The organism is Nonomuraea sp. NPDC052116, from assembly GCF_040680035.1.
Taxonomy (GTDB): Bacteria; Actinomycetota; Actinomycetes; order Streptosporangiales; family Streptosporangiaceae; genus Nonomuraea; species Nonomuraea angiospora_A.
Map to the genome: position 1 here is coordinate 57,672 of NZ_JBFAWA010000036.1, position 90,913 is coordinate 148,584.

Genomic DNA, 90,913 nt, shown 5'->3' on the forward strand with positions numbered 1-90,913 from the left:
GTCTCCAGCCGGTTGCGGCCGGACACCAGTGAGCCGACGACCAGGTCGTCCTGTTCGAGGTAGTGGTGGAGGAGGATGGAGCACCCTGCCAGCAGGATGGAGACCAGGGGCGCGTTCTCGCGTTCGCTGAACGCGCCGAGCGCGGCGGTGAGCTCCGCCGGCAGGTTCACGATGTGGACGTCGCCGGCGAACGACGGCCGCGCCGGGTACGGCCGGTCGGCGGGCAGCTCGGGCGGCGTCTCGATGCCGTCGAGCGTCCGCCGCCAGTGCTCCAGCTCGGCGGCCACCCTCTGGTCGTCGAACTGCTCGCGTTGCCAGGCGGCGAAGTCGCCGAACTGGATGTCGGGGGCGGGCAGCGTGCCGCCGCCGTTCTTGCTCAAGCCGTACAGGGTGACGAGCTCGCGCACGATGATCGACAACGACCACGCGTCCGAGGCGGCGTGGTCGGTGGTGAACAGCACGACGTGCAGGTCCTCGGCCAGGCGCAGCAGCGTGACCCGCAACCGGTGCGGGTCGCGGGGGTCGAAGGGACGCATGATCTCGGCCTTGCAGTGCCGCCGCACCGCCGCGCGCTGGTCCTGGGGTGCGACGTGCGTCAGGTCCACCACGGGAGTGGGCACGGGACCGGTGGGATGGACGACCTGCACAGGCGTGCCGTCATCCTGGAGCTCCACCGTGGAGCGCAGCACCTCGTGACGCTCGACGACCTCCGTCAGCACGCCGCCGAGCAGGCCGAGGTCGAGCCTGCCCTCGATGCGGAAGGCGCTGTTGATGTTGTTGGCCGACCGGAGCCGCTCGATGGCCCATTCCCGCTGCTGCGCGATGCCCAGTGGGGTGGGGAGGGATCGATCGCGTGGCCGGATCCGCTCCTCGCGGGCGGGCTCGCGGGTCGCCAGCAGGTCCGCGACCCGTGACTCCAACTTCGCCCTCTGCTCCGGTGAGAGAGCTGCGATCCGGCTTTGCAGGTCGGTCATGAGGTCTCCCCATCCGCGCGTTCCCGCGCAAGAGCCATTGCCGGTGGATCGGGCTCGTCTTTCCCCGCCGCCTTCTTCGCGCCGCCGGTGGGCCGGTCGGGCAGGGCACGCAGGTCAGGCTGCCGGTAGGCGACCAGCGCCGTCACGATCACGGCCAGGCCGCAGAACAGGATGAGCAGGGCGGTCCCCCGGCCCGGTCCCACCCCGAAGAACGTCCCCACCGAGCCGGTGAGCGGCCCGCCGTTCCGCAGAAGCGGCTCGAAGACCTGGTCGGCCAGCGGGCCGGCGAGAGCGAAGGCCACACACTGGACGGTGTTGGCGACCATGTTGAACAAGGCGAACACCCGGCCCTGGATGTCCGGCTCGACCTCGACCTGGAGGATGCCCCTGGCCGTGCCGTCGACGATCGTGGAGAACAGCGAGTAGCCGAAGGCCGCGATCATGATCAGGACGACGCTGGGCCGTATCACTCCCAGGCACATGAACCCGCCGATCGGCAGCGTGAGGCCGGCCAGCGCGTGGATGCGGCGGCGCGGCCCGCCCCAGGCGGCCAGCACCAGGCTGCCCACCACGGCGCCGACTCCCGCGGCCGCCAGCACCACGCCGAGTGCTTCGGCGGAGGAGTAGGAGAGGACCACCGGCGTGATCAGCACGTCGGCGGGGGCGACCGCGACGCCGACCGTGCCGTACAGGACGACGAGCGCCAGCAGGCCGCGACGGGCCGACAGGTAACGCCAGCCCTGCCGGATCTCGGCGCCGAGGCCGTCCCCGCCCGGAGAGCCCCCTTCGGACCTGCGCCGGTGCGGGATGGAGACGAGCAGCACGGCCAGCATGTTGACGACGAAGGAGGCGCAGTCGATCAGGAGGACGCCGCCGAGCCCGACGCCCATCAGCAGCACGCCGCCCGCGGCGAAGCCCAGCGTGCCGCCGAGGGCCTGGGCCAGGAGCACCATCCCGTTCGCGCGGCCGACCTGCTCCTTCGGCACGAGCAGGATGACGATGGAGTTCATGGTCGGCGCCGTCAGCGCGCGCAGGAGCGACTGGATGCCGACGACGATGAAGATGTGCCACGGCTGGAGCGTCCCGCTCAGGAACAACGCCGCCAGCGCGAAGATCGTGACCGCGGACAGCGCGTTGCTCACCCCCAGGATGCCGCGCCGGCTCCAGCGGTCCACGAGCGCTCCGGCGACCGGCGTCGCGAGGATGCCCGGCAGGAAGCTCACGACGATGATCAGCCCGTACTGGGTGGCCGAGCCCGTCCGCTGGAACACCCACACACCGAGCGCGAGGCTGGTGAGCGAGGAGCCGAGCACCGAGACCAGATAACCCACCCAGAGTGTGGTGAACCTACGCATGAGCGATCGCTCCGTCCGCCGTCGATGGCCGTCGCACGCGCCCATGCTCGTGGATCCGGCAGCCGCCATCACCTCCCCACTTCAGGGGACACACCCGTCGCTTTCCGGCGCGCGTAACCGGTGGCCAACCGCCGCCGCCTACCCTCGCCGCCATGGCGACAGCGCTCATCGACCTCGACGATCTCGACCTGTTCGTGTCCGGCGATCCGTACGCCGCCTGGGCGTGGCTGCGCGAGCACGCGCCGGTCTACTGGAACGCCACCCCCGACGGCGGCTACTGGGCCCTGACCACGTACGCGGACGTGAGCGAGGTCTACCGGGACCCCGTGGCGTTCTCCTCCAAGGACGGCACCGTGCTCGGCGGCTCGTTCCGCAGCGCGACCGACACCGCGACCGGGCAGATGCTCATCTGCTCCGACCCGCCCGAGCACCGGCTGCTGCGCCACCACGTGCACAAGGCGTTCGACAAGCGGATGATGCACGCGGCCGCCGAGCACGTGCGCGCGTACCTCACCGACGCGCTCGACCGCCTCACCGCCGACGGCGGCGGCGACTTCGCCACCGACGTCGCCCCCACGCTGCCCGCCGGTCTCCTCGCCGCGATGTTCGGGATCGGCCGCGCCGACGCGCTCCACCTTCTCCACCTCACCCGCACGATGATCGGCTTCCGCGACGAGGAGTACGTCAGGGACAGCGGCGAGGCCCTGACCCTGGTCGGCGCCCAGGTGGAGATCTTCGACTTCCTCACCGAACTGCTCGACCGGCGCCGGGCCGAGCCCGGCGAGGACCTGGTCAGCATCCTGCTCGCCGCCGAGACGAACGGGCGCGGCCTGACCGAGAGCCAGATCCTCTACAACGCGCTCAACGTGGCCGTCGGCGGCAACGAGACCACCCCGTTCACCGCCTCGGCGATCGTCGAGACGCTGATCGGCCACCCGGAGGAGGAACGCCGCCTGCACGACGACCCGAGCCTGGTCCGCACGGCGGTGGACGAGTTCTTCCGGTGGACCTCGACCAACGCCTACGTGCGCAGGACCGCCACGAAGGACGTGACCCTGCGCGGGATCCGGATACCGGCCGGGCAGTCGCTGACGTTGTGGAACTCCTCCGCCAATCGCGACGAGAGCGCCTTCCCCCACGCCGACCGGCTCGACCTCGGCCGCACCCCCAACCACCACCTGGCCTTCGGCGTCGCCAACCACCGCTGCGTGGGCATGTCCGCGGCCTGGATGGAGATCACGCTGCTGGTGGAGGAACTGGTACGGCGCCGCCTGCGCTTCACGCCGAGCGGAAAGATCGAACGGCTGGCCTCGAACTTCATGCTCGGCATCAAACATCTGCCGGTCGAGGTGGCGGCCTAGGCGGTCGAGCGCAGCAGCGAGGTGTGGCCGTCCGGCTGCAGCTCGTGCTGCCACAGCTGGGGATCGATGGCCCGCCCGGTGAACGCGCCGTGCGCCGCGCGGGCGTAGAGCCGCCGGGTGGCCAGATCCGGAGCCGTCTGCAGGTGCCGGCGCAGCCGTACGTCGCACAGCCGGTACCAGCGCTGCACCTGCTCGAGCTGCCCGAGATGGCCGTGGACCAGCATCAGCGCCCGGAAGGCCTCCTCGTGGAACGGCTCCACCTCCAGCATCCGCTGGCACCACCTGATGACGCCGACGTGGTCGCCGCGCAGGATGTTCGTCTCCGCCAGGTAGGTCAGGCCGCACAGCAGCCTGCTGCGCAGCCACTCCCGCTGCGCCACCGCCCACTCATACGGTTCGTCCGGCAGGAAGTCGCCCGCGTACAACCCGTCGGCCCGCAGGTAGAGCGCCGCCGCCTCCGCCCGGCCGCCGCGCCGTTGCGCCGCGTGCGCCTCGTCGGCCAGGCGGATGAAGAGCTCGAAGTCCAGCGGCACGCCGGCCGCCTCCAGGAGGTAGCCGGACTCGCGGGTGAGCAGGCGCAGCCCCGGGCCGCCCTCCGGCTGCCCGTCCAGGACCTTCCTGAGCATGTGCGCGGCGACCTTGAGCGAGCTGGAGCCCTTGGGCCACGGGCCGTCCGGCCACAACGCGTCGTACAGCACGTCGCGCGAGACGATCCGCCCCTGCCGCAGAAGGAGGAACTGCAGCAGGTTGCGGGCCTTGCCCGCCTTCCACCGTCCCACCGGGCGGCCGTCGAACGCCAGCTCGAACGTGCCGAACGTGCGGACAGAGATGCGTTCTTCCACGTCTTCTCCCCGTCTCTCCGGGGACTCGAAGCTACCCGCGGGTGCGGCGGCCGGTGATGTCACATGAAGAAGGGATGCCTGGGAAACGGGGCCGCGGTTCATCCTGTGCGTATGCCATCCGTACCGCAATCGCCCGTCAGCCCGGCACAGACCGACGGTCAGGAGCGGGACGGTCATCCCAGCCGCGCAGCCCGGCCCCCTCGGCGGCGGCTCGGTGGCCGCATCGCCCTCGGCGTGCTCGCGATCGCCGTCACGATATTCGTGAGCCTGTCCATTCCGCGGTACCTCGCCTTCAACCCGAAGGTGGGCAGGATCTCGCCGGACGAACAGCCCTGGTTCTTCCCCGTGCTCATGACGCACATACTCGGCGCCACGGTGGCCATGGTCGGCTGTGTCTTCCAGGTGTGGCCGTGGCTGCGCCGCAGACACCCCCGCGTGCACCGCGTCGTCGGCCGGGCCTACGTCGTCGCCGGCGTGTGGCCTGCCGCGACGGCCGCGGTGGTGATCTCGGTGCTGTGGGGGTTCGGCCCGGTCAGCGCGCTGAGCGACATCGTGCTGGCGTCGTTGTGGTTCACCGTCACGACCTTCGGCTTCGTGAACGCCCGGCGGGGCCGCTACGCCGAACACCGCCGGTGGATGTTGCGCAGCTTCACCCTCACCATCTCGATCATCTTCAACCGGCTCCTCGGCTTCCCGATCGGGATGATCCTCGCCAACCAGCTCGACACGACGTTCGGCGGCGACAAGCACGCCCTGGAACAGGCGGTCTCGGCGAGCGTCACCTGGCTGCCATGGACGCTCGCCTTCATCTTCATCGAGTGGTGGCTGGACCGTGAACAGCGCCACACCGTACGGGAGACGGCATGAGCGAGCTCGACTGCGTGGTGATCGGCTACAACGAGGGCGACTTCGACGACTACCGGGTCATGTGCGAGCGGGCCGGTCCCGGCACGCCGGAATACCAGATCATGCGCGCCGAGCACCTGGTGGTCGACGATGCGGCGATGCCGTGGCTGGACGCGTTCAGCCGGCTCAGGAACCGCGGCACCGGCCGGGCCGACAGATACCACGTCGGCGAGGTGTTCAACCTGGCGGCGCTCTACCTGACCAGCTACCTGCGCAGGCGCGGCCTGCGCGCCGAGCCCGTCTCGCTGTTCACCGGCGAGCGCGACCGGCTGGCGGCGCTGCTGGCGGAACGGCCCGCCGTCGTCGCCATCACGACCACCTTCTACGTCAACATCCTGCCGGTCGGCCCGGTCGTCGAGTACATCCGCCAGATGTCGCCGACCAGCCACATCGTGGTCGGCGGCCCGCTCATCGACAACCTGTGCCAGTCCGGCGTGAACGGCGCCGTCCAGGACTTCTTCTTCGCCATGGGCGCCGACTCCTACATCCAGGAATCGCAGGGTGAGCACAGCCTGGGCCAGCTCTGCCAGGCCGTACGCGCCGGCGGCGACCTGTCCGGCGTGGACAACCTGATCCACTGCCCCGAGGACACCTGGGTGCGCACCAGGCGCCGCCCGGAGGCCAACGATCTGGACGAATGCTCGATCGACTGGGCCGGCTTCAGCCCGGACCTCATCGGCCCGACCGCGCAGCTCCGCACCGCGCGCAGTTGCGCGTTCAAGTGCAGCTTCTGCGACTACCCGACGCGCGCCGGGGCGCTCACCACGGCCTCGGTGGAGACGGTGCGCAAGGAGCTTCGCGCGCTGGCCGAGCTCGGCGTCCGCAACGTGGTCTTCGTGGACGACACGTTCAACGTGCCGCCGAAGCGGTTCAAGCAGCTCTGCCAGATGATGATCGACGAGGATCTCGGCCTGCGGTGGTACTCCTACTTCCGCTGCTCCAACGCCCGCGACGAGGAGTCGTTCGACCTGGCCGCCGCCAGCGGCTGCTCCGGCGTCTTCCTGGGCATCGAGTCCGGCGACAGCGATGTGCTGGCCAACATGCACAAGCTCGCGCAGGACAGCCAGTACCGCGCCGGCATCGCCAGGCTCAAGGAACGTGGCGTGACCACCTTCGCCTCGATCATCGTCGGATTCCCCGGCGAGACCGAGAAGACCGTCGGCAACACCATCGACTTCCTCAACGAGACCGCCCCCGACCTGTGGCGGGCACAGGCCTGGTGGGCCAACCCCCGCTCGCCGATCTACCAGCAGAAGGAACTGCTGGGCATCGAGGGAGAGGGCTACAAGTGGTCGCACTTCAGCATGACCTCCTCGCAGGCCGCCGACCTCACCGACGAGATGCTCGACCGCGTCACCGAGTCGGTGTGGCTGCCCTTGTACGACTTCGACTTCTGGTCGCTGCCCTACCTGGACGGCAAGGGCGTGAGCGTGCGGGAGCTCATGGGACTCCTGCGGACGAGCCAGGAACTCATGGGAGTGCGCGACCGGGGCGGCGACCCGGAGCTCCTGGCCGCCCTGGAGCGGCGATTCGCCGAAAGCGTGGCCGTGCTGGACGTGGCGCGGGCCAAGTTCAGCTACTGACGCCCGGGAGAACCGCATGACCTTGCCCGCGCCTGCCGACACGACCGACCCGGCGGCCCCGGGCCCGCGTACGGTGGTCAGCCGATTCGAGCAGACGGCCGCCGCCTGCCCGGACCGCCCGGCGATCGTCCACCGAGGCGGAGTGCTGACCTACGGAGAGCTCGCCGCGCGCAGCGCCGCGATCGCGGCCGGGCTGATCAGGCGCGGCATCGGCGCCGAGTCTCTGGTCGGGCTGCTGCTGCCGCGCGGGATCGACCTCGCGGCCGCCCTGCTCGGCACGTTGCGCGCCGGAGGCGCCTACCTGCCGCTGGATCCGGCGCTGCCCATCGACCGGCTGCGCTACATGTGCCGGCAGGCGGGCGCGGAGCTGGTCCTGTCCGATCCCGTCACCCGCCGCCGCGTCTCGCCCGCCCTCGGCAGGCAGGTCCTGACGGTGGACACCTGTGCTCGCGTCGCCGCCGGAGCAATCCCGGGCCGCGCCCCGATCCTGCCCGGAGACCGGGCCTACGTCATCTACACCTCGGGCTCGACCGGGCGGCCGAAAGGCGTCGAGGTCACGCATGGGTCGCTGGCCGCGCTCGTGGACAAGCTGGCGCACGCCGTCGGGCCGGGGCCGGCCAGGATCGGGTGGAACGCCAGCCCGTCGTTCGACGCCTCCGTACAGCAGTGGTCGCGGTTGTGCCGGGGCGACACCGTCGTCCTCGTGGACGACCAGGTGCGCGGCGACCCGCAGGCGCTGGCGGCGCTCATCGCCGAGGAGCGGCTGGACGAGCTCGACATCACGCCGTCCCACCTGGTGTCGCTGCTCGACCACCTGACCGGACGCGCCGAGGGGCCGCCCCTGCGGCTGCTCGTCGGCGGGGAGGCCGTCGCGCCCGCGTTGTGGAGCCGGTTGGCGGACCGGCGGGCCGCCGGGGTCCTGGCGCCGGTCAACCTGTACGGCCCGACCGAATGCACGGTCGACGCCACGTGGGCGCCGATCGACCACACGTCCGGGCCGCACCTGGGCGAGCCCCTGCCCGGGGTCCGCATCCACCTGCTCGACGAGAAGCTGAGGCCGGTCGGCCCCGGCGTCGACGGGGAGATCTACGTGGCCGGCGACGGCGTGTCCCGCGGCTACGCCGGCGCTCCGGCGCTGACCGCGCAGCGGTTCGTCCCCGACGTGATCGCAGGGGACGGCACGCGCATGTACCGGACCGGTGACCGGGCGCGGATCGGCCCCGACGGGCGGCTGGAGTTCGTCGGCCGCGTGGACGACCAGGTGAAGCTGCGCGGGTACCGGATCGAGCTGGGTGAGGTGGAGGCGGTGCTGAGCCGCTGCCCGGGCGTGGTCCAGGCGGTCGCGATGGTCCGCGACGACATGCCGGGCGGCGCGGGTCTCGTCGGCTACTGCAGGCTCGAGCGCGCGGGCTCGTTCGACGCCGATCTGGTACGGCGCGAGGCCGCCGTTTACCTGCCCGAGTACATGCTGCCTGCCGTACTCGTCGGGCTTGATCGTTTCCCGCTGACCGGCAGCGGCAAGGTGGACCGCGGCGCGCTGCCGCCCCCGGTGCGGCAGGAGAGCTCCGCCGAGGCGGCGCCGATGAGCCCGACCGAGCGGCTCGTGGCCGACGCGTGGCGCGATGTGCTGGAGATCGAGCGCGTCGGCGTGGACGACAACTTCTTCGAGCTCGGCGGCCAGTCGCTGCTGGCCATCCGGCTGGTCGCGCACCTGCGCCGCAAAGGCGTCCCGGCGATCCCGATGGTGACGGTCTTCCAACACCCCGTCCTGGGCGACCTCGCCGCCTACCTGGACTCCTACCTGAACCTCTAACTGGATGAGGTGAGCCTGACCGGCAGGTTGCAGGTGCCGCCGAGGAAGTTGGAATAGACGCGCCGGGGGGTGCCGGTCACCTCGATCTCGCCGACCAGGTCACGAAGGGCGGCCAGGGTCGCCGCGAGCTGGATGCGGCCCAGCCGCGCGCCCAGGCAGAAGTGCGGCCCGTAGGCGAAGGTCAGATGCCGGTTCGGCGTGCGGTCCAGGAGGAACCGCTCGGAACGGGCGAACTCCCGCTCGTCGAAGTTGGCCGAAGCCAGCCACACCGTGACGATGTCGCCCGCCTCGACCCGGCCGCCACCGAGGTCCGCCGGTTCCGCCGCCAGCCGGCCGAGATGCCGCGACGGCGTCGTCCAGCGCAGCACCTCCTCGACGGCGCTGTCCAGCCCAACCTCACCCGCGCGCAGCGCCCGCCACTGATCCTGGTTCTCGGCCAGCGCGAGGACCGCGCCGGTCATCGCCAGCCGGGTCGTCTCGTCGCCGCCCAGGATGAGGCTGTAGCAGTTGAAGACGATCTCGTCGGTGCCGAGCGGCCGCCCCTTGACGCGGGCGTTGGCCAGGATGCTGACCAGGTCATCGGCGTCGCCGCCGCGTCGCTCCTCCGCGAGCTCGATGAAGTAGGCGAGGATCTCGTTCTTGGAGTTCCAGCCGTCGGCCGAGGTGTGGGCGGGGCCGTGCGAGCTGACCGAGGTGGAGCCGAGCCGGTGGATGTAGGCGCGGTCGGAGTCGGGCACGGCGAGCGTGTCGCAGATCGTGGCCAGCGGCACCTGGGCGGCCACGTCGTCGCCGAAGTCGCAGTCCTCGCGCTCCAGCGCGTTCGCCACGAGCCGCCGCACCTGATCCTCGATCCGCCGCGCCAGCCGGTCGAACACGGCCGGGGTCAGCGCGCCGGTGATGATGCGGCGTACCTCTGTGTGGCGGGGGCCGTCGGTCACCGCGAGCATCTTGCCCGTGGCCGAGTCGCCGCCCACGAGCAGGGTCTCCAGCACGTTGCCCGACGTCGAGGTGAACCGCCGGCCGTCGCGGAAGACGCTGACGGCGTCCGCGTGCCGGGTGACGACCCAGAAGCCCGGGTTGCCGCCCATCGGCGGATGCCAGTAGAGCGGGTGCTCCGACCGCAGGCGCCGCCACACCGCCGACAGGTCACCCTCGGCATGGATCGTCGGTGAGGTCAGGTCCAGGGACTCCACCTGGTCCGGGTCGAGTACGGGCAGCACCTGGGACACCTCCGGTTCGCACGTGCTCCCGACTATGCCCCGGCGTGGTTAGCCGCCGGTTACGCCTCTCCCGCGTAACCGGCGGCTAACCCCTCCCGGCTAGCGTCAGTCGGCAGTCGAGACTTCTGGAGGGCATGTGCGCCGACCATCCACGCGCTGGCTGCTGCAGGAGCCGTCGGCCGGAGACGGGCCGCTGCTGTTCGCCTTCCCCTACGCCGGCTCCGGCGCGTCCTCGCTGCGGCGCTGGCCCGGGCGGATCGGGGAGGCCGAGGTCCATCCCGTGCAGCTTCCCGGCCGGGAGTACCGGATCAAGGAAGATCCGTACCGCGACTTCGAGACGTTCGCCAAGGACGCCGTCGAGGCGCTCCTGCCCTACCTGGCGCGGCCGTACGCGCTCGTCGGCCACTGCATGGGCGCGCTGCTCGCGCACGCGTTCGCCACCCGCGCCATGGAGATCGGCGTCCGGGCGCCCGAGCGGCTGTTCGTGTCGGCGTCCCTGACGCCGAGCCGGGGTTTCTACGGTTACTACCACCCGTGGATGTCCGACCACCGCATCGCCGCGGAGCTCCGGCGCGTCGCCGGAGACCTCGGCGACGGGGCCATCCCGGACGAGCTGGTGTCGTTGTCGGTACGGGTCCTGCGGCAGGACGTGCGGATGTGCCTGGACTACGCGCCGCCGGCCAAGGCGATCGGGGTGCCGATCAGCGCCATCGGCTGGGCGGACGACCTCGACGTGGGACCGGACGACCTGGCCGAGTGGCAGGAGTACGGCGAGACACGCGTCCACCTGCTTCCCGGGGATCCGCTGAACTTCCTGGCCGGTGCCACCGGGCTCAGGAAGGTCATCGAGGAAGATCTCGACTACTGATGCGAAGAGGATGAGCGCCGTGTCTGCACCCGCGACGATTCCCGAGCTTCTCGCCAGAACCGTCGGAACCCATCCGGACCTGCCCGCCGTCAGCGACGAAGAGACCAGCCTCAGCTACGCGGAACTGGCCGAGCGGGCGGACGCCGTCGCGCACGAACTGGTCAGGCTCGGCGTGCGGGAGGAGGACCGGATCGGCGTCCACCTGCCGCGCGGCGTCGGCGCCGTGGTGACGGTGCTCGGTGTGCTGCGCGCGGGAGCGGCGTACGTGCCGATCGACGTCAGCTATCCCAGGTTGCGGCGCGAGCAGATGGTGAAGGCCGGCCGCCTGCGCCTGCTGCTCACCGATCCCGGCACGACCAGGCGGCTGTCCAGCCTGCCCGTGGAGGTGGCCGAGCTGGACTGGCGCGTCCTGCCCCCCGCTTCGGGTCCGGCGGCACACGTCGCCCCGCAGAGCGCGGCCTGTGTCCTGTTCACCTCCGGATCCACCGGTCAGCCCAAAGGCGTCGTGCTGGAACACCGCCACATGGTCGCCTTCGCCACGGACACCGCCCTCCCCACGGTCGGCCCCGGCGACCGGATGGCGCAGGCGTCGAACCTGTCCTTCGACACCTTCACCTTCGAACTGCTGCGTAGCATGGCCGGCGCCGCGGACCTGGTCGTGATGCCCGCCTTCGCCGACCTCATCGGCGCCGACCTGCGGCGGCAACTCCGGCGGCACCGCGTCACCGCGATGCTGGCTCCCGCCATCGCGCTCAACCAGGTCGCCCGCCACGACCGCGAGGCGTTCGCCTCCCTGCGGGTCCTGTGCTCGGGCGGCGACGTGCTGCTCGCCGACACCTGTCGCGAGCTGCGGGCCGGAGGCTTCTCCGGGGACCTGCTCAACCTGTACGGCCCGACCGAGGCCACCGTGGCCTGCACCGCCCAGCGTGTCCAGGAGCTGCCCGACGACTGCGCCCGGGTCCCCATCGGCCGCTCGACCGCGTCAGCGCGTCTGTACGTCCTGGACGATCAGCTCGCCCCCGCCTCCACCGGTGAGCTGTACGTCGGCGGCGCCGCCGTAGGACGCGGCTACCTGGACCAGCCCGGGCACACGGCGCAACGCTTCGTCGCCGACCCGTTCGCCGCGAACGGCACCCGCATGTACGCCACCGGGGACCTGGTGCGTACCGGCGCCGACGGAGCCCTCGAATACCTCGGCCGCGTCGACAGCCAGGTCAAGATCTCCGGCCACCGGGTCGAGCCCGCCGAGATCGAACGCACCTTCTACCAGCACCCGCACGTGGGCGAGGTCGCGGTGACGGCAGTGGGAGAGCCCGGCGACCTGCGCCTGGTCGCCTTCGTCATCCCCGTGGCCGAGGAGTTCTCACCCGTCGGCGTGCGCGCCTTCCTCACCGAGCGTCTGCCCGCCGCGTACGTCCCCGCCGAATTCGTCGTCCTGGACTCCATGCCGCTAGACGCGCACGGCAAACGGGACTGGGCGCGGCTACGCGAGGCCGCCGAGGACCGTTCCCGGCGGCGGCGCACCTACGAACCTCCGCGCACCGCCACCGAGCGCTACCTCGTCCAGCTCTGGGAGGAACTGCTCCGCGTGGAGTCGATCAGCGTCCACGACGACTTCTTCGGCCTCGGCGGCCACTCCCTCCTCGCCGCCCGCGGCCGGATGCGCATCCGCCGCGACCTCAAGACCGACCTTCCGCCTGAGGTGGTCTTCGAGAACAGCGTGGTCGAGGACCTCGCCAAGGTCATCGACCAGACCAGACCCTCCGTCGCCTGACGGTGCTCGCCGGTCCGGACATGGCTGGGCGGCGTCAGGAACAGCCCGGCTCGCGCGCCCGCTCGGTTGCGAGCCGGCATGAACGGCGGAATGCCGAAGGTCCAACTCATTCACAGAATGATCGTCTGCGCGCTACTCTGCCTCCGGCCCAACGGAAACGGAGACCGTGGATGCACAGATTAGCCAGATCCCGTTTTGCCCTGCCCTTGGTCGGGGCCATAGTCGCCGCCACCCTGATCGCCACCGCACCCGCCGCGTCAGCCGCGCCCGCGCGCGGCAACGGACACCGGGTCACCGTCATGGTCCACGGGTTCGACCGTGAGGCCGACATCAGCTGCTCCGGCGCATGGAACAGCGCCAAGCAAGTGCTGAACGCCAATGGTTGGGGCGACGTCGTCACCTTCGGCTACTACAACAAGGCCACCAACTGCGACCTCAGGCTCCAGGGGACCACCGACACGCGCATCCAGGAGGTCGGCCGCCAGTTCGCGTGGACCGTCTACTACCTGTACTCCAGCAAGGACATGGCGATCGACGTCGTCACGCACTCCATGGGCGGTCTGGTCGCGAAGGCGGCCATCGAAGGCGTCAACAGGTACGGCGTGGGCAAGCCGCCGCCCGACCTGAGCGGGCTGACGGTCGATCCGAACAACCTCGGCGCGACCGTGTGGCCCAGAGCCTGGCCCCCATTCCTGTACATCGAGGACATGGTCACGTTCGCCACGCCGCATCAGGGCATCGGCAGCGCGGTGGTGACCGCGTGCGCCATCACCCACGAGCAGTGCAGCGACATGCGTCCGGGCAGCGGCTTCATCAGCTGGCTGGGAAAGCAGCCGCTCTCCCAGATGGGCACGGACTACACCTTCCTCGCCTCGAAGCACGACGACACGGTCAGCTCCGACTCGGCGACCAACAAGCGCACTGCCCATCATTGGGCACTCTACGGCTCGAACGCCGACGGCGGCACGCTGAGCCACACCTCCATCCGGAACACCTCGACCGGCGACTGGCAGGCGTCGTACGGAGGGGAGTTCAGCGACGAGGGTGAGGGCTCGTACCCCGCGCCGCTCCTGCGGATGATGGACGGCCTGTACGACCAGCAGGCCCAGTAACGCGCGGACGCGTCCTCCCCTTTCGGCGAAGGGGGAGGACGCGTCGGTGGGTTATGGGTATTCGGTGAGGTTTGCGACGTTCGTGGAGGAGTTGCTCGGGCCTCCCGTGGAATTGATGACGTGGGCGATGGTTCCGGTGCCGCCCAGGGAGACCGTCACCATGTGGTGGAAGCGGACCCCCGGTGTGTTCGGCGCTTCGAAGGCCCGGTCGGCCACCACCCCGGGGTTGGCGCTGAAGTAGCAGTAGCTGCCCAGCCCCCAGGCCTCATGCGAGGTGACCGAAGCGGCGACCTTGTAGGCGGCCCAGCCACGGGTGGAGCCGTTCATCCAGGACGCCTGGTTGGGCGGATCGTAGGGCATCTCGTTCTGGAAGAAGTAGGTCCGCCCGCCGTTGCCGTTCCAGATGACCTGGTACTGGTGGTAGTGCTCGACGAACAGCCCGTAGAACGTCACGTTGTCGCCGTTGACGACGAGCCCGTTGACGGTCGTGTTGGTGTTCCACCCGACGCCGCTGCCGTGGTCGGCCCGCCAGATCCAGGTGTGATCACCGATCACGTCGTCGCTGTTGATCACCAGGCTCTGTGACGCCTTGCCCACCCCGGCGCCGCCGACGCGGAAGAAGACGTCGTGCAGCGAGGTGGGGTTGGCCGCGTGTGAGGCCGCCGAGCCCGCCGGGCCGACCTGCATGAGCGTCGCCGAGTTCACGGTCCCGGCGTCGATCAGCAGCCCGGCGATCTTGACGCCGTCCACGTCGGCGACGGTCATCGCCGTGATGCCGTTGTCGGGTACGAACGTCGCCAGCCCGAGGCCGAGCACCACGGTGTCGGCCCTGGTGACCCTGATCGTGTCGTTCAGATGGTAGACGCCCGGCGTGACCAGCAGGTTCTTGCCCGCGGCCAGTGCCGCGTTGATGTCACCGGCGGTGTTGCCCGGCTTGACGACGAAGAACTGGCCGATCGGCAGCGACGTGCCCGCACCCGGCCACGACACCCCGGCGGAGTTCGACTTCAGCGCGGGCACGAACACCTGGTAGGCCCCCGCCGCGTCGATGTAGAGGAACGGCTTCTCCCGTACCACCGGCGCCTGCCCCACCGTCGTGTACGGCGGGCTGGGGAAGGTGTTGCCCGGCGCGCCGGACACCCCGACGAAGGTCATGTTCCAGTTCGACCCGCTCCAGGACCCGAAGGCCGAATTGCGGGAGATCCACTGCTGCTGCGACCCGGACCTGACCTGACCGTCGATCCGCGAGTCGGAGATCCACCCGCCGCTCGACCAGCCGCCGTCGTCCAACTGCAGGTTTCCGCGCACATGCATGCGCCGGTACGGCGCCGCCTGCGAGACCGCCCACCGGTCCGTGCCGCCCGCCGGGGTGACCGAGAGGTTCTCGGCGGAGCGCCAGAAGTTCTGGGTGGCGTTGCCGCCGAACCAGTCGGCCTCGGCATGCACGGCCCCGTTGATCGTCACCGCGTCCGGCGTCTGTCCCAGGCCGAGGACCTGGGTGTAGAAGCCGACGTTGACGTCCACGTTGTAGGTGCCCGGCTTGAACAGCAGCGCGTACCGGTTGGACCCGAACTGGTTGGACTGCTGCTGGCCGAACACCGAGTTGAGCTGCGACTGGATGGTGGAGGCGGGCATCGACGGGTCGAAGACGCGCACGTTCGGCCCCAGGTCGGGATCGGGGCCGCCACCGCCGCCGTCGCCCGACAGGGTGAACGACTGCGCCGCCGTGCTGTTGCAGGTGTACTGCTGCAGTTGCACGCTGTCGGCCGTGGAGGCGCCCGACACGTCGAGGCACTTGCCGCTGTTCCTGTTGACCAGGTGGTACGTGCCTCCGGACTCCTCCACCGGCAGCCACTGCTGGTTGTTGCCGCCGCCGTAGGCCCACAGCTGGACCGGCGCGCTGTCGGCGGTCGAGACCCCGGTCACGTCCCAGGCCTGCGCGGCGTTGAGCGAGCTGTTGACCCGGTAGTAGCCGCCACTGGTGGCCTGGAACTGCCAGAGTTGCGCGCCGCTGCCGTTGCACGCGTACTGCTGGACGGCGGTGCCGTTCGCGGTGGCGGCGGAGCGGGCGTCGACGCACTTGCCGCTGTGCTTGGCGACCACGGTGGTCAGGCCGGTGGGGACGGCTGCCTGCGCGACCGGCATGAGGACGAACCCGGCCGCGACCAGCACGAGGACGACGAGGGCACGCATCAGAACCCCGCCGTCAGCCGGGTGAAGTCCCAGGCGTTCTGGGAGACGCCGCTGCAGGTCTCGGACAGGCCTCCGGAGCAGGGGCGGTCGCGGTTGACCGACCAGAAGGCGAGCCTGGTCAGGCCATGGGAGTTGGCGTAGTCGCGGATCTGGGTCCAGGTGGCGACCGAGGTGACCTCCGACTGGTCGGACAGGCCGTTCATGCCGGAGATGCCCATGTGCGCGTACGCCGTGGCGTCCGACCAGCCGAACGCCGACTTCAGGGCGTTCTTCAGCCCTTCGGCCGCGTTGACCGTGCTCTGGTACATGTTGGACCCGCCGCCGAAGTCGAACGGCATGATCGTGTAGTTGTCGATCGGGACGCCGAGCTCCTTCGACCGGTTGATCAGCCGGGTGCCCGCGCCGGCCGGGCCGCTGGTGGAGGTGCCGAAGGTGACGACCACCTTGACGTTCGGGTTGTTCGCTTTGACGATCTTGAGGCCGTTGAGTATGCGGTCCTGGACGGTGTAGTTCTCGTACTCGTCGGTGTTCTCGATGTCGAAGTCGACGGCCGCGGGTCCCAGGGCGTTGATGACCTGCTGAACGGCGCCCGCGTACGCCTCAGGCGTGGCGCAGTTGGGGCCGAGCTTGTTGCCCGACCAGCCGCCGAAGGAGATCTGGACGCTGCCGCCCTTGGACTTGATCGTGTTGATCGCCTGCTGGTCGGCGCCGCCGGTCAGCGCACGCGAGCCGTCCCAGCGTGGCGTGCAGCCGCCGCCGGACAGGATGAAGGCCATCGTGAAGGACTTCACGCCGGTCGCGTCCATGACCGTGCCCGGGTTGGGCGGGCTCCCCCACCCCATGTAGAGGTACGGGGCTCCGGGCAGCTTGCCGGGAGTGGGGGTGCCGCCGCCGGAGGGCAGCGTCCACTTCTGGTTGGCGCCGGTGCCGCAGCTCCAGATCTGCAGGGGCGTGCCGTCGGCCGAGCTGACGTTGGTGGCGTCCAGGCACTTGCCGAGCGCTCGCAGGGTGCCGTCGGAGGCGGCCGTCCACTGCTGCGCGGCGGTGCCGTTGCAGTCGTAGATCTGCACCTTGGCGCCGTCGGCGCTGCTCGCGCCCGCCACGTCCAGGCACTTGCCGAGTGCGCGGATCGTGCCGTCGGACTGCGTGGTCCACGACTGGGCGGTGGTGCCGTTGCAGGTCCAGAGCTGGACCTGGGTGCCGTTGGCGCTGTTGGCGCCGGCGACGTCGACGCACTTGCCGCCATAGCCGGTGATCTGGCCGGTGGCGGCCGAGGCCGGGGAAGCGAGGCCCGCCACGGCTAACGCCGTCACGGACGCGAGGATGATTCCTCGTCTTTTCATGGGGGGTGTCACCTTCTGTGGGGGGTGTACGCCGGCGGCTGGGCCGCCGGCGTGGGTGAGCACCATGGCTAAGAGAAATCCACGGTCGTGACCTTATGGTGACCTTACGGTGACCTTACAAGAGCGTCAATACTTAATTTAAGGGTTGACGGTACTTCGTACGCAGCCCTCAGGCGCCCAGGAACTGATCCACCACCAGGATGGCGGCGCCGAGCTTGACGCCCTCCGACCCCAGGTGAGCGGCCCCGATCGCGACGCGGTCGTAGGAATGGCGCAGCGCGGAGCGCTCCGTGGCCGTCAGGATCGCGGGCAGGTGGTCGCGGGCGAGCAGCAGGCCCGCCCAGCCGCCCAGCACGATGCGCTCGGGATTGAGCAGGTTGATCAGACTCGCCAGCCCCGCGCCCAGGTGGCCGACGGCCTCGTCGAACAGGGGACGCGCGCCCGGGTCGGCCAGCAGCGCCGCGAACGCGCTCTCCTCCTCGATGCCCGCCAGGTCGATCCCCGCCCTGGCGAGGACCGACTCGGCGCCGACATAGGCCTCCAGACAACCGCGCGCACCGCAGCGGCAGGGGCGGCCGTCGGCGATCACCGTGGTGTGGCCCCACTCCCCCGCCCCACCGGACACGCCGCGGACGGTGATGCCGTCGGTGATGATGCAGGCGCCGACCCCGCTGCCGATCAACACCATGATCATGTAGTCGCTGCCCCGTCCCGCGCCGAACCAGTGCTCGGCCAGGCCCAGCGTCATGGCGCCGTTGTCGACGAACACGGGCAGGCCGGGGAGCATGTCGGCCAGCCGTACCCCGCTCCAGCCGAACGTCGGCGAGTCGACGACCGAGCCCCGCACCATGCCGGGGACGCCGACGCCGACGCCGAGGACCCGGTCGGGCTCCACCCCCGCCTGCGCGATCACCGCGGCGACGCCTTCGCGGATGTGGCCGGCCACCAGGTCGGGAGCGTGCCGTCCTGGGCGCAACGGGCTCTCGGCCTTGGCCCGTGGCGTCATGGACAGGTCGAACAGCTCCACCCCGACGCGGGTCTCCCCCACCTCGACGCCGACCGCGTAGGCGTGGTGGGCGTTGACGCGGAGCTGGACGCGCGGCCGCCCGCCGTCCGACTCGACCCTGCCCACCTCGACGACGATCCCGTCGGACAGCAGGCCGGTGACGACGTTGCTCACCGTGGCGGGGCTCAGGCCGGTCGCCTGGGCGAGCTCGAACCTGCTGCGCTCGCCGTCGAAGAAGAGCGTGCGCAGCAGCACGGCCCTGTTGGTACGCCGCACGTCACGCGACGTCCCCCGCTGCGGCCGGATCATAGGGTGAAGTCTAGGCTCCCCTTCCTCACCAGTCCGGCCAGGAGTTCCTTGACCTCGGTCGCGTCGTAGCGGTCGCGGTCGAAGGGGCCGATGAGCAGCGGGCCGTCGTCGGGGCTGTCGGGCAGGCGACCGTGGCTGCCCCGGACCGGTGCCGGGTCGAGTGGCACCACCGGCATGGTGTAGCGGAAGCCCAGTTTCTTCCTGGCCAGCGCGGCGGCGGCGCGGAGCTTGACGAACGGGTCGCTTGGGTTCATGAACAGTTCGGCGGGGTCGTAGCCGGGTTTGCGGTGGATGTCCACGAGCCTGGCGAAGTCGGGGGCGCGGTCGTCGGAGAGCCAGTAGTAGTAGGTGAACCAGGCGTCGGGTTCCGCGACGGCGACGAGTTCGCCGGCGCGTTCGTGGTCGAGCCCGTACTTCGCCTTCCCCGCGTGGTCGAGCACCTCGTCCACGCCGGTCAGCTCGGCGACGACCGCGCGGGTGCGGTCGAGGTCGGCGGGGTCGCGGACGTACACGTGGGCCACCTGGTGGTCGGCGACGGCGAAGGCCCGGGACGCCCACGGGTCGAGGTATTCCATCCCGGCCTGGGTGTAGACCTCCAGGAGCCCGGCGGCGCGCAACGCCCGGTTGACGTCGATCGGGCGGGACGCCGACGTGATGCCGTACTCCGACAGCACGACCACCTCGGCCTCCTCGGCGAGCAGCGGGGCGAGCGCGGCGTCGACGGCGCGGGCCGCGGCGATCGCCTCGGGCCCGTCGGGGCCGTGCCGTTGCAGGTCGTAGTCGAGGTGCGGGATGTAGACCAGCAGCAGGTCGGGACGTTCGCGGGCCAGGATGCGGCGGGCCGCGGCGATGATCCATGCGGAGGAGGTGATCCCCGCGTTGGGGCCCCAGTAGGTGAACAGGGGGAACGGTCCGAGCGCGGATTCGAGGTCGTCGTGGAGTGAGGGTGGGCGGGTGTAGCAGTCGGGGTCCTTGCGGCCGTCGGCGTGGTAGATGGGGCGTGGGGTGACGAGCAGGTCGGTGGCCGCGCCCATCGCGTACCACCAGCAGACGTTGGCGGTGCGCAGGCCGGGTACGGCGGTCCACAGTTGGTCGCCCTGGATGAGTGCGTTGTGCTGGCGCCACAGGAGGACCTCGCCGAGGTCCCGGAAGTACCATCCGTTGCCGACGATGCCGTGGTCGCGAGGCATCGCGCCCGTCAGCAGGGTGGCCTGCATCGAGCAGGTGACGGCCGGGAGCACGGGCCGCAGCGTGGCCGCCGTTCCCACCTTGGCCACGTTCGGCATGTGCGCGAGCAGGCGGGGGGTCAGGCCCACCACGTTGATCACGACCAGCGGTGCCATCACTGCTCCTTCATGCCGAGCGAGGTCAGCCGGCCTCGCATCCAGTCGAGCTCGGCGGCGATGCCGGCGGCGAGATCCGGGGACGCGCCGGGAAGCACGTTCCAGGTGTAGGTCTCCACCTCGACGTGCCGGGTCAGCGGGCTGGGGCCGCCGAGGAGCGTGTTCAGCAGGTCACGCAGGTAGGGGGCGCTGGTGGTGAGCGGAGGGGGCGGGTCCGCGTGCAGCGGGACGTGGAAGTGCACCCGCCAGCTCTCGTCCGCGGGCAGGCCGCCGGCGAGGGCCTCTCCCAGGTCGTCGGCGTATCCGGTGGCGGAGCGCGTCTGGTGGAGGAACCTGGCCTCGTCGAACGCCGCCAGCGCCGGCTGCGCTCCGGGCGGGGCCTCCAGGGCGCACGACGCCTGGAGCTTCACGATCGGGAGCCCGGTGCCGGCGCCCGCGCCGGGTTCCTCGAAGCCCACGGCCATGTGGCAGGCGTCCAGGCACAGGCCGAGGTAGTCGTGATCCACCCCGCTCAGCAGGGCGGTCGCCTGGGGTGTGATCTCGATGACGCAGCCGGGCTCCGGCTCGAAGCCCACCCGGATCACCTTGCCGGTCCGGTGGGTCAGGTCGCGCAGCCCCTGGGCGAGCGCGTCGAGGTTCGCCATGACCGCCGTCGCCTTGTCCCGGGTCCATGGGGTGCGCCAGGCGAGGGGGAGGGTCGAGATCGTCCCCTCGGTGACGTCGTCCGGCAGCAACGCGGCGAGGATCTCGGCGAGCCCGAGCGTGTAGCGCAGCCGCTCCGCGTCGGCCCAGTCGGGCTGGTACACGCGGTATTTCACGACCTCGTCGTGGAAGCCGCGGTAGGGGAACCCGTTCAGGGTCACGACCTCCAGCCCGAGCGCGGCCAGCCGCTCGCGCAGCGCGGCGAGGTCGTCGCCCCGGGCGAGCAGCTCACCGGCGGCCTGCCGGGGCAGCCACAGGCCGACGCCGAGCCGTTCGGCGCCGAGCAGGTGCCTGACCCGCGCGGCGATACCGGAGAGTTGGCGGTGGATGCCGGGGAGATCCTCGGCCGGGTGCACGTTGGTGCAGTAGGCGAGGTGGATCGTCGAGCCGTCCGGGTGGCGCAGCCTCATGAGTCAGCCTCGCTTGATCGTGTTGCCGGCGTAGTCGGGGGCCGCCTCGGTGCCCGCCTCCAGGCTGAGCCGGCCGCTCTGCCCGTAGAAGGTCACCGGATTGCGCCACAGCACCTGGTCCACGTCGTCCTCGCCGAAGCCGGCCGCGAACATGGCGTCGGCTACCTCGCGCGTCTTGAGCGGGTCGCTGCGTCCCCAGTCGGCGGCCGAGTTCACGAGCATCCTCGACGTGCCGTGCTCCTTGAGGACGGCCACCATCCGGGCCGGGTCCATCTTGGTGTCGGGGTAGATGGAGAACCCCATCCAGCAGCCCGAGTCCGCGACCATGCCGACGGTCAGCTCGTTGAGGTGGTCGACCAGCACCTGCCCGGGGGCGAGGCCCGCGGCCCGCACCACGTCGAGCGTGCGGCGGGTGCCGGCGACCTTGTCCCGGTGCGGCGTGTGCACGAGGACGGGGAGATCGTTCTCCCGCGCCAGGGCGAGCTGTGCCTCGAAGGCCCGTTCCTCCTCCGCCGTCATCGAGTCGTAGCCGACCTCGCCGACGGCGACGACGGAGTCCTTCAGCAGATATCGCGGCAACTCGGCCAGCACCCCCGCGCACCGCGGGTCGTTCGCCTCCTTCGGGTTGAGCGCGAGCGCGCAGTGGTGGCGGATGCCGTACTGCGCGGCGCGGTACGGCTCCCAGCCGAGCAGCGCGTCGAAGTAGTCGAGGAAGCTGCCGACGTTGGTACGGGGCTGGCCCAGCCAGAAGGCGGGTTCGACGACGGCCCGGACTCCTGCGGCGTGCATGCGCTGGTAGTCGTCGGTGGTCCGGGAGGTCATGTGGATGTGGGGGTCGAAGATACGCATTCAGATCCTCTCCATGACGTCGCGCGGGACGGGCCGGCCGGCCGCCCGCAGCTCCGCCGCGTAGTCCGACAGCATCCGGGCCAGCTCGGCGTCGAACCGGCGCTCCAGGCCGGTCACCGAGGCCAGCGGGATCGACATGAAGACGCACTTGAGCACTCCCTGGCGGAAGGCGTGGTCGTCCAGCCACGCCGACCCGTAGGGGCCGAGGGCCGCGGCGACCAGCCGCGCGTCGTTGGCGCGCAGCGCGTCCTCCACCAGGTCGACCACCGCCGGGCCGAGATCGAGCTCGGCCAGCGCGGACAGGATGGCCAGCCGCTCGCCGGTGTCGCCGCGCTCGTACAGTTCGCGGACCACCGCGTGGTCGCCGCCCAGCGCCTTGAGCAGCGCGCCCCGGGCGGTGGGGCCGCCCTGCCGTTCGGCCTGCGGGAAGAGCCGGTGGATCGCGCCCGGGTCAGACTCGACCCGCCGTACGGCCTCCGTCTGCCACTCGTCCCTCATGTGCCCTCCTCAGGAACTCGATCGATCGGCGGGCGACCTGCGGGGCCGCGTGGCCGTGCCGGGCCAGCTCCACGGCCACGAGACCGGAGTAACCGCGCAGCTCGGCGAGCACCGGGACGAAGTCGATCTCGCCTTCCCCGAACTCCAGGTGCTCGTGGACCTCGCGGCGCATGTCCTCGATCTGGACGTGCACGGTGTACGGCAGCGCCCGCCGGACACAAGTGGGCAGATCGTCCCGCTCCACGCAGTGGCAGTGCCCGATGTCGAGGGTGAGGCCGAACCGGGGATGGTCGCCGAGCATCCGGCGCAGCCGTTCGTAACCGTCCAGGTCCCGGACGAGCATCCCGGGTTCCGGCTCGAACCCCAGGGTGACGCCGGTCCTGTCCGCCTCGTCGAGGAGCCGCTCGCACTGGTCGGCCAGCCGTGCGTATGCCTCCTCCTCCGTCATGCCGTCAGGTGTGACCCCGCTCCACAGATGGACCACCGGGGCGCCCAGATCGGCGGCGATCCGCATGGCCGTCGTCAGGAACTCCGCTCTCCGGCCCGCGTCGTCGCTGATGAGGGTCGGATGATGCTTGCGCCACGGGTCCAGGGTGTACCGTCCGCCCGTCTCGACCACGGCCGCGAGGCCGAGGCGATCGAGGAGCCCGGCGATCCGCGACACCTCCGCGGCCAGGCCGGGGGCATAGGGGTCGAGATGGCCGCGGTCGAGCGTGATCGCCGCGCCGGCGTAGCCCAGGTCGTGCAGGATCGCGAGCGCCTCGGCGAGCCGGTGGTCGCCGAAGCCGTTGGTGCAGTAGGCCCAGTTCATGACGTCGCCATCCGGGACGAGAGCCACCTGCCCAGGGGCAGCGAGCACAGCAGCGCGCCCGCCGCCCCGAACCGCCCGTTCCCGGCGAGCGCCGCCGCCTGGAGCGGTATCAGGCCGAGGATGCTCAGCCGGACGGCGTGCCGCACGTTCTCGGGATCGGGGTGGGCCCGTAACCCGGCCTGGACCGGGAGGGTCGAGGCGAGATAGCCGGCGATGAGGACACCGGCGCCCATCCGGGCGGCGGCTCCCCTGCGCAGGCTGGCCGCGGCCGCCAGACCGGCCGCGGCGGTGGTGGCGGCGAGGGCACGCTCGGCCGTCCCGGGCGCCGCCCCCGCCACCTCGGCCCGGCCGAGGATGCTGATCCCGTACGTGTGCGCGCCGACCGCCAGCGCCATCGGCATGGCGGCTCTCCCGTCCGAGCCGGCGCCCAGGAGCACGTCCAGCGCGCGGCAGGCGGCCATCGAGGCGGGGCCCGCCGCCGTCCGTTTGAGGCCGAGGTCGTAGGCCCACACCGCACCGGCCAGCAGGCCGGCGACGGTGAGGCCGCGGCGTCCACCGGCGATGGCGGCGGCGGCCAGGCCGGCGCCGGTGAGGGCGGCGGCGACCCCGAGCGCGGCGCCCGGGCGGACCCTGCCGGACGGGATCGGGCGCTCGGGCCGCTCGATGGCGTCGGCCTCGCGGTCGGCCCAATCGTTGAGCGCCATGCCCGACCAGTACATGAGCACCGAGGCCACGGCCAGCCCCGGGTTCGGGCGGCGTCCCGCGGCGACCGCACCCGCCATGGTGTCGCCGGGCACCGACAGCGCGGCCGGCGCGCGTACCAGCTCCAGCATCGCCCTCACGACAGCTCCCCGGCGAAGGCGAGCAGGCGGGCGTACTGGGCGGCCAGCGCGTGTTCGCCGGTGCCCAAGGGGTTCTTGAAGAAGTAGCCGAGCTCGGGGAGCACCCCGTGCCGTCCCTTCTCCTGCGCCCGCGCGACCAGCCGGGCCAGGTCCAGGACGAGGGGGGCCGCCAGCGCCGAATCGCAGCCCTGCCAGGTGAACTGCAGCGCCATCCGCACGCCGAGGAAGCCCTCGAAGGTCACGTGATCCCAGGCGGTCTTCCATTCTCCCAGGTCAGCGACGTAGTCGATGTGCGTCCGCCCCTCGACCGGCTCTCCCACGACCCCGGCGACGACCTGGTCCTTGGAGAGCTCCTTGCTCGACCTGGCGGCCGGATCGGCGAGCGTCGCCCCGTCTCCGCCGCCGAGCAGGTTGAGCCCTGACCAGGAGCGCACGCGTAACGCCCGGTCGGCGAACATGGGCGCGAGCGCGCTCTTGACCAGGGTCTCGCCGGTCTTCCCGTCGCGTCCCGCGTACGGCACGCCCCGCCGGGCGGCGAGTTCCGCCAGCGCCGGCAGGGTGGGCCCGGTGGAGGGCGTGAACTCCACGTAGCCGCACCCGGCCTGGAACGCCGCATAGGCGTACAGCGAACTCGGCGGCAGGACGTCGTCCCCCGTCGCGAGCCGTTCCTCCAGATCGGCCAGCCTCTCGAACTCGGGACGCGGGCCGACCGGAGGCTCGGTCGACGACACGTTGACGACGACCACTCTGGCCAGCCCGTGCCGGTCGCGGAAGTCGGCGATGTCCCCGCTCAGCCGGGCCGCGGCCGCGGCCTGCCCGCCGTCGCCGCGGACGTGGCCGCGCCGGATCTCGGCGTCGGCGGCGTCCAGGTCCGCGGCGATCAGCCGTGGCAGGTCCGGCGGGATCACCCCCGCCCTGCTCAGCTGTTCGGCGCGTTTGCGTAAGGAGACCTCGCTGATGTCGTGGCCGCCGAAGACCAGGCCGGCGAACGGGACGAGCCTCGCGGGAAAGCCCGGGGACTCGGTCACGCATCCCTGCGGGGGCGCGAGTCCTGCCCTGATCGCCGCGGCGCCGGCGGTCGCGGTGGTCGCCGCGGATCCCCGTGCCCCAATGAGCCACACCCCGACCTTGTCCATGCAAGCTCCTACGTGTCGGGCTCCATGCCGGACGAGAGATACGTCCGATATGTCACTAGCCGCGATGCTAAGAGCGACTTTTACCGACGGTCAAGCAGAAGATGACCGCTACGCGTCCTATCGCCACGTCGATCGGATGCGACGGCACACGCTTCGTAGGGAAGATCACGCAGGACTTTGGCCAGATTCTGGCGAAAGTCTTGACATTTGGTCAAAAAAGGCGCGTACTTCCATCGGCGGTCACCCTAACTACCACCCTCGACTCTCTGTGATTCCCACTCTTACACGCTCGCTCCCGAACCACACGAGCAGCCGCACCCAGCCCTCACGCGAGTGGGGCGCCGTCACCGATTGGGGAACCATGACCGAGGTAGGCAGAGGCATGGCGAAAAGCCTGTTCTCCCGGCGTGCCTTCACCGCCTCCGCGGCGTTCGCCGCGGTCGCACCGTTAGTAGCATCCAGCCAGGCCGAAGCAACGATCGACAAGCCCGCGGACAAGCCCGGCAAGGGCAACGTCCGCCGCATGACCCTCTACGCCGAGCGGTTGCCGGACGGCCGGCTGGGCTACGGCCTGGAGCCCGGCAAGCCCACGATCCCCGGCCCTCTCATCGAGATGGTCGAGGGCGACACCCTCGAGATCGAGATGGTCAACAACCTGGACGTGCCGGCCAGCCTGCACGTGCACGGGGTCGACTACGACGCGGCCAGCGACGGCACCAGGCTGAACGACAGCGTGGTGGAACCGGGCGGCCGGCGTACCTACACCTGGCGCACCCACACCCCCGGACGGCGTCCGGGCGGCAGCATCGAGCCCGGCAGCGCCGGCTACTGGCACTACCACGACCACGTCGTGGGAACCGATCACGGCACAGGGGGGATCCGGCAGGGGCTCTACGGGCCGCTGGTGGTCCGCCGGAAGGGCGACCTCAGGCCGGACAAGCAGTTCACCGTCGTCTTCAACGACATGTCGATCAACAACCAACCGGCCCATCAGGCGCCCGAGTTCGTCGCGAGGCTCGGCGAGCGGGTGGAGTGGATCGTGATCACGCACGGCGAGTTCTACCACACGTTCCACATCCACGGGCACCGCTGGGCCGACAACCGCACCGGCCTGCTGGAACACCCGCACGACCAGAGCCGGATCATCGACACCAAGATCACCGGACCGGCCGAGTCGTTCGGCTTCCAGGTGATCGCCGGGGAGCGCGTCGGCCCGGGAGCGTGGATGTACCACTGCCACGTCCAGAGCCACTCCGACATGGGGATGGCCGGGATCTTCACGGTGACCGACGCGGACGGGAACATGCCCGATCACTCGGGTGACGGCCACGCGGGCCCCACGACGAGCCCCACGACGGGCCCCACGACGGGCCCCACGACGGGCACGCATCACTGACGCGGCCCAGGACCCGGCCGCGGCAGAACCCTCAGCTCTTCCCCAGCAGGTCCCGAATCACCCTCAACCCGAAGGAGCGAACGATGGGCCGAAAAGCCCTCTTACCGCCCCGACCAACCGCTTGGCGCCGCTTACTGATCACGATGTCGAGCGCCGTCCTGATCCTCGGGCTGGCGACCCCCGCCGCCGTACCCGCCCAGGCACAGGCCGCCGCGCCGAAGCCGCCGGAACATGGCCCCGACAAGGGCCCTGTCAGCGTGCTGGTCTTCCACGGCCCCGCCGACAAGCAGGACGACCCGGTCAAGCAGGCCACGGCGGCGATCAAGGAACTGGGCGGGAAGAACGGCTTCTCCGTCGACGCCTCGCAGGATCCGGCGGTCTTCACCACCGACAACCTGGCGCGCTACCGCGGCGTGGTGTTCCTGTCCGCCAAGGGCTCGGAGCTGAATGACGGCCAGCTGGCCGCATTCCAGGCGTACATCAGGAACGGCGGCGGGTTCGTCGGAGTCCACGACGCCGCGCGCGCCCAGGCGGACTCGGCCTGGTTCACCGAGCTGATCGGCACCCGCCCCGCCGGCGCCCTGCCCCCTCCGGAGAAGGTGGTGGAGAGCGCCGCCAGCGCTGAGAACCCGCCGAACGAGACCAAGGACAAGCTGTTCGACGGGAGCAACGACACCAAGTGGCTGGCTCGGACGCCGACCGGATGGGTCCAGGGGAAGCTCGAGAAGCCGGTCGCGATCGCGCACTACGCGTTGACGTCCGCCAACGACTTCCCCGGGCGTGACCCGAAGGACTGGGCCCTACAAGGCTCCCAGAACGGGACGGACTGGACCGACCTCGACAAGCGGAGCGGGGAGAGCTTCCCCCAGCGGTTCCAGACCAAGGAATACACGTTCGCCAACAGCACGGCGTACCCGTACTACCGGCTCAACATCACCGCGAACGGCGGCGAGCCCCTGATTCAGCTCGCCGAGCTGCGGCTGTTCGGCCCCACCGCCGGAGAGCCCCCGGAGAGCAAGCCGCAGGAGGCCGTCGTCGACCTCGTCGACCGCCAGCACCCGGCGAACAAGGGGCTGCCCTTCACCGTGAAGCGCACCGACACGTGGATGAACTGGAGCCCCAACCCGCTGGGCAAGGTCCACACGGTCGCGCAGGTCGGCGAGCACACCTACGACCAGGGCCTGAACGGCAACGGCGCGTTCCATCCGATCTCGTGGTGCCGCGACTACGACGGTGGCCGGTCGTTCTACACCGGCATGGGCGGCACCAAGGCCGGCTACACCGGCGACGAGCAGTTCCAGAGCCACCTCGGCGGCGCCATCCGGTGGGCGGCCGGCCTGGTGCGCGGTGACTGCCAGGCGACGATCGCCTCGAACTACACCGTCGAGCGGCTGACCGCGCAGAACAAGCAGGGCCAGCTCGACCAGATCGGCGAGCCCCACGGCCTGACCATCGCCCCGGACGGCAAGGTCTTCTACATCGGCAAGGCGGCCTGCACGACCGGCCCGATCGCCGACTGGAACGACCCCAAGGTCGGCCTCGGCTGCGGCACCATCCACCAGTGGGACCCGAAGACCAAGCAGGTCAAGCTCCTGACCACGCTCGCCGTCATGGGCAACCGCGGCAGCGGCGACGAACTGGTCAAGAACGAGGAAGGCCTGATCGGCATCACGCTCGACCCCAAGTTCGAGCAGAACGGCTGGGTCTACGTCTACTGGATGCCGCACGAGTCGATCGACAGGGACAAGCGGATCGGCAAGCGGACGGTCTCCCGGCTCACCTACGACGCCGCCAACCAGACCATGGACCAGGCCACCCGCAAGGACCTGCTGCAGTGGGACACCCAGATCCACAGCTGCTGCCACGCGGGTGGCGGCATGGCCTTCGACAAGGACGGCAACCTCTACGTCGGCAGCGGTGACAGCAACTCCTCCGGCGGCTCGGGCGGCTACTCCGGCAACAACTGGACCGCGGACTACAAGGGCGTCTCGTTCCAGGACGCCCGCCGTACCGCGGGCAACACCAACGACCTCAACGGCAAGATCCTCCGTATCCACCCGGAGCCCGACGGCACCTACACCATCCCCAAGGGCAACCTGTTCACCGGCAAGGAGGAGGGCGGCGGCAAGACCCGCCCGGAGATCTGGGTGATGGGCGTCCGCAACATCGCGCGCATCGCCTGGGACAACGTGAACAACTGGCTGACCGCCGGATGGGTCGGTCCCGACGCCGGCGGCCCCAGCGAGACGTGGGGTCCCGCCAAGTACGAGACCGCCACGATCCTCAGGTCCGCCGGCAACCAGGGCTGGCCGTACTGCATGGGCGACAAGCAGCCCTACCGTGACCGCAGCAACGTCGACGCCACCCAGCCCGCCGACTGGTACGACTGCGACCACCTGAAGAACACCTCACCGCGCAACACCGGCCTCGTCGACATCCCGCCGGCGCGCGCCAACATGATCTGGTACTCGCCCCAGGGCGGCGGCCCCGTCTACCCGAAGCGGAACGACGGCAGCGGCCTGCCCACGTACAAGCCGGGCGAGGAGACCCTGACCATCCCCTACCTCAAGGGCGGCGGCCAGGCGGTCATGTCGGGGCCGACCTACCATCGCTCCCAGGTCGACGCCGACAGCGGTGTGGCGTGGCCGGCGTACTGGGAGAACAAGTGGTTCATCGGTGACGAGTCCAACGGCAACAACCGCGTCGCCGTGACCGTCGACCCGAAGACCGTGCCCGAGGCGGGCCGGCCCGTGTTCGGCGAGGACCTGCGCCAGATCATCCCGGGCGGCGGCGGCACCACTCAGATGCAGTCGTGGATGGACGCCAAGTTCGGGCCGGACGGCGCGCTCTACATGCTCGACTACGCCGGCGGATTCTTCAGCCTCCACCCCAACCAGAAGCTGATCCGCGTCGCCTACAAGGGTGGTCCGGCGACGCCGAACCCGAGCTTGGCCGTGGCGCGTCCCGTCCGGCAGAGCGACCCGAGGACGATGGCGTTCTCCAGCACGAGGGCCGGCGGCGTGTCGTGGGAGTGGAACTTCGGCGACGGCGGCCGGCCGTCGAAGGAGGCGAACCCCACGCACTCCTACAAGGACTTCGGCACCTACAAGGCGACGCTGAAGGTCACCTACGCCGACGGCACGACGGCCACCGGCACGATCGACGTCAAGGTCGAATGCACCGCCCCCGACGCCCGGCCGACGGTCCGGCTGCTCGACACCGACACCGGCGTGGCCAACCGCGTGGCCGGCGGCGGCTGCACGCTGAACGACCTGATCGACGACGAGCGCGACTGGAAGAACCACGGCGAGTTCATGAGCCACCTCAACGACGTGGTGAACAGGGCCCGTAAGGACGGCGTCATCGACGACCGCGAGGCGTCCGCGCTCAAGAAGGCGGCCGCCGAGTCCGAGATCGGCAAGACGAACGGATACGAGACCCTCTTCGACGGGACGGCGCAGTCGCTCCAGGGGTGGACGCAGGCCCCGTCGGGACAGTTCACCCTGCAGCCGGACGGAACGATCCGCGCCTCCGGCGGTCTCGGAATGCTGTGGTACTCCAAGAAGGCGTACGCCGACTTCTCGCTGAGGCTGCAGTTCCGTGACGTCGCGCCCGACGCGCTCCGCGCCAACAGCGGGGTCTTCGTACGGTTCCCCGACCCGAGGACGCCGCTGGAGCAACGCCCGGCGGGAAGCTGCGGAACGGCCGGCTCGGCCCGTACGTCGCCCGCCTGGGTCGCGATCTTCTGCGGTCACGAGATCCAGATCTACGACGGCGACACCGGCGAGCCGCAGAAGACCGGCTCCATCTACAACTTCGCCGCCTCGGGCCTGGACAAGGCCGGGGTCACCCCGAAGGGCACGTGGAACGACTACGAGGTTCGGGTGGTCGGGCAGCACTACACGATCACCCGCAACGGCAAGGTGATCAACGAGTTCGACAACACGCCGGGCAAGACGTCGTCCCGCGCCGGCGACCCGCCCACGGACCTGCGCCAGTTCATCAGCGGGTTCGTCGGGTTGCAGAACCACGGCAACAACGACGCGATCGAATTCCGCAACATCCGGGTGCGCGAACTCTAGGCCGGTCCCTCGGCCGGGTGCCGGGCCGGGGCGCCTGCCCCGCCCGGCACCCCACCCCAGCCGCGCAGACTCTGAGAGGTATCGATCCCATGCATATCCGATTGATCCATGCCTTACGCAGGACGTTCAAAGCCGCTGCCACGGCGCCGGGCCTGGCCGTGATGTTGCTGGCCGTGGGGCTTCCCGCGCTCTTCCTGTCGTCGGTCCAGGCCGGCACGCAGCCCCCCATGCGGCTGACGGCCCAGGCGGACCAGGTGCTCACCTGGAACGCCGACAACAGCATGACCGCGTACAAGTCGACGCCGGACACCGCAACCGCGGGGCCCACCACCATCGTCTTCGAGAACAGTGCGGCGACCGGCAACACCACCGGCATGACGCACACCCTGACCTTCGACGTCTCCACCCCCGGCTACAACCACGACGTCAGCCTCAACATCATCGCCAGCCCCTTCGACGCGAACGGCGGCCGGCACCAGGCGCAGGTGAACCTCACTCCGGGCAAGTACCGCTTCTTCTGCGCGATTCCCGGTCATGGCCAGATGGTCGGCGAGCTGGTGGTCACCGACGGCGGCGGCGCGGACACCACCGCGCCGCAGGTGTCGGCGCAGGTGGCGGGCGACCGCAACGACGACGGCAACTACGTCGGCTCCGCGACCGTGACCCTCACCGCGAGCGACACCGAGTCGGGGGTGGAAACGGTGGAGTACGCGCTCGACGGCGGGGCGTTCACGGCGTACTCGGCTCCGGTGACGGTCAACGCAGTGGGTGCGCACACTGTGCGTTACCGGGCCACCGACAAGGCGGGCAACACCTCCGACCCGGGCACGACGACGTTCACCGTGGTGGCCCCTCCAGGACAGGACACCACTCCCCCGCAGGTGACCGCCCAGGTGGCGGGCGACCGTAACGACGACGGCAACTACGTCGGCTCCGCGACCGTGACCCTCACGGCGACCGACGCCGGGTCCGGGGTGGACAAGGTGGAGTACTCCCTCGACGGTCAGCCGTACGCGGTGTACGCGCAGCCGCTCGCCGTCACCCAGCCGGGCGCCCACACCGTGGCCTACCGGGCCACCGACAAGGCCGGCAACACCTCCGACCCGGGCACGACGACGTTCACGGTGGTGGCGGAGCAGGAGAAGGACACCACTCCGCCGCAGGTGACCGCCCAGGTGACCGGTGACCGGAACGACGACGGCGACTACGTCGGCTCCGCGACCGTCACCCTCACCGCGACCGACACCCAGTCCGGGGTCGACACCGTGGAGCACTCCCTGGACAACGGCGCCTTCACGGCGTACTCGGCTCCGGTGTCGGTCAACCGGCCGGGCGCGCACACCGTGCGCTACCGGGCCACCGACAAGGCCGGCAACACCTCGCCGGTGGGCTCGGTGACGTTCACCGTGGCGGCTCCTCCGGGAGAGGACACCACTCCGCCGCAGGTGACGGCGCAGATCACCGGCAACATGGACTGGGCCTGGAACTACGTGGGCTCCGCCACGGTGACGCTCACCGCGACCGACGCCGGGTCCGGGGTCGACAAGGTGGAGTACTCCCTCGACGGTCAGCCGTACGCGGTGTACGCCAAGCCGCTCGCCGTCACCCAGCCGGGCGCCCACACCGTGACCTACCGGGCCACCGACAAGGCCGGCAACACCTCGGCTGTCGGCACGGCCAGGTTCATGCTGGTCAAGTCCGCACCGGGCCCGGGATGCCCGAAGCCGGGCAAGGGCTGCAAGGACAGGTGACCCCGGCCGGCGGGCGGCCTCCCTCTCGAACGCCGCCCGCCGGTCTCGGTGCGCTTCCCTCGGTCGGCCACCGCCTCGCCGCCCTGATCGCGGATCTCGCGGGCGACCGCCTCGGCCGGGCCGGTGTCCGCGCCGTCACCGGCGATCGAGCCGCCGAGGTCGTTGACCACGACGCGGCGGGTCGTCCCGGCGCAGCCGCGCGAACAGCGGGTTGAGGTCCAGCTTCTCGGCTTCGAACGGGTGGCTTCTGGGTCGCGTCATGATCTCGGCGCCGGTCGTCACCAGGCGACGGGCAGCTCGTGGACGCCGTAGATGCTCATGTCGTTGCGGAACCTGATCTGCTCGATCGGCACCGCCGGCCGCAGATCGGGCAGCCGGCGCAGCAGCGTGGGCAGTGCGATCTCGAGTTCCGCGCGCGCCAGGACCTGGCCGAGGCACTGGTGGACACCGTGGCCGAAGGCCATGTGACCACGGGTGTTGCGGTCGAGGTCGAGGCCGTCGGGGTCGCCGACGAAGGCCGGGTCGCGGTTGGCGGCGGGCAGGTTCATGATCAGCCCTTCGCCGGCGCGGACGAGCTGCCCGCCGATCTCGATGTCCTCCTTGGCCACGCGGGCGACCAGGCTGTGCACGATCGTGAGGTAACGGAGCAGCTCCTCGACCGCGTTCGCGACCACCTTGGGGTCGTCGGTGTCGCGGAGGCGGGCCAGTTCGTCCGGGTTCTCCAGCAGGGCCAGGGTGCCGAGGGCGATCATGTTGGCGGTGGTCTCGTGCCCGGCGTTGAGCAGGATGAAGCCGTTCATCGCGATGGTCTCGCGGGTGAGCTCGCCGGTCGCGAGGTACTCGCGGACGAGGCGGCTGATCAGGGCGTCGTCGGGCTCGCGTTCCTTCTCGGCGACGAGGTCGGTCAGATAGCCGAAGATCGCCACGTTGGCCTTCAGCCTCTCCTCCTCCGTGGCGGTGCGGCTCATCAGGACGGAGGTGACGTCCTGGAAGAACCGGTGGTCCGTGTACGGCACGCCGAGCAGCAGGGAGATCACCAAGGACGGGATGGGCAACGCGTACGCCTGCACCAGGTCGGCGGGGCTGCCTTCGGAGATCATCTCGTCGATGAAGTTGTTCGCCATCCGCTCGATCTCGGGGCGCATCGCCTGGACGCGCCTGACCGTGAAGTCCTTGGTCAGCATGCGGCGCAGCCGGGCGTGCTCGGGGTCGTCCATCCGGGGGAAGACCTGCGGCGCGTTCGCGCCTCCGCCGGCCTGCTGGGAGGGGACGTCCGCGCTGACCCGCGGGTCGGTCATCGCGACCTTGATGTCCTCGTACCGGCTCACGGCCCATACCTCCTGGCCGTGCCAGTTCACCCGCCGCAGACCGTCCGTCGCGCGCCACTGCGCGTACTCGGGGGCCGGGTCGAAGGGGCGGCGCGGGTCGCGGTCACCGGGGAAAACCGGCAGGTCGGTGTTGGTTTCAGTGCTCATGGAGTCCTCCTGGGGAGTTACGCGGCCGTCGCTTCGGCCAGAGCCGCGGCCCACGGGCCGCGATGAGGGCACGCCAGGCGCGCAGGATCTTGTGGACGACTTGCCCGCAGCGAGCACGCCGGTCAGCAGCCGCGCAGGGCACCCGCCGACGCGCCGACGGTCAGGATCCGGTTCACGACTCGGTCAGGTGAATCGCCGCGGCCGGGCAGACCATGGCCGCCTCGCGAACGGCGTCGTGGTGCTCGGCCGCGGGGGTATCGTCCAGCAGGATCACGACGCCGTCCTCCTCACGCTGGTCGAAGACCTCCGGCGCGAGCAGCACGCACTGCCCTGCGGCAACGCACTTGTCGGCTTCCACGCTCACGTTCATCGGACCTCCCCGCTGAACCGACAGTTGACTGTCGGTTTCTTCTGGCGGCGACGCTAGCACAAATGGCAGCCGACTGTCGGTTGCTATGCTGTCGTGGTGGTCACCGAAACTGAGCGGCCCTTGCGCGCCGACGCCGCGCGCAATGCCGAGCGCATCCTGCGTACTGCCCGTGCGGTTTTCGCCGACGTCGGCCCGGACGCGCAGCTCGAGGAGATCGCCCGCCGCGCCGGCGTCGGCGCCAGGACGCTCTACCGCCACTTCCCCACCAAGGCGGACCTGGTCCGCGCCGCTCTGGGCCAGAGCATCGCCGAAGACCTCACGCCGGCGGTCGAGCAGGCGCTCGACGACGACGATCCGCTGCGTGGCCTGGTCAGCCTGATGGAAGCCGCGTTGCGCCTGGCGGCGCGCGACCTGAGCACCCTGGCCGCCGCGCGGAACGCCGGCACCCTCACCGCGGAGGTCTACACGCCGTTCTACGAGTCGCTGACCGAGCTGGCCCGCCGCGCGCAGGCAGCGGGCCTTCTACGCGCCGACCTCGTCCCCGACGACCTGCCCAGGATCATGGCCATGCTGACGAGCACGCTGTGGAGCATGGACCCGGACGGCGACGGCTGGCGGCGCTACCTCGCGCTCGTCTTCGACGGCCTGTCACCCGCCGCGGCGCATCCCCTGCCCCCGGCCGCCACCCTGCTCAAGGGGCCACGGCCGGGCGACTGGCTGCTCTGAGCGTCACCCCGGGACGGCGGCGAGGTGGGACACCCTCACCCACGTGCTGCCCGATGGGATCGCGGCCATGGTCAGCAGCCGCGAGGACGTCGTCGTGCTACTACGGACGGCCCGGGAGAACCCGGGCATTCTGGCCGCACACCTGGCCTCGTTCGAACGCATCAAGCGACTGCTGGCGCAGGTGGTCGCCGAGCGCACCGGCGCGGACCCCGAGCGCGATCTGGCCTCCCGCCTGCTCGCCGCCGCCGCCGGGGTCGCGGTGCAGACCTCGATCGAGGCATGGGCGGCCGGGGACGGCTCGATCAGCCTGCCTGACGTCGTCCGGGAGAGCATCGCGCAGTTGCGTTCCGGCATCCCGCTGGGCAGCGCCGCCGCACCACCTGCTCGCTGAGCACCCGCCCAAGCCATGGGACAGGCCGCTCGATTTCGGCGCGCCTGAGGGCAGGCATGCGCTTTGAACCCTTCCGTACGAGAAGCCGCATGACTCGAAAGGGAAATCGATGACCAGTACCGTGAACACCGCTCCGCAGCTGCCTTTCGACCGGCCCAACCCGCTGGAGATCGCACCGCTGTACCGGGTGCTGCGGCGCGAGGCGCCGCTGGTGAAGGTGACCACCCCGGCCGGTGACCCCGCGTGGCTGGTGATCGGGTACGAGGAGGCGCGTCAGATCTTCGGCGACGCCCGGTTCGGCCGGTCGCATCCCGCACCGGAGCGGGCCGCCCGCATCTCGCAGTCGGCGCTGGCCGGCGGCGCCGAGGTCAGCTACGACACCGAGCAGCACGAGCACACCAGTTCGTCGAGCCGCCGCGCTGCTGTTCGCCGGGCACGAGACGACCGCCGCCCGGATCGACTTCGGCGTGCTCTGGCTGCTGTCCGACCTGCGGCGGCGGGACCGGTTCGTCGCCGACCCCGACGGCCGGGTGCAGACGACGGTGGAGGAGATCCTGCGGACGTCCGCGCCGGCCGGGCTCGGCCTGCTGCGTTACGCCCACGAGGACGTCGAGCTCGGCGGGGTTGCCATCGCGCGCAGTGACGCCGTCCTCATCTCGAACGACGCGGCCAACCGGGACGGGACGAAGTTCGCCGACCCCGACGCGTTCGACCCCGAGCGCAAGCCCAACCTCCATCTCTCCTTCGGCCACGGCATGCACGTCTGCATCGGCGCCAACCTCGCCCGCACCGAGCTGCGGATCGTGTTCCCCGCGCTGTTCCGCCGTTTCCCCCATCTGCGCCTGGCCGTCGGCCTCGACGACATCAAGATCCTCACCAACCAGCTCACCGGCGGCGTGGACAAGGTCCCCGTTCAGTGGTGATCCGCGGTGTTCGAGAGACGATCAAGCCGATGAACCCAAGGAGCAACAACGCCCGGTCTTCCCCGTCCCTCGACACGCCGATTGCCCTCGGACCAAGCGAGGGCGGGCACCGATGGGTCACGCTGACCGACCCGGAAGGCAACGAGTTCGACCTCTTCGAGGACACTCTCGCCACTCCTTGAGAGGTCGGGCTCGGCATCACCGAGGGCGAGCCGGCCTGGTCGCCGCGCGCCGACGCTGCCGAGCGGGCGGCCGGCGCGAGGCCGCCCAGCTGACGCTCCCCGCGCCGGCCGACTTACCGTCCCCGATGCCGGTGCCTGATCCGGACCGCCACCCGGTACGCCGCTGATGTGCGGTGAGGCGGTGGTTGCTGGAAGGGCTCCAGGGGGTGGTGGGAAGAAAAAGTGGGCCTGCGACGAAGGATGGGTGAAAGCAATGATCACCGTCCGGAAGGCACACTCATGACGGAGACGGGCACGTGACCGCCGACGTGGGCGAGCAGGTGACCGACGCCGACCTCGTCGCCGGCTATCGGCGGAACCCCGAGCTGTTCACCGCCGTGCATGACCGCTATTTCCGCGACATCTACCTGTACGTGGCGGGCCGCCTGGACACGCAGGTGGCCGAGGACATCGCGGCGGAGACGTTCCTGCTGGCGTTCGATCGGCGCGATCGGTTCGACCCGGAGCAGGGGGGATTACGGCCTTGGCTGTTCGGGTTCGCCACGAACCTGGTGGCCAGGCATCGCCGTAAGGAGGCCCGCCACTACAAGGCGCTGGCCCGGCTGGACCCCGCACCGGTCGTGGAAGGGCACGAGAACCGGGTCGTCGCTTCGGTATCCGCCCAGCGCATGCAGCCACAGCTGGCCATGGCGCTCGCCTCGCTGAACGGTGGCGAGCGTGACGTGCTGCTGCTCCTGGCGCTGGGAGGGCTGAGCTACGACGAGATCGCCCAGGCGCTCGGCATCTCCATCGGCACGGTGGGTTCGCGGCTCAGCCGGGCCCGCGCCAAGATCCACGCCCGGATCGACGGCGCCCTTATCGACAGCGCACTCAAAGGCAAGGAGACCCCATGAATGACCTGGAGGAAGTGGCCAGCCTGCTGGCCAAGCCGGAGCCGTCCGAGGAGGTGGCCGCGCGCAGCCGAAGCAGGCTCCAGCACAGGACGCTGGGCCACAGGACGCTGGGCCGGGGGCGCGTCAGATGGTTCGTACCGGGCGTGGCGCTGGTCGCCGCCGGGGCGGCCGCCGCGGTCGTGATCGCTACGGGGGCGGTCACGAACGGCGGCGCACCGGCGCAGGTGATCGCCGCGGCTCCGGTCTCGGGCAAGGAGGTTCTACTCATGGCTGCCGTCAGCGCGGAACGTATGCCGCAAAGCTCCGGGACCTACTGGCACGTCACCGCCACGTGGTCACAGAGTGACATTCCCCCCATGGAGAGCTGGACCTCGCGCGACGGCAAGCGCTGGACGAGGAACGGGCCGGGCGACCCTCCGGGCGACGTCGTACCGACCCCGGTCTCGCTCGCGCTCAAGGGCGCCGACGTGAGCTTCGCCGACCTCGAGAAGCTGCCGACGGATCCGGAGGCGCTGAAGGCGTGGATCGTCCAGCGCAAGGGCAACCCGAACGACATGTCCGCGTCCGAGATCCAGGGCGACCCCACACTCACCCTGCTCGCGCTGATCACGGAACTGCCCGCGCCCGCGGAGGTCCGTTCGGCGGCGTTCCGGGCGCTCGCCGCGACGCCGGGAGTCGAGAACACGGGCGCGGTCGAAGGCGGCCAGGCCCTGCGGATGCCCGACCCCGACGGCGAGGGGAAGCCGATCGAGCTGGTCGTCGATCCCGAGAGCGCCCGGGTCGTCCGTGCCAACCTCCTCCTCGCCGGTGACGGAGGCGTGGCGATGACCGACGGGTACATCACCGTGACCACCGATTGGACGGACGAACTCCCCGAGACGCCGAAGGGCCGCCCGTGACCAGAGGCGAGGCATTACTCGCCGCCGTCCTGGTGACGGCGGCGACCACGGCCGCGACACCGGCCCCCACTCAGCAAGCCACCCAGCAAGCGCAGCCCACCCAGCGGCCGGACAGCGTGACCCTGATCACCGGGGACCGCGTCACGGTCACCGGCCAGAGGTATCGCGTGCAGCCCGGTCCCGGCCGTGAGGTCTCCTTCACGCGGCAGGTCCGGGAAGGCCATCTGTACGTGATCCCGTCCGACGCCCTGCCGCTGCTCGCCCAGGACGTACTGGACCGGCGCCTGTTCGACGTCACCCAGCTCCTCCAGTGGCGCTACGGCGACGCCGACACCTCCGACATCCCCGTCATTTCGCAGGGGTTCACCAGCTCCCAGGGCCAGGTACGGCGGCTGTCCGCCCTCGGCATGAGCGCGGCCCGCCTGCCCAAGGCGAACGCCGCCCGGACCTGGCACGACCTCACCCGAGCCCGCACCCTGGCGGCCGGCCGTACCAAACTCTGGCTGGACGGCCGCAAGGAGTTCACGCTGGACGAGAGCGTCAAGCAGATCGGCGCTCCGCGGGCGTGGGAGCAGGGGTTCACGGGCAAGGGCGTCACGGTCGCGGTCCTGGACTCGGGGTACGACCCCGACCATCCGGATTTGAAGGGCGCGATCGCCCAGGAACGGAACTTCACCACCGACCCCGACATCCGCGACGAGAACGGCCACGGCACCCATGTCGCCTCGATCGTGGCGAGCCGCGATGAGAAGTACCGCGGGGTGGCGCCGGAGGCGAACCTGGCCATCGGGAAGGTGGGTGGCCGGAGCGGCATGACGGACTCGACCATCCTGGCCGGCATGGAATGGGCCGCCACCGAGGTCAAGGCCAAGGTGGTGAACATGAGCCTCGGCGCCCCCGACGGCCCCGAGCTGGACCCGGTGGAACAGGCGGTGAACACGCTGTCGGAGCGTACGGGCACGCTGTTCGTCGTGGCGGCGGGCAACGACCGGCCCATGGTCCTCACTCCCGGCAGCGCCGACGCGGCGCTCACCGTGGGTGCGGTGGACAAGCAGGGCCGGCTCGCCGACTTCTCCGGTTCGGGCCCGCGGGCGGGCGACCACGCGATCAAACCCGACGTCACCGCGCCTGGCGTGGGCATCGTGGCCGCCGTTCCCGGGGGCGGTCACGAGTCGAAGGACGGCACCTCGATGGCCGCCCCCCACGTGGCAGGGGCGGCGGCGATCCTGGCCCAGCGCCATCCCGACTGGACGGGCGCGCGTCTCAAGGCCGCGCTGATCGGCAGCGCCGCGCCGGTCCAGGGGGCGACGCTCTACCGGCAGGGCGCCGGGCTGATCGACCTGGTACGCGTGCTGCGCCAGGACGTCGTGGCCCAGCAGGCCAACGTGTGGGCGGCGTTCCCGTACAACGGCTCGGACGAGCGTACGGCGACCAGGACGATCACGTACGCCAACGCCGGCGACGCCCCCGTCACCCTGGCCCTGGAGGCGGACGGTGAGACGCTGAAGCTTCCGGCCGGCCAGATCACGGTCCCGGCCGGGGGCGAGGCGTCGATCACGCTCACGATCGGCGTCACGGGGAAGGCGCCCGGCGACTATCCGGGCACGGTGACCGCCAGGTCGGGCGAGACCGTGATCCGCACGCTGGCCGGCGCGTACGTCGAGCCGGAGTCGTACGACGTCACCGTCAACGTCGTCGGCAGGCAGGGCGCCCCGGTCGACCCCTTGATCTCCGAGATCTACGACGCGAGGACCGGGACCGTCCACGGCCTGTTCTTCCAGGGCGGCGCGGCCAAAGCCCGGCTGCCCAAGGGCGACTGGAACGTCTATGCCTACATGTTCGAGAAGATCGACGGCAAGACCGTCGTGACGCTGTCCGACAGCCCGCTGAGGGTGGACGGCGACCAGCGGTTCACGGTGGACGCGCGTCAGGGCCGTCCGGTCAAGATCACAGTGGACGATCCGAGCGCGGAGCTCCAGCCGGGGTTCGAGGACGAAGTGGTCCACGGGGCCTGGAGCAACGGCGGAAGCCAGAGCCGGATAGACGCCAACAGCCGGCTCTTCGTCGTCCCGAGTTCCCAGGCCGGGCTGACGTACTCGCTGAGGACCACCTGGCTCAGCAAGGACCAGAGGCCCAGCCCGTACGTCTACGATCTCGTCGACCGGCGTACCGGCGGCCTTCCCGAGGATCCTTCGCGCGCCTTCAGGCAGCGGGACCTGGCCAAGGTGACCGCGACCTACCGGGGTTCGGGGGAGTCGGGCAGGCCCATGATCGGGCTGAGCTCCCGTTACTCGCCCGGCTCGACCCTCGGCGATCTGGTCGGCGAGATCCCGCTGCCGGGGACGCTGGTCCAGTACCTGACGCCCGGGCTGACGTACGAGAGCGGGCTCCAGGTCGGCGACGCGCTGATGTTCGGCGGAAGCAGACTGGCGAAGCGCGGTGAGAGCCGCAGCGAGGTCTGGAACGCCGCGGTCGTCGGGCCGTCGTCCCTGCTGCCGGCCGGTACGCGCACCGGCGACGAGCTGGTCTTCGCGGGGACGGGGATGTTCGCGGACGGGTTCGAGCGCAGAACGGGCTCGGACACCGCCGCCACCGGCACCGCCACACTGACCAGGGACGGGGCGGAGGTGGCGCGGGCGGAGTTGTCCACCTGTGACGTCTTCGATCCGGGACGGTGCGAGCTGCGGGCCGCCTTGGCCGCCGGGACGGGCGCGTACACGCTCACCGCGTCGATGCGGCGCTCGTCCTCGGCGCTGTCCACGGCGGTGGAGTCGGTGTGGACGTTCCGCTCCGGGACCACCGCGAAGGAGCAGGCGCTGCCGCTGATGGCGGTCCGTTTCCGGCCCGAGGGCCTGGACGGCGCCAACCGCGCCACCGGCGGGAGCGTGACCCGGCTGCCGCTCTGGATCGAGCGCGACCCCGGTTCGGGGCAGGCGGAGGTACGGTCGCTCCGGCTGGAGATGTCCGCCGATGATGGGGCTCACTGGCGGGCGGTTCCGGTGGTCCGGAAGGGGTCCGGCTGGACGGCGGCGGTGCCGAATCCCCGTACCGCCGGGTTCGTCTCCCTCCGAGCAGTCGCGACCGACATGTCGGGCAACGCGGTGACCCAGACCATCACCCGCGCGTACGCCGTGCGCTGATCGGCTGATGCCTGGCGACAGGGAGCCCTGTCGCCAGGCATCAGCCCAGGTCGCGGTTTCCTCACGCTCGCATGGTCCGCTGGGTCAAGCGTGCTCATGGGCGCGGTCGAGATCGCGTTCAGGGCAGCTTTCCAGCGGGTGATCCAGCGTGACGGGCACGGCTGGCATACTCACCATGATCTGGTTGTCGCGATAGCGCAGGTTGTTTGTGCTGTGTGGATCTTTGGAGTGCCACTGATGAGCACCGTCGTTGTCGTGCTGTCGATCCTGCTCGGTCTGCTGTTCCTCGGGACCGGCGGGGTCAAGGTGCTGAGTCTGCCGCAGTCGCTGGCGATTCGCGATCATCTCGGACTCCGGCCGAGGTTGTGGCAGTTGATCGGCGTGTGCGAGTCAGCCGGGGGCGTGGGGCTGCTCGCCGGGCTCGCGGTGCCGTTGCTCGGCGTGGCCGCGTCGATCGGACTGGTCATGCTGATGGCCGGTGCGATCATCAGCCGGATCCGGGTGTCCGACTCGGCGGCGACGATATCCGTCGATGTCCTGGTGCTGGCGTTGGTGGCGGTTCTCGTGGTCGTACGCGTGTCGGCGTGACGGGCAGAACAGCCCAGGTTCCACATCCGGCTGCAGTACCGATCCAGCCTGCTGGACGCCGGCATCGCTCACACCGGCCTGTTCCTCACCAGCGCCCGCGCACCCGACCGCCGAACGCGGCGGACGTCACACCGGTGTCCCGACTCGGCCTGCTGACGACGGGCGCGGCCATCGTGCGCCGGCGGCCGCGGCCGTCATTTCGGGCCGTGACCCCTTATCTTGATCTTCTTCGTCTTGATCTTCTTAGCCTGTCCAGGCGGGATGCCGGCCACGTCGGTGGAGAGGGGCGGTTCCGAACGAGCGAGCTCCGGTTCGCTCCTCGCGACCCGGCGCCGGCCCGAGATGAGGTGGGCCGGTAGCGCGGTGTCCGGCTCCATCGTGGTGGGCGGCGGAGTGGCCTCCGTCATGGGTGGCGAATGGTGCGTGCTCGGCTCGACGCGCCACCACGACGTGGTCGCCATCACGCTGACGATCAGGGCCGCGACGACGGCCGCCTGCCGCCAGTGCTCGACAGCCCACTGCCGGTACGGCGCCCGTTCCCCAAGCGGACGGCCGACGGGCGAGCCGCTGATCTGCCCGCTGTCGCCGTCAACGGTCGGAGGGTCCGAAGAGATCGGAATGACCGGTTGCTCACGCAGGGTGGACAGTTGCTCGTGAAGGCGAGCCGCGTCCGTACGCCGGGCCGGATCCTTGTCCAGCAGCCCGGCGATGATCGAGGCGAGCGGCCCTGCGTGCTCCAACGGCAAGGGGTCCGAGGCCATCACCGCGGACAGTGTGGCCAGCTCACTGCTGAACCCGAACGGGGCACGGCCCTCGACCGCCGCGTATAACGTGGCGCCCAGCGACCACAGATCGGCCTGCGGCGTGGCGGGGCCACCGCGGGCGCGTTCGGGGGCGATGTAGGCGGGTGTGCCGACGACAACGCTCTCCCAGGTGCGGCGCGCCTGGTCATCCAGGGTGCTGGCCAGCCCGAAGTCGGTGAGGATGGCGTGCCCGTCGTCGGTGATGAGGATGTTGGCGGGCTTGATGTCGCGGTGCACGATGCCGCCGGCGTGGGCGGCGCGCAGGGCGTCCAGCACTTCGAGCCCGATTCGAGCGACCGCGGACGAGGACAGCGGTCCCCGTTCGTTGATCACCTGGGCGAGGCTGGGGGCGGGGATGAGCTGCAGTACGATCCACGGCCGTTGGTCGGCGACCACGACGTCGTACACGGCTGCTATGCGCGGGTGGCTCAACCGCGCGGTCAGGCGAGCCTCGCGCAGGGTTCGCCTGAGCAGCGCCTCGCGCTCCGGCCCCGGCCGGTGCGGGATGCGGATCTCCTTGACCGCCACCTGCCGATCCAGCAGCTCGTCATGAGCGCGCCAGACCCTGCCCATGGCCCCTCGGCCCAGCTCGGCCAGCAACCTGTACCGAGCCCCCAATAACCATCCTTCATTGCCTGTAACGGGCATGACGACATGCGTACCCGATCATCGTCCGTACATGCACACCCGCGATCTTCGACTGTTGGTTCCCGGAGAATGCGACCGGACTACCACGCGACACTCCGCGATGGAGCATCTCCTCTCCGTACGTCGCCGGTAGACGTTGCGCACCCCCGCGTGAACGACCTCGTGTGCTCGATCGGGGTGCGTCGTGATTCGCACGTCAAGTGGCATCGAACCAGGGCTTGCCGGCAGCCCAATGCTCGACCCACCCGGCGAAGCCCGGATCTCCCGTGGTGAAGCCGAATTCAGCGCCGAAGGGAGCGGCGCCTTCTCCGCTGATCTGCCCGACATGCCCCCGGTGGAGCCCGCTGACAATGAGATGCCAGTACATGCCGCGGCGCGAAGCGCGGCGAGGTCAGCGGGGTCGGCCTGCTCAGTGCTCATGCGGCCAATAGTTATCACCACGCTCAGACAAAGCACATCGACGAATCCTCCGTACGGCCGACCGGTTGGCCGCCTGCCGGAACGCCCGAGACGCCGGCCCGTCGATCATCGAAGCGATGGCCTCCTCGCCGCAGTGGCCAGGCAGGAGGCCGGCAGCGGGAACCAGCGCAGCCGCTCGAAGTCGTCCGGCAGGCCGGGCGGGCGCAGGTCGATCTCGTCGGAGCGGGCCGCCAGGATGGCCCGCGCCTCCTCCAGGTAGCCGGGCAGGGCGTCCTCGCCGGCCCGGACGTGTGGGGCGGGCGGCGCGCCGGGGTCGTCAAAGCGCAAGTCGGAAAGGTGCAGTGGCGGTTCGGCGGAGTCGCGGTGGTGCCGCCACAGCCCGGTACGAGGCTCGAAGCGGTAGTCGGGCAACAACCGGTGGCCGTACCGGGCGACCAGTTCGACGGCCTCGATGAGGTAGTCGCAGACCGCGTCGGAGACGAAGTAGTTGAAGTTGATGCGTACCCAGCCCGGTTTGATGCCCTGGCAGCCATGCCCGATCTCCTCCTCGAAGGCCCGCGAGCGCGCGGCGTCGATGGCCAGCAGGCGGTGACCGTAGGGGCCGGCGCAGGAGCAGCCGCCGCGCGCCTGGATGCCGAGCAGGTCGTTCAGCACCGCCACCACGTAGTTGTGGTGCAGGAACAGCTCCCCGGACCGGATGCGGACCGACACGATGGACAGCCGGCGAGAGTGCCGGTCGCCGAGGATCTCGATGTTCGGGCTGCTCTCCCACCGTCGCAGGGCCCGTTGCCAGAAGCGTTCCTCACGGGCCTGGATGAGGTCGGTGCCGATGGCCTGCTTGAGCCGGAAGACCAGCCCGGCGCGGATCGACTCGACGATGGCCGGTGTGCCGCCCTCCTCGCGGGCGACCGCGTCGTCGAGATAGCGGTGCCCGGTGGGGTCCACGAACAGCACGGTGCCGCCGCCCGGCGCGGTGGGCACCCGATTGCGGACCAGTTCGCGCCTCACCACCAGGACACCGGGCGTCTGCGGCCCGCCGATGAACTTGTGCGGCGACAGGAAGATCGCATCCTTGTGGTCGTTCGCCCCGGGCGCGCTGGCGGCCATCCGGATCGGCACGTACGGCCCGGCCGCCGCGTAGTCCCAGAACGACAGCGCGCCGTGCTCGTGGAGCAGCGCCGCGATGCGCTCGGTGTCGGACAGGATGCCGGTCACGTTCGAGGCGGCCGAGAAGCTGCCGATCAGCAGTGGCCGGCCGGCGTGGCGCGCCAGCTGGACACGCAGGTCGTCGCAGTCGATGTGGCCGTCGCGGTCCTCGCCGATGGCGACGGTGTCGGCGATGGACTCGCGCCAGGGCAACTCGTTGGAGTGGTGCTCGTACGGACCGACGAACACCACCGGCCGATCCTCCTCCGCGACCATCGGCGCGTACCGGCCGGGGACCCGCAGCTCCAGGATGCCGACGAGCTTGTTGATCGCCGCGGTCGCGCCCGAACCGCAGAAGATCACCACGTCGTCCGGGCCACCGCCGACGGCTTCGTGGACGGCGCCGCGGGCCTCCTCGCGTAATCGACTGGTCTGCAGCCCGGTTCCGGAGCTCTCGGTGTGGGTGTTGGCGTAGCGCGGCAGGACGTGGTCGCGGATGAAGTCCTCGATGAAGCCGAGCGACCGGCCCGAGGCGGTGTAGTCGGCGTAGATGATGCAGCGCGGTCCGTACGGGCCCTGCAGCACCTCGTCGTCGCCGATGACGGCGGCGCGGATGCGCTCCAGCAGCGGTGAGGTCGGCGGTTCGGAGGCGGATCGTTGTGTCTGCACACGTCCAGGATCCCGCGCGCGCCGGCCCGGGCAACAGGCCGCCGCGGGGAGGCTCACCCGCACCTGGCCGGCCGCGACAAAGCATTCCGCCTGGAATCCGCTGCCACCGAGCTACGTCCTGATCGCGTTCATTTCATGTCGCTTGCTTCTTGCCGATGGAGTCAAAGCCCGTGGCCGCCGGAAGGCCACGCCCGCGCATATCGCGGCCAGCAGGAGGGTGCAGGCCCACGCGAACCAGTCGCCGAACCGGGTGTACAGGGTCGGCACCGCACGGTCCGGCAGGTCCGCGGTCACCGACACGAAGGAGTCGTCCGTGGTGCGGGCCTCGGCCAGGAGGCGACCGTTGGGGTCGCTCACGGTCAGGGCGCCCTGCCGGGACGCTCGTGCCACCGTCAGGCCGTTCTCGATCCCGCGCGTGATCGCCATCCGGCTGTGCAGCCAGGCGTCGTCGCCGAAATCCCAGGCCGGTACGAACAGCGCGGTCGCCCCGCCGCGCCGATAGTCGCGGACCAGGTCGGGGAAGTCGAGATCGAAGCAGATCGCGATCGCCCATCGTCCGCCGGACCCGGGTACGAACGCCTGTGCCGTTCCTGCCTGGAACTCGCTCTCCAGGCCTGGAACGAGGTGGCGCTTGACGTACTCGACGGGCCGGCCGCCGTGGGAGGGGAAGTCGATGGCCGCGTTGTACTCGCGCCCGTCCCTGGTGAGGATCAGCCCGATAATGATGTCGAGGCGGTGGTCGGAGGCGAGCCGGGACAACGGCCCGGCGAGCGACGGCAGGTCCGCCTCCTCCACCCGGAACACCTTCTCGGGAAGTACGACGACGTCGGCGCCACGCTCGGCCAGGGCCGGGATGCGGCTCAGGTAGCCGGCCAACAGGGTTCGCCCTTCGGGGCCGGTCACCGCCACCGGGTCGATCGACCGGTCGGTGGCCAGCAGCGCCACCTTGACCGCCGTTCCCGCTTCGGCCGGCCGTAGCTGCCAGAATCCGTATCCCGCCGCCACGGCCGCGACCAGCGCGGCGGCCACGGCCACCCGCATCCGGCCGACCGCACCGCGCGTCAGCAGGGCGGCGGCCGCGGCCGGGGCTCCCATCAGCAGGAACGTCACTCCCCATGGCCCGGTGGCCGAAGCGATCTGGATGACGGGAAGGACGTCGGCCTGGGTATAGGCCAGGCTCCACCAGGCGCCGTTCGGTGTGATCAGCGACAGCGCGTACTCGATGACGACCCACGCCGCCGGGACGACGCCGACGGCCATCAGCGGGTGTCCGCACAACGTCAGGCCCCGGTAGGCGATCACCACCAGGCCGAACAGCAGCGCCGAACCGATGAGCAGGAGGACGACCAGCACCGGCGGTATCTGCACCGTGTTCAGGAAATATCCCCACATGGGGGTCTGGCCTGCGAGCCAGGCGACGGACGCGGTGGCCAGCGCCGCGCGCGCCGAGCAGCGCGGTGCCAGGACGAGGATCGGGATCGGCGCGATCCACGTACACCACGGCACCGGCCGCAAGCCGGTTCCGAACCAGAACAGCGTGGCCGACAGCACCGCCGCGGCGATCAGCCACCATCGTTGTGATCTCATCGAGCAGACTCCTCCAGCAGGGAACTGCCTCGATACTCCGTACCGGAGCCCTGTCGCCGCATCGGCGGGAAGAGTGATCTCCGCACTCCCCCTCACGGACCGCTCAGGCGCCGCCGGCGACGATGAGTCCCGACTCGTAGGCGAACACGACCGCCTGTACCCGATCGCGCAGCCCAAGCTTCGTCAGGATTCGGCTGACGTGGCTCTTGACCGTGTACTCGCTCACGACCAGTTCGCCGGCGATCTCCGCGTTGGACAGCCCCCGGGCCACCAGCCGCAGCGTCTCGGCCTCACGGCCGGTCAGCTCGGCGAGGCGGGCGGCCAGCCGGGGCGCCACCCCGTGATTCGGCCGCAGGACCAGGTCCTCGATGAGACGTCTGGTCACCGTCGGCGCCAGCAGCGACTCTCCCGCCGCCACCACGCGCACCGCCGCGACCAGTTCGTCGCGACGGATGTCCTTCAGCAGGAATCCGCTGGCCCCCGCGCGCAGCGCGTCGTAGACGTACTCATCCAGATCGAACATGGTCAACACCAGCACCTTGGCGGACGTCGCCGAGCAGATCCGCTCAGTCGCCTCGATCCCACCCATGCCGGGCATCCGGATGTCCATCAGCACGACGTCCGGGCGCAACTCGGTGGCTGACTGAACGGCCTCGGCGCCATCGGCCGCCTCGCCGACGACGGTGATGTCGGCCTGAGCGTTCAGGATCATGGCGAAGCCGCCCCGGAACAGATCCTGATCGTCGGCCACGAGCACGCGGAGCATAGGCCTATCCAACCGGAAGCGTGGCCACCACGACGAAGCCTTTGTCCCCCGGACCGGCGTGCAGCGTCCCCCCGCAAGCGGTGGCCCGTTCGCGCATCCCGATCAGGCCGTGCCCGCCGGCGGCGCCGTCCCCGCCGCTGCCGTCATCGGCCACCTCGACCCGCAGCGCGCTCGGCGTCCAGCACAGTCGTACCTGCGCGGTGCGCGCGTGCGCGTGGCGCAGCACGTTCGTCAGCGCCTCCTGCACGATCCGGTACGCCGCCACGTCGACCTCCGCGGGGATCGGCCGCGGCGAGCCGTCGCTGGTCAAGGTCACCCGCAGCCCGGTACGGCCGGTCCGCTCGACCAGGTCCGGCAGGGCCGCGAGCCCGGGTTGCGGCTCCCGGTGACCGTCCTGGCCCGAGCGCATCGCGCCGAGCAGGGCCCGCAGCTGAGCGATCGCGCCCCGGCCGGTGTCGGCGATCGCGTCGAAGGCGGCCTCCGCACGTCCGGGATCGGCCCGGAGCATCAGCGGTCCGGCCTCGGCCTGGACGACGATGAGGCCGACCGAGTGGGTGAGGATGTCATGCATGTCCCGGGCGATGCGAGCCCGTTCGTGAGCTGCGGCGATGGCGCGCTCCCGCTCCATCCGCAGGGCTCGTTCGGCCAGCTCGGCGGCTCGGGCGCGGCGGGCGCGGGTGCTGGTGCCCAGCGCGTACGCCGCGACGAACGCCGTACCCACCACCCGATAGGAGTCCAGATCTTCCTGCGGCAGGACGAGCGAGACGTACACCCCGGCGCCGATGACCGGGACGGCCACCAGCCGCAGCAGCGGCGGGCTCAGCGCGGCGATGGTGTAGGTGCCGACCAGCGGCCCGTACGGCAGCATCGGCTTCTCCCACATGACCAGCGCCGTCATCGCCAGCCCGACCACACCGGTCACCACGAGCGGCGCCGTCCGCCGCCACAGCACCGGCGCCGAAGCCAGCGCGGCCAGCGCGACCACCCACCACGGCTGCCGGAAGGGGACCAGCGCGGGACCGACGGTGGCGGCCGACACGACGACGGTGATCGCGATGTCGACCACGCGTGGGGGTACGTTCTGGAACCGGGAGCGCAGCCGCTCAGTGAGTCCGGGCATCTCGCCCAGTATCAGGATTCATGCCGCCCGGCGCATCCCTCTCACGACGGACAGCCTCCTTCACTCTCAGGAGTGACCCGCTACAAGACAGGTTGTCCGAGCTGGTAGCGGCGCCGCGCCCGTCGAGGGCCTCTGCGCGGAGTAGGTGCCACCCGGCCGCCCTGGGCTACGAAGCCGATCCGCCCCTTCAGCGGGGTCCCGCTGAAGAACGCGTTCGCCATCCGCTCAGCGCGCCTCCTGGGGAACATTCTACGTTCACCGTCTATTTAACATCGGACGTTGGACGTAGGATGTCCGCTTGTAACCTTCTCCTGTCAGGAAGGGTGTGGACATGCACGATGGCCATCCCCCGGAGGGCCGTGCCCGGCGTCGCTCCAGGCGCCGCCGGGCGGGCGCCGTAGTGGTGCTCGCCGGCTTACTCGTCGGCGCGTTCGCCGGGCCGGCGACCGCGGCACCGACTCCGGCACCGGCGGAAACGTTGGAGGCCGGCGCGGGCGCCGACGCCGCACCGTTCGTGGACGAGCAGGTGCTCTACAAACAGGGCGACTTCGGATACGGCTGCTTCCGGATCCCCGCCGTGGTGCGGGCCACGAACGGCATGCTCCTGGCGTTCGCCGAGGGACGGGTGAAGGACTGCGGCGACGACGAGGACATCGACCTCGTGGTGCGCCGTTCCGCCGACAGCGGCCGGACCTGGGGCCCGCTGCAGGTGATCTCGGAGGGCAACGGCACGACCCACGGCAACCCGGTGCCGATCGTCGACGAGCGCACCGGGCGGATCGTACTGGTGAGCACCCACAACGGCCCGGAGCCGTGCCCGAACGGCTGTGACCGCGACCCCTGGGTGCAGTTCAGCGACGACCACGGGGCGACCTGGTCGGCCGCCAGGGAGATGACCGAGGGCAAGCGTCCGGAGTGGAACTTCTGGTACGCCACCGGCCCGATGCACGGCATCCAGCTCAAGCGGGGCCCGCACGCCGGGCGGCTGGTCGTCGGGGCGAGTTTCGAGAGCTGGGACCGGGTCGGCAAGCACGTCTACGGCACGCACCTGCTCTACAGCGACGACAGCGGGGTGACGTGGAACATCGGCGCCGAGACCTCCCGCGATGACGGCACGGTCATCGCCCAGGAGGTCACCGTCGTCGAGCTGACCGACGGGCGGATCTACGCCTCGGCCCGTGAGCGCGGCACCGACGAGGGCAGCCGGGCGTACGCGACCAGCAGCGACAGCGGCCAGACGTGGGACGCCCCGTTCCGCACCATGCCGGCACTCGCGACGACCGACGTCCAGGCGTCGCTGCTGCGGTTCGACGACGGGCGCATCCTCTTCTCCTCGCCGATGCACCCGGGCGCCCGGGAAGCGATGGGAATCCGGTCGTCCTACGACGAGGGGCGCCGCTTCGAGACCTGGGACGAGGGCAAGGTCTTCTCCTGGGGGCCGACGGCGTACTCGGACATGGTGCGTCTGGACGGCGACGAAGCGGCCCTGATGTACGAGGCCGGCACCATCACGCCGTACGAGCAGATCCGCTTCGCACGGTTCAACGAGGCGTACCTGGAGACGCCGAACGGCACCCCGCCCGGCATCCCCGGCCCTCCGGCGCCCGGCCCGACGACGCCGGACAAGTCGCCGTACCGTAACCAGGCGTATGTCCGCGGTGGTGCGCAGACCACGGACGGGCGGTTCGGCAACGGGCTGGCGCTGGACCGGGTGGACGACCGGGTGGAGGTGCCGTTCAACGACTCCATCGACCTCGGCGCGAAGGATTTCACGCTGACCTCCTGGATCCGGTACTCGGAACAGACCGGCTCGCACGCGATCCTCTGGTTCCATCGGGTGAACAGGGGCACCAACCCGCCAGCGCTGTGGCTGCGGGCCGAACCGGCCAGCAACCGCATCCGGGCGGTCCTGTCCGTCGGCCGGTTCAACGTGACCGTTCAGTCGCCGAGCGCGTACAACGACGGGCAGTGGCACTTCGTGGCGCTCCAGCGGGTACGTGGTGAGCTCCGGCTCCTGGTGGACGGTGTGCAGGTCTCGTCGGCGGCGGCGGCGCCCGGTTCGCTGACCCTCGGCAAGGAGTTCGGGCTCGAGGGAATCCACATCGGGCAGCGGTTGGACGGCGTGGACCGCTTCCGCGGGTCGCTGGACGAGGTACGCGTCTACCGGCGTGCCGTCACCGACGCCGAGCTGGACCTGATCCGGCAGTGGAACCTCCCGGTCGGCGGCCGGCTCGGGCTGCGGCTGCCGTTCGATCAGGTCGGCTAAGGGACACGGCGATGGCACTCGCCGGCCCCGGCGGGCGCCATCGCCAAACCACGACGTCCTACGTCCTGTGCTAGACCCCGGGGAAGAGCTCGGGCAGTTGCGCCCGGGCCAGCGGCCTGAGCCGTACGGCGAGCGAGGCGTCGACCGACTCGTACGGCCACCGGACTCGAGTGCCGATGTCGGCCCAGCCGCCGAGGTGGGCCAGGAACTTGTCCAGCGCGGGGTTGGCGTACCCGCTGTGCTGGAGCGGCTGGACATGCGCGGCGAAGAACTCGTGGATCCGTCGTTCCACGTCGAGCGCGGCCTCGGGTCGCGTGACCATCATCCGCTGCCATGCCATGGCGCCGGCCGGGCTGAGGGCGGCGATGTTCGAGTAGGAGCCGGCGGCGCCGTGCCGCCGTCCGGTCGCCAGGTCGTGGCCGGCGACGAAGACGGCGAGGCCGGCCGCGTGGCGCCGCATCTCCGCGTACCACCGCGCGTCGCCGCCGGCCACCTTGATCCCGATGACCGCGGGAACCTCGCGGCGGATCACCGGATACAGGTCGGCCGGCACCTGCGTCTTGGCGTGCGGCGGGTTGTACAGCACGAGCGGCACCGGGTCGGCGACGGCCGCGACGCGGGCCAGGAAGCGCACCACCTCGCCGCGCGACAGCGGCAACCAGTCCGGCAGCGTCACCTGGATCGCACCGGGCCGGAGCGCCCGCGCGCGGGCCACCCGGGCCAGGCAGGTCTGCGCGCTCATGTGGCCGGCGCCGATCTGGAACGGGAGCCCGTGCCGTTCGCACCGCTCGGCCATCAGCGCGTTGACGCGGTCGTACTCATCCTCACCGAGCGCGTGGAACTCGCCCGCGGTGCCGTGCGCGTACAGGCCGTCAAGCCCCGCGGCGACGAGCACGTCCAGCGCCGCCTCAAGGCGTGTCCAGTCGATCGACTCGTCGTCCCGGATGGGCAGCAGGACCGTGCCCCAGGTGCCGCCGAGCAACCCCGGCGTCAGCGTCTCCACAGGGCCCCGCCATCCGTCCGGTACACGTAGAACATCCTATGTCCCGGAATGAGCGCGCGAACAGGCCATGTCCGCCCGGGGAGGCATCTGTGTCGTCGGCGTAAACTTTCCTCTACCGGGCTGGCCTTCCGGGACCAAGAGGCGGGATGTTTGACGCAAGGCCTTCGACGAGCCTGGGGGTGGCATGCGTACACGTGACGATGCGTCACTTCAGGAGCGTATCGTCGCCCTGATTCACGAGCGCGGACTGGTCCCCGGGTCGCCGATGCCGACCGAAGTGCAGTTGATGGAGCTGCTCGGGGCGAGCCGCAACAGCGTCCGCGAGGCCGTGCGGGCCCTGCAGGCGTTGGGCATCGTCGAGATCCGGCATGGACATGGGACGTTCGTCGGGCACGCGTCGCTCGACGCGCTGACTCCGTCGTTCGCCTTCCGGGTGCGTTCGGGGCCGGGTGGGATCCGCGCGCTGCACGATCTGGTCGAGGTCCGCGAGCTGCTCGAGACCGGGCTGATCGGCCAGGTGGCTCAGAGCACCAGCGCACCCCGGCTCGCCGCGTTGGAGGCCCTGGCCAATGGCATGGATCGGGATCGGGAAGCCGATCGGGCCTTCCACGCGCTGCTGTACGACTCGTGCGGCAACGAGCTGGTGCTGCAGCTGATCGGCCTGTTCTGGGACGTCTACCACGAGGTCGAGCCGACGCTCGGCCCGCCGGAGGAGCGGAGCGCCGAGATCGCGGTCAACCACCGCCGGATCGTGGCGGCGCTTCGCGCCCGGGACGCCGAGGCCGCACGGGAGGCGATGCGGCTGCACTTCCGCGACGTCAAGGCGCGCATCGAGCGGGCGCAGGCCCGGGCCCTACCCGCGCCGACCTGACCCCAGTCACACCCGTCCGACGGCAGCGAGGCCGGCCGTGACGCGCGTTCGGCGCGCTTTGCCAGGAAGCCTTCAGGATCAATCGGTTGATCGCCGTATTGAGCGCTATTAGCCTGCATCCCACCCTCATCGTCGGACAATTGTAAAGAAGGCGGTCATGGCGATCACCCGACATATCCGCAGAGCTTTAGCGGTGGCCACCGCGCTTGTCCTCGGCCTGAGCCTGGTTTCGCAAGCGAGCGCGGGGACGGTCGCGGTCGCCAAGCCCCAGCGGCCGAACATCATCTTCTTCCTCGTTGACGACATGTCCGCCGACCTGCTCGCGTACATGGACACCGTGCGCGGCCTGGCCGACGACGGCACGACGTTCAGCAACTACTACGTGTCCAACTCGCTGTGCTGCCCGTCACGCGCCTCGATGTTCACCGGCCAGTTCCCGCACAATACCGGCGTGGCCACGAACAAGAACTCCGATCGCGGTGGCTACAAGGCGTTCGCACCGCACGAGTCCAGGACCTACGCCGTCTCGCTGGAACAGGCCGGATACCGCACCGGCTACCTCGGCAAGTACATCAACGAGTATCCGGTGGACGCCGACTACCACGTCCCGCCCGGCTGGGACGAGTGGCATGTGGCGGCCGGCGGCGGTTACAGCGAGTTCAAGTACCAGCTCACCCGCTACGTCAAGGGGGAGGCTCCCGGCCTGGACACCTCCGACGGCACTTACCTGGTGGACGAGCTCGCCAAGCGGGCCACGGACTTCATCGAGCGCTCACGCGAGCGCGCCCCGGACCGGCCGTTCTTCCTCCAGGTCGCGCCGTTCGCGCCGCACTCCAGGATCGGCGCCAAGCCGGGCGACAAGGAGCCGCGCTTCCCACCCGCGCGCCGCGACCGGCCGAAGACCCAGTTCCCGGCCGGGGAGTTCCCGCACGGCGACTGCGGCGGGCCCGATTGCAACGGCATCGACGTGAGCACGTTGCCGGCGTTCGATGAGGACACCGCCGACAAGCCCTCGTGGGTACGCCGCGCTCCGCTCGCCCCCGCGCTGGTCAAGGAGCTGCGCAAGGACTTCCGCGACCGGATCCGCATGGTGCAGTCGGTGGACGACATGGTGGCACGTGTCCTTTCCACGCTGACGGACGCCGAGAAGCGCAACACGTATGTGGTGTTCACCAGCGACAACGGCTTCCATCTCGGCCAGCACCGCCTCGTACGCGGCAAGTCCACCGCCTACGACCACGACGTCCGGGTGCCGCTGCTGGTCAAACGGCCTGCGGCGGGACGGCACGGCGACCTGGTGAGCGGCGCCATCGCCCAGAACGTCGACCTGTTCGCGACCTTCCTCGACATGGCCGGGGTCGGCGCGGCCACCCGTGACAGCCGCGACGGGCGCAGCCTGCTGCCGCTCATCCAGGGCTACAAGGTGAAGGACTGGCGGAAGGCGGCGCTGATCGAGCACGTCAAGCCCAACCCGGCCGCGCCGGGCGAGCCGGACCCCGATGCCGAGCCGCTCGAGGCGGGGAACGCACAGCCGCCCAGCTACGCGGCGGTGCGCACTGCCGGAGAGCTGTACGTGGAGTACGAGGGTGAGGCGGAGCCCGAGTACTACGACACGGTGGCGGATCCGAACCAGGAGTCCAACGACCCCGGCAACGCCAGGACGTCCGACCTCGCCAAGATCCTCGACGCCATGGTGGGATGTGGGAAGCCTGGCGCGCCGGACTGCTGGACCGCGGCCCGACTCTGACTCAGCCCGGTCAGACGCTCGGAGACCACAGGCGTTGAGGAGCCTTGCCGGACGTGCAAGCCAGGTCAGTCGTCCTCGTCCGCCAGGATCCGCCGTACCTCCTCGGCCATGTAGGGGGCGTCGTCCGGCCAGGAAGCCGCAACGCGTTCCAGGAGTTCGCGGTGGGCGTCCAGACGGCCGCCGTCGGCCAGACCGACGGCGGCCTGTACCTGGATCTCCACCTCGGGCCGGCGGAGAGCCCGCAGAAGGTGCGCCGTGGCCTCAGGGGCCCGGCAGCCCTCGAGAGCCGAGAGCATCCGGACACGCAGCCGGAGCGGACGGTCGGCGTCGTCGATGTAAGCGGCGACCAGCGCGAGGAGGCGCAGGTGAGGAGGGCCTTCGGTGTGGAAGAAGGCGAGCCGTACATGCGCACGGATCTTGCCACGGCGCACCTGCCGTGCGCAGGCGAGTTTCGGCCCCCCTCGACGCAGGCGCTGGATCTGGTTGGTGCCCTCGTGGATCCGGGTGTTCTTCGCGCACCAGATCCTGTAGGGCGTCGAAACTCGCGCGTATGGTCTGAGCTGGGATTTCTTCGACCAAGCCGTGCGGCCCGACGGTACTCGTTGATCGCTCCTCCGACGGCACGGCGAGCCCTTCCATCCGGCTCGCCATGCCGCCGGGCACGGTCACTCCGCAGAGACCGGTTTCTCATAGATGCCCACCGACCAGGCCATCGGGGACTCCCCGACCTGAGCGGCAAGCTTGTCGGCCATGCCCTCCTTCAGAATGTCGATATGGCTGTACTTCTCGCATTTCACTTCCGGGTCCGCCGTGCGGCAGTACTCTCCCGGCCGAGATCCCCGCGGCGGTTGAACGATCGGCGCGTCCGCCGGGAAGACCCAGATCCGCAGGTGCTGCGGGCTGCCCACCCACTTCTGGCCCTCGGTCGCCTCCTCGTGCTGCATCGCGCCGTCGGGACCACACCTCACCACCGCCCCTGCGGGCTTCTCACCCTCGGCCCATATCGCGGTGACCACCCACGCGCCGGGATCGCGGCAGATTACCTTGAGCGCCATCTCCGGGGCTGCCGGCGTGAACGTCAACGTCTCGCCCTTCCCCGCCGCTATGAAGTGCTCCTCGCGCAGCAGCGGGATCCGCACGACCTTCTTCCCGTACCGCGCCTCGAAGACGCGCGGCACCTCGACCCGGTCACCGCCGGGCTTGACGTTGGCCGAGTCGGCCGGAACTGTGTTCACAGGTACTGTCCCTCCTGTTAGCCACGGCACGGCGGCAACGGCCGCCGCAGCGATTCCCATCACCGCCGTAGTCGCGAGAAGCCCGCGCCCGCGGCGTATCCTGCGGCCCCGCCGTACGATCGCGTCGAGGTCGGGGGCCCTTTCCGCGTTCTCGTCCGCGGCGGCGCGGCGGTCGAGCAGCGCGCGCAGATCGCCTTCCGAGTGCGTCATCGCTGTGCTCCCTCCATTTTCGTAACTTCCAGGTGGGGATCGACGCGCAGCCGGGTAAGCGCCCGGCTGAGCTGGGTCTTCACCGTTCCCAGCGAGCACCCGGCGATGTCGGCGACCTGCGCGAGCGTGCGTCCCTCGAAGTAGTGCAGGACGATCACCGCCCTCTGCCGCTGTGAAAGCCCGCCGATCGCGTTCCACAGCGCGTCCTGGTCGCTCACGGCTGCGGCCACGTCCTGTGCGTCCGCCCGGTCCGGCACGGTGTCCGTCGGCACCTCCCCACGCCAGCGCCGCCGCCACCAGGAAGCGTGGGTGTTCACGATGATCCGGTACACATACCGGTCCGGATCGCCCTCGATTCGCCGCCACGCCACCCACGCCTTGGCCAGCGCTGTCTGCACCAGGTCCTCGGCCAGATCCCAGTCCCTGACGAGGAGATATGCCATCCTGCGCAGCCGCCAGTGCCGCTGCGCCACGTAGTCGGCGAAACCATCGTCCATATGTCGTCTCCGTCGTGTCGTCCTCAACGATGACTACCGCCCCGCGCCGGTTTTCGGATGACAGGGAAGTGAGAATGCTTCTGCCGCACCCGCACCAGGGACCGCGAAGCGGGGGGCGGGAACATGACGCCGACAACCGGCGCCTTTCGGCGGGTGACGTCGCGCGACCTGCTCTCCCTTGTGCGCGCGGAGCGGGTCTGCCCCGAGACAGCCCTCAGGGACCCGGCGGGGACACCGCGTGCGGCGGCCGGCGACAGCAGCGCGTTCACCGTCTCCTTGGTCCGGCGGCCTGCGTCCAGCACAATCGAGATCCAGTCCAGGTGGACGCCGTCGAGCACCCGAGACAGGTCGCCGAGGGCGACGGCAAGCCAGAGCGAGTCGGCGCCGTTCTCCGGATCCGTCAGCACCGCCTCCGGGTCGGGGTCGTGCCACTGCCGCACCTCCCAGGCGGCGCCGGGCTCGCGGCCACCGGGCCTGTATGGTGGGAGGCCCGGAAGGCCGGCGGCGCTGCAACGAGCAGTCGCGGGTGGAGACCACGACTACGTTGCCGTACGCGTCGACCAGGCACTGGGTCTCCACGTGCAGGGGCCTGTCGAGGTAGCGCTCCACGAAGCACTCGCCCCGGCCGAACGCCGTCACCGCCTCGCGTACGGCCGACCCGCGCATTGCTCGGATCACGGCACCAGCGGATCACGCCCTACACCCCGCGCCACAACGGGAAAGTAAAGAGGTACAACCGGATCATCGCCGAGGAATTCCTCTACTACCGCACCTGGACATCCGAGGACCAACGCCGTGACGCCCTCGCGATCTGGAACATCCACTACAGCTACCACCGACCCCACAGCGGGACGGTTTCACCAACGTCGTGGCCTCTTACATCTAGGGTTCACTACATGCGCATGTATCTGTCCTCCTGGCGCACCGGCGACCACCCCGAGCAACTGCTGGCCCTGCTGGGCACTGCCGGCACGGACGAGGTGGTCGTGATCGCCAACGCCATCGATGCCCAGCCCGAGCTCGAGCGCCGAGCCGCGGTCGAGCGCGAGATCAACTCGCTCACCGCGCTCGGCCTGCGCCCGGTCGAGCTTGATCTGCGCGCTTTCTTCGACCGGCCTCCGGACCAGGTAAAGGCCGCTCTCCGCCGGTTCCCACTGGTCTGGGTCCGGGGAGGCAACGTGTTCGTCCTGCGCCACGCCCTGGCTCGCAGTGGCGCCGACAAAGCCTTGATCGAACTGCTGCGGCAAGACGCCATCACCTACGCCGGCTACAGCGCTGGTGCCTGTGTCCTTGCCCCCGACCTGCACGGTCTGGAACGGTGCGACGATCCGCACGCGGTGCAGGCCGCCTACGGCGCCCTGGCCGACTTCAACGGCTTGGCCCTCCTCGACTACGCCGTGGTGCCACACATCGACTCGCCCGGCCATCCCGAAACCGAAATTCTGGGCACCGTCGCCGGTCACTACCGCAAGCAGGGCATCGCCCACCGCACCCTGCGCGACGGCCAAGCCATCGTGATCAACGGCCCGGATACTCGCATCCACTGACCGGCACCTTGCCCACGCAACGACGACACGGGGGCTGACGAGCATGCGAACGAAAGTCGCGTTAGAGAGCCGGACGGAGGCAGCTTACGTGGATGGCCGTTCCGACGCGCTTGACCTGCAGGATCATGCCGCTCAGCCAGGCGTCTGAACCCCGCGTCGGGGCTGGGTCGGCCCCGTATCCGACCCGATCGCGTGCGCGCGGATAAGGCGTATGCCTCTCGAAAGAACCGCGCTTACCTGCGTGGACGCGGGATCCGCTGCACCGTCCCGGACAAGGCCGACCACGTCCGCAGCCGCCGGAAACTCTGCTCCCGCGGCGGTCCGCCGCTGAAATTCGACAAGACCGGCTACCGCGAGCGCCACGCGGTCGAGTGCGGCATCAATCCTCTCAAGAGGCACCGGGCGGTTGCCACGAGGTATGACAGGCTCGCGGTCCGCTACGAGGCGACCGTTCTCGTCGCGGCCGTCAACGAGTGACTGTGACCAGGATCGTTGTGAAAGTGGGCAGGTGGCTTGTGGAGTTCGGGGTGTTCAGGGGTTGATGGTGTGTTCGGTGAACTGGCCGCAGGAGCGGAATCCCAGGCGGCGGTAGACGGGCTCGCCGTCGGTGGACGCCTGCAGGACCGCGATGTGGTGGTTTCGGGCGCGGGCCGTGTGGAGTGCGGCGAGTGTGATGGCACCGCCGTAGCCGCGTCGGCGGTGGGCGGCCAGGGTGCAGATGTTGTAGATCCCGGCAACCCCCGCGTGATGAAACACTTCGGCCGAGCAGACCGGACGCCCGTCTACGTAGCCGACCCGGTAACGGGCCGGACAGTGCGCGGCCAGGGCCTGTGGGGCGGCCCGGGTGAAGAAGCGGCGGACGGTGTCAGCGGGCGGGGTCCAGTTCGCGGCGAGAACCGCGGCGTAGTCGGCGAGCTGTTCGGGCGTGGTCACCGTCTGGATGTCCAGTCCTGGGGCGGCGGGCAGCGGCAGGGTGTCGTCCAACTCGGCCCACATCGCCGTCTCGCGTTCGGATGCCGGCAGACCAGCCACCGTCAGGCGGGCGGTGAGGTCCGGTGGCGTCGAGGCGGGCCCCACCCACCAGGAGAAGCGGCGGCCGGTGCGAGCCAGTGTCCGGGCGGTCTCGGTGATACGTGCCGCAGCGGTGGTGACGGTGAAGCGGGCCGCGGCAACGATGTTGAAAGTGTCGTCGTCCAGGCTGCTGTCGGCGACTAGGAGGTCATCAGTCTCCGTAACGGTCGCACCGCTCATGCTCCGATGCAGGTGACAGGCATGTTCCGCCAGATTCTGCTCCATCCTGTCCATCAAGCCGGCGTCATTGAGAAAATGGACATTCATAACGAATGATCCCAGCATGACTGGGCGCAGGTTGCACGTGATTTTGGGTCGCTCGCCGACGGTGTCACGTCGGCGACCAGCACATTCGATACAGCTAGGGCGTAGTGAGTCGAGGTCGGAGGATTCGAGCGATCTCGTCGACGGTCTTGGTCATGGCGGCGGTGCCGAGGGGGCGGACCCAGAACAGGACGCGATCGACGCCCGCGGCCGCGTAAGCGGCGACGTCGTCGAGGTCGCCGCCGAACAGCGTCACGGGGATCGGCTCGTCGGAGCCGGGTTTGCGGGCGGTCCGCTTGAACTCGGCGATGTGGTCCAGGACGCCGGGGCGAACCATGGGGATCCACTCGTCGCCATAGGCGACGACCCGGTCGGCGACGGTGGGGCCGTTGCCCGCGACGAGGATCGGCGGGTGGGGGCGTTGGACGGGTTTCGGCCATGAGGTGACGTGGTCGAAGTTCACGAAGTCGCCGTGGTAGGCGGCGATGTCGTCGGTCCAGATCTCCTTCATGGCCTCGACGCGTTCGCGCATGACCTTCCACCGGGTGGCGGGCTCGGTGCCGTGGTTGCGCATCTCCTGGTTGATCCAGCCGGGGCCGACGCCGAAATTCATCCGGCCGTTCGACAGGACGTCGACGGAGGCGACCTCCTTGGCCGTGACGATCGGGTCCCGCTCGGTGACCAGCAGGACGGCCGTGCCGATCTGGAGCGTGGTGGTGGCCTGGGCGATCGCGCCGAGCGCGACGAAGGCGTCCATGCCGTTCTTGAACTCCGGCGCGAGATCGAGCACGTCGTAGCGCTCGGGGGTGACGGCGGGGATGTGGGTGTGGTCGGGCATGAACAGCGACTCGAACCCGCGGTCCTCCAGCAGCCGGCCGAAGGCGCCGGGCGGGATCGCGTCGCGGGTGGGGAACATGATGAATCCGAACTTCATGGCGCCCTCCTTCAATGGGTCTGACCAGTATATTTCGAGACCCATCGTAGTTTGACAGTCATCGACATTCAGGGTTGTCTATGAACGGCAACCAACGGTCACACCCGGAAGGGAGAAGAGACATGTCCAAGGCAGTGCGGTTCGATGAGTTCGGCGGCCCCGAGGTGCTCCAGGTGCGCGAGGTCGAGGTCGGCGATCCCGGCCCCGGCGAGCTGCGGATCCGCGTCGACGCGATCGGCCTGAACCGGGCCGAGATCATGTTCCGGACCGACGCCTACCCTGACAAGCCGACCTTCCCCGGCTCCGGCCTGGGCTACGAGGCCGCAGGGGTGGTGGAGGCCGTCGGGCCGGACGTGACCGGGTTCGCCGCCGGTGACCCGGTCGGCGTCGTCCCGGCGTTCCACCAGTCGCAGTACGGAACGTACGGCGACCACGTGCTCGTCCCGGCCGCAGCCACCGTGCACCGGCCCGCGTCGGTCCCGGCGGAGAAGGCCGCCGCGGTGTGGATGGCCTACATCACCGTGTACGGCGCGCTCGCGGAGGACGGCTTCGTCCGGCCCGGCGACCACGTCCTGATCACCGCCGCGTCGTCCAGCGTCGGCATCGCCGCGATCCAGACCGCCAACCGCATCGGCGCGATCCCGATCGCCACCACCCGCAGCGCGGCCAAGAAGCAGCAGCTCATGGACGCCGGGGCCGCACAAGTCGTCGTCACCGACGACGAAGATCTCACCCTCGCGATCAAGGAGCACACCGGCGGGGCCGGGGTCCGGCTCGCGTTCGACCCGATCGCCGGGCCGGGCGTCGAGGAGATCGCCCGGAGCGTGGCGCCCGGCGGCCGCCTGGTCGTCTACGGCGCGCTCGACCCGCGCCCGACCCCGCTGCCCAACGCGCAGGGCTTCCCGGCGCTGTCCACCAGCACCTACACGCTGTTCGAGGTCACCACCGACCCGCAGCGCCTCGCCCGCGGTGTCGCGTTCGTCAACACCGGGCTTGCTTCCGGGGCGCTGAGCCCTGTCATCGACCGCGTCTTCGACCTGGAGGACATCGTCGCCGCCCACCGGCACATGGAATCCAACACCCAGGTCGGCAAGATCGTCGTCACCGTCCGGCACTGAACCCGGCACCTGGCGCGCCCGCTCCTTCGACGCCCGTCGTAGTATGACGGGTCAGCGCAATCGCCGGAGGAGGAGAGCCACGTGACCCGCCCGAAGACCACCGCCCGCACCGTGGACAACCCCTCCGTCGCCGAGGTCACCCTCCAGCAACTCCTCGAAGCCGTCGCCGACCCCGTTCGCCGCTCGGTGATCGCCCAGCTCGCCACCGCGGGCCATGACATCAGCTGCGGCGCCTTCGACCTGTCCGTCTCCCGCTCGACCGCCACCCACCACTTCAACGTGCTGCGCGAGGCCGGCGTCATCCGCCAGCACTACCAGGGCACCACCAAGATGAACTCCCTGCGCTCCGACGACCTCGACGGCCGCTTCCCCGGCCTCATGCGGGCCATCATCGAATCCTGCGTCCGCGAAACCGGCCAGATCGCCGAAGCCCGTTAGACGACCGCGCCGGCCGTCGGCGCACTCCCGCGATCCATAGCCTCTTGGGCCGACCGCGGCTTTGTCTGCCTCTTCCTGATGGCATGAACGTTCCGATATCTGTGCGAGATCACCACGAGGAGACCCCATGATCCAGGCGTCCTTGCTGTATCCGAACACCGAGGGCTCGCACTTCGACTTCGAGTACTGGCAGAACAGTCACCTGCCCTGGCTGACGAAGATCCTCAGCCCGGCACTCCAGCACATCTCCGGCGTCAAGGGGTTGTCCGGCGGCGAACCCGGAAGCAGGCCGCCCTATGTCGCCATCGGTGCCCTGCAGTTCGAGAGCCTTGACGCGATGCAGGCCGCCTACATGCCACACATGGAGGCGATCTTCGATGACATCAAGAACTTCACCGACATCACCCCCGTACTGATGCTCGGCGAAGTCGTCGGTCCCCGGTAGTGTCCGGTCCCGGACGTTCGTCAGCGGCGGTCGCGGTGCGCCTGCCTGCCAGGGGCCTCAGTAGCAACGCGGCGGACGGTCCCGAGCCCAACTCGGCGCCAGCGGCGGCGAGTCGCCGGACAGTAGCTGCGCGGCTATCTCTCCTGCGACAGCACGGTTGATGACCGGGGAGCAGCGAGCCGAGCCGGCGGAGATCAATGCGGCGCTGACCGAGATGGCTCCCGATGGCTCCGCCCGGTCTGCGCCGCCTGACAGCTGAAGAGCGCTACAGTGACCTGCCGGTCGCGTAGCCGTAGGAGGTGGCGACGACGGTCTTGGCGACTTCCAGTTCCTCCTCGGTGCGGGGTCCGTAGAGCATCACCACGTTGATCGTCGGTGAGTACAGGGGGTGGCGCTCGCCCCAGCCCTTGGCGATGAGTTCCCGCTGGTCCTCCCGAGACAGGGCCAGGTGCAGGCTGCCGTCGGTATGGACGTGTGCGAACTCGGCGATCAGACGGGGCGGCAGGAGCACCGCTCCCTCAGGTGGCTTCGCGTCGCCTTCCAGGAAGAAGGCGGTCGCGCCCGGCTCGGAGATCTCACTGGGCCTGATCTCGGTTGCGGGGAGCGCGGTGCTCATCCACTGCGTCAGTTGTTCGCGGATCTCGTCGGGACTGAGTTGGCTGAGCTGGACGTGCGGCACGGACGGTCCCGTCTCGGGGCGGTCGCCCGCACGGGTGGGCAGGGTCATCATGGTGGTCTCCTCAGAAAGTGATCACGATCTTGCCGCGGGTCTACATGCCTGCGGCGAAGTCACGCATGGCTTCCATGGACTGTGCAAAGGAATAGGTGGCGGCCACCTCAATGCTGATGCGGTCGCCGGCCAGGCTTGCCGCCTGCCCGGGCAGGTCTCCCGTGGCCGGATCCATCCGGACGTAGACCGGCACCACGCCATTCACCTCGGCGGAGCCGTACAGGGTCGAGATCAGCCGTCCACCCTGTCGGACGAGCCCTGCCGTTGAGGCGAGTGCGGGACCGGCGTTGATCAGGTCGACGACCACGTCCGCGTCGGTAGAGATCGGGCCGCGCGGCTGTCACGACGCAGTGCGCGGTCATGGCCACGGTGGGCAACGCCGCGGTGTCCATGCCGGGTACGAACGGATGCGTCACAGGGAACAGCTCGCGCAGCTCACCGGTAACCAACTTGATGTCGAGCGGGTTGAGCGCAGCTGCCTGCACGCGCACCAGCACCTCTCCTGAGGCTGGCAGACGCTCAGGTACATCGGAGACGCGAAGCTGGTCAACAGCGCCGTAACCAGACGCGGCAAGGGCCTTCATGGGAACAAGCCTGCTGGTGGCACGCGGGTTGACGCACTGCCCGTTCGGCCGGAATCCGCTGCCCGAATGAGCAGCCCGAGCATGAGGCCATGCGCCTGCCTCACCCCGCCGCCGCACTCGATGCCGCCGCTTCCGTGCTTCGAGCCCCAGTCGGCGGCATTCTGGAGCCCTTGTCCGCAGCGCTGTCGGAGTACCAGCCGCACCGGGCGCTCGCCATGCTGACCGGTGACTGCGTCAGACATCCCCTGAGGACGTACGGCGAAGCCACACTGGCCGAGCAGATCACCAGCACCGAGCTGGCCGCGGTGGGCGGGTCGGTGGAGCTGGGGAGGCCCTGGTTCGGCGAGGCCCACCTGGCGGGGGAGCTCATGCCCGCGCTCGCCGTGGCATCCCAGCCACCCGGCGCCGACGGGGCCCTGCTCGTGGTGGTGCCCAGCGATGAACCCGCCGATGAAGTGCGCGTGCTGGTACAGGCGCTGTGGGACCTGGTGGCGCTGCACCTGTCGCACCGGGCCGTCAATCTCCGGCCGGCCGACCTCAGCGGGAACCGGGTCGCAGCAGGCGAGCGCGCCCGTGCCATCACCGAACTCACCAGCGCTCACACGGCCACGCTCCAGTCGCTGCTCAGCACGTTGCGCAGCCGTACACTCGACGACGCCGCAGCTCGGCGCACCGCCACCGATCTGGCGGTCTCCGCGCTCATCGAGCTGCGCGCGGCGGCCGACCTCGACTCCACCCTGAGCGAGGAGCGGGCAGGAGTCGCCTTCGACCGGCTCGCCGGGATGCTGGCACCGCTCACCCGCTACAGCGAGGTGTCGCTGGAACTCGCCGGCCCGCGCGAGCCGGACCACGTTTTGCCTGGAGGCATCGCTGACGCGGCCCAGGCCCTGGCCAGGAACACCGTCGTCACCATGCTCGACTACGAGGGACTGAGCAGGATCCGCGTGACCTGGGACATAGCCGGGGCCGAACTCCACCTGGCGATCCGCGACGACGGCCCCGGCGTGCTGACCCTCGACGCCCTACCGGTACGCCGCCTCACCGAGCTGGCAACAGCCGTGGGCGGCCGCCTCACGCTCGACGCGGCCCCGGGCTGGGGTACCACGGTGACCGCGGCGCTGCCGCTCACGCCACTCGCCACGGAGCTTCCTGACGACACCTTGGCCGTGCTCAAACCGCGCGAGCTAGAGGTACTCGAACGGTTGGCGCGCGGCTTACGCAACCGGCAGATCGCCGAGGACCTGCTGATCAGCGAGCACACGGTGAAGTTCCACGTCGCCAACATCCTCGGCAAGCTGGGAGTCGCCACCCGTACCGAGGCCGCGGCCCTCGCTCACGTCCATGGCCTGAGCGCCTGACCGCGGGCAACGATGATCGCCACGCTGACCGAGAGCAGGGCAGCATGCTGCGCACCGTTGCCGTCACCTGGCGGCTGCCCCTCGCCGTCGTCTTCGGCGCGGGCCTCGGACCTGCTGGCGACCCGGACGTCATCCGGCTTTCCAGCTGCACTAACACCGGCGCGCCGCAGGGCCTACAGGGGTTTCCGGCTGATTATCGCCGGCATCACGATCTCCGCTGTGCTCGTATCGGCTGTCCATGATCGCCGCAGACAGGCGATCGGATATTAGGCTAGGCTTGCCTAAATTTGCCGTGGGCTGCCGTCGGGAGGTCCGACCAATGAGCTTCGATCCGCACGGGCTCCCTGATCATCGGCCGATCGCCGTGCAAAAACGTGCGCGTCTCTGCACGGCGGGGCGGGCATGAGCCTGCGCTTCGAGGACGAGGACGGCGGCCACATCCAGGGCCGGTCGGAATGGGTGACGACGCGAGATGGGCGCCGCCTGCACGCCATGGTGCTGCCCGGTCCCGGCCTGCACACGCCGACGGTCGTGTTCGAGGCCGGGGCTGCCGCCACTCGCTCCTCTTGGGCCCTCGTCCAGCCGGCCGTGGGAGCGTTCGCGCGCGCGATCGTCTACGACCGATGCGGGCTCGGCCGCTCCGCCGCCGACCCCACCTCCCGCACGCTGCGGCGGATGGCCGATGACCTGACCGATCTGCTCGATCACTTCGGGCCGGGACCGTTCATCCTCGTCGGCCACAGCGCCGGAGGCCCGATCGTCCGCCTCACCGCCGCCGACGGCCCTGGCCGGATCTCCGGCCTCGTCCTCGTCGACCCGGCCGATGAGGCCTCCGACGTGCTCCGCAGCCCTGCCTTCCGTCGCTTCGAGCGCGCCGCCATCCAGATCAATCTTCTCCTGGCGCGCACCCGCCTGTTCCGGTACGCCTACCGGTCCACGATCCGGCCCCTGCCCGAGGACGCCCGACGCGACATGGAGCGCGAGGGGTTCACCGTCGGAGTCGTACGGACCCACGCCGCACAGGCCCGCACCTTCCTCGACGAGCTGGCCACCTGGCGTGTGACCCCGCCCGGCCTCGGCGGGATTCCCGTCACCGTCGTCTCGGGCGGGCGCGCCGGAGACGGGATGCCCGCTCGCGTCCGCGCCGACGCCAATGCTTCCCATGCCTGTCGTGCCGCACAGTCGATGAACGGTCGCCACGTCATCGCCGAAGGTTCCGGCCACTATGTGCCCATCACCGAGCCCGGCGTCATCATCGAGGAGATCCGTCGCCTCAGCGAGGCGTAAGCGGCCCTGTTCTACCTGGAGGATTCTGACCGTGGAGGGGACCGATACCCTATTCGCGAATAGCAACGCCAAGTTCTGTGTCACATCGTCCGGCTGTACCCGTCAACGAGGTCATCGCCGCTGTTCGTTCTCACCCGACCTGAGACATGTCGCGTTGACCACCGAGGGAGGAGCGATGACCACGTCCTGCGCTTCCCCACCCGCCCATGGGAGCCAGACGCTTCAGTGGTGTGCCGCGGCCAGGTCCAGCCGGGCCGGGGTCAGCCGCCAGACAGCCAGTGCCGCGACCAGCATGAGGATCGCGCCGTACAGGCTGGTCGTCTTCAGTGATTCGGTGAAAGCGAGCGTGGCCTGGGCGACCAGGTCGGCGGAGCCGCTCTCACGGGCGACCGTCACCGCGCCGCCGAGCGATTCGCGAACCGCGCCGGTGGCGTTGGCGGGAAGTTCGGCACGGTAGAGGACGGCGGCGAGGCTGCCCAGCACTGCGACGCCGAAGGTGCCGCCGATTTCGTAGGAGGTCTCTTCGATGGCGGCCGCGCTGCCCGCCTTTTCCGCAAGTCGGCCGAGATCTGCGGCAGCGCCACGTTGAGGATGGTCATGTCCATCGTGACCAGCAACAGGCTCGCTGACAGGACGGCCAGTGCCGTCCAGCGTTTGGGGTGGAGCTCGGTCGCAGCGTGCGTCATGAGGTCCTTCCGGGGTTGTGTGGCCGACCCCGGTCGGCAGGTATCATGCGAGCACGGGGATCAGCTCTTCGGTTCCAACAGTGCGTTCAGCCGGTCCCGCAGGGCTTGCGCGATCGGCTCGGGCAAGGGAGTGCCGTTGGTGGCCTGCCAGAGCCACAGTCCGTCGACGGCCAGCCGGGCCAGGAGAAGGTCGATGTCGTGGGGCTCGGCCGAGGTGGGCAGCGGGGCCCAGCGGTTGATGAGCTCGTTCCACACTGTGGCGAGCTCGGGAGCAGCGGCCGACTCCAGCATGAACGCCAGGTCCGCCTTGCCCGCCTGGCTATATGCGCCCATCCGCACATAGGCCGCCACGGTTTCTCGCACCGACGCCTCCGCCGGTGGCTTGCCCAGCTCGGCGATGAGCCAGGTCTCCCAGGCCTCGGTCAGATGCTTCTGGATCGCCATCAGCAGGTCGTCGCGCGTTCTGAAGTGGTACATCAGCCCGCCCTTGGTGACGCCGGCCTCTTCGGCCGCCGACTCCAACGTCAGGCCGGTGATGCCATCGCGTTCTGTCACGCGGATCGCGGCGTCCAGGATCTGGTTTCTCTGGCTAGGGCGCACTCTCCTAACTATACCACCCAGAAGGTACAGTTAGGAGGCCATGTGAAGGCGTGCGGCTCATATGATGCTGAAGTTCGCCATCATCGCCATGTCCTCGTGCTCCAGGTTGTGGCAATGGAGCATGTACCGGCCGCGATATCCCTGGAAGCGGGCCAGCACGTCCACGGTCTCATACGGCCGCACGTCCACCGTGTCCTTCCAGCCGCGTTCATGCGCACCGGGCGGCTGCCCGTCGCGAGACACCACCTGGAAGTGGGCCAGGTGCAGATGTACCGGATGGTAAAAGTCGCTGGTGAACCGCCACCGTTCGACGGTCCCCAGGCGCGGCGCCGCCAGGAATCGATCGGGAGCGAAGGGATGTCCGTTCACCGTCCAGATGGAGGAGCCGTCGGACCTCCACGTCAGCCGGAAGTCGAAGGTCCGGGTGGCCGCGACGCGCGCCCCGGCCAGGGGCTGGACGTCCGCGAGCCGGACGGGGACGTGCGACTCGTCACGCACCTTGCGGGTCACCCGGAACCGCATGACCTCGCGCATCCTCCCCTCGCCCAAGGTGTTGACGAGCTGGACGGCGGTGCCGGGTTTCCAGCGCGAAAAGTCGATGACGACCTCGGCCCGCTCCGCCGGAGCCAGTGTGATGGCGTCCAGCTCCTGGGGACGGGCCAGCAGTCCGGCGTCGGTGCCGATCTGGATCAGCGGTCCGCCGGGCTCCAGGCGCAGGCGGTAACGACGCGCGTTGCAGGCATTGAGCAACCGGAAGCGGTAGCGGGTGGCGGTCACCTCCAGTTCGGGCCAGGGCGCGCCGTTGACCAGGGTGACGTCCCCCATCACGCCGTTCATGTACGGCTCTTCGACGCCTGGCCTGCCCTTGAGCGACGGGTCGAGGGCGGGGTAGCGGAAGGAGCCGTTGTCCTCGAAGGATCGGTCACAGATCATCAGAGGGATGTCCCGCTCCCCGTCGGGGAGGGGGAGCGCCAGTTCCTCGTCGTCGCGTACAAGGAAGAACCCGGCCAGCCCGCGCCAGACCTGCGGGCCGCTGAAGTCCATGCGGTGGTCGTGATACCAGAGCGTCGCGGCCTGCTGGATGAGCGGATACACGTATTCCTTGGCCTGGTCGGAGATGTTCCAGGCGTTCGGCGCCATGTGCATCGCGCCATGGGACATGCCCGCGTCGGCCGGCGCGGGCCGCCAGCCCTTGGGGGCGACGATGTCGGTCGGATAGCCGTCGGAGTCGGGTGGAGTCACTCCGCCGTGCAGGTGGGTGGAGGTGGGCACGGGAAGTTCGTTGCGCACGGTCACCAGGGTGTTGCGCCCCGACCGGCCGACGATCGTCGGGCCGGGGAAGCGCCCGTCATAGCCCCACACCTGGGTACGCAGTCCGGGCAGGATCTCCGCCTCGGCGACGCGTTGCACGATCTCGTAGCGATCCACCCCGCCCGCCGTGCTCACCGGCTGGGCGACCTGCGGCACGGGCAGCGGCACCCGGAACGGCTTCGGCAACACCGTCCTGCTGGTGATGACCCGGCCCGGGCTCTCCTGGCCCGCGGTGCGCAGGGCGGCGGCGCTGCCGGTGATCGTGGCGATCGTCATCCCTCCCGTGACGCCCAGAAACCCGCGGCGGCTCAGTCTGCGCGTGAATGTCATCAGGACTCCTTCGTGTATGCCGCCGCAGCGGGCGTGTCGACCCAGACCGACTCGGCGAGCACGACCAGCAGGACGAGCATGGCGACGGCGGCCATCGTCACGCCGAGAAACATGTGCGGGGCCACCACGCGGGCCATGCCCAGGCCGATCTGTACCGCCGCCATCGCCAGGAAGGCGCCGGACAGGATCGTCGGCCGCCAGGTGGCAGGCCCTCCTGCCCACTTGCGCCACCGGTGCTCCAGTACCGCGGCCACGACCTGAACGAGCGCGACAACGAGGAGCGCGGAACCGACCGCGCTGTGAACGGTGAGCAGATCCGCATCCCCCGTCACGAACAGGCCTGCCAGCAAACCCTGAGCAAGTGTCGCCAGAAGGAGGAGTGCTGAAGTCGCCCTTAGCACCCATGCCATCCATGGGGCTTTGGGAATCGGATCGGTGGGCATGAACGTCCTTTCGTCATTCGCGCAGGGCGCAGGAGAGCGCAGCCTGTGGGGCATGAATCCGTTGCCCCCATGGCAGACGCCGCGGGAAGGCATCTCGGCCCGAGAGCTCGTTACTGTACCATCTAGAAGGCATAGTAACTCTGTGCCCCGGCGTTGATGAGCTCGCCTCGATCGCCAAGCTCCTCGGCGTCTCCCCGATGTGGACATGTGGGCGAAGTACCGCACCAACACCCACAGTGGTGGCACGCTTATACCTCAAGCGCTGTGAGGGTGGAGCCTATGTTCGAACGGACCGACAACCAGCTGGTGAATTTCGGACTCTTCCTTCTGGACGTATTTTTGAGTTATTGGTACTTATGGGCACCTTGGGTCGTACTTTGGTTGATATTTGAGGGGCGCCACAAGTACTCATCCGGTGGTTCCGGTGGTTCCGGCTACCGTCACGACGGGGCTGGTGGCGACGGCGGCAGTGACGGTGGTGACGGCGGCGGAGGCGACTGAGGCGACGGAGGTGACTGACGGATCTTCGAGCCCCGGGCGCCCTACCACTCCCACCTGTGGTTTCCCGCAATTCTGTAGTCGAGCCATCTGATCGTGAGTCACGGTGAGACACACGTGCGTCACGTCCGCCGGCGGCCGTTGCGCACCATCCGAGCCGTCTTACGTGCCGCGCTCGACACCAGCCTCGCGGTCGCCCGTGCGTTGTCGTGGTACAACTGCGGCAGCACCGAGGTATACGTGTCGGCGGTGAGCACGATGCTGGCATGTCCGAGTAGGCCCTGCACCACCCGCAGATCCGCTCCTGCCGCCAGGGTCAGCGCCGCTCCATGCCGCAGGTCGTGCAGCCGCACCGGGGGAAGGCCACTGGCCAGAGCCAGCTTGTGATCGATCGCCTCACCGTTCGTGCGAGTGAACATCGGGGCTGATGGCGACCGGTCGTCGCCCTGTTCACCGCGCTGGGCTCGTTCGTGGCGGCGCAGCAGCCGGAGAGTGTCGAGATCGATCCAGCGCAGCCCCGTTACCTCGGCACGCCGCAGACCACGCAGAGCAATCAGCCACCACAGCACGAACAGCCGATCATCACGAACAAAGGTGAGGAACTCGGTCAGCTGCTCGACCGTCCACACACCTACAGCCGGGCACTCACCGGTGCGCCGCCAGGCGGCCACGCGTCGCGGTGTCCACACCGCCGGATGGATGTGACGTGGAGACGGTGGCCGTAGCCCGCAAGCCGGGTTGTCACTGATCAAATCCTCTCGCAGGGCTTCGTTCAATGCATCGCCCTCCACCTGCGGCGAGCCACCCGGGTGGTCAAGCCCCCCACGGTATGGCACCCCGTCCGCGGGGTACCGCCGCACCGACCCCGAACACGTCCGGCGGCCTCACCGGCGCACTCGGCCTGATCACGGCGCTGGCGGCGCCGCTACCAGCGGAAGCCGCGGAGCCACGCCCGGCGCGGCAGCCGCGCAGAGCGGCCGTTACTTCGGCACCGCCATCGCGGCGAGCAGCACCGAGAACTGCGGGTTCCCGGTGTTCGCGAACCGCTCAGGGACGAAACTTAACTAAGATCAATTAGGGTGCCGGCCACGCCGGTAGCGCAGCCATAGGCCAGCAGCATGTTGCCGATGAGCGGCGACCTGAGCGCAGCGCCAGGCCCAAGACGATCGTCCGCGCCTCGACTCCAGGTCAGCAACTTAACTCGCGATCTGCCGCAAATTACCCGGTTGCCAACGCGTAACTTCTGTGAAACTTTCACATGCACGAGCAGTGCGACGCGATCTCCCTGGGGGCAAAACTCCAGGCGGGAAGGCGTTCCGACGGCAACGCCCAGGTCGGCGAGGGCGCCCCTCGTTGACGCCGGGCCTGACCGTCGGATGTACTCCGCGACAACGCGCTCAACGGAGTAGGCCAAAGATCGACTGTTAGCGCTAACAGGTTGCCCTCTGCGATTCAGTAACGGAGGCCTGGATGTCCCCTCTCGTCCCCCATGACGACATCGAAGCCATGACGGCTACGGTTCGCTCACCAGCGATGTGTTAGCGCTAACACATCGCCCAAGAACGGCCTGACCTGGTGAACACGTGACCGGCGGACGCCGGTCACCGCCCCCCACCTCCAAGGAGCCCCCATGTCCTTGAGCCGTCGCCGGCTCTTACAGGCCGCGGGCGCGACCGTCGCGTTCTCGGCCGCCGGCCAGGTAATCGGCACGTCCTCCGCTCTGGCCGCACTCCCCTGGGCCAGATCCGACATCGGCGTCTCGGCCTACGAGTTCGACCTCGGCCAGGTCCGGCTGACCACCGGCCGCCTGCTGGACAACCAGAACCGCACCCTGAATTACCTGCGTTTCGTCGATGTCGACCGGCTGCTGTACGTCTTCCGGGCCAACCATCGCCTGTCCACCAACGGCGCGGCGGCCAACGGCGGCTGGGACGCCCCCGACTTCCCGTTCCGGTCCCACATGCAGGGCCATTTCCTGACGGCGTGGGCGCAGGCCTATGCGGTGCTCGGTGACACCACCTGCCGGGACAAGGCCAACTACATGGTGGCGGAGCTGGCCAAATGCCAGGCCAACAACGGCGCCGCCGGATTCACCAGCGGCTACCTGTCCGGTTTTCCCGAGTCGGACATCACGGCCGTGGAGCACCGTACCCTGACCAACGGCAACGTGCCGTACTACTGCCTCCACAAGACCCTGGCCGGGCTGCTGGACGCGTGGCGGCTGATCGGTGACACCCAGGCCCGGACCGTGCTGCTGGCCCTGGCCGCGTGGGTGGACACCCGCACGTCGCGGCTCAGCTCGAGCCAGATGCAGGCCATGCTCGGCACCGAGTTCGGCGGCATGAACGCCGTGCTGACGGACCTGTACCAGATGACCGGCGACTCCCGCTGGCTGACCACGGCCCAGCGGTTCGACCACGCGGCCGTGTTCAGCCCGCTGGCCGCCGGCCAGGACCAGCTCAACGGGCTGCACGCCAACACGCAGGTGCCCAAGTGGATCGGGGCGGCCCGCGAGTACAAGGCCACGGGCACGACCCGCTACCGCGACATCGCCGCCAACGCCTGGTCCATCACCATCGGCGCGCACACGTATGCGAACGGCTCCAACAGCCAGGCCGAGCACTTCCGCGCCCCCAACGCGATCGCCGCCCACCTGACCAGAGACACCGGCGAGGCGTGCAACACCTACAACATGCTCAAGCTGACCCGGGAGCTGTGGCTGCTGTCGCCGACCCGGGCCGACTACTTCGACTACTACGAGAATGCCCTGCTCAACCACCTGATCGGGCAGCAGAACCCGGCTGACGCACGCGGGCACGTCACCTACTTCACCCCGCTGAACCCCGGCGGACGCCGGGGCGTCGGCCCGGCCTGGGGCGGCGGCACCTGGAGCACGGACTACAACTCCTTCTGGTGCTGCCAGGGCACCGGCATCGAGACCAACACCAAGCTGATGGACTCGATCTACTTCCACAACGGCACCACGCTGTTCGTGAACCTGTTCGCGCCCTCCACGCTCAACTGGAGCCAACGCGGCATCACGGTCACCCAGACAACTTCCTACCCGGTCAGCGACACCACGTCGCTGCAGGTCACCGGCAACGTGAGCGGATCGTGGACGATGCGCATCCGCATCCCGGCCTGGACCCAGGGCGCGACGATCAGCGTCAACGGAGTCCAGCAGACCGTCACCACCACGCCAGGCACCTACGCCGACCTCACCCGCTCGTGGACGTCGGGCGACACCGTGACCGTGCGGCTGCCCATGCGCGTGGTCACGAAGGCCGCCAACGACAACCCCGGCATGCAAGCCGTCACCTACGGACCGGTCGTGTTGTCGGGCAACTATGGCAACACCAGCCTTTCGTCGGCCCCGGCCCTGACATCCTCATCGATCACCCGGACCAGCACCTCGTCCCTGGCCTTCACCGCCACGGCCAACGGGGCATCGGTGCGGCTGGGTCCGTTCTACGACGCCCATGACCACAACTACGTCGTCTACTGGAACACCGGTGGTCAGGGCGGTACCGGCGCGGCGAGCTTCCGGCTGCTCAACGCGGCCAGCGGGCTGGCCCTCGGCATCCAGAACATGTCCACCGCCGACGGCGGCCTGGCCCTCCAGTGGGCCGACAACGGCACCGCCGACCACGACTGGGTCCCGGTCGTCGACGGTGATGGCCTGCGGTTCCGCAACGTGCACAGTGGCAAGGTGCTCGGCGTCGAGAACATGTCGACCGCCGACAACGCCCGGGTGCTCCAGTGGGGTGACACCGGCACGGCCGACCACCGCTGGACGATCAGCGACGTCGGCGACGGCTCCGTCAAGATCCGTAATGTCCACAGCTCCAAGCTGCTCGGCATCCAGAACGGCTCGACCGCCAACGGGGCCCCGGTGGTCCAGGACTCCGACAACGGCAGCGCGGACAACCAGTGGCGGTTCGTGCCGAACGGTGCGCGGCGTATCCAGAACGTGGGCACCGGGATGGTGCTCGGCGTCACCGACATGTCCACGGCCGACGGCGCCCTCGTCGTCCAGTGGGGCGACACCGGCACCGACGACCACCGCTGGCGGCTGCGCTACGGGTCGGGTGCCGCCTTCCGCGTCCAGTGCGCCAACGGCGGCCGGGTCCTCGGGCTCGGTGGGACGTCCCAGGGCGCGCAGGTCGTGCTCGCCGACGACAACGGCTCGAACAACAACCTCTGGAGGTTCCTGTGAGGCGCGTGCTCGCGGTGCTCTCGTCTCTGCTTCTCGTGGGCGTGCTCCTCACGCCCACGGCGTCGGCCGCCACGGTCGACCCCAACGCGTGGTACGTCCTGGTCAACCGCAACAGCGGCAAGGCCCTGGACGTCTACAACGCATCCACCGCCGACGGCGGCCGGATCACCCAGTGGACCCGTAACAACCAGAACCAGCAGCAATGGCAGTTCGTCGACTCCGGCGGCGGCTACTACCGCCTCAAGTCCCGTAACAGCGGCAAGGTCCTGGACGTCAACAACTCCTCCACCGCCAACGGCGGCGCGATCGTCCAGTGGGCCGACCACAACGGCACCAACCAGCAGTGGCGCCTGGCCGACTCGACGGGCGGCTACGTACGACTGATCAACCGCAACAGCAACAAGGCCCTGGAGGTCCAGGGCGCCTCCACCACCGACAACGCCAGCATCGTCCAGTACGACGACTGGGGCGGCGACAACCAGCAGTGGCAACTCGTCCCGATCGGCAGCGACCCGAACCCGGGCGGCGACTACACCAACCCGGTCGTCTGGCAGGACTTCGCCGACGGCGACATCATCCGGGTCGGCGACGCCTACTACTACTCGGCCTCGACGATGCACTACTCGCCGGGCGCGCCGATCCTGCGCTCCTACAACCTGGTCGACTGGGAGTACGCCGGACATTCGGTCCCGAGGCTCGACTTCAACTCCGCCGCCTACGACCTCAACGGCAGCCGGGCGTACGTGAAGGGCATCTGGGCCTCGAGCCTGAACTACCGGCCCAGCAACAGCACCTACTACTGGATCGGCTGCGTCGAGTTCAACCGGACCTACGTCTACACCGCCTCCGCCGTCGACGGCACGTGGACCAAGCGCTCGCAGATCAACAACTGCTACTACGACGCCGGCCTGCTGATCGACACCAACGACACCATGTACGTCGCCTACGGCAACAGCACCATCAGCGTGGCCCAGCTCTCGCCCGACGGGCTCAGCCAGGTGCGCTCCCAGCAGGTGTTCCAGACCCCGAGCAACGTCGGCACCCTGGAGGGCTCCCGCTTCTACAAGCGCAACGGCTACTACTACATCTGGCTGACCCGCCCCGCCAACGGCCAGTACGTGCTCCGCTCCACGTCGCCATGGGGCCCGTACGAGATGCGCCAGGTCCTGCTCGACATGCCCGGGCCCATCTCCGGCGGCGGCGTGCCCCACCAGGGCGGGCTCGTCCAGACCCAGAACGGCGACTGGTACTACATGTCGTTCGTCGACGCCTACCCCGGCGGCCGGGTCCCGGCGCTCGCGCCGATCACCTGGACCAACGACTGGCCGACCGTCCAGACCGTCAACGGCGGTTGGGGCGTCAACTACCCGAAGCCGAACATCCAGACCAACCGGACCGTGGCCCCCATGATCGGCCCCGACACCTTCACCTCAGGCAGCCTCGGCCACCGCTGGGAGTGGAACCACAACCCCGACACCAGCCGCTTCTCCACCGGCAACGGCCTGCGCCTGCAGACCGCGACCGTCACCAACGACCTCTACAACGCCCGCAACACCCTCACCCACCGCATCCAGGGCCCGTCGTCCACGGCGACGATCGAGCTCGACTACTCGCAGCTGGCCAACGGCGACCGCGCCGGGCTGGCCATGCTGCGCGACCAGTCGGCCTGGATCGGCGTCAAACGCGACAACGGCGTCAACCGGGTCGTGATGACCAACGGGCTGACCATGAACAGCTCCTGGCAGACCACCGGCACCGGCACCGAGGCGGCCAGCGCCAACGTCTCAGGCGGCCGGATCTGGTTGCGGGTCAACGCCGACATCCGGCCCGGCTCCGGCAGGCAGGCCCGCTTCTCCTACAGCACCGACGGCAGCAACTTCGTGAGCCTCGGCCCGGCCTTCACCCTGAACAACGCCTGGCAGTTCTTCATGGGCTACCGCTTCGGGATCTTCAACTACGCCACCCAGTCCCTCGGCGGCGCGGTCACCGTACGCCGCTTCGACCTCACCACCCCCTGACGCACACGTCGACACGGGAAGGCACCAACCAGGAATGGCAACTCGCCCAAGTCGGATAAATCGGAGCACATCATGAAATTAAGATCTCTATCCGTTCTCGCGACGGTGGTCACCTTACTGGCGAGCCTGTTCGTCGCCCTTCAGACTCAGTCCGCCAACGCGGCCACCGTCGACACCAACGCCTGGTACGTCCTGGTCAACCGCAACAGCGGCAAGGCCCTGGACGTCTACAACCTCTCGACCGCCGACGGCGGCCGCATCACCCAGTGGACCAGGAACAACCAGAACCAGCAGCAATGGCAGTTCGTCGACTCCGGCAGCGGCTACTACCGCATCGAGTCCCGCCACTCCGGCAAGGTGCTCGACGTCTACAACCTCTCCACCGCCAACGGCGGCGCGATCGTGCAATGGGCCGACGGCAACGGCACCAACCAGCAGTGGCGACTGGCCGACAGCTCCGACGGCTACGTGAGGTTCATCTCGCGCCACAGCAGCAAGGCCCTGGAGGTCCAGGGCGCCTCCACCGCCGACGGCGCCAACATCGTCCAGTACGACGACTGGGGCGGCAACAACCAGCAGTGGCAGCTCGTCCGGGTGGACGGCGGCGGCAACCCCGGTCAGTGCGATCTTCCATCGACGTACCGCTGGACCTCGACCGGCCCGCTGGCGACCCCGAAGTCAGGGTGGGTCTCGCTCAAGGACTTCACCGTCGCCCCCTACAACGGCAGGCACCTCGTCTACGCCACGACACATGACACGGGGATGAAGTGGGGTTCGATGAGCTTCGGCCTCTTCACCAACTGGTCCGACATGGCCTCGGCCAGCCAGAACACGATGTCCTCCTCCACTGTCGCGCCCACGCTCTTCTACTTCGCCCCGAAGAACATCTGGGTGCTCGCCTACCAGTGGGGCGGGACCGCCTTCTCTTACAGGACCTCCAGCGACCCCACCAATCCGAACGGCTGGTCATCGCAGCAGGTGCTCTTCTCCGGAAGCATCTCCGGCTCCGGAACCGGCCCCATCGACCAGACCCTCATCGGTGACAGCACGAACATGTACCTGTTCTTCGCCGGGGACAACGGCAAGATCTACCGGGCCAGTATGCCCATCGGAAACTTCCCGGGCAGTTTCGGCGCGACCTCGACGGTCGTCATGAGCGACTCGACGAACAACCTGTTCGAAGCCGTTCAGGTCTACAAGCTCCAGGGCCAGAACAAATACCTCATGCTCGTCGAGGCGATCGGCTCGCAGGGTCGCTATTTCCGCTCGTTCACCGCCACCAGCCTGGGCGGCTCGTGGACACCGCAGGCCGCGACCGAGAGCAACCCCTTCGCCGGCAAGGCCAACAGCGGCGCCACCTGGACCAACGACATCAGCCACGGCGAGCTGGTCCGCGCCGGCGCCGACCAGACCATGACCGTCGATCCCTGCAACCTGCAGCTGCTCTACCAAGGACGCAACCCCAACTCCGGCGGCGACTACGGCCTCCTGCCCTACCGGCCCGGTCTGCTGACACTGCAGCGCTGATGGTGTGACACGGGTCCGGCTCGGAGCCGGCGTGACAGGACCGCCTGCTCGCGCCCTTCCGCGAGACGGTCCTCCGGCTCGGAACACCGTTTCGGGGCGGCCCGGCGATCCGGGCCGCCCCTCCGTCAACGGCAGGAGCGGGCGGCGTACGGCGCGACCAGCGACACCGACACCGACACCGACACCGACACCGACACCAGCCTGCCGTGCACGGACGGCACTGCCCGTCTCCCCGCGCTCCGTGACTAAACTGCCGCCATGCCCACGGAGTCGTCTCCTCTCACCCTCGCTCAGCTCGCCGAGCTGGCCGGAGTTTCCACCGCGACGGTCTCCAAGGTCGTGAACGGCCGTTCCGAGGTGTCATCCGAAACCCGCGCCGCCGTGGAGGAGCTCATCCGCCGGCACGGCTATCGCCGCCAGCGCCGCCGCTCCATGCCTACGGCCCTGGTGGAGCTCGTCTTCCACGCTCTGGAGGGCGACTATCCCGTCGAGATCACCAAAGGCGTGGCGGAGGTCGCCCGTCAGCACGACCTCATGGTGGGGATATCGGACCTGCACCGTGACCACACCGCCGGAGACGTCTGGCTAGAAAGCGTGCTGCGGCGCCGCCCGAGCGGCGTGATCGCGGTGTTCTCCGGCCTGACCGAGACCCAGCACGAACAACTCGCCCGCCGCGAGATCCCGCTGGTCCTGCTGGATCCGGCCGACACTCCCGCGCGGAACATCCCATCGGTCGGCGCCGGCAACTGGAACGGCGGGCTCACGGCCACCCACCACCTCCTGGAGCTCGGGCATCGCCGTATCGCCATCATCACGGGGCCCGACTCCGCGCTGTCCAGCCGGGCCCGTCTCGACGGCTACCGCACCGCCCTCGACATGGCCGGCGTGCCCGTCGACCCGGAGCTGATCGGCCGGGGGGACTTCTTCATCGAGGGCGGTCTGGCCCAGGCGCACCGCATGCTGCGCCTGCCCGACCGGCCAACCGCGATCTTCGCCACGAACGACGGCCAGGCCATCGGCGTCTACCACGCGGCCCATCGGCTCGGCCTGCGCATCCCGGATGATCTCAGCGTGATCGGCTTCGATGACATGCCGTCAGTGCGGTGGGCCGTTCCACCGCTGACCACCATCCGCCAGCCCCTCACCGAGATGGCCGCCGCGGCAACCTCGATGCTGCTGACGTTGGCCCATGGCGAGCAACTGCCGCAGAGCCGCGTCGAGCTGGCCACCGAACTCGTCGTACGCGAGAGCACCGGACCTCCCATGCTCCCGCCCGCCTGAGCCGAGCGCGGCGTGGATGCCTTGGTGAATCTGCTCCACCGAAACAGCTCAGTCCCTCGGTGGTGCTGTGCTCTCGCGGACCGTGAGAGTTGTCGCGATCTCCAGCCCCGCTTGGGGGACCGACTCCCCGCGGCCGATGGCCAGCGCCAGTTCGGTGGCGGCGACCGCCATCTCACTCAGCGGCTGGTGGACCGTGGTCAGAGGCGGTCGAGGACCGCCCCGGCGCCTACGGCCCGCACTACGCCCACGGCGTCGAAACCCCGCACCCCTGGCGGTCGGGCATCGTGCTCTGGTGCGGCATGCATCACGGCAGCATCGTGGCCGACATGGCCCGCATGGGCTTCATCGACTACTTCCGCCTCCCGCTGCGGTCCTGGTACTGGTACCGCCGCGAGCTCCGGGGCATCGAACCGCCCCCGTGGCCGCTCCCCGGCACCGCGACCGCACTGCGGCTGAGCGCGGACCGCATGACGATCGCCACCGACGGCACCGACGACACCCAGATCATGGTGGAACTCCTCGACGTAGGTGTAGCCTGCCGCCGCCATGCCGCTGGAGACCATGGCGTCAGCCGTCTGACGGATCAGGGAGTCGTTGACGTTGCAGCCGAAGCTGTTCCAGTCGTTCCAGCCCATCTGGGGCGTGCGGGCCAGGCCGTTGTCCAGCGCGGCGGCCGGCGACGTCTCACTGCCGATCGCGACGACGGAACCGGCCGCGAGTACCGCCGCCACTGCTAAGCCAAGGATTCTGCGCATCTGATTCCTCTACCTACCGGGGTGTCGGGGGAGATCTCCGGGATGTCATGCGTCAGGGGCGGGTCCAGCGCTGGTTGGCGGCGCCGCCGCAGGACCAGATCTGGAGTTTCACGCCGTTGGCGGTGGAGTAGTTCGGCACGTCGAGGCACTTGTTCGCCCCCACGGCGGTGATGGTGCCGTCGGAGTTGAAGCGCCACTGCTGGTTGGTCTGGCCGTTGCAGTCCCAGATGATGACGTTGGCGCCGTCGGCGGTGCCGGCGCCGTAAACGTCCAGACACTTGCCGCCGTAGACCCGCAGCTCACCGCTCGCGGTCGACGTCCACTGCTGGTTGGCCTGACCGTTGCAGTCCCAGATCTGCGCCTGCGCGCCGTTCACCTGCGAGGCGCCGGAGACATCAAGGCACCTGCCCGACCCCACACCCCTGATCGCGCCCGCACCAGGTGTGCCGCTCCCCGGCTGGCCGATGCTGCCCGGTACCGATTGAAGCGCGCCGTACCAGGCGGCGGCCATCTTGTCGTAGCCGCCGGCGGTGGGGTGGATGCCGTCGATCAGGTCGGAGGTGGTCAACTTGCTGTGCATGTCGACCAGGTGGACACGTTTGCCGCTGTTCACCTTGCTCTGGACGATGCCGGGGATCGCCGCGTTGAAGGTGCGGGCGGCGGACTCCTGGCCGGAGTTGGACAGCGGGATGATGGTGGCGACGAGGACGTCCGCGTCGGGCACGGCCGTGGTGATGTGGTCGATCAGCGTGGACAGCCGCTGCGGGGCACCGGCCACGTTGTAGTTCTGCAGGACATCGTTGGTGCCGATGTGCAGCAGCACCGTGCGCGGTGTGTACGTACGCAGCCAGCCGGTGATGTTCGCGTCGATCTGGTCGATCCGCCACCCGGGATGGCCCTCGTGATCGTGGTCACCCAGGCTGCCCGGCCCGTTGAACTGCGATCCGACGAAGTCGACCGTGTAGCGGCCGGCGGCCAGGCGCTGCCACAACCCGATCCGGTACCCACCCGGCACCTGCGTGCCCTCGGTGATCGAGTCGCCCAGCGGCATGACCCGCACCCCGCCGTTGGACTCCGCGTCGGCTGCCCCCGCCCCCATCGCCGTACCCGCCACCACCAAGGCCACGGCCATCAGCGCGGCGGCGCACCATCGTCTCCACGTACGCACGCTCACTCCCTCGCGGCGGTCAGGGGGCAGGTCGAATCGAGTAGCAACGTCTGCGCTCATGCCCTTGCGCTCCGGCCTGCCTGTTGCGGACACGAGGACCTCCTTCGGTGAGGATCGGCGACATGGCATCCTGCTGAGTGGTCGCCGGGTGGGCACGGTCGGATGCTGTCCCCTTCGGCATGCCGGCGGCGGATCCCGATAGCTTTGTTAGCGCTAACATCACTTTGGTCAATCCGGGACTCCTTCCACACCGGCCTGCTGAGGTGGTGGTGTGGCGGAGCAAACATGACGCGAGAAGATCCGTCAAGGGCCCGCTCTCTTCCGCCGCGTGCCGAAGCGGGCCGATCAGAGCTGACCGGGCGCGGTCGCACTGTCACGGCGGGCGAGCTGATGAAACGTTCATCCAGTGGCGGTGCGACACGACCAGGACGCACCAGCGCACCGGCCTCGTGGGTGCCGACCACCCAATCGAACCGATTCGCCTACGTCTGGCCGTCTCCCCCGATGTCTCATTGGAAGGCCGTGCAACCTGCGGTCCAGGCGGGTTCCAGGTCGGCTCCGGGCGGAAACCGGCCGTCGAGTTCGAGCATCACCATCCCGTGCGCGAACGCCCACACCGCGCGGGCCAGATCCGCGCGGCCGTGCATGGCGCGCAGGATGGGACCGGCGGCCCGGTCCTCGAGTCCTTCGGGCAGCAACAGCCGCGGCAGCGGATTGGCGGTTGTCAGCCGGTAGAGGTGCGGCCGCGCCAATGCGAAGCTCCGGTAGGCGCGTGCGCAGGGCAGCAGCCCGGGCTCGGCGGCCTCGAGCGCCTCGGTCATCTCGGTCAGCCCGATCACGGTCAGCTCCAGCTCGACGGCCGCCTTGTCGGGAAAGTGCTTGTAGAGCGACGGCGCGCGGACGCCGACGCGCTCGGCGATGCTCCGCATGGACATCGCCTCGCGGCCGTCGGCCTCCAGCAGCTCCAACGCGGCCGCGACGATCTGCTCGCGGCGCTCAACCACGCCGCACCACCCGTCCGACTACGAGCCGCGTCGCCCAGCCGAGCCCGGCGGTGAACAGCGGCGGCCAGCCGATCGGTGAGAGGGAGTAGCCGACCAGGATCACGACCGGAATCCAGCCGGAGTTCGCGGCCGCGACGATCCAGCGCCGCCCGCCCGCGACCTTGCCGGCCAGATCCGGCAGCAGGAAGAACGACACCGCCGCCGCCGCGGTCGGCAGCCCGTACTTCGCCGACTCGAACACGGCGAACGCTCCGAGGAATCCGGCGAGCAGCACCCACCCCGCCCAGCGCACCCACGCGCCCCATCCCCGGCCCCGCATGGCCTCAACGCTCATGACGTCTCCCCTCGCAACGGCTAACGGTGTTAGCTGATACCAAGAGCATAAGCTAACACCGTTAGCCTTTCCAGAGTCGGGCAGCCGTCAGCCATCTCGGCGGAGCATCCTGGGCCCCGGACAGCAGGAGCAGCGAACGTCGGCCATGGCACACCTGGCCGATCACCGTGATGTGATCAATGGGTGGGGGGCCGTTGAGGGCGGGGCGGGTGCAGGATCCGGTCGACGCGGACGGCGGCGTAACCGAGGGCGGCCGCGGTGGGTCAGCCATGGCTCCCGGTATGGCGGGTTCGCCGCCGAGGGCCACGCCGGGCAGCCCGTGCGTGAGCAGGTTGATCCACAGGACCTGGGCGGGAAGCAGAGGGAGTACGAGCCCGGCGAACGGTCCCAGCAACATCACCGCGATCTCGGCTGCCCCACCGGACAGGCCGTAGACCAGGAAGCGGCGGATGTTGGCGTAGACGCGGCGGCCCTCCTCGACGGCCGCGACGACGGTGTCCAGGTTGTCATCGGCGAGTACGAGGTCGGCTGCCTGGCGAGCGACCTGGGTGCCGCGTTCGCCCATGGCGACACCTATGTCGGCGCGTCGTAGCGCGGGACCGTCGTTGACGCCGTCACCGGTCATCGCCAGAGCCTCACCGTGCGCGCGCAGGTCCTCGATGATGTCGAGCTTCTGTCCGGGCGTGGCACGGGCGTACACGCTGACCTTCGCATGATCGGTCGTCCCAGGATCGCGGAGATCCACGACGGGATCACCGGCATTGATGATGCCGAGATCGGTGGCGATGGCCCGGGCGGTCCCCGGATGATCACCGGTGATGAGGAGCGGCCTGATGCCGGCCTGCTTGCAGGCGATGATCGCGGTGGCCGCGGCCGGGCGTGGCGGATCCAGAATCGCGACCAGCCCGAGCAACGACAACCCGCTCTCCGGCGCGGTTTCCGGAACGGCGGGCAGATCGCGGCTCGCGACCGCCAGGACTCGATAACCGTCCCTGGCCAGTTGCTCGGCGCGTTCGGCGGCGCGGGCCAGAAGCCACTGGGCGCAGGCACCGGGGCACGCCAGGCGGCCTCATCGGCAGCACCTGACGGCCCTCACGTCGCGGTGGTGCCACGGCCGGCCACATCGAGAACACACCTTGCTCTGATCCCGCCAGGAACCTCAGCCGCACTTCCCGGTGGCACGGTGGCAAAAGCGGACTCTACCGATGTCGGCATCCCGGCCCTGGCCAGAGGGACGCATGCTCTATGCGATCAAAGACAAAGGCTGAACGGTCCTGCCCCAGCTCGCCCGAGAGGGAGCGGAGGCGTCAGGGCGCCGCCCCGCCTCGACAATGGGGCCCGCACCGAGCCGTCCGCGCCGACCAGATCGGGCCGAACGGGCCGGGGTTAAAGGTCTTTCGCCCCTGAGGGGATCAGCCGGCGGGAGGGAGGATGGACATTGCCCGCGAGGCGGGCGAGGGAGTCACTCGCTCCGCGGGCCTGACAGGTTTGTGTCTTGAGACCCTCATGAGGAGCCCGGATGGAGCTCGTCAAGGAGACCTCCCATCGATTCCGCATCGACAGGCATGGGGCCATGCGAGTGCCCGGAATCGTGTTCACCTCCCGCGCACTGCTGCCTGAAGACGAGGCACTCCAGCAGGTGATCAACGTGGCTACCCTGCCGGAGATCGTCGGCGCCTCGTACGGGATGCCCGATCTCCACTGGGGGTACGGCTTCCCGATCGGCGGCGTGGCGGCCACCGACGTGGCAGCGGGTGGTGTCGTCTCGCCTGGTGGGGTCGGCTTCGACATCTCCTGCGGGGTGCGGCTGCTGGCCGCGGACGTGGACAGTGAAGGGCTGCGCCGCGACCGGCTGATGGATCTCCTCGACGTCACAATCCCGCGGGGCCCGAGCAGGCACGCGGTCTGGCAGTCGCCCGGCCGTGCCCGGCTCGAGAACATCCTGTACGGCGGCGCCCGCTACGCCGTCGAGCAGGGCCACGGCGTCCCCCGCGATCTGGAGCGCTGCGAGGACCGCGGAGCGGTCGCCGACGCCGATGCCTCTCACGTGAGCACGCGGGCCATGGAACGCGGCCAGGGTCAGGTGGGCAGCCTGGGCTCGGGCAACCACTTCCTGGAAGTGCAGGCGGTCGACCAGGTCTACGACGAGAAGGCGGCAGCCGCCTTCGGGCTGCGCGCCGGCCAGGTGTGCGTGATGATCCACTGCGGATCGCGCGGGCTCGGGCACCAGATATGCACCGACCACGTCCGCGCGATGGAGGTGGCCATGCCCCGATATGGCATCAAGGTTCCGGATCGGCAGCTCGCCTGCGCGCCGGTCGGCTCGCCCGAGGGCCGGGCGTACCTGGGGGCGATGGCCGCTGCCGCCAACTATGGCCGGGCCAACCGTCAGCTGCTCGGCCAGGCGGTGAGGCGCGCGTTCGCCGAGGTCACAGGCGCAGAACTGGAGTTGGTGTACGACGTCTCGCACAATCTCGCCAAGATCGAGAAGCACGACGGCAGGCTGCTGTGTGTGCACCGCAAGGGCGCCACCCTCGCCCTGCCGCCCGGCCATCCAGATCTGCCCGCCGACCTGGCGGCCGACCTGGCGGCCGTCGGGCAGCCGGTGCTGATACCCGGGACCATGGGCACGGCGTCGTACGTGCTGGTCGGCGTCTCCGGCGGCGAGGCGTTCCATTCCACCTGCCACGGCGCGGGCCGTACCCAGAGCCGCCACCGGGCGGCGCGCTCCATCAGCGGCCGTGAACTGCGCGACCGGCTCGAGGCCGGCGGCATCGCCGTGCGTGGCTCCACCTGGCGCGGCCTGGCCGAGGAGACCCCGGCCGCGTACAAGGACGTCGACGAGGTGGTGACCACCGCCGAGTGCGCGGGATTGTGCCGCAGGGTGGCCAGGCTGGTGCCGCTGGGCGTGGTCAAGGGGTGAGAGATGACCCGCGGGCATCGTACGCTGCCGCACACGGCCGACACCCGCATCCAGGCCTGGGCTCCGACGGTCATGGAGTGCATCGCCGAGGCGATCCTCGCCATGGGCGACAGCTTCCTGGACATGGCAGGTGGGGTCGCGTGCGCCGAGCAGCGCGTGCGCCTCGCGCCGGGCAGCCCGGAAGATCGGCTCGTCGCCGCGCTCGATGAGGTGATCTACCGGATGGACACCACCGGTCAGGTGCCCATCCGCGCCACGCCGGAGGAGGACGGGCTGCTGCTGGCGACGGCGGAGGTCGAGACGATGGCGCAGACCGGGGCGGTTCCCAAGGCGGTCACCCTGCACCGGCTGGCTTTCGAGCAGCGCGGGGACCAATGGATGTGCACGGTCACCCTTGACGTGTGACCGCCGGCCGGCGCTCGGGTCCTGCCTCCGGAGTCGGCATGCCGAATGTGGGAAGAGCGTCCTTGAGGGGAGAGGACCAACGGAGGTGCATGATGAAGGCTGTCGTTGGAGACAAGCTGGTCATCGAGGGCCGTCACGAGAGTGATCCGCGCCGGATCGGCGTCATCACCGAGGTGGAGCACACGGACGGCTCGCCGCCCTACATGGTGCACTGGTTCGACTCAGAGCACGACACCCTGGTGTTCCCAGGACCCGATGCGAGGGTCGAGCACGTGAACGCATGAGACACCCAAAGAGTTCGTCGAACGATTTTTTACATCTTCCGGCGGCCCGCCTGCCCATGCTCGGACCAGCACGGGTAGGGGCAGATGAGAGCGCTTCGTACCCTGTTGGGGAGGCGAGCGATGGATATAGGCGAAACCGGAGTGAAAGCCCGGGACGTGATGCACGAGGGAGTCCAGTGCATCGGCGAACACGAGAGTTTGCGCGTCGCCTCGCAGATGATGTGCGATCTCAGCGTCGGCGCGCTGCCCATCTGCGGGGACGACGACCGGCTCAAGGGCATCATCACTGACCGGGACATCGTGGTCCAGTGCTGCGCACACGGCGGGGACATCGACGAGACCACCGCCGGGGAGCTGGCTCGTGGGCTGGTATGGGTGGACGCCGATGCCAGCATCGAGGAGGCGCTGTTCAAGATGGAGCAGAACCACGTCAAGCGCCTGCCCGTGATCGAAAGTCACCGCCTTGCCGGCATCATCAGCGAGGCCGATCTCGCGAAAGAACTGCCCGACAACAAGCTTGCCGAGTTCGTTCATCGCGTTTACGCACTCGACTGACACGCCGGCCTGATACCCCGCTGCCAGCGGGACGGCCAGCCGTGCACTGGCCGATGCCGTCGCCGAGGCCCAGGGCAACGCCGGCGCGGAGCTTCAGAATGGCTTCGGCTCCAGCAAGGCCCCAGCGGGCGCCGGTGATGTCGAGGCGGTCGGCGATGAGGTGGCGACGTGCTTGTGTGACTGGGCCGAAATCGGCCTCGGTCGGCACGAGGGTCGCGTGCTTCCTGCCTGTGATGGCCGGCAGCCCGTGCTGTGCCGCGCGGTCGGCCGGCAGATCGGTCGCGGTCAGCGAAGGCCGCCGCTTTCCTGGGTTGCGATGAAGTCGAGCACCGCCCGCGAGAAGACTTCCGGGTACTGGAACAGTGAGCCGTGGCCCGAGTCGGGGTAGATGATGAGCTGTGCGTTGGTGATCTTCTGGGCCATCAGGAACGAGTTCGGCGTCGGGACCATCGCGTCCCGGACGCCGCTGACGATGAGCGTGGGCTGCTTGATGTTGTGCAGTTCGCCCAGTGTCGAGCCCTTGCCGGCCCACCAGTCGTTGACCGCCTTGCGGAGCGCGACCCCGGCCTCGTCGGTGACGTCGGCTCGCTCGGGTCGCTCAGGCGTGTAGATGCGCCCCAGGTAGTTCGCGGTGGCGGCCTTGCCGGTTTCGGAACTGCTGAACCACATCGCCTCGTACGTCTCCTGCGGGCTGCGGGCCATCTTGGTCCACTCCTCGACCTCGGGGCTCTGGAGCACCGCTCCTTCGCCGGCGCCTGCGCCCGTGCCGACAAGGATCAGGTAGCGCACGAGGTCCGGCCGCGTGAGCGTCAGGCGTTCCGCGATGTAGCCACCCATCAAGAATCCCAGCAGGTCCGCCTGGGAGATGCCGAGCTCTTCAATGAGGCGAATCGCCGTGCCGGCCATCTCCGCGATATCAGCCCCGACCTTGCCGTCGGAGAATCCGACGCCCGCGTTGTCGAAGACGATGACGTGGCGTTGGGCGGCGAGTCGCTCGATGACCACGGGATCCCAGTCATCGATGCTGCCGACGAAACGACTGAACAGGACGAGCGGCACGCCGGTGCGGTCCCCGAACTCCCGGTACGCGAGGCGCGTGCCTTCGACCTCAACATACTGGATGGGAGTATTTGCATAAAGTGTGGACATGTCAGGCCTTCCAGGAGCACGCGACGCACCCCTGACGCCACGTTGACAAGCCGATCGCCATCTGACTGGTACCGATTCCACGGATCGCCATTTCCAGGTGATTCAGCTCATGGTGACATTTTCAATCTCGATCCCGATCGACCAACTCTCCGAAGCGGAATTATCCGGATTCCTCCGATGGACTCGCCGTCGAGTCGGGAACATGATTCCGTGAAAATCCTTGTGTTCGCCGACGTACTGAGCAACGGCAACGCCGACATTCACATCCACGTTGTAGTCGAGGCGTCGGAGCATACCGTTTTCAGCGAAGTAGTAGGTCTGCTCCGAACTGTGCGAGGCAATGCTGTCGGGGTACTTGACGTGCAGCCGCCGCCACGTCTCACCGCTCTCCTCCCACCGCGCCCCCTCGCGCGACTCCATCCCCGGATATGTGAAGAGGAATGGCGTGGTCAGGTAGTTCCACATGGCGTACCCGAGGAAGTAGCCCACCTGAAGGGACTCCCACGGCGATGTCAGGTCGTACCCGCCGTAAGTGGAGCGGATTCCGGTCCGGCTCTCCAGGGTGCCGCCGTCCTCCGCTACCAGCGAGACCCGGTCCTCACTGCGATCGAAGATCATATCCTGGTCTGGGGCCGCCCAAGGAGAGAACCGTATCCACTCCTGACGCGTCTCGGCGGTGAGCTTCGCATGAAAAGGCTCATCCGAGAACCCTCTGACTTTCCAGAAGGGGCCGTGGAATTGCGCATCAACGCTCAGTTCACCGATCTGCGACCAGCGCTCCAAACCACCGTGGGCCGTGAGGACATGATTCAGCAGGTCGTTCATCCCATCCCCGCATGGATTACGACGTCTCGTTAATCAGCGGCCGGGGAAAATCAGCATGCCGCAGATCTACGAGGGCATACAGCATGATTCTCCGCCGCTCTTGGGCCGGCATAACCTACCCCTCTGCGCCTGCCGTAAACCCCATCTACGCAGCTCAAGCCGCATGTGAGTACTCGGAGGGGACGGGCTTCCGTGGAAATCCCATCGCGGCGCTGTGCGAGACTTCCAGGGGGTGATCCGCTCAGCCATGCTCGGCACGGTCAGCCACGGTGTCCTGCGCTACACATCCTGCCCGGTCGCCGTCGTACGGCCACGTGTCCGAGCCGACTGAACACGTTCGGGGGCCGTCGCTTTGCTTGATGGACCCGCTGGTGAGAGTTCCCCGGGCTGCACACGACAAAGACCTGTGAGGCGCTCTCCCTTCGCCGGTATGGTCCGGATCAGGTGGCTAGGGGTCGCCGGTCGGTCTTTCGGCTTTCCGACCTCTCAGCCCTTCCATTGATCCTCCTTCGAGGCTCTCAGGTCGGACTCCCTCGCTCGTCTCACAGGCCTAAAACTAACCTCCCGCCGTCCGGTTCGTCTCGCCAGGGACGAAAGTCCTTCTCTTTGAGGACCAATGGCCCTGGCACCGCGGCCCAAGCTCGGGTCGGCCGGGAACGCCTCAGGGACGGTAAGGCACCCGCCGATCTGGGCTTTCTGGAGAGGACTTCCACGTCGTTCTCTCCGATCTCGAGCGGGATCGCCGTACGTCAGCGCGTTCTTCGGATCGGTCAGCCATGCCCTCGTCCAGTACGCCAAGGGCCTGATCTTCGGCTCTCGCTGTACGCCGTGTGAGATGTAACGGGCTACCCATCAGGTTTGCGGCGGCGCCACCGCGCGCACGCCTCCGCCCAGGAGGCGTCCCACGCCGCGTACCGCCCTCTGTCGAGCAACCCTCTGAAGGCCCGGAAGGCCAACGACAGTGCAGCCGCCGATCCCACGACGACCAGGAAGGCCGCGACCGTGGCGCCCGTCAGCGTTTCCGCGTGGCTCGTCGGAGAAGTGGTCAACTCGCCGCGACCGTCGATCCACACCTTTACCGACGTGCCCGCTCTGGTGCCCGCGGGCACGGCCACCTCGCCCGTCTTCCAGTGACCGGACGGAGCCATCCACCGCGCGGGAGCGTGTGATCCCGGCTCCGCGCCATCCTCGCCACCTCCGGCAGGAAGGGTGTACGGCGCGTCCCGGGCCAGAGTCGCCGTCACCGACTGGCGGATGCCCTGGCCGGCTCGCTCGGCCTGCAGGCCTCTCTCATAGACCGACCGCCCCACGACGACGGCCGGCCAGACGCTGAACAGCAGCAGAATCAACGTGACGGCCACACCTGCCGCTTCCAGCCGATCGGAACGACGACGCAGCGGATTCCGTCCCAGCCAGTACCGGCGCACTCGAAGCATCACCCACTGACTCGCGCGCCTCATCACGCACCTCCCCCTATCCTTCAGCCTCCGGCGGAGGCAACGGTTCACGACAGGGGCATATGACCCGACCTCAGCGGGCCCTTGGACCTCCTGTTCACAAGGGAGATCTGGCCTCGGCTCACCGAAGGCGGACGACTCCGGATGAACGGCCAGCCTTGAGGCTCTTTGCCGTGGTTTTGCCACGCTTCGGGCAGAGGGCCCGTACGACGTCCTCAACGGCTAGCCCCGTTTTCCGCACGTGAGGTTGTTTGAAGATCGCCAGGTTGCTGTGGTGATCGTCATCGCGGTATGACCTGGCTGGTGAGACAGCG

81 protein-coding genes, 2 pseudogenes and 1 riboswitch (1 of these 84 running past the window's edge) are annotated in these 90,913 nt (G+C 69.5%); of the genes and pseudogenes, 38 read left to right on the top strand and 45 right to left on the bottom strand.

What is annotated here, in order from left to right; genetic code table 11:
* Together AB0L65_RS47975 and AB0L65_RS47980 are read right to left on the bottom strand one after the other, a co-directional pair.
* On the bottom strand, positions 1-974 hold the start of the coding sequence (locus AB0L65_RS47975) for an amino acid adenylation domain-containing protein (RefSeq protein WP_364260797.1). Its footprint begins 4,570 nt before the window's first position; the window shows 974 of its 5,544 coding nt (coding positions 1-974); it begins with the start codon at positions 972-974; its stop codon lies off the left edge, out of view.
* Positions 971-2,329, bottom strand: coding sequence for an MFS transporter (locus AB0L65_RS47980; RefSeq protein ID WP_364260800.1), 1,359 nt, complete (start codon positions 2,327-2,329; stop codon positions 971-973). Before AB0L65_RS47980 ends, AB0L65_RS47975 begins: the two co-directional genes overlap by 4 nt.
* Before the next feature lie 152 nt (positions 2,330-2,481).
* Here AB0L65_RS47980 and AB0L65_RS47985 point away from each other — a divergent pair, with 152 nt between their 5' ends.
* Entirely contained in the window at positions 2,482-3,690 is a 1,209-nt protein-coding gene (locus AB0L65_RS47985; protein ID WP_364260803.1) for a cytochrome P450, read from the top strand.
* Here the strand turns inward: AB0L65_RS47985 and AB0L65_RS47990 are convergent.
* Positions 3,687-4,532: a BTAD domain-containing putative transcriptional regulator gene (locus tag AB0L65_RS47990; RefSeq protein ID WP_364260806.1), complete on the bottom strand. Its 846-nt coding sequence runs from the start codon at positions 4,530-4,532 to the stop codon at positions 3,687-3,689. The genes AB0L65_RS47985 and AB0L65_RS47990 overlap by 4 nt on opposite strands.
* A gap of 111 nt (positions 4,533-4,643) precedes the next feature.
* Between AB0L65_RS47990 and AB0L65_RS47995 the strand changes: the two genes are divergently transcribed.
* Genes AB0L65_RS47995 through AB0L65_RS48005 form a run of 3 tightly spaced genes read left to right on the top strand, consistent with a single transcriptional unit; the run spans position 4,644 to position 8,834 of the window.
* Positions 4,644-5,399: a DUF2306 domain-containing protein gene (locus AB0L65_RS47995; RefSeq protein WP_364260809.1), complete on the top strand. Its 756-nt coding sequence runs from the start codon at positions 4,644-4,646 to the stop codon at positions 5,397-5,399.
* Positions 5,396-7,021: a PhpK family radical SAM P-methyltransferase gene (locus tag AB0L65_RS48000; RefSeq protein ID WP_364260812.1), complete on the top strand. Its 1,626-nt coding sequence runs from the start codon at positions 5,396-5,398 to the stop codon at positions 7,019-7,021. The genes AB0L65_RS47995 and AB0L65_RS48000 overlap by 4 nt, the downstream gene beginning before the upstream one ends.
* A gap of 16 nt (positions 7,022-7,037) precedes the next feature.
* Positions 7,038-8,834: a non-ribosomal peptide synthetase gene (locus AB0L65_RS48005; protein ID WP_364260815.1), complete on the top strand. Its 1,797-nt coding sequence runs from the start codon at positions 7,038-7,040 to the stop codon at positions 8,832-8,834.
* Here AB0L65_RS48005 and AB0L65_RS48010 read toward each other — a convergent pair.
* A complete protein-coding gene (locus tag AB0L65_RS48010) occupies positions 8,831-10,054 on the bottom strand; it encodes a cytochrome P450 (RefSeq protein WP_364260818.1) in 1,224 nt (407 codons plus the stop codon). The two genes, AB0L65_RS48005 and AB0L65_RS48010, sit on opposite strands and share 4 nt — an antisense overlap.
* 136 nt (positions 10,055-10,190) lie before the next feature.
* Between AB0L65_RS48010 and AB0L65_RS48015 the strand changes: the two genes are divergently transcribed.
* The 3 genes from AB0L65_RS48015 to AB0L65_RS48025 all read left to right on the top strand — a co-directional run bounded on the left by AB0L65_RS48015 (position 10,191) and on the right by AB0L65_RS48025 (position 13,808).
* Positions 10,191-10,922 carry a thioesterase domain-containing protein gene (locus AB0L65_RS48015; protein ID WP_363983605.1) on the top strand — a complete coding sequence of 244 codons (732 nt, stop codon included), beginning with the start codon at positions 10,191-10,193 and terminating at the stop codon, positions 10,920-10,922.
* A gap of 19 nt (positions 10,923-10,941) precedes the next feature.
* Positions 10,942-12,696, top strand: coding sequence for a non-ribosomal peptide synthetase (locus AB0L65_RS48020; RefSeq protein WP_364260821.1), 1,755 nt, complete (start codon positions 10,942-10,944; stop codon positions 12,694-12,696).
* 170 nt (positions 12,697-12,866) lie between these two features.
* Entirely contained in the window at positions 12,867-13,808 is a 942-nt protein-coding gene (locus AB0L65_RS48025) for a hypothetical protein (protein ID WP_364260824.1), read from the top strand.
* 51 nt (positions 13,809-13,859) lie between these two features.
* Here AB0L65_RS48025 and AB0L65_RS48030 read toward each other — a convergent pair whose 3' ends face one another.
* The 10 genes from AB0L65_RS48030 to AB0L65_RS48075 form a co-directional block, all read right to left on the bottom strand.
* Positions 13,860-16,001: an RICIN domain-containing protein gene (locus AB0L65_RS48030; RefSeq protein ID WP_364260827.1), complete on the bottom strand. Its 2,142-nt coding sequence runs from the start codon at positions 15,999-16,001 to the stop codon at positions 13,860-13,862.
* Entirely contained in the window at positions 16,001-17,344 is a 1,344-nt protein-coding gene (locus AB0L65_RS48035; protein ID WP_364260830.1) for a ricin-type beta-trefoil lectin domain protein, read from the bottom strand. The genes AB0L65_RS48030 and AB0L65_RS48035 overlap by 1 nt, the downstream gene beginning before the upstream one ends.
* Before the next feature lie 169 nt (positions 17,345-17,513).
* Positions 17,514-18,659 carry an ROK family protein gene (locus AB0L65_RS48040; protein WP_364260833.1) on the bottom strand — a complete coding sequence of 382 codons (1,146 nt, stop codon included), beginning with the start codon at positions 18,657-18,659 and terminating at the stop codon, positions 17,514-17,516.
* Positions 18,656-20,002, bottom strand: a complete 1,347-nt coding sequence (locus AB0L65_RS48045; protein ID WP_364260836.1) for a nucleotide pyrophosphatase/phosphodiesterase family protein — start codon at positions 20,000-20,002, stop codon at positions 18,656-18,658. The genes AB0L65_RS48040 and AB0L65_RS48045 overlap by 4 nt, the downstream gene beginning before the upstream one ends.
* The gene (gene eboE, locus AB0L65_RS48050) at positions 20,002-21,114 is read right to left on the bottom strand and encodes a metabolite traffic protein EboE (RefSeq protein WP_364260839.1); all 1,113 of its coding nucleotides are present in this window, start codon (positions 21,112-21,114) and stop codon (positions 20,002-20,004) included. Before eboE ends, AB0L65_RS48045 begins: the two co-directional genes overlap by 1 nt.
* A 3-nt stretch (positions 21,115-21,117) precedes the next feature.
* Complete coding sequence (locus AB0L65_RS48055) at positions 21,118-21,963, bottom strand: TatD family hydrolase (RefSeq protein WP_364260842.1); 846 nt, start codon at positions 21,961-21,963, stop codon at positions 21,118-21,120.
* Positions 21,964-22,461 carry an EboA domain-containing protein gene (locus AB0L65_RS48060; protein WP_364260845.1) on the bottom strand — a complete coding sequence of 166 codons (498 nt, stop codon included), beginning with the start codon at positions 22,459-22,461 and terminating at the stop codon, positions 21,964-21,966.
* Entirely contained in the window at positions 22,415-23,272 is an 858-nt protein-coding gene (locus AB0L65_RS48065) for a sugar phosphate isomerase/epimerase family protein (protein WP_364260848.1), read from the bottom strand. The genes AB0L65_RS48060 and AB0L65_RS48065 overlap by 47 nt, the downstream gene beginning before the upstream one ends.
* A complete protein-coding gene (locus tag AB0L65_RS48070) occupies positions 23,269-24,105 on the bottom strand; it encodes an SCO3242 family prenyltransferase (RefSeq protein ID WP_364261017.1) in 837 nt (278 codons plus the stop codon). Before AB0L65_RS48070 ends, AB0L65_RS48065 begins: the two co-directional genes overlap by 4 nt.
* A 5-nt stretch (positions 24,106-24,110) precedes the next feature.
* Positions 24,111-25,250, bottom strand: a complete 1,140-nt coding sequence (locus AB0L65_RS48075; RefSeq protein WP_364260851.1) for an inositol-3-phosphate synthase — start codon at positions 25,248-25,250, stop codon at positions 24,111-24,113.
* 382 nt (positions 25,251-25,632) lie between these two features.
* On the opposite strand from AB0L65_RS48075, the gene AB0L65_RS48080 reads away from it, so the two are divergent.
* The 3 genes from AB0L65_RS48080 to AB0L65_RS48090 all read left to right on the top strand — a co-directional run bounded on the left by AB0L65_RS48080 (position 25,633) and on the right by AB0L65_RS48090 (position 32,479).
* On the top strand, positions 25,633-26,646 hold the full coding sequence (locus tag AB0L65_RS48080; RefSeq protein ID WP_364260854.1) for a multicopper oxidase domain-containing protein: 1,014 nt from the start codon (positions 25,633-25,635) through the stop codon (positions 26,644-26,646).
* Between the two features lie 143 nt (positions 26,647-26,789).
* On the top strand, positions 26,790-30,728 hold the full coding sequence (locus AB0L65_RS48085; RefSeq protein WP_364260857.1) for a ThuA domain-containing protein: 3,939 nt from the start codon (positions 26,790-26,792) through the stop codon (positions 30,726-30,728).
* Positions 30,729-30,817: 89 nt separating this feature from the next.
* Positions 30,818-32,479, top strand: coding sequence for a chitobiase/beta-hexosaminidase C-terminal domain-containing protein (locus tag AB0L65_RS48090; protein ID WP_364260860.1), 1,662 nt, complete (start codon positions 30,818-30,820; stop codon positions 32,477-32,479).
* A 278-nt stretch (positions 32,480-32,757) separates the two neighbouring features.
* On the opposite strand, the gene AB0L65_RS48095 is transcribed toward AB0L65_RS48090, so the two are convergent.
* Together AB0L65_RS48095 and AB0L65_RS48100 are read right to left on the bottom strand one after the other, a co-directional pair.
* Positions 32,758-33,954 (bottom strand): cytochrome P450, encoded by a 1,197-nt coding sequence (locus AB0L65_RS48095; RefSeq protein WP_364260863.1) that lies wholly within the window; start codon positions 33,952-33,954, stop codon positions 32,758-32,760.
* 172 nt (positions 33,955-34,126) lie between these two features.
* Positions 34,127-34,324 carry a ferredoxin gene (locus AB0L65_RS48100; protein ID WP_364260865.1) on the bottom strand — a complete coding sequence of 66 codons (198 nt, stop codon included), beginning with the start codon at positions 34,322-34,324 and terminating at the stop codon, positions 34,127-34,129.
* A gap of 96 nt (positions 34,325-34,420) precedes the next feature.
* On the opposite strand from AB0L65_RS48100, the gene AB0L65_RS48105 reads away from it, so the two are divergent.
* From AB0L65_RS48105 to AB0L65_RS48140, 8 genes are all read left to right on the top strand, one after another.
* Entirely contained in the window at positions 34,421-35,050 is a 630-nt protein-coding gene (locus AB0L65_RS48105; protein WP_364260868.1) for a helix-turn-helix domain-containing protein, read from the top strand.
* A 43-nt stretch (positions 35,051-35,093) separates the two neighbouring features.
* Positions 35,094-35,441, top strand: a complete 348-nt coding sequence (locus AB0L65_RS48110) for a hypothetical protein (protein ID WP_364260871.1) — start codon at positions 35,094-35,096, stop codon at positions 35,439-35,441.
* A gap of 467 nt (positions 35,442-35,908) precedes the next feature.
* Positions 35,909-36,364 (top strand): cytochrome P450, encoded by a 456-nt coding sequence (locus AB0L65_RS48115; RefSeq protein WP_364260873.1) that lies wholly within the window; start codon positions 35,909-35,911, stop codon positions 36,362-36,364.
* A gap of 29 nt (positions 36,365-36,393) precedes the next feature.
* Positions 36,394-36,546, top strand: a complete 153-nt coding sequence (locus tag AB0L65_RS48120) for a hypothetical protein (protein ID WP_364260876.1) — start codon at positions 36,394-36,396, stop codon at positions 36,544-36,546.
* Positions 36,547-36,842: 296 nt separating this feature from the next.
* The gene (locus AB0L65_RS48125) at positions 36,843-37,439 is read left to right on the top strand and encodes an RNA polymerase sigma factor (protein WP_350738821.1); all 597 of its coding nucleotides are present in this window, start codon (positions 36,843-36,845) and stop codon (positions 37,437-37,439) included.
* Positions 37,436-38,338: a CU044_5270 family protein gene (locus AB0L65_RS48130; protein WP_364260879.1), complete on the top strand. Its 903-nt coding sequence runs from the start codon at positions 37,436-37,438 to the stop codon at positions 38,336-38,338. The genes AB0L65_RS48125 and AB0L65_RS48130 overlap by 4 nt, the downstream gene beginning before the upstream one ends.
* Positions 38,335-41,478 carry a S8 family serine peptidase gene (locus AB0L65_RS48135; RefSeq protein WP_364260882.1) on the top strand — a complete coding sequence of 1,048 codons (3,144 nt, stop codon included), beginning with the start codon at positions 38,335-38,337 and terminating at the stop codon, positions 41,476-41,478. Before AB0L65_RS48130 ends, AB0L65_RS48135 begins: the two co-directional genes overlap by 4 nt.
* Positions 41,479-41,574: 96 nt before the next feature.
* Positions 41,575-42,066: a DoxX family protein gene (locus AB0L65_RS48140; protein WP_364260885.1), complete on the top strand. Its 492-nt coding sequence runs from the start codon at positions 41,575-41,577 to the stop codon at positions 42,064-42,066.
* A gap of 194 nt (positions 42,067-42,260) precedes the next feature.
* Here AB0L65_RS48140 and AB0L65_RS48145 read toward each other — a convergent pair whose 3' ends face one another.
* The 6 genes from AB0L65_RS48145 to AB0L65_RS48170 form a co-directional block, all read right to left on the bottom strand.
* Positions 42,261-43,487 (bottom strand): serine/threonine-protein kinase, encoded by a 1,227-nt coding sequence (locus AB0L65_RS48145; protein WP_364260888.1) that lies wholly within the window; start codon positions 43,485-43,487, stop codon positions 42,261-42,263.
* Positions 43,488-43,713: 226 nt separating this feature from the next.
* Complete coding sequence (locus tag AB0L65_RS48150) at positions 43,714-43,884, bottom strand: hypothetical protein (protein WP_364260891.1); 171 nt, start codon at positions 43,882-43,884, stop codon at positions 43,714-43,716.
* A gap of 158 nt (positions 43,885-44,042) precedes the next feature.
* The gene (locus tag AB0L65_RS48155; RefSeq protein WP_364260893.1) at positions 44,043-45,752 is read right to left on the bottom strand and encodes an aminotransferase class V-fold PLP-dependent enzyme; all 1,710 of its coding nucleotides are present in this window, start codon (positions 45,750-45,752) and stop codon (positions 44,043-44,045) included.
* A 111-nt stretch (positions 45,753-45,863) separates the two neighbouring features.
* Positions 45,864-47,339 (bottom strand): nitrilase-related carbon-nitrogen hydrolase, encoded by a 1,476-nt coding sequence (locus tag AB0L65_RS48160; RefSeq protein ID WP_364260896.1) that lies wholly within the window; start codon positions 47,337-47,339, stop codon positions 45,864-45,866.
* Positions 47,340-47,442: 103 nt separating this feature from the next.
* Positions 47,443-48,105: a response regulator transcription factor gene (locus AB0L65_RS48165; RefSeq protein WP_364260899.1), complete on the bottom strand. Its 663-nt coding sequence runs from the start codon at positions 48,103-48,105 to the stop codon at positions 47,443-47,445.
* A gap of 4 nt (positions 48,106-48,109) precedes the next feature.
* A complete protein-coding gene (locus AB0L65_RS48170) occupies positions 48,110-49,225 on the bottom strand; it encodes a histidine kinase (protein WP_364260902.1) in 1,116 nt (371 codons plus the stop codon).
* Between the two features lie 331 nt (positions 49,226-49,556).
* Between AB0L65_RS48170 and AB0L65_RS48175 the strand changes: the two genes are divergently transcribed.
* A complete protein-coding gene (locus AB0L65_RS48175; protein ID WP_364260905.1) occupies positions 49,557-51,491 on the top strand; it encodes a sialidase family protein in 1,935 nt (644 codons plus the stop codon).
* Positions 51,492-51,561: 70 nt separating this feature from the next.
* Here AB0L65_RS48175 and AB0L65_RS48180 read toward each other — a convergent pair whose 3' ends face one another.
* On the bottom strand, positions 51,562-52,494 hold the full coding sequence (locus AB0L65_RS48180) for a dihydrodipicolinate synthase family protein (protein ID WP_364260908.1): 933 nt from the start codon (positions 52,492-52,494) through the stop codon (positions 51,562-51,564).
* A gap of 184 nt (positions 52,495-52,678) precedes the next feature.
* Between AB0L65_RS48180 and AB0L65_RS48185 the strand changes: the two genes are divergently transcribed.
* On the top strand, positions 52,679-53,365 hold the full coding sequence (locus AB0L65_RS48185) for an FCD domain-containing protein (RefSeq protein ID WP_364260910.1): 687 nt from the start codon (positions 52,679-52,681) through the stop codon (positions 53,363-53,365).
* A gap of 157 nt (positions 53,366-53,522) precedes the next feature.
* Complete coding sequence (locus AB0L65_RS48190; RefSeq protein ID WP_364260913.1) at positions 53,523-55,112, top strand: sulfatase; 1,590 nt, start codon at positions 53,523-53,525, stop codon at positions 55,110-55,112.
* Between the two features lie 65 nt (positions 55,113-55,177).
* Here AB0L65_RS48190 and AB0L65_RS48195 read toward each other — a convergent pair whose 3' ends face one another.
* The 5 genes and pseudogenes from AB0L65_RS48195 to AB0L65_RS48215 form a co-directional block, all read right to left on the bottom strand.
* Positions 55,178-55,543, bottom strand: a complete 366-nt coding sequence (locus tag AB0L65_RS48195) for a hypothetical protein (protein ID WP_364260915.1) — start codon at positions 55,541-55,543, stop codon at positions 55,178-55,180.
* 234 nt (positions 55,544-55,777) lie between these two features.
* Positions 55,778-56,557: a hypothetical protein gene (locus tag AB0L65_RS48200; protein ID WP_364260918.1), complete on the bottom strand. Its 780-nt coding sequence runs from the start codon at positions 56,555-56,557 to the stop codon at positions 55,778-55,780.
* Positions 56,554-57,054, bottom strand: a complete 501-nt coding sequence (locus AB0L65_RS48205) for a SigE family RNA polymerase sigma factor (RefSeq protein WP_364260921.1) — start codon at positions 57,052-57,054, stop codon at positions 56,554-56,556. Before AB0L65_RS48205 ends, AB0L65_RS48200 begins: the two co-directional genes overlap by 4 nt.
* Before the next feature lie 23 nt (positions 57,055-57,077).
* Positions 57,078-57,494: a hypothetical protein gene (locus AB0L65_RS48210; RefSeq protein WP_364261023.1), complete on the bottom strand. Its 417-nt coding sequence runs from the start codon at positions 57,492-57,494 to the stop codon at positions 57,078-57,080.
* Between the two features lie 61 nt (positions 57,495-57,555).
* A pseudogene (locus AB0L65_RS48215) lies at positions 57,556-57,711 on the bottom strand (hypothetical protein); the annotation flags it as partial.
* Between the two features lie 11 nt (positions 57,712-57,722).
* Between AB0L65_RS48215 and AB0L65_RS48220 the strand changes: the two are divergent.
* The 3 genes and pseudogenes from AB0L65_RS48220 to AB0L65_RS48230 form a co-directional block, all read left to right on the top strand.
* Positions 57,723-57,902, top strand: a pseudogene (locus tag AB0L65_RS48220) (integrase core domain-containing protein); the annotation flags it as partial.
* A 48-nt stretch (positions 57,903-57,950) separates the two neighbouring features.
* On the top strand, positions 57,951-58,601 hold the full coding sequence (locus AB0L65_RS48225; RefSeq protein WP_364261020.1) for a Type 1 glutamine amidotransferase-like domain-containing protein: 651 nt from the start codon (positions 57,951-57,953) through the stop codon (positions 58,599-58,601).
* A gap of 192 nt (positions 58,602-58,793) precedes the next feature.
* Positions 58,794-59,078 (top strand): transposase, encoded by a 285-nt coding sequence (locus tag AB0L65_RS48230; RefSeq protein ID WP_364260924.1) that lies wholly within the window; start codon positions 58,794-58,796, stop codon positions 59,076-59,078.
* Positions 59,079-59,132: 54 nt separating this feature from the next.
* On the opposite strand, the gene AB0L65_RS48235 is transcribed toward AB0L65_RS48230, so the two are convergent.
* Positions 59,133-59,939 (bottom strand): GNAT family N-acetyltransferase, encoded by an 807-nt coding sequence (locus AB0L65_RS48235; RefSeq protein WP_364260927.1) that lies wholly within the window; start codon positions 59,937-59,939, stop codon positions 59,133-59,135.
* Between the two features lie 94 nt (positions 59,940-60,033).
* Complete coding sequence (locus AB0L65_RS48240) at positions 60,034-60,870, bottom strand: LLM class F420-dependent oxidoreductase (protein ID WP_364260930.1); 837 nt, start codon at positions 60,868-60,870, stop codon at positions 60,034-60,036.
* Between the two features lie 122 nt (positions 60,871-60,992).
* Between AB0L65_RS48240 and AB0L65_RS48245 the strand changes: the two genes are divergently transcribed.
* The 3 genes from AB0L65_RS48245 to AB0L65_RS48255 all read left to right on the top strand — a co-directional run bounded on the left by AB0L65_RS48245 (position 60,993) and on the right by AB0L65_RS48255 (position 62,871).
* Complete coding sequence (locus AB0L65_RS48245; RefSeq protein ID WP_364260933.1) at positions 60,993-61,988, top strand: zinc-dependent alcohol dehydrogenase family protein; 996 nt, start codon at positions 60,993-60,995, stop codon at positions 61,986-61,988.
* Between the two features lie 81 nt (positions 61,989-62,069).
* Positions 62,070-62,426, top strand: a complete 357-nt coding sequence (locus AB0L65_RS48250; protein ID WP_364260936.1) for a helix-turn-helix domain-containing protein — start codon at positions 62,070-62,072, stop codon at positions 62,424-62,426.
* A gap of 127 nt (positions 62,427-62,553) precedes the next feature.
* Entirely contained in the window at positions 62,554-62,871 is a 318-nt protein-coding gene (locus tag AB0L65_RS48255; protein WP_364260939.1) for an EthD family reductase, read from the top strand.
* Positions 62,872-63,136: 265 nt separating this feature from the next.
* Here the strand turns inward: AB0L65_RS48255 and AB0L65_RS48260 are convergent, their stop codons facing one another.
* Positions 63,137-63,601: a luciferase family protein gene (locus AB0L65_RS48260; protein WP_364260942.1), complete on the bottom strand. Its 465-nt coding sequence runs from the start codon at positions 63,599-63,601 to the stop codon at positions 63,137-63,139.
* A gap of 40 nt (positions 63,602-63,641) precedes the next feature.
* Positions 63,642-63,908 (bottom strand): hypothetical protein, encoded by a 267-nt coding sequence (locus AB0L65_RS48265; protein ID WP_364260945.1) that lies wholly within the window; start codon positions 63,906-63,908, stop codon positions 63,642-63,644.
* 447 nt (positions 63,909-64,355) lie between these two features.
* On the opposite strand from AB0L65_RS48265, the gene AB0L65_RS48270 reads away from it, so the two are divergent.
* Positions 64,356-65,543, top strand: coding sequence for a LuxR C-terminal-related transcriptional regulator (locus AB0L65_RS48270; RefSeq protein WP_364260948.1), 1,188 nt, complete (start codon positions 64,356-64,358; stop codon positions 65,541-65,543).
* Positions 65,544-65,945: 402 nt separating this feature from the next.
* Positions 65,946-66,830: an alpha/beta hydrolase gene (locus tag AB0L65_RS48275; RefSeq protein WP_364260951.1), complete on the top strand. Its 885-nt coding sequence runs from the start codon at positions 65,946-65,948 to the stop codon at positions 66,828-66,830.
* 222 nt (positions 66,831-67,052) lie between these two features.
* Here the strand turns inward: AB0L65_RS48275 and AB0L65_RS48280 are convergent, their stop codons facing one another.
* From AB0L65_RS48280 to AB0L65_RS48295, 4 genes are all read right to left on the bottom strand, one after another.
* A complete protein-coding gene (locus AB0L65_RS48280) occupies positions 67,053-67,313 on the bottom strand; it encodes a hypothetical protein (protein WP_364260954.1) in 261 nt (86 codons plus the stop codon).
* Positions 67,314-67,576: 263 nt separating this feature from the next.
* Positions 67,577-68,116: a TetR family transcriptional regulator gene (locus tag AB0L65_RS48285; RefSeq protein WP_364260957.1), complete on the bottom strand. Its 540-nt coding sequence runs from the start codon at positions 68,114-68,116 to the stop codon at positions 67,577-67,579.
* 57 nt (positions 68,117-68,173) lie between these two features.
* Positions 68,174-69,757, bottom strand: a complete 1,584-nt coding sequence (locus tag AB0L65_RS48290) for a multicopper oxidase family protein (protein WP_364260960.1) — start codon at positions 69,755-69,757, stop codon at positions 68,174-68,176.
* Positions 69,757-70,200, bottom strand: coding sequence for a hypothetical protein (locus AB0L65_RS48295; RefSeq protein ID WP_364260963.1), 444 nt, complete (start codon positions 70,198-70,200; stop codon positions 69,757-69,759). Before AB0L65_RS48295 ends, AB0L65_RS48290 begins: the two co-directional genes overlap by 1 nt.
* A 279-nt stretch (positions 70,201-70,479) precedes the next feature.
* Between AB0L65_RS48295 and AB0L65_RS48300 the strand changes: the two genes are divergently transcribed.
* Entirely contained in the window at positions 70,480-70,701 is a 222-nt protein-coding gene (locus tag AB0L65_RS48300; protein WP_364260966.1) for a hypothetical protein, read from the top strand.
* Positions 70,702-70,820: 119 nt separating this feature from the next.
* Here AB0L65_RS48300 and AB0L65_RS48305 read toward each other — a convergent pair whose 3' ends face one another.
* Positions 70,821-71,327 carry a tyrosine-type recombinase/integrase gene (locus AB0L65_RS48305; RefSeq protein ID WP_364260969.1) on the bottom strand — a complete coding sequence of 169 codons (507 nt, stop codon included), beginning with the start codon at positions 71,325-71,327 and terminating at the stop codon, positions 70,821-70,823.
* A gap of 1,001 nt (positions 71,328-72,328) precedes the next feature.
* On the opposite strand from AB0L65_RS48305, the gene AB0L65_RS48310 reads away from it, so the two are divergent.
* The 4 genes from AB0L65_RS48310 to AB0L65_RS48325 all read left to right on the top strand — a co-directional run bounded on the left by AB0L65_RS48310 (position 72,329) and on the right by AB0L65_RS48325 (position 79,740).
* Complete coding sequence (locus AB0L65_RS48310; protein ID WP_364260972.1) at positions 72,329-74,914, top strand: beta-L-arabinofuranosidase domain-containing protein; 2,586 nt, start codon at positions 72,329-72,331, stop codon at positions 74,912-74,914.
* Entirely contained in the window at positions 74,911-76,932 is a 2,022-nt protein-coding gene (locus AB0L65_RS48315) for an RICIN domain-containing protein (RefSeq protein ID WP_364260975.1), read from the top strand. Before AB0L65_RS48310 ends, AB0L65_RS48315 begins: the two co-directional genes overlap by 4 nt.
* A gap of 105 nt (positions 76,933-77,037) precedes the next feature.
* Positions 77,038-78,459, top strand: a complete 1,422-nt coding sequence (locus AB0L65_RS48320; protein ID WP_364260978.1) for a non-reducing end alpha-L-arabinofuranosidase family hydrolase — start codon at positions 77,038-77,040, stop codon at positions 78,457-78,459.
* A gap of 258 nt (positions 78,460-78,717) precedes the next feature.
* Positions 78,718-79,740, top strand: coding sequence for a LacI family DNA-binding transcriptional regulator (locus AB0L65_RS48325; RefSeq protein ID WP_364260981.1), 1,023 nt, complete (start codon positions 78,718-78,720; stop codon positions 79,738-79,740).
* A 197-nt stretch (positions 79,741-79,937) separates the two neighbouring features.
* On the opposite strand, the gene AB0L65_RS48330 is transcribed toward AB0L65_RS48325, so the two are convergent.
* The 5 genes from AB0L65_RS48330 to AB0L65_RS48350 all read right to left on the bottom strand — a co-directional run bounded on the left by AB0L65_RS48330 (position 79,938) and on the right by AB0L65_RS48350 (position 83,920).
* A complete protein-coding gene (locus tag AB0L65_RS48330) occupies positions 79,938-80,495 on the bottom strand; it encodes a hypothetical protein (RefSeq protein ID WP_364260984.1) in 558 nt (185 codons plus the stop codon).
* Between the two features lie 52 nt (positions 80,496-80,547).
* Positions 80,548-81,756 (bottom strand): lectin, encoded by a 1,209-nt coding sequence (locus tag AB0L65_RS48335; RefSeq protein WP_364260986.1) that lies wholly within the window; start codon positions 81,754-81,756, stop codon positions 80,548-80,550.
* Between the two features lie 416 nt (positions 81,757-82,172).
* Positions 82,173-82,667: a TetR/AcrR family transcriptional regulator gene (locus tag AB0L65_RS48340; protein WP_364260989.1), complete on the bottom strand. Its 495-nt coding sequence runs from the start codon at positions 82,665-82,667 to the stop codon at positions 82,173-82,175.
* On the bottom strand, positions 82,660-83,001 hold the full coding sequence (locus AB0L65_RS48345; RefSeq protein ID WP_364260992.1) for a hypothetical protein: 342 nt from the start codon (positions 82,999-83,001) through the stop codon (positions 82,660-82,662). The genes AB0L65_RS48340 and AB0L65_RS48345 overlap by 8 nt, the downstream gene beginning before the upstream one ends.
* A 61-nt stretch (positions 83,002-83,062) precedes the next feature.
* Complete coding sequence (locus AB0L65_RS48350) at positions 83,063-83,920, bottom strand: HAD-IC family P-type ATPase (protein WP_364260995.1); 858 nt, start codon at positions 83,918-83,920, stop codon at positions 83,063-83,065.
* Positions 83,921-84,520: 600 nt separating this feature from the next.
* Between AB0L65_RS48350 and AB0L65_RS48355 the strand changes: the two genes are divergently transcribed.
* The 4 genes from AB0L65_RS48355 to AB0L65_RS48370 all read left to right on the top strand — a co-directional run bounded on the left by AB0L65_RS48355 (position 84,521) and on the right by AB0L65_RS48370 (position 87,168).
* Positions 84,521-85,924, top strand: coding sequence for an RtcB family protein (locus AB0L65_RS48355; RefSeq protein WP_364260998.1), 1,404 nt, complete (start codon positions 84,521-84,523; stop codon positions 85,922-85,924).
* A 3-nt stretch (positions 85,925-85,927) separates the two neighbouring features.
* Entirely contained in the window at positions 85,928-86,329 is a 402-nt protein-coding gene (locus tag AB0L65_RS48360; RefSeq protein ID WP_364261001.1) for an archease, read from the top strand.
* A gap of 89 nt (positions 86,330-86,418) precedes the next feature.
* The gene (locus AB0L65_RS48365) at positions 86,419-86,613 is read left to right on the top strand and encodes a DUF1918 domain-containing protein (RefSeq protein WP_318787210.1); all 195 of its coding nucleotides are present in this window, start codon (positions 86,419-86,421) and stop codon (positions 86,611-86,613) included.
* Positions 86,614-86,733: 120 nt separating this feature from the next.
* Complete coding sequence (locus AB0L65_RS48370) at positions 86,734-87,168, top strand: CBS domain-containing protein (protein WP_364261005.1); 435 nt, start codon at positions 86,734-86,736, stop codon at positions 87,166-87,168.
* A gap of 285 nt (positions 87,169-87,453) precedes the next feature.
* Here the strand turns inward: AB0L65_RS48370 and AB0L65_RS48375 are convergent, their stop codons facing one another.
* The 3 genes from AB0L65_RS48375 to AB0L65_RS48385 form a co-directional block, all read right to left on the bottom strand.
* Positions 87,454-88,317, bottom strand: a complete 864-nt coding sequence (locus AB0L65_RS48375; protein ID WP_364261008.1) for an alpha/beta hydrolase — start codon at positions 88,315-88,317, stop codon at positions 87,454-87,456.
* A 102-nt stretch (positions 88,318-88,419) separates the two neighbouring features.
* Positions 88,420-89,142 carry a hypothetical protein gene (locus tag AB0L65_RS48380; RefSeq protein WP_364261011.1) on the bottom strand — a complete coding sequence of 241 codons (723 nt, stop codon included), beginning with the start codon at positions 89,140-89,142 and terminating at the stop codon, positions 88,420-88,422.
* A gap of 400 nt (positions 89,143-89,542) precedes the next feature.
* Positions 89,543-89,687, bottom strand: a riboswitch (TPP riboswitch).
* A 300-nt stretch (positions 89,688-89,987) separates the two neighbouring features.
* The gene (locus tag AB0L65_RS48385) at positions 89,988-90,503 is read right to left on the bottom strand and encodes a hypothetical protein (RefSeq protein WP_364261014.1); all 516 of its coding nucleotides are present in this window, start codon (positions 90,501-90,503) and stop codon (positions 89,988-89,990) included.
* Between the last annotated feature and the right edge of the window lie 410 nt (positions 90,504-90,913).

What these genes read in the sequence shown, in the direction of transcription:
- AB0L65_RS48205 (WP_364260921.1), bottom strand. Translation starts at nt 57,054, where the DNA reads ATGGACGATGGTTTCGCCGACTACGTGGCGCAGCGGCACTGGCGGCTG.
- AB0L65_RS48045 (WP_364260836.1), bottom strand. Translation starts at nt 20,002, where the DNA reads ATGGCACCGCTGGTCGTGATCAACGTGGTGGGCCTGACCCCCCGCCTG.
- AB0L65_RS48310 (WP_364260972.1), top strand. Translation starts at nt 72,329, where the DNA reads ATGTCCTTGAGCCGTCGCCGGCTCTTACAGGCCGCGGGCGCGACCGTC.
- AB0L65_RS48060 (WP_364260845.1), bottom strand. Translation starts at nt 22,461, where the DNA reads ATGAGGGACGAGTGGCAGACGGAGGCCGTACGGCGGGTCGAGTCTGAC.
- AB0L65_RS48095 (WP_364260863.1), bottom strand. Translation starts at nt 33,954, where the DNA reads ATGAGCACTGAAACCAACACCGACCTGCCGGTTTTCCCCGGTGACCGC.
- AB0L65_RS48160 (WP_364260896.1), bottom strand. Translation starts at nt 47,339, where the DNA reads ATGAGATCACAACGATGGTGGCTGATCGCCGCGGCGGTGCTGTCGGCC.
- AB0L65_RS48030 (WP_364260827.1), bottom strand. Translation starts at nt 16,001, where the DNA reads ATGCGTGCCCTCGTCGTCCTCGTGCTGGTCGCGGCCGGGTTCGTCCTC.
- AB0L65_RS48245 (WP_364260933.1), top strand. Translation starts at nt 60,993, where the DNA reads ATGTCCAAGGCAGTGCGGTTCGATGAGTTCGGCGGCCCCGAGGTGCTC.
- AB0L65_RS48330 (WP_364260984.1), bottom strand. Translation starts at nt 80,495, where the DNA reads ATGCGCAGAATCCTTGGCTTAGCAGTGGCGGCGGTACTCGCGGCCGGT.
- AB0L65_RS48065 (WP_364260848.1), bottom strand. Translation starts at nt 23,272, where the DNA reads ATGAACTGGGCCTACTGCACCAACGGCTTCGGCGACCACCGGCTCGCC.
- AB0L65_RS48140 (WP_364260885.1), top strand. Translation starts at nt 41,575, where the DNA reads ATGGGCGCGGTCGAGATCGCGTTCAGGGCAGCTTTCCAGCGGGTGATC.
- AB0L65_RS48295 (WP_364260963.1), bottom strand. Translation starts at nt 70,200, where the DNA reads ATGCCCACCGATCCGATTCCCAAAGCCCCATGGATGGCATGGGTGCTA.
- AB0L65_RS48005 (WP_364260815.1), top strand. Translation starts at nt 7,038, where the DNA reads ATGACCTTGCCCGCGCCTGCCGACACGACCGACCCGGCGGCCCCGGGC.
- AB0L65_RS48360 (WP_364261001.1), top strand. Translation starts at nt 85,928, where the DNA reads ATGACCCGCGGGCATCGTACGCTGCCGCACACGGCCGACACCCGCATC.
- AB0L65_RS48275 (WP_364260951.1), top strand. Translation starts at nt 65,946, where the DNA reads ATGAGCCTGCGCTTCGAGGACGAGGACGGCGGCCACATCCAGGGCCGG.
- AB0L65_RS48175 (WP_364260905.1), top strand. Translation starts at nt 49,557, where the DNA reads ATGCACGATGGCCATCCCCCGGAGGGCCGTGCCCGGCGTCGCTCCAGG.
- AB0L65_RS48025 (WP_364260824.1), top strand. Translation starts at nt 12,867, where the DNA reads ATGCACAGATTAGCCAGATCCCGTTTTGCCCTGCCCTTGGTCGGGGCC.
- AB0L65_RS48130 (WP_364260879.1), top strand. Translation starts at nt 37,436, where the DNA reads ATGAATGACCTGGAGGAAGTGGCCAGCCTGCTGGCCAAGCCGGAGCCG.
- AB0L65_RS48235 (WP_364260927.1), bottom strand. Translation starts at nt 59,939, where the DNA reads ATGAATGTCCATTTTCTCAATGACGCCGGCTTGATGGACAGGATGGAG.
- AB0L65_RS48260 (WP_364260942.1), bottom strand. Translation starts at nt 63,601, where the DNA reads ATGATGACCCTGCCCACCCGTGCGGGCGACCGCCCCGAGACGGGACCG.
- AB0L65_RS48170 (WP_364260902.1), bottom strand. Translation starts at nt 49,225, where the DNA reads ATGCCCGGACTCACTGAGCGGCTGCGCTCCCGGTTCCAGAACGTACCC.
- AB0L65_RS48255 (WP_364260939.1), top strand. Translation starts at nt 62,554, where the DNA reads ATGATCCAGGCGTCCTTGCTGTATCCGAACACCGAGGGCTCGCACTTC.
- AB0L65_RS48075 (WP_364260851.1), bottom strand. Translation starts at nt 25,250, where the DNA reads ATGGACAAGGTCGGGGTGTGGCTCATTGGGGCACGGGGATCCGCGGCG.
- AB0L65_RS48040 (WP_364260833.1), bottom strand. Translation starts at nt 18,659, where the DNA reads ATGATCCGGCCGCAGCGGGGGACGTCGCGTGACGTGCGGCGTACCAAC.
- AB0L65_RS48165 (WP_364260899.1), bottom strand. Translation starts at nt 48,105, where the DNA reads ATGCTCCGCGTGCTCGTGGCCGACGATCAGGATCTGTTCCGGGGCGGC.
- AB0L65_RS48325 (WP_364260981.1), top strand. Translation starts at nt 78,718, where the DNA reads ATGCCCACGGAGTCGTCTCCTCTCACCCTCGCTCAGCTCGCCGAGCTG.
- AB0L65_RS48375 (WP_364261008.1), bottom strand. Translation starts at nt 88,317, where the DNA reads ATGTCCACACTTTATGCAAATACTCCCATCCAGTATGTTGAGGTCGAA.
- AB0L65_RS48000 (WP_364260812.1), top strand. Translation starts at nt 5,396, where the DNA reads ATGAGCGAGCTCGACTGCGTGGTGATCGGCTACAACGAGGGCGACTTC.
- AB0L65_RS48090 (WP_364260860.1), top strand. Translation starts at nt 30,818, where the DNA reads ATGCATATCCGATTGATCCATGCCTTACGCAGGACGTTCAAAGCCGCT.
- AB0L65_RS48225 (WP_364261020.1), top strand. Translation starts at nt 57,951, where the DNA reads ATGCGCATGTATCTGTCCTCCTGGCGCACCGGCGACCACCCCGAGCAA.
- AB0L65_RS48080 (WP_364260854.1), top strand. Translation starts at nt 25,633, where the DNA reads ATGGCGAAAAGCCTGTTCTCCCGGCGTGCCTTCACCGCCTCCGCGGCG.
- AB0L65_RS48070 (WP_364261017.1), bottom strand. Translation starts at nt 24,105, where the DNA reads ATGCTGGAGCTGGTACGCGCGCCGGCCGCGCTGTCGGTGCCCGGCGAC.
- AB0L65_RS48240 (WP_364260930.1), bottom strand. Translation starts at nt 60,870, where the DNA reads ATGAAGTTCGGATTCATCATGTTCCCCACCCGCGACGCGATCCCGCCC.
- AB0L65_RS48100 (WP_364260865.1), bottom strand. Translation starts at nt 34,324, where the DNA reads ATGAACGTGAGCGTGGAAGCCGACAAGTGCGTTGCCGCAGGGCAGTGC.
- AB0L65_RS47995 (WP_364260809.1), top strand. Translation starts at nt 4,644, where the DNA reads ATGCCATCCGTACCGCAATCGCCCGTCAGCCCGGCACAGACCGACGGT.
- AB0L65_RS48355 (WP_364260998.1), top strand. Translation starts at nt 84,521, where the DNA reads ATGGAGCTCGTCAAGGAGACCTCCCATCGATTCCGCATCGACAGGCAT.
- AB0L65_RS48300 (WP_364260966.1), top strand. Translation starts at nt 70,480, where the DNA reads ATGTTCGAACGGACCGACAACCAGCTGGTGAATTTCGGACTCTTCCTT.
- AB0L65_RS47980 (WP_364260800.1), bottom strand. Translation starts at nt 2,329, where the DNA reads ATGCGTAGGTTCACCACACTCTGGGTGGGTTATCTGGTCTCGGTGCTC.
- AB0L65_RS48185 (WP_364260910.1), top strand. Translation starts at nt 52,679, where the DNA reads ATGCGTACACGTGACGATGCGTCACTTCAGGAGCGTATCGTCGCCCTG.
- AB0L65_RS47985 (WP_364260803.1), top strand. Translation starts at nt 2,482, where the DNA reads ATGGCGACAGCGCTCATCGACCTCGACGATCTCGACCTGTTCGTGTCC.
- AB0L65_RS48290 (WP_364260960.1), bottom strand. Translation starts at nt 69,757, where the DNA reads ATGACATTCACGCGCAGACTGAGCCGCCGCGGGTTTCTGGGCGTCACG.
- AB0L65_RS48380 (WP_364261011.1), bottom strand. Translation starts at nt 89,142, where the DNA reads ATGAACGACCTGCTGAATCATGTCCTCACGGCCCACGGTGGTTTGGAG.
- eboE (WP_364260839.1), bottom strand. Translation starts at nt 21,114, where the DNA reads ATGAGGCTGCGCCACCCGGACGGCTCGACGATCCACCTCGCCTACTGC.
- AB0L65_RS48035 (WP_364260830.1), bottom strand. Translation starts at nt 17,344, where the DNA reads ATGAAAAGACGAGGAATCATCCTCGCGTCCGTGACGGCGTTAGCCGTG.
- AB0L65_RS48365 (WP_318787210.1), top strand. Translation starts at nt 86,419, where the DNA reads ATGATGAAGGCTGTCGTTGGAGACAAGCTGGTCATCGAGGGCCGTCAC.
- AB0L65_RS48190 (WP_364260913.1), top strand. Translation starts at nt 53,523, where the DNA reads ATGGCGATCACCCGACATATCCGCAGAGCTTTAGCGGTGGCCACCGCG.
- AB0L65_RS48120 (WP_364260876.1), top strand. Translation starts at nt 36,394, where the DNA reads ATGAACCCAAGGAGCAACAACGCCCGGTCTTCCCCGTCCCTCGACACG.
- AB0L65_RS48200 (WP_364260918.1), bottom strand. Translation starts at nt 56,557, where the DNA reads ATGACGCACTCGGAAGGCGATCTGCGCGCGCTGCTCGACCGCCGCGCC.
- AB0L65_RS48150 (WP_364260891.1), bottom strand. Translation starts at nt 43,884, where the DNA reads ATGTACTGGCATCTCATTGTCAGCGGGCTCCACCGGGGGCATGTCGGG.
- AB0L65_RS48055 (WP_364260842.1), bottom strand. Translation starts at nt 21,963, where the DNA reads ATGCGTATCTTCGACCCCCACATCCACATGACCTCCCGGACCACCGAC.
- AB0L65_RS48085 (WP_364260857.1), top strand. Translation starts at nt 26,790, where the DNA reads ATGTCGAGCGCCGTCCTGATCCTCGGGCTGGCGACCCCCGCCGCCGTA.
- AB0L65_RS48370 (WP_364261005.1), top strand. Translation starts at nt 86,734, where the DNA reads ATGGATATAGGCGAAACCGGAGTGAAAGCCCGGGACGTGATGCACGAG.
- AB0L65_RS48345 (WP_364260992.1), bottom strand. Translation starts at nt 83,001, where the DNA reads ATGAGCGTTGAGGCCATGCGGGGCCGGGGATGGGGCGCGTGGGTGCGC.